This is a genomic window from Mesorhizobium sp. WSM4816, from assembly GCF_055811535.1.
Genome location: NZ_JBVVQR010000006.1, coordinates 166289 through 248580 on the forward strand (window position 1 = coordinate 166289; position 82292 = coordinate 248580).

Genomic DNA, 82292 nt, shown 5'->3' on the forward strand with positions numbered 1-82292 from the left:
GGGGCCTGCGCCTCAAGCTGCTCCTTGGTGAAGTTCGTGTAGAGATAGCGATTGCCATCCTTGTCGGTCATGAATTTAAGGTTGTCCATGCCGATCGCCACTTCCTTCTCGCCAACCCCGAGGAAACCGCCGACGTCGATGATGACGGCGTCGACCTTCTTATCGCCGGTCAGCACGACGTCACCAATCTCACCGACGTTGACATCATTGGCGCCATAGACGGTGGTTCCAACCAAATCCTCGGAGCGGATTTCGTTGATCGGCATTTCGGTCAGCGCCGACTTGTCGATCGCCGCGGTCTTCGTCTGGTCCGGGGTTGCGTCAGGCGTTGCTGCAGCCGGAGCCTCGGCTGTCTTGTCCGCCGGTGCCGGAGCAGCCGGGTCCGGCGTCGTCGCCGGAGCCTCGGCTGTCTTGTCCATTGGAGCCGGAGCAGCGGGTTCAGGCGTTGCCGCCGGAGCTTCCGCAGTCTTCTCCGCCGGGGCTGGAGCCGCAGTGACAGCAGGGGTGGTGGTCACTGGCGCCGGCGTCGCCGCGTCAGTCGATGCGGTTGTCGCCGCGGCGGGATCATAGGGCTCGCGGTCGAACTCCGGCAGCGCCTCCAGGTCTTCCTTCGTGGTCTCAGCGACCAGCCAGCGGTCGCCGTCCCTCTCCGCCCACTTGGCCTTGTCGAACTGATAGGCGACATTCTTTTCGCCAACCTCGAGGAAGCCGCCGACGCCAATGATCAGCGACTCGGCCTTGCCATCCTTGGCCAGAACGATGTCGTTCACGTCGCCGATGTTTTGAGCGTCGTCGCCAGTGCCGTTATAGACGGTTTCGCCGATGATGTTGGTGGCAAGGTTGCCGTCGGCACTCTTCACAGGTTCGGCCGGAGCTGCGGCGCTATCGGCTGGAGCCGCCGGAGCATTCTGCGCCGTTGTATCCGTCGAGGTCGATGGAGCGGGAGCCGTAGCCGTGGTATCGGTGGCCGCAGGAGCCGGATCATAGGGCTTGCGATCGAAGTCCGGCTGAGCCGTCAAATCATCTTTTGTGGTTTCGGCGATCAGCCAGCGGTCGCCATTCCGTTCGGCCCATTGCAGCTTGTTGTAGTCGAAAGCGACATTCTTGGCACCGACGCCGAGAAAGCCGCCGACGCCGATGACGACCGATTTCGCCTGACCGTTTTCATCGAAGACGACATCACTGACCTCACCGATATTCTCGGCATCGTCGCCGGTGCCGTTATAGACGGATTCACCAATGATGTTGGTCATCAGGCTGCCCTCGGCGCGCGCAACGGGAGCCGCCGGAGCGGTCTCCTGGACCGCCGGGTCCTGCGTGGGCGCCGGTGTGGTGGCTTCCTGCGCATACGCACCGGTCGCAATCAACGCTGCCAGTGCGGTGGTGGATAAAAGGGTGCGGATCATCGTAATCTCTCCTCGTGCGTTATTTCTTCACGCCACAAGCCGCCGGTGGAGATTGGTCGCGGCGTTACACATTCACAACGTCGTGACCGCGCCGTTGTTCCGACACCAGGGCGAGCGTTGTGAAAAAAACCACCCGAATCGCGCTCAATTATGCGTTTGGCCGGGTGAGATTGGCTCCTGTATTTTCGTTAGAGCTGCGGAACTTTTTTTCAACCGCCCCGTTTCGGCCCATGGCTCGGTCTGTTACGGCCGATGATTATCCAATGGTAGCCAAGAAAAATCGGAGCGGGGAAATGCGATTTGCGGCGGTGCTGAACCAGGAGGGCGGCACCCTGCGAACGATTGATCTCTCCGCCTTCACCGACCGGATGCGCCAGACATTGGAGGCAGCAGGCCACCGCATCGATATCGAAATTGTTGCCGGCAGGGACATTGTCGCAACGCTGGACCGCATCGCTTCCAGGCATAGTGTCGACATTGTGCTGGCCGGTGGCGGCGACGGCACCATTTCGGCCGCGGCGGCTCGGTTGATGGGCAGCAAGAAAGCGCTTGCCATTTTACCGGCTGGCACGATGAACCTGTTCGCGCGCGGGCTCGGCATTCCACAAATCCTTGACGCGGCCGTGAAATCCTTTGCCGACGGTGAGGTTATTGCAGTCGATATGGCAACCGCCAACGGCAAGCCATTCGTGCATCAATTCTCGATCGGCATGCACGCCAGGATGGTCCAGCTTCGCCAGGCCATGGAGTATGGCTCGCGGTTGGGAAAGATGCGGGCCTCGGCAAAGGCTGCCTGGGCGGCGATCAACAACCCTTCGGCGATGAAGGTGACGCTGACCATCGGCGAGGCCGAGATCGTGACGCGCACCACCGGCATCGGCATCACCAACAATCTGTTCGGTGAGGGTCATCTGCCCTATGCTGACAATCCCGCCGGCGGCGTGCTTGGCATCTATGTCACGGTGGCGCGGCGGCGTGGCGAACTGGTCAGGGTCCTCTTCGACATGGCGCGCGGCAAATGGCGCGACAGCGAGCATGTGGAGATCCACCAGGCTGACCGGGCCGTTTTGAAACTCCACTCGGCTGCGAAGAAATTTCGCGCGGTCATGGATGGCGAACTGGTCAGGCTTGACCGCGAAACGACGATCGAAATTCATCCTGGTGCGCTGAACGTTCTCGTCCCGGCGCGCGCCGTCCAGGCGAGGGCAGCGTGATGCATCCCGCCACAGTCGATCGGAAGGCTTCAGCCTCTGGGAATCTCGCCCTGCTCGTTCCTGGGAAGCTCGCCCTGTTCGGTTGTCGGCGTCCGGTCTATCATGTTGCCGTAGATCTCGGCGATGCCCCAGGCGATAAACGCCAAAAGCAGCGCAGCGATCAAGATACGGAAGGTGTGCCACCCCCAGCGTCCCTGCCGGGCTTTGTCTTCAGGAACGATCTTGGGCATGATCGGCCTCCATTTCGGTTGGCGCTGGCATTTCGTTTGGCGCTGGCATGTCGGTTGGCGCTGGCGGCGCGGCTAGCAAAATGTGGTTGGGTAACGGTTCCTCAGGGCGAAGGTTCCGGTCTCAGGGCCCGGCAACTGGGCCCAGCGCGGATGGCTGCAAGCCGATGCATCTGGGGGACTTGTGGATAGCAGGGTAGTGACAAAGCCGAATCTGCCGGTCGATGTCCTTAGCGTGGTAACGGCGCAGGATCGGCTTGCCGTGCTCCATGATCTCGATGCAATCGACACGGCGGCCGATCCTGACTTCGACACTATCAGTGGGCTCGCCGCCGCCGTGATGCAAACACCTGTCGCGCTGGTGACGGTCGTCTATGTCGAGCGGCAGTGGTTCAAGTCCTGTGTCGGCCTGGACGAGACCGAGGCCGCGACCGATACATCCTTCTGCGCCCACACCATTGCTGCCGGCGACCAGCCGATGGTGGTGATGGATGCGACCATGGATTCACGCTTCAACGCCAGCCCGCTGGTCACTGGCGAGCATCATTTCCGCTTCTATGCGGGTGCGGCGATTGTGGTGGCCGGTGCCCGGATCGGCACGCTCTGCGTGCTCGACCGGAGGCCGCGCGGGTCGCCGTCTGCCGCCCAGCTCGAACAATTGACGGCGCTCGCCAGCCTCGCTGCCAGCCTGTTCGCATTGAAGGGCGCCACCCGCAACGCCGCCGGCGCCGCTGCGGCACTGGCGCGCGAGGAAAAGCGGCGCGGCATTGCGCTCGATGCCGCATCGCTCGCGAGCTGGGCATGGGATATCCATAGCGATATGATCGAATGCGATGCCCGATTGTCCGAGCTGTTCGACCTGCCGCGCTCGACCCGGCTGAGAGCACGCGATATCCTCGCCGCCATCGACCCGCGTGACGCCTACCAGACCGAGACGCGCTTTCGCGACGTGCTGAGCGGCGGCGACGATTATTTTGGCGAATACCGCGTCAAGGGCTTCAGCCCGCCGCGCTGGCTCGCTACGCGCGGCCGGGTCATCGAGCGTGACGGCGACGGCAAGCCGACGCTGATCTTCGGCGTCAACTACGACATCACCGAACGCAAGCTCGGCGATGAGCGGCAGCGGCTGTTGCTGCGCGAGCTGAACCATCGCGTCAAGAACACGCTGGCCACCGTCCAGGCGCTGGCGACGCAGACAGTTCGCCATGCCCGCCAGCCGAGGCATTTCCTCGACGCCTTCAGCGCCAGGCTTCAGGCGCTAGGCGCCGCCCACAGCCTGCTGTCCGACCGCGAGTGGCGCGGCATTGGCATCCGCGAACTCGTGCAGATCGAGGTCAAGCCGTTCGACACCGCCGATCAGCCGCGCATGACGATCTCAGGCGCCGATCTGCTGCTTTCGCCCGACCAGGCAGTCGGGCTTGGCCTGATCCTGCATGAACTGGCCAGCAACGCGCTGCAGCACGGAGCGCTGTCGGCGGCGTCGGGCAAGGTCGATCTCGACTGGAAGGCACAGGTTCGGAAAGGCGCCCGGCGCCTGGTGCTGACCTGGCGCGAAAGCGGCGGGCCTGAAGTTGCCTCCCCCGAACGCCACGGCTTTGGCTCGATCCTGATCCGCCGCAGCCTGGCCAAGGTCATCTCCAGTGAAGTGACCCACGAATTTCGGCCGGAAGGCGTGTTCGCCGAAATATCGATGCCGCTGGAGGATCTGCCGAAGTGACGGCTCGACCATGGATCTCGAACCAAAGGTCCATGTCAGGGAAAAGTGGAACCTGGTTTTTCGGATCATTGCCAACACGATGCCAACCCGAAGAAGAATCACTTCGAGCTATTTCGCTTCGCCGGCATCCGGATCGTCGGCATCGGGCTTTGTGTTCTCGCGGTAAATTGCGTAGGCGGCGAGTGCAATCGCCGGGGCGAGTATCGTGCCCAAGCCGCCTTTCCCCTTGAGTAGCGCCGGCAGCACGGCGAGCGCGGCCGTGATGCCGACCGCCTTCATATCGGCATTGCGCCTCCGCGCCCGGCGTCCGGCGCGCGCGCCGGCCGACAGCTGATGGATGAGCAGGAGGAGCCCTGCGATCACCAGGAAGCCGACCCCGAAACCAAGGCAGGCTGCCATCGGCCCATAGCGACCCGCCACCCAGACATAGGCCGCTCCGACGAGGAAACCGATGCCGCACAGCGCTGCAAGTGCTGCGAGCGCATAGACGATCGCCGCCGTGCGCGCGCGGCGCACGGCGGCAACCGCTTCACCCGAGGCGAAGCCCGAGAGTAACGATGCCAGCATTCGCATCTGGGCTGAGACTAGCGGCGCGCGAGAAGTGCAAACAGAAAGCCGACGCCTGCCGCGATTGCCAGCGACGTCACCGGCTTTTCGCGCACGCTCGCCACCACTTGCGCTTCGATATCCTTGGCGTTGCTGCGCATATTTTCAAAGGCTGCTTCACCTTGGGCGCGCAATTGCTCGACCCCTTCCGCAGCAACGCGACGGGCAGTCCCGTAACCATGTTGGCCGGTCTCGGCCAGCTGTTCGGTGAGTTTCTGAATGTCGACTTTCAGCTGCCTGATGTCGTCTTCAAGGTCCGAATTCGGCCGGCTTTCGTTCGGGGACTTTCCTGCGGCAGTCGCCATTGCTTGACTCCTTGCGTTTGCTCGGGTCGAAACGTCCGACCCACCCCAAGGTTCCGAAATCGGAACAACTGCCATGAAAGGGTTTTTGCGCAGCCGAGTCCAGCCCGGCACGTCTCCGGCGGCCGCTCAGATCAGCGGTCGGCGACCTTCGCTCAACCCTTCCCAGCGGGCGAGTTCTGGGGAGTTCTCACCCGAATACCGGCGGGCGGACAAGGAACGGCCGTTCTGGCCAGACATTTCATTCCCTCTTCGAAGCGGGCCCGCTTCCGGAAGGCGATAGCGAACGCCTTGCAGGCGTCGAGGTTCCGCCATCTGCGGCGGCATGTCTTTTTTAAATGACAGGATGCGAAATAACTTTAAATGACAGGAACCCAAATAGAGATCATGACTCTCTATCCCTTGCGCTCCCTGTTCCCTGCGCCCCACGGAGACATTGCCACGTGCCCCCATTGCTGGACGGATTGCGGATTCTTGTTCTGGAGGATGAATTCCTGATCGCCATGGATGTCGAGCAGCTTTGCCGCGACTTTGGCGCCGGCGATGTGGTCATCGCCCGCGATCTGGCTGAGATCGATCGGCAGGGCGTTGCCTCGCAATTCGACGCTGCCATCGTCGATCTCATGCTGGGCGGCGCTTCGACACTCGATTTCGCTTCGCGGCTGCGCGAATCGGGCGTGCCTTTCGTCTTCGCCTCGGGCTATTCCGACATGGACGAAATCAGGGTGTCCTTTCCGGATGTCAGATTGGTCACCAAGCCTTATTCGGGAGACGATCTCGTGCAGGCAGTGGCGGCGGCGTGCGGGCGCGGCCCTGTTGTTTGATGTCCGTCAACTGGAGCCCGATTACCGGGCCCGACATTAATTACAGGGTCCCACATTACCGGTGGTGCGTATTCAGGCGGCGTTCGACCCCGTCACTTGAGCCGAAATCGCATCCGGACCAAACTCGTCATCGCCGGAAATCTTCAGGATTTCCTGCAGCCGCGTGCGGGCGCGGCTGACGCGGCTCTTGATCGTTCCGACCGCACAGCCGCAAATTTCGGCGGCTTCCTCGTAGGAAAAGCCCGACGCGCCGATGAGGATGATGGCTTCGCGCTGGTCCTCAGGCAATTGCTCGAGCGCGCTCCGAAAGTCCTTGAGGTCGAGTTGGCCGTGCTGGGCCGGATGGACGGCTAGCCTGGCGGTCATGATGCCGTCGCTGTCCTGCACCTCGCGGCCGCGCTTGCGCATCTGCGAATAGAATTCGTTGCGCAGGATGGTGAACAGCCATGCCTTGAGATTGGTGCCCGGCTCGAAGCTCTCATGTTTGTCCCACGCCTTCACCAGCGTTTCCTGCACCAGATCGTCGGCCTTGTCGGCGTTTTGCGTCAACGACACGGCAAAGGCCCGCAGGCTCGGAATCGAGGCGAGCAGATCCGTCTTGAAGCTCTGGGACACGGCCACCATGCCTCAATCCTTTTTCCGTGCAGGTGCAGGTTGGGCCTGTTCCAACTGTCTGAGCAATTGGGCGAAGCGATCCGGCACATTGTCGGAGACCAGCTCGTCGTAGTATTGTTTGAGTTTGCGGCCGATTTCCGAGTTTGGCCCGAGCGGGTCGCCGGAAGCAGCCCGGCGCCTGTTCGTTGCAGCGCCAGCCGTGTTGTCTTTCCTCATGTCGTCATTTCGCCCTTTGTTCCCAGTACCCTGCCGCCCTTCAATACACGACGTAAAGCAGGCGGCCCCCTCGTCTGGTTGCCCGTCCCGATCTCAAACGCCTTCGGCTTACATTAGTTCCAAGCCCTCGGAACTTTTTCGGCAAGCCGGCGTTTATGTTTTCAGGGTTTATTCTCGGGGCTTGTCATCACCGTGGCCTGCAATCTATCCAATTACGTCAGAGGGAGACGTCCATCATGAGCCTGTCCGCAACCATCGCTCCACACCTGCCGTTCCTGCGCCGCTTTTCGCGGGCCGTCTCCGGATCGCAGGAGAGTGGCGACGCGCTGGTCGCCGCGATGCTCGAGGCCATCATCGCTGACGTCGACATCTTTCCGAACGCGTCGAATGACCGCATCGCGCTCTATAAGGTCTTCGCCAGGCTGTTCACCTCGGTCGCCATCCGCGTTCCGCAGGAACACCCGCAGTCGGCGTGGGAACAGCGCGCCGCCGCCAATCTGAACGCGATCTCACCCCGCCCCCGCCAGGCCTTCCTGCTGGTTGCCGTCGAAGGTTTCAGCGAAGACGAGGCGGCGGAGATCCTCGACGTTGACGATCAGGAGTTCTCCGAGCTTCTTGCCGAGGCCAGCAACGAGATTTCCCGCCAGGTGGCAACCGACGTGCTGATCATCGAGGACGAGCCGCTGATCGCCATGGACATCGAGCAAATGGTCGAGAGCCTGGGGCATCGCGTTGTCGGAACGGCTCGTACCCATGCCGAGGCGGTGGCGATGTTCGCCAAGACGCGGCCGAAGATGGTGCTGGCCGACATCCAGCTTGCCGACGGCAGCTCGGGCATCGAAGCGGTCAACGAGATCCTGTCGACCACCCCGGTGCCGGTGATCTTCATCACCGCTTTTCCCGAACGCCTCCTGACCGGCGAGCGGCCGGAGCCGGCCTTCCTCGTCACCAAGCCGTTCAATCCGGAGATGGTCAAGGCCCTGATCAGTCAGGCGCTCTTCTTCGACCGACAGGCGAAAGCCGCTGCATAGGGCCGGGCAGCCCGGCCCTGAGCGGCCCTTTCCACAGTTTCACTGATCGCCCGTTTTCCACAGATGAGTAACGCTGGCCGCTTGCGGCCGGCACACGCCACTTGCAACTCACCTGCGCATGACCATCCAATTCGAGCGGGAAAGCTTTCCGGGGCTCGTCTTTTTCGGGAAATGCTGGAACAAACGGCAGCGAAAGACGTTTTTGGCATACTATTTGAAGGAGATGAACCATGCTTTACTGGGCCCTCGTATTTCTCGTCGTTGCGATTATTGCAGGCGCTCTTGGCTTCGGCGGAATCGCCGGCACCTCGGCTGGTATCGCGCAGATATTGTTTTTCATCTTTCTCGCTTTCCTCATCATTTCGCTTATTGCGGGCTTGTTCAAACGCGCGTCGTGAACTGCGATCGAACACTGGGAGCCGCACCCCTCAAGCGGTTTCCAGCTACCGCCGGGCGGTGTCCTTAGCCGGACGTCGCTCGGCGGACTTCTTTTTGGAACCCAATTTTCCGTCAGCCGTTCAGCCTGCATTGGGCGGGTGAAGTGAACGATGCAATCCAGAGCCGGAGACATGAGAGACAGCGGACGGAGCGATGAGATCATCGCTCTGCAGTCCGCTGAGAGTGGAATGCAGCTTGGCCGGGCCCTTCTCCATGCGCTGCACAATGCCGGCATTTCGGTCCTCTATCAGGATCGCGAGATGAAAACCGTCTGGGCCCGCAACGTGCGCCCGCCCTGGATTTCCGACACAGTTGTTTCCGACACGGAGGTTTCCGACACTGGCGACGGCAACGGCATCCTGCCGCTTGCGCAGGCGGAGCGCATCGGCGCAGCCAAACGCAGGGTCGTCGCATCCGGCAATCCGGAACATCTTGAGCTCAGCATTCCCGCCGACGATGGCGTCCGCTGGTTCCAAATATGGATAGACGCGGATCATGACGACGGCGGCACCGTGCAGGGCGTCGTCACCACAATGGTCGAAACGACCGAGCAGAAACGTCGCGAGCAAACCCTGAAGACGCTGCTGCGCGAGGTCAGCCACCGGTCGAAGAACCTTTTGGCCATCATCCAGAGCATCGCCACCCAGACCAGCCGTTATTCGGACACGCTCAGTGATTTCCTGACGCGCTTTCGCGGCCGGCTGCAGTCGCTTGCCTCATCCCAGGACCTGGTGACCTCGTCCAACTGGCGGGGAGCGGCATTGCGCGAACTGGTGTCCGGCCAGGTCGGCCGCTATGGCGCCGACCCTGTGCGCAGCCTGCGTTTTCGCGGTGCAAACCCATACCTCAATCCCAATGCGGCCCTGCATATCGGCTTGGCCATGCACGAGCTTGCCGTCAATTCTGTCAGCTACGGCGCTCTGTCGCGAGCCGACGGCTTCGTCGAGGTGACGGCCGATCTGACGGCCGCTTCCGCTGGCGAGACCGCGCTGTCGCTGACATGGGCCGAGGCCATCGGAGCCAATGACAATCAGCCCAGCGAGAAGCGCTTTGGCAGCGTCGCGCTCGAGCGCGTCGTGCCTGCGTCGTTGAACGGCACGGCGAAACTTGAAATCAGCGGGGATCGTCTCGAATACCATCTCGTCGTTCCTCGCAGCAATTTCGAGACGGATTGAACGGACAACAGCCGAGCCCAAGAGAACTGGCCGAGGGGTTGGGGTCAACAGGGGTGGGATTGATACCGGCCGCGCCGGCTTTAACCATCTGTTCACCATAAGGTTCGATGCTGTTTTTCTCAGGCACCACTCCGCATGACGTTTTCGATCGCAGTTTGCTGCGCAGTACGGGAGAAATGGCTTTGACGGTTGCCGACATCAACAGGCTGGAACAGGCCGCACGCGTTTCGATGAGCGGGTTTCAGGATCCCGAAGCATCTGCAATGCGGTCGCCCCGTGCTTCCCTGCCGATCCCCGGTCTCGCCGCAATCGGGCTGGCTGCAGTGGCCGTCCTGGCCGCCGCGTTCCAGTTGGTCTGATGCATTCGCGCAGAAGCAAGCCCCTCGGCTTGAACAAAGGGTGTGCAGTGGTTTTGCGATAACAATTTAAAGCAAAGCGTCGGACGCAAGTGGCCGGCGGCTTGGGCTTGCCTGTCGTCGGCCTGTTCTCCATGGTCGCGCCAGCCCGCATCACCGGAACTTTGGCGGATGTAGCCCGTTCTATGGCGGGAGGACCGTCGCCATGGAACATATCGCTGCCGTGCTGCTGGTCATCGGCTGTTCGAACACGATGACCGAGTGCCGCGAACTGCCCGTATCGGTGAGCGTTTTCGAAACCGCTCAGGAGTGCACAGCCGCGCGTCCGTTTGCCATGGGCGATGTGCAGGGTCAGGCTCCGCGCATCATTGCCAAATGCCTTTCCGTCGATCCGGCGCTTGAGGGTGATTACGACCAGATCGTCTGGAACGTGCGCCCGGACGGCACGCTCGACGCTTCCGTGGAGATTTCCGATCTTGAGGTTGCCTCGAGCGGCGCGCGCCCCGAAAAAGATTCTCTTAGCCAACAATGAAATCGAGCAGGGCAAAACGCTTTTGCGCGTGTTAAATGACGGGCGGAGCTACAAGTGAGGACAAAGGCGAGGAGTGACCCTATGCGGAAGATGATTATTGCCATGGTTGCGGCGATCGCGGTCAGCGGTTGCAGCACCACCGAGCAGGACGTCGGCGTCGGCGCCGGTGTCGGCGCTCTGGCCGGCGGCCTGATTGACGGCGGCAAGGGTGCGCTGGTGGGCGCAGCCATCGGTGCCGGTACCGGCCTGCTGGTGCGCAACCTGCGCAATGGCTATTGCCAGTACCGCGACAACCGTGGCCGTCTGTTTACGGCTCGCTGCTGATCCGTTTTAAACGCAAGAGGCATTGGAAGCGGAGAACGGACGAGCCGGTCTCTGTTTACATGGGTGCTTCATTTGGGGCGCTTTATTTGGGCGCTTTCGAAAACGGCCGGTTTGCGGCAGCGTTTCAGTCCGACAGCGGGATCCGGATTTCCACGCTCAACCCGCCATCGTGAAAATCGCGATTGATCGTACCGCGCAATTCGCGCGTCACGTTCAAATCGATCAGCTTGGTGCCAAAGCCGGTTTTGACAGGTGCTTCGAGTTTCTTCTGGCCGGCTTCGCGCCAGTTGAGAACCAGCGTCCGGCCGCTCCTATGGCCTTCGACCGACCAGTCGACCTTGAGCGACCAGTCGCCGTTCCTGGTAATGGCCGAATTGCCGGTTTCGCCATATTTCAGCGCGTTCGTCGCCAGTTCGTGAAAGGTCAGGCCGAGCGCTTGCGTCGTCGTCTCGTCGAGCAACACCTCTGGCCCCGACAATATCCCGTCGGGAAGCTCCTTGCCGAACACCTGGCCAAGCTCGATGCGCAAGAGATCGCCAAGATCGGCCTTCTGCCAGCGCGAGCGCGTCAGCATGTCCTGGGATGCCGCCATCGCTTGCAGCCGGGCCGAAAAGGAGGACGAGAACTCGTTGACGTCGGTGGCGTGCGACGCCGTCTGGCGCGCGATCGCCAGCACCCGCGTGATCGAGTTCTTGATGCGGTGCTTCATCTCCTGCAGCATCAGGTCTTTTTCGAGCAGGCTTTTTTCCGTCGTCTCATGAAGCAGCGAGACCGCGTCATAGGCCCGCTCCTGATAGCGGGCCACCAACGCGATGGTTCCCGCGAGCAGCAGTCCGAACAGGCCGAGCATCACCGGAATGGCGCGCGAGGAAGGTTGCGAGAAGGCGCTTGTCGGCCTGAACAGGACCGTCCATGGTCGTCCGGCGATGGTGAGTTCGCGAGAAACCAGCAACCTGTCGCCGAAGCTCGACGCCGGCGGCGTTTCCGACTGGAACAAAAGATGGTCGGCATCCACCTTGCCGTCATAGATTTCGATGTTGACCGGCAGCAGCGGCGTCCGGCTGAGCGCGGTCTGGAACAGGTCGCGGGCGCGGAACGCCGCATAGAGAAAGCCTGTTGTCGACGATCTCGACGCATCGATGCCGTACGCCGCGGTTTCGATGTTGAGCCGCACGAAGACCAGGAAGCCGGTGAAGGTCTGCGCAGCACCTGTTTCCTGGCCTAGCTGCACGCGCCCGCTCGCGTGCTGCTGATTGTCGGCCATCGCCCTTTCGATCGCCTCGCGCCGCACCGGTTCGGTGAACATGTCGTAGCCGATGCCGGATTGATTGGAGGGATCCAGTGGCTCGAACAGCGTGATGGGCGCACGCCACGGCAGCGTTGTCGTGGCCGGATAGATCGCATCGCTGACGCCATAGTCGTGCTGGATGGCACGCTCGACCGCCGCCTCGTCGCCGGCTCTCACCAGCCGGAGAAAGCCGATGCCGCGCAGGCCGGCGAAATTGTCGTTGATACCCAGCGCATCGAAGAACGCCTTGAACTCGCTCCGCGAAATGTCACCATTGCGAGCCTCGAACAGTGCGTGTGTCGATCGCAGCATCGACAGATGCAGGTCGATGCGGCTATCGATCCGGTTGAGGGCGTCGTCCGCCGTCGCCTCGAACTTGATGCGCGCCGCCTCCTGTGTGGCGAAATAGGCGAATCCCGCCATTGTCAGGCTGATCAGCGCGACGGCTATGAAAGCGACGACCGGGAAGAACTTCTTCAAGTTGCTGCTGCGACCCATGGTTCCCCATCTTATGGGCAAGTCCCCGTGGCAACACAATGGCGCGGCCAAACCATCATGACGGCTGGCACATCACATGACAGGTAGTTGACGCTTCAGGCGGCGATCTTCAGCGCGCCTGGTCCCGGAATGGCGCCGGGCGGGCACTTGCCCAGAATGATCATGCCGAGCACCTCGTCCTGGGTCACGTCGCCGGTGCGCGCCGTGCCAACGACCCGACCATTCTTCATGACGCAGACGCGGTCGGCAAGCTCGAACACATCGTGGATGTCATGGCTGATCAGGAAGATGCCGATGCCGTCGGCCTTGAGCTGCATGACCAGTTCGCCGACCTGCGCCGTTTCCTGCGGTCCCAGTGCCGCCGTCGGCTCATCCATGATCAGGATGCGGGCGTTGAACAGGATGGCGCGCGCGATCGCCACCGACTGCCGCTGGCCGCCCGAAAGCTTGACCACCGGCTCCTTGAAGCGCTGGAAGCGGGGATTGAGCCTGCCCATCACCTTGCGCGCCTCGGCCTCCATGGCGCCATCGTCGAGCGTGCCCCAGCCGGTCATCAGCTCGCGGCCGAGGAACAGGTTGGCGGCGGCGTCGACATTGTCGGCGAGCGCCAGCGTCTGGTAGATCGTCTCGATGCCGTATTTCTTGGCGTCGCGCGGATTGGCGATCGAAGCCTCCTCGCCATTGACGAAGATCTGGCCCGAATCGCGCTTGTAGGCGCCGGACAGGATCTTGATCAGCGTCGACTTTCCCGCACCGTTGTGGCCGAGCAGCGCCACGACCTCGCCCGGGAAAAGGTCGATCGACGCATCGTCGACGGCGCGAATGCCGCCGAAGGCAATCGAGATGTTGCGCATATCGATCAGTGGCGTGGGAGCAGTCGTGTCAGCCATGATCGTTCCTCTCCATGGTTTTGCCGAACATGATGTTAGACCGAAACGGATGTCCACTTTTCGCTGATCCGGACCTTCGGCTCGGGATCATGCTCAGACCCGCTTGCGGTAGACGGTGTCGAGCCAGACGGCGACAACCAGCACGGCGCCGACGACGACGCTCTGAAGCGGCGAATCGATGCCGAGCAACACCATGCCGGACTGCAGCGACTGCATCAGAAGCGCGCCCAGCATGGCACCGAGCACCGTGCCGGAGCCGCCGGCCAGCGACGTGCCGCCGATGACGGCTGCTGCGATGACCAAGAGCTCGTCCAGCGTGCCCAGCGCATTGGTCGCCGCATTGAGGCGGGCCGAAGCAATTGCCGCGCTGATCGCGGCCAGAACGCCCATGATCATGAACACTTTCATGGTCACCCAGCGCGTGTTGATGCCGGCGAGTTCCGCCGCTTCCGGGTTGCCGCCAATGGCAAAGACGTAGCGGCCGAAACGGGTGCGCCGGGTGATGAAGGTCATGACGATGCCGACTGCGACCGCGATCAGCACCGGTATGGCGATGCCATGGGCGATGAACAGCCCGCCTTCGGGGATGGTGATGCCGTTCCGCTGGGCGTATTGGCGAACGATGCCGATCGGCCACGGATAGGAATTGGCGATCCAGACGGCGCCGAGGATGGCGGCGCAGGCGACAACACCCAGCAGGCTCTCCGCCCAGACCGGGCGCAACGGAAACTTGAAGCGCTTGCGCTGCGACCGGCCGTTGAGCAGCATCAAGGCGACGGCCACACAGGCGAGAATGCCGACGATCCAGCTCGCGGTCGCCCCGATCGAGCCACGCGGCCCGCCACCCATCAGTTGGAAGGTGGCATCGAGCGGCGCGACGGTGCGCCCGCTCGTCATCAGCCACGCCATGCCGCGCCAGATCAGCAGGCCGCCCAGCGTCACGATGAAGGCCGGAACCTCGAGATAGGCGATGATGAAGCCCTGAAGCGCGCCGATCATGAGGCCGAGCACCACGCCGGCAGCCAGTGCGATGACCCATATCCAGGGATTTCCGAGCTGGAACCCCATGACGCGGATGAGGAATTCTGCCTGCGCAACGCCCATCACCATGCCGATCACGCCTTCGACGGAGCCGACCGAAAGATCGATGTTGCGCATCACGATGACCAGCACCATGCCGGTCGCCATGATCGCGACCGAGGAAGTCTGCACCGACAGGTTCCAGAGATTGCGCGGCGTGAGGAAAAGCCCACCCGACAGGATGTGGATTCCAACCCAGATGATCAGCAGCGCGCCGACCATGCCGAGCATGCGTATGTCGAGCTCGGTTGCCTTGAGGAAGCGGCCGAAGGGGCTGAGCTCGGATTCACGCGCCCGATCGGCAGCCGGCGTGTTGGAAGTCGCGTCGGTCATGATGTCCTCCCACCGTTGCCGTCTGCCGCGGATGCCGGAAGCAGCATAAACGTTACCCGCGAGACGCGGGAAAACAACTCTTTTGAAAAAAACGCCGCGGCGTGAAACCGCGGCGTCTCAGGTTTTTTGGCGAAGGCGGATCAGTTGCAGACCGGTACAGTGCCCGCTGCCACGCCGGCGCAGACCTCTTCCTGCTGGATCCAGCCGGCGTCGATGACGACGTTGAGATTGTCCTTGATGATGGCAATCGGCGTCAGGAACAGCGACTTGACGACATTGCCGCCGGGCGTGGTGAAGTCCTTGACGCCGGCAATATCTGTCATCGGCTTGCCGTCGGCCAGCTGCGAGGCGATCTCGGCAGCGTTCTTGCCGAGCTCGCGCGCGTCTTTCCACACCGAGACGGTCTGCGTGCCGAGCGCGATGCGGTTCAGCGCGGCATGGTCGCCGTCCTGGCCCGAAACCGGGACGGATCCGGCCAGGCCTTGCGCCGTCAGCGCCGCGACGACGCCACCGGCGGTGCCGTCATTGGCGGCAACCACCGCATCGACCTTGTTGTCGTTGGCGGTCAGGAACTGTTCCATGTTCTTCTGGGCGTTGGCGGGAAGCCAGCCGTCCGTATAAGCCTCGCCGACATTCTTGATCTTGCCGCTGTCGATGGCATCCTTGAGCACTTCCATGGAGCCGGCGAACAGGAAATCGGCATTCGGGTCGGCGCCCGAGCCCTTGATGAAGACGTAATTGCCTTCCGGCGCCACCTTGAACACTTCGCGGGCCTGCATGCGGCCGACTTCCTGGTTGTCGAAGGTCAGATAGAAGACGTCCTTGTTCTCGATCAGCCGGTCATAGCCGACGACCGGAATGCCTTCGTCCAGCGCCTTCTGCACCGCCGGACCGATGGCCGAGGCATCCTGCGCAAGGATGATCAGCGCGTTGGCGCCCTGCGAGATCAGGCTTTCGACGTCGGTCAGCTGCTTGCCGGGATTGGACTGAGCGTCAGCGGAGATATATTTGTCGCCGGCGGCCTCGATCGCCGCCTTCATGGCGGCTTCGTCGGTCTTCCAACGCTCTTCCTGGAAGTTCGACCACGAAACGCCAATGACCTTGTCCTTGGCCTGCGCGGCCGACGCGAGCGTCAGCGACATAGCGACCCCCGCCAAAATGGCGGCTGCGAATCTCTTCATGATATTCCTCCCTGCGCCGCGTAGGGCGCGACCAACTGGCCCGAAGGCCGGCACAAAGGCTCTATTTTTTCGAGCCTCGAAAAAATACTGGTCCAACGCCGAAGCACTGTCAACACCAATTCTGATGGATTTTGACGTCCTCTCGCGCTTTTTTTCGATGCTCGGAATAAATAATGACAGCCCCTTCTGCTTCTGCCAGTATTTGTCGGACATTACCACGACGGCTTCCGATTCATGAGCGGCCGCGGCAATGAGGAGGAAACAAAAAATGTCGGTGGGAATCCGTCATGACGATCTGCGCCGGCGCAACCGGGCGATGGTGATTTCGGCCGTGCGCCGGGCAGGCCAGCCGTCGCGGACCGAGATCGCCGCGACCACCGGCCTCAGCCATTCGACCATATCGGCGATCTCTGCCGACCTGATCCAGGAAGGCATCCTGGCCGAGAGCAAGGCGAGCGAGACGGTTTCGCTGAAACGCGGCCGGCCGCAGGTCGGCCTCAGCCTCAATCCGCAAGCCGCTGCGGTGTTGGCCGTCGTGTTGTCGCTGAATTTCCTGTCGGTCGCCGTCATCGATTATGCCGGACAAGTGGTCGCCGAGGACCAGCGCCGGCTGGACACGCTGACCATGTCGCGCGACGCGCTGATCGGCGAAAGTGTCGCCATCGTCCGACGCCGGCTCGAAGATCCCGACCTCGATGTCCAAAGCGTCGCCCGCATCGCGCTGGCGATCCAGGGCATCACCGATTCCCACGCGCGCGCCATGTTGTGGTCGCCGATCACGCCGCAGACGAACATCGCCTTCGCCGACATTCTGGAACGCGAGTTCGGCATCCCGGCCATCATGGAGAACGACTGCAACATGATGGCCGTGGCGCTGCGCTGGCGCCACCCGGATCGCTACCGCGACGATTTCATCGCCATCCTGCTCTCGCACGGCATCGGCATGGGGCTGGTGCTGAAGGGCGAGCTGTTCACCGGCACCCACTCCTCGGGCGGCGAATTCGGCCACATGATCCATCGGCCGGGCGGCGCGCTTTGCCGCTGCGGGCGGCGCGGCTGCGTCGAGGCTTATGCCGGCAACTACGCCATCTGGCGCAACGCAAGGCTGTTGAGCGAGAACGCCGAGCCGGTCGCCGATGTCAGCGACGCCGAGATGCGGGCACTGGCGGCCCGGGCGCGCGAGACGGACGGACCGGAGCGCGAAGCCTACCGCAAGGCCGGCGAGGCGCTCGGCTTCGGGCTCGGCAGCCTGTTTGCGCTGATCGATCCGGCGCCGGTGGCCATGGTCGGCGCCAGCGCTGCCGCCTTCGACCTGATCGAGCCGGCGCTGCGCGAGGCCATCGCCCAGACCGCCGGCGGCCAGCATTCGGGTTCGATTTCCTTCGACACCGAGCCGAACGAGTTGCCGCTGATCCGCGAAGGCTGCGCCATGCGGGCGCTAAGCTTCGTCGACCAGGAGATTTTCGCGCCGAGCATCCAGGCACGAGCCGGCTCGGTCGGAAAGAACGTGGCTTGAAGGATTCCCGGGTCGCGACTTGGGGTGTGTTGAGATTCAGGTCAGGCCGAGTCGAGAATGGTGGGTTCCGAGATCCGGAGCGGAGCGTACTTTGGGGTACGCCGGAAGCGCAGGTATCAGCTAGTCTTCCCTGATCGCATAGCCGGCGCCGCGGATGGTGCGGATGACATCGGGCATGCGACCATTGTTGACCGCCTTGCGCAACCGGCCGACATGGACGTCCACGGTGCGCTCGTCGATGTAGATCGTCTCGCCCCAGACATTGTCGAGCAACTGGCTGCGCGAGAAGACCCGGCCCGGGTGGCGCATCATGAATTCGAGCAGCCGGAATTCGGTCGGCCCGAGCCGGATCTCGCTCTTCTTGCGATAGACCCGGTGCGATTCACGATCGAGCATGATGTCGCCGACCTTGAGCACGCTGGACAGCACTTCCGGCTTGGCGCGGCGCAGCAGCGCCTTGACCCTGGCCATGAATTCCGGTGTCGAGAACGGCTTGACCAGATAGTCGTCGGCTCCGGTCGAAAGGCCGCGCACCCGGTCGCTCTCCTCGCCGCGAGCGGTCAGCATGATGATCGGCAGCCGCTCGGTTTCGGGGCGCACCCGAAGCCGCCGGCAAAGCTCGATGCCGGAAACCGCCGGCACCATCCAGTCGAGCACCAAAAGATCGGGCACGTTTTCCTGCAGCCGGATTTCGGCCTCGTCGCCGCGCGTCACCACCTCGACCTGATAGCCTTCGGATTCCAGATTATAACGGAGGAGGACGCCCAGCGGCTCTTCATCCTCCACCACCATGATGCGCGGCGCGATCATCGGCCGGTCACTCCTGTCATGTCGCCGGCGCCGACATCGTCGTTTCGTCGAGCTTCGGGCGATCCGCCGGCAATTGCTGCCCGGTCACGACAAAGTAGGCGTTTTCGGCGATGTTGGTGACGTGATCGCCGATACGCTCGAGATTCTTGGCGCAGAACAGAAGGTGCGTGCAGGCGGTGATGTTACGCGGATCCTCCATCATGTAGGTCAGGAGCTCGCGAAAAACCGCCGTGTATTTCACGTCGATCTTCTGGTCGTCGGCGCGCAGTTCCTTCAACGCGCCGGCATCGCGCGACACATAGTGCTCGACCACGCCGCGCAGCTGCACAAGAACGAGGTCCGCCATCGCGTCAATACCGTGCGACAGATTACGCGGCGTCGCGCTCTGCCCGACTGCGCTGACCCGCTTGGCTATGTTCTTGGCCAGATCGCCGATGCGCTCGAGATCGCCCGCCATGCGGATTGCGCCAACCACGGCGCGCAGATCCTGCGCCATCGGCTGCCGCTTGGCGATCAGCGTGATGGCGCTGTCGTCGAGCTCGCGCTGCCGCGCATCCATGATGGCGTCGTCCGAGACGACGCGCTGCGCCATCGCATTGTCCGACGCAAGCAGCGCGCGGATCGAGGCCGCTACCATTGCGGCGGCGAGCTCGTCCATGTCGCGGATCAGCCTGTCGATGTGCTCCAGTTCCTCGTCGAAAGATGCGACGGTGTGTTCACCCATGGTGCTGTCCTCGTGTTCGAAATTCGCCGGACCGCTCAGCCGAACCGGCCGGTGATGTAGTCCTGGGTGCGCTTGTCGTCGGGGTTGGTGAACATCTTGTCGGTCGCGCCCTCCTCGACCAGATAGCCGAGATGGAACATCGCCGTGCGTTGCGACACGCGCGCCGCCTGCTGCATCGAATGGGTGACGATGACGATCGTATAGTTCTGGCGCAGTTCGTCGATCAGTTCCTCGACGCGGGCGGTGGCGATCGGATCGAGCGCCGAACAGGGCTCGTCCATCAGGATCACTTCCGGCGACACGGCGATGGCGCGCGCAATGCACAGGCGCTGCTGCTGTCCGCCGGACAGGCCGGTACCCGACTCGAGCAGGCGATCCTTGACCTCGTTGAACAGGCCGGCCTTCTTCAGGCTCGATTCGACGATGCCGTCCAACTCGGCCTTGCTCCTGGCCAGGCCGTGGATGCGCGGACCGTAGGCGACGTTTTCGTAGATCGACTTCGGAAACGGGTTCGGCTTCTGGAACACCATGCCGACGCGAGCTCGCAGCTCGACGACATCGATTTTCGGGTCGTAGACATCCTCGCCGTCGAGCGTGATCTTGCCGCTCACCCGCGCGATATCGATGGTGTCGTTCATTCGGTTCAGGCAACGCAGGAACGTCGACTTGCCGCAGCCCGATGGGCCGATCAACGCCGTCACCTGATGCTCGCGGACATCGAGATCGACGTCGAACAGTGCTCGCTTCTCGCCGTAGTGAACGGAGACCTTTTCGCCCTTCATCTTGATCGAAGGGGCGTTGGTTGCGCTGCTCAGTTTCTGCTCGACGCCGGCTTCCGTCATGATGTTCATATCCTCTACTCCTTACCAGCGCCGCTCGAAGCGCCTGCGCAGTATCACCGCGATGGCATTCATGATGACCAAAAACACCAGCAAAATCAAAATCGCCGCCGAAGTCTTCTGCTGGAACCCCGCTTCCGGGAAATCCGCCCACATGAATATCTGCACCGGCAGGATCGTTGCGGGATCGGTGAAACCGCCGGGAATGTCGACTATGAAGGCGACCATGCCGATCATCAGCAACGGCGCGGTTTCGCCCAGCGCATGCGCCATTCCGAGGATGGTGCCGGTCATGATGCCCGGCATCGCCAGCGGCAGGACGTGATGGAATACGGTCTGGACCTTGGAAGCTCCGATGCCAAGCGCCGCCTCGCGGATCGACGGCGGCACGGCGCGCAGCGAAGCGCGCGAGGCGATAATGATGATCGGCAAGGTCATCAGCGCCAGCACCATGCCGCCGACCACCGGGGCTGAGCGCGGCATGCCGAAGAAATTCAGGAATACGGCAAGTCCAAGCAGGCCGAAGACGATCGAAGGCACCGCCGCCAGATTGTTGATATTCACTTCGATCATCGTCGTCAGCCGGTTCTTGGGCGCAAATTCCTCAAGATAGATCGCCGCTGAAACGCCGATCGGGAAGGCGATGGCGAGGGTTACGATCATGGTCAGGAACGATCCGACGACCGCGCCCCAGACACCGGCCAATTCCGGCTCGCGGCTTGCGCCGGTGAAGAAGAAGATCGAGTTGAACCGGCTTTCGATCAGGCCGGCGCTCTTCAGCGTGTCGAGCCAGACGATCACCTTGTCCGAAATCTTTCGCGATGCTTCCGGCGTCTCGATGACGCGCAGGAATGCCTGGCCGCTCGCGGCGGGCGCCGTGCTGTCCAGCGCCTCGATCACCGTGCCTTTTGCGATCACCGTGCCGTTGGCCGCAGGCGACAGCGAGGTCAGCTTGACCGTGCCGCCATTGAACGCGACCAGCAGCGACGACGCGCCGCTCGTCAGCGTAAACATGCCGTTTTCGCCCTCGGTCGCACCATGGCCGCGCGCCAGCGCCAGCATGGCATCGTCGCCGAAGGTCAGATCGATGTCGCCGCTGGTTCCCGAAGGCGTGACGCTTGTCGAAATCGCTTCGTCCGAACCGACGTCGGCAAGCAAACCCTTGAGATAGAGGTCGGCAAAATCGTCAAGTGGAACCGCATAGTCCACCGTTCCTCCGAGCATCCCCGGATCAGCCGCAATATCCTTGCGCAGGAACACGCCTGTGCCGGTGGAAATCAGCCCGCGCAGCAGGCGCTTGTCCTGGCGGCTCGTCACATCCGGAAATTTTGCCGTAAGCGCTTCCTGAGCGATGGCGTCGTAGTTCACTTCATCGAGTTTCGCCGGGTCGACCTTGGCTGCTGAAAGATCGATCGGCAGCGTCACATAGTTCTGCCGCAGCGCCGGAATCGCCTGCGTGACGATCGTCGACAGGAGCAGCACAAGGAACAAGCCGGCCAACGCGACAGCCGCGGCGCCGAGCCATTTGAACCACGTTTCCGTGCGGTAGCGGCCCTTCAGCCGCGCCTTCGCGGCATCGTCGGTATGAATGCTGACCGGCCGTCCGACGGCGCCGAATGACGAGATCGCATCAGTCATATTGCTCTCGGTATTTCTGGACGACGCGCAAAGCGACGATGTTGAGGGTAAGCGTGATGCAGAACAGCACCAGGCCGAGTGCGAAGGCTGCAAGCGTCTTGGCGCTGTCGAACTCCTGGTCGCCCACCAGCAGCGTCACGATCTGCACGGTCACGGTGGTGACCGCTTCGAGCGGATTTGCCGTGAGGTTTGCCGCCAGCCCCGCCGCCATGACCACGATCATCGTTTCGCCGATTGCGCGGCTGACGGCAAGCAGCATCGCCGAAACGATGCCCGGAAGGGCAGCGGGAAGGACCACCTTGCGGATGGTTTCCGACTTGGTCGCGCCGAGGCCGGCTGAACCGTCTCTCAGGGATTGCGGAACGGCGTTGATCACATCGTCGGAAAGCGAGGAAACGAAGGGAATGATCATGATACCCATGACCACGCCTGCGGCGAGCGCGGATTCAGACGCGACGTTGAGGCCCAGGCTTTCGCCGATACCGCGGAAGTAGGGCGCAACCGTCAGCGCGGCGAAGAAGCCGTAGACGACGGTCGGAATGCCGGCGAGGATTTCCAGAACCGGCTTTGCGACCGCGCGGACGCTTTTGGAGGCGTAATCCGAAAGGTAGATCGCAGCCATCAGCCCGATAGGCGCAGCCACCAGCATGGCGATGAAGGTGATGAGCAACGTGCCGGCAAAGAGCGGCACCATGCCAAAAATGTCCTCGTTGACCGCCCCGGCCTCGGCTCCCGCGCCGGTGAAGGCGCTCTGCGGCGACCAATGCGTGCCGAACAGGAACTTGTAGAACGGCACCTGTTGGAAGAACCGCAGCGACTCGAAGATAAGCGACAGGACGATGCCGATCGTCGTCAGGATCGCGACCACCGAACAGGCGATCAAGAATGCGCGAAGAACGCGCTCGACCACGTGGCGCGCCCGGTAGGCCTGTGCGATGCGTGAATAGGCCCAGTAAAATCCGGACGCGGAAAGCACGAGTGCGACGGTCCAGATGATCCAGGTGCTGGTCGCATGGACCGATTTGTAGAGGGCGGCGGCCGCCTCTTTCGTCGGGTCGGCGAAGCCGACAAGCCCGCCAAAGGCCATCGCGCGAGCGTCGCGGATGAAAGCTTCGACCTGCGGGACGCCCATTCCCGACAACTCGGAGGCGAAGCGGTCGGCAATGATCGACGATTCAATTCCCGGCGTCACCAGCGACCACAACACGATCGCAAGCAGCGCGGGACCGGCAGCAAAAAGCGCCAGAAACATGCCATGCTGGCCAGGCAGCGAATGCAGTCGCGCGACGTCGCCATTGACGCTGGCAATAGCGCGGGTCCGGCCGAGCCAATAGGCAGCAGCGGCCAGAACCACCAGAAGAACAACGAGATAACCGACCATGATTCGGGACGTCCCCTCGACCGCCGGTCATTCACCGGCTCAAAGCACGGGACCTATGGTCCCGCGCTTTGTGCTTTAGGATATGAGGGGTCAGAGCGGTAGGCTCGACCCCGAAACATCAGGAGCCCATGCCCTTCAGGGCCTTGGCGTTTTCGGCCGACTTGGCGCGCTCGGCGTCCGGCAGCGGGATCAGGCCCTTGTCGGCCAGATAACCATCAGGACCCCATGCAGCATCCGAGGTGTACTCGGCGATGAACTCCTGCATGCCGGGGATGACACCGACATGCTCTTTTTTGGCATAGACAAAGAGCGAGCGGGAAACGCCGTAATCGCCTGATGCGATGTTCTCGAAAGTCGGCTCGACGCCGTCGACCTTGTGGCCCTGCAGCTTGTCGGCGTTCTGGTCAAGGAACGAGAAGCCAAAGACGCCGAAGGCATTGGGGTTGGCTTCCAGCTTCTGGACGATCAGATTGTCGTTTTCGCCGGCCTCGACAAAAGCGCCGTCTTCGCGGATCTCGCCGCAGCCCTTTTCATTAGCCGCCTTCACTTCTTCCTGGCAGGCCGCATCCATGACGAGTTCGACGAACGCATCGCGCGTGCCGGATGTCGGCGGCGGGCCAAGCACCTCGATCTTTGTCGCGGGAAGCGATGCATCGACATCCGACCAGTTCTTGTAGGGGTTGGGGACGACCTTGCCGTCAACAGCGACGTTCTTGGCGAGCGCCTTGAAAACCTGTTCCTTGGTCAGATCGACGACAGTCCCTGCCTTCGAGTTGGCCAGTACGATGCCGTCGAAGCCGACCTTGATCTCGACCGGCGTCACGCCGTTTGCCTTGCAGGTCTTAAGCTCGCTGTCCTTGATGGCGCGCGAGGCATTGGTGAAGTCGGCGGTATTTTCGCCGACGCCCTGGCAAAACAGCTTCATGCCGCCGCCGGTGCCAGTCGACTCGACGACCGGGGTCTTGATCTTTCCGCTCTGGCCGAGCTTTTCAGCGACAGCCGTCGTGAAGGGGAACACTGTGGACGAACCAACGATTTGAATCTGGTCGCGCGCGGCGGCATAACCAGCCGACGCGGCGAGCGCAAGCGCCGCGGCCGACGCCGTAAGGAGGAATTTCTTCATGTGGCCTGCTCCTGTTCGGAAAAATGGTCTCTCGGCGCCATTCCTTCGGCGCCCGCTGAGGCCATAGCCCCCGATTATTACAGTCACATGACAGTTTGATGTCAGCCCGGTAACCGCCGCACAGCCCTGTCAAAAGGAAGGGCCGCGGGTCTCGCCGGTACAGCCGTGGTTTGCCGCTGGAATCAGCAGCTTGCGCGAATTGCGGCCGGCATTTGCCTGGACAGGCGAACAACTGGCGCCGAAAAAGAAAATCCGGGCGGGAGCGCGTTGCATGCGGCCAAGGAGGTCATGGCCGTGCCATCGCCGAAGCAGGTCCGTTGGGGTAAATCTGACCCTGCTTCTTGCCGGCGGTCGCTGCTCCCGCCCGTAACTGGAGGAGCGGAACTCGAATGCGCTTATTGTTCCAACCGGACGCATGCTTTGGTATGGTGCGATCGCACCATAGTCTTGTCGCAACGCGTCGCCGAATCGGCTGGACCCGACAGGCTGACGTGGCTATCCCGCGCGTGGATTTCCCCGTCCGCGGACCTTTTCGAGCAAGACGCCGCCTGGGGCTAATGGGCTTAGGGCTGATGGGCTTGGGCAGGCAATCGTCCATGCCCGCTCCCAATCGCGCCAAAGTCGCGCCAGGGACGCTGCGGCACTTTGATTTTTGCGCATGATCCCCAGCGAAATCGATTCCGATTCTCCGGGTCATGCGCTAGCCTTGCCCGCAGTGTATTCCGACGGTTGTCGGTAGAACCGAAGCCGCGTTATAGATCCCGCAAGGGTGTTGCCGATGTTGCGACGGATCCTGCCTTTTTTCGTGTGCCCGATGCTGCTGCTAGGGGGCGGCTGCTCGCGCAGCTACGACGGCACCGTCGTCATTCCAAGGCCGCTCGATGTCCGGCGGTTCTGGGACCGGCCGCAGCAGCAGGCGCAAGCCGAACAGCGGCAGTTGCTGCAGACCGATGTCTTTCCTGCGGCGCGCGAAACGCCGGAAACAGCGGCGGCCCGCAAAATCGACACCTCCGCGGCGCCGAGAAGGAAAATCGCCAGGATTGCCAAACAACCGCCGACGCCGTCATCCGAGCCGGCGAAACCGCTCACCTGCAGGAACGTCAGCCAACCTGGGAAACGGGTCCGCATGGTCTGCGAATAGCCAGCCGGCCGCCCCGAAAACGTTGCTGCGCAGCTGCCGCAGCGGTTCGGTCAGACGCGCAGGCCGAGAGCTGACTGGTGGGTTTCGGGCTGCCTGATCGGCGTTGCCGGCAGCCGCGTTGAACCTTATCCGGCCTTCGACGTTAAACAGCCATTGCAGTGCCGCCCGTCGCTTTGGACGCACAACACACGCTGTGGCGTTTTGATTTGGCGCATGGTCCTTCCGAACCGAAGGGCAACGGAGCGGAGATCGATCCCGATCCCTTGGGTGATGCGCTAAATGGTCAAAGGAGACCGAACACATGTCGATTCACTTCACTGTCTCGGACGTGACCAGAAATCTGCTTCACTCGCTGAGACTGGACCATGAGCGCGCGCCGAGACCCCTCAGCCCTGAGCAAAGTCTTTTGCTGGAATGCTACCTGGCCGGTCAGATTCCGGAATCGGCCTGGAGCGACTACGTCTTCGAGACGCCGGAATTGGCACGCCATGTCAATGCGAGACGCGGGCAACACTGATATCTGGTGAACCGGTCCGATCGCTCGAGGTAACGCCACCAAACAACGCTTGGCTGAATCGGCGGCCCGATCAGCATGCCGCTGCGCTTGAAGCCGCGGCTTCCCGGGGACAATAGCCCGCGAGACAAAAAGGCCGGCACATGGCCGACCTTTCCTTCCACCTCGACCGCGCCAGTACATCCGTGGTCACGGGTTGGAGGTGAATTGCCGACCAGTAGATAGAGATTTGGTTAACGAATCCTTAACCGACGGGAACTGCTCGTCGACGCGTCGTGGCCAATCTGATTTGCGTCTTCGTGATCAGTGCAGAAAGTCGTCTTTAAATGCGGCACATATTATTAATCGTTGTACACCAACGTGTTAGCGTATGAGGCATATCGAAGATGCATGTCGCGCAAAAGCATGCCTCGGGCCTGACCCGAGGCTGCGCAGCGTTTTTGCGATAACGACATGCATAAAAACAAGAACTTAAAGCGCGTCGCATTGGATCCGTTCAGCCGCAACGCGCTTTAGCCTATTCTGGAAGTCGACTTATGGCCGTGCTTGGCGCTCTCCCTCCTGGCGTTCGCTGTCGACCAATTCGCGAAGCAGATTGGCAAGGAGTGGTCGACTGCCTGTGCCGGGGGTTTCCGAAGCGTGACCGGAGTTACTGGATACAGGCGCTAACCCGTTTGGCGCAGCGGCCTCCCGTCGCGGAGTTCCCACAATACGGCTTGGCCTTGGAGAAGGCCGATCGGATCGTCGGCGTTGTGCTGACCCTGTATACCCGTTATCCCGGGCAGGAAGGCGACGAAGTCCGCTGCAACCTTTCAAGCTGGTCCGTCGACGCAGAATTCCGTCCCTATGGCGCCAAATTGGTCACGACGATTCTCAAGAGAAGGGACGTGACCTACACCAATATTTCGCCGGCGCCCGCAACGTTGAAAGCCAACTGGGCGCTCGGCTTTCGCCCCTTCACCACCGGACAATTTGCGTTCTTGCCGGCTTTTAGTTCGGCGCAGCGGTCATGTCGCGTGCTTGAAGCTCGTCCCGATCTTGCGGAAATGGCGATGCTGTCCGACAGCGAGAGATACGTACTCTCGGAGCACTCAGCACTTGGCTGCCGGTCATTGATTTGCATTTGCGACGGAGCAGCGTTTCCTTTCGTATTGATGCCGCGCCGGATATTGCGCGGTCTTATCCCATCCTATCAGATCGTCTATTGCCGCTCTCTCGCGGATTTGAGCCGGTGCGCCGGTGCCATCGGGCGCTTTCTCTTGCGAAGCGGCATCCTGCTTTGCGTCGTCGACGCCACGGAGCCGATTGGAGGTCTGTTCGGGTGGTACCGCGCCAACAGCGGGCTGAAATATTTTAGGGGTCCCAGACCACCCTCGCTTGGAGATCTGTCGTTCACCGAGCTTGTGATGTTCGGTCCCTGAACGACAAGCGCAGCATCAGTCATGCCGCACCGCTTCGCAGCTGAAATGGCAAAAGCGAACCCCCGCCTCCCGGGGCGAGGGTTCCATTTTTGAAAACGACGATCTGTTACTGAACAGGGGCTGTCTGAGCTGGCGGGGTTGCGGGTGCCGGCGTCATTGTGTCGGCTGGAGGCGGCGGCAATTGCCCAGCGGTCGTCGCCTGTGTTCCTCCCGATTGAGTTTGGTCACACGCCGCCAGGGCAGCAAGCGCCAGGCCGAACGCGGCGAATAAGGGTAGTTTGCGGGTCATATACAGTCCCTTCCATGGACGCCACCCGCAGGCCCGATCATCAGGACCGCTGCCTCCAGGTCAACCGTCGCTTCGTCGTCGACGCTTCAAACATTCTTACGTCCCGTAAAAGGTGGCGGGCCTTCGAGCTCGGTTTCGGTCGGCCTGGGCAAGCAAAACCGTGAGAGTGAAAGCCTCACGCCCCGGCCTGCGACTTCACATAAGCGATATAGCCGCGCACGTCGGCCGCCGGCTCGGCATAGGCCTTGCCGAGCTTCTTCTCGATCGCCGCCATGTACTCCTTCGCCCATTGGGGCAGCGCGTAGTCGATGGCGGCCAGGAATTCGAGCGTCGCCGCCAGGCGGATGTCGGCGATCGACGGGTTCTTGCCGCCGATGAACGGCTTGCCGTTCCTGAAGAAGCTGTGAAAGACCTCCAGCGGCTCGGCTATCGCTGCTATAGCGGCCTTCTGGGCTTCCGCCTTCTTGTCGGGATGAGCGTCGCTGTGGCCGACCTCGCCGGCATATTGCGGGAAATTCAGCGCAGGATAGGTGGCGCGCGCCACATAGGGGTAGAGCGTGCCGATCAGGTAGAACATGGCGCTGTCGATCATCGCCCGCTTCGCCGGCGCCTTGGGATATAATTTCTCCAGTCCGTGCTTGTTGGCGAGATATTGCATGATGGCGCAGCTTTCCCACAACACGCCCCTTGGCAGGCCCTTGTCCTCGATCATCGGCGTCAGATGGGCCGGGTTTCGCGCCATATACTCGGGCGAGCGCGTGTGGCCCCATACGTCGGTCTCGGAATGGTCGAGCCCGGCCGCGCGCGCAAACACCCGTACGCTCATATTGTTGACGCTCGGCTTCAGCATGCTGAGCATCAGTGCAGACTTCTTTCCTGATTTCGCCTTGGTCTTCCGCGCGGATTTCGCGGACGCCTTGCCTGCAGCTTTTGCGGCGACGTTCGCTGCCGGCTCGGCGGAAGCTTTCGATGCTTTGGCCGCAGGCTTTGTCGCGGCCTTGGCAGCTGGTTTCGTAGCGGCCTTGGCGGCCGGCTTCTTCGCATTCTTCGTTGTCGTCCTTGCCATTGTGTCCTCCCTTTGTTTGGCCTGTTGTCAGAATGGATTTTTCGGCGCGCGGTCTTCTGACAAGGTCGCACGGGAGCGCTCGACCAGCGCCTGGATCGCGTCGGCGAGATGCACTTCGGCGATTGCGTAGTCGCCGCGCGCGACGCGAAGCTTGTGCGCCTGCATCAGCACGTCGGCATGGGTAAATCCCGCCGGCGGCTCGAAACGGTAGGAAGCGAGCTCGATCAGCAGGCCGAGCGGATCCTCGAAGTAGATCGAATCCATAAAACCGCGATCCTTGACGCCGCTGTGCTTGATGGCGCGCTCGTCGAGCCGGGCGACCGCCTGCAGGAAGGTGACCCGCGACACCGCAAACGCGATGTGATGGACGCAGCCCGGATCGGTCGGCGTGCGCCGTTTCTCCGGCGTGCGGCTCTCGTCGGTGAAGATGGTGATCAGCCGGCCGTCACCCGGATCGAAATAAAGGTGGCTTTCGCTGGCCTTGTCGAGATTGGGCTGCTCGAAGATGAAAGGCATACCAAGCACGCCCTCCCAGAAGTCGATCGAGGTCTGGCGCCCGGCGCCGACCAGCGTGATGTGATGGACGCCTTGCGATTGCAATTTCTGCATTGGCCTTCCTCCCTGGCAGCCGGACGCCTTCGTGTTCTCTTCGCCCCGGTGCCGCTCGAGGTTGTGCTGCCTTGTGCCTGGCACGAGGAGTATCAGGAGATGCTAAATCAACCGGCGACGATGCGCCAGAAGCCAGGCCATAGGGACACTTGCATTGGAAGGCCTGGGTAGCGCAAACGGAAGCTAAGCGCTGCGAGCCTTTCGGCCGCCCTCAAGCTCGATGATTCTTTGAGCCGCCTTCGCGATAAAGCCGGACCGGGTATAACCGTGCGCCTCAGCAAAGGCGTCAATTTGGCTTAGAACATCTTCAGCGAGCGTGATGTTCACGCGGACAGCTTTCTTGGCTTCGGTCTTCACCGCAACCAAGATCGCGACGCCGTCTCGATTATCGGCGTCGGCCATGACGCCTTCCAAGCTGGAGGGTTCTGGAATGGCTTCGCCATCTTCGACAAGCCCTTCGATGTGAAAGCCAAGGGCCTGCTCAGCCATAGCACGAGCGTCGTCCAGATCGGTGCCGGCGGTGACAACGCCGGGAAAATCGGGAAAGGACACACCGAAGTCGCTGTCGGTATCCTTATGGATCAATCCGATATACTGCTTCATTGTATCTACCTCAGCTTTAGACCGGATTGACGTTCAATGCTCCGCAAGGTTCCCAAAGGAATATCCCTTTTGGGGTGCGGAACCGTGACTCTGCCGGCTTTCTTCTTGTGTTTGAATTGTGCATGGCTGCCCCTTCGAGCAACTTCATACCAACCATCAGCCTCCAGGGCTTTGATCACGTCTGCACTTTTCATGTGTATAAATACACACTAGCTGCAAAAGATGCAACAAAAAAGTGAAAGTCAGTCTTTCAAATAGCCGTGTCCGGTCAAAGGCTCGGATTCTTCCGAGTAGGGTTCCAGGCATTTATCGCACGCGCGGGGCCTATGCCCACGGTTGCGTCCAGCGCCTCCGGACCTTAAGGTCCGCCATCATTCGCGGCCATACATGGTCGTTTATCGACCAATGCTCGATGTAAAAGACCGCAAGAGCGCTAAGTCGATGAAGTCCTTGGTACGCCCAAGGGGAATCGAACCCCTGTTCCCGCCGTGAGAGGGCGGTGTCCTGACCGCTAGACGATGGGCGCGTTCAAGAACCGGCGATATAGGCTGACGGCCGGGAAAAAGCAACTGGGCTTCTGGCAGTCAATGTTGCCGGGAAAATATCCGTTGCAGGCTATCGTTTTGGCTCGATCAGGTCCCAGAGATTTCCATGGAGATCGGCGAAAACCGCTACCGTGCCATAGGGCTCAAAGCGGGGCGCCTCACGGAATTCGACGCCCTTTTCGAGCATTGCCGCGTGGTCGCGGGCAAAATCGTCGGTCTCGAGGAACAGAAAGACGCGGCCGCCGGTCTGGTTGCCGATCCGGCTTGCCTGCATATCGTCCGACGCTTCGGCCAGCAGCAGCTGCGCGCCTTGTCCGTTCGCCGGCGCCACCGTGACCCAGCGCTTGCCGCCGCCGAGATCGACGTCCTCTGTGAGCAAAAAGCCCAGCCTGTCGACATACCAGGCGATCGCCTCATCGTAATTGGCGACGACAAGCGCAACGCTGGCGACGCGGCGATTTTCGGCGAAACCAGTCATTTGTTGCGGATCGAGAAGCGACCGATGATGCGGCGCTCGGTGATGTCGTAGACAAGAATGGCGCGGCTGCCGTCGGCAAGCTCCGCATCGATGGAGACGCGGTTGCCGGAAAGCGACTGGCTGATGACCTTGGCGCCGACCGGCATCACGATGTCGCCGGTCAGCGGCTCGCCTGATGGCACCTGGATGTCGCCGGCAAGGGATGGGGCTGCCGGTGGCGCGGTGCGCGTTTTGTAGACAAGGGCTGCAATCACCACCATAAGGGCGAGGAACAGCAGGCCGAGATTGATGGCGACGAAGCGGACGAGCTTCTTGCGCACCTTTTCGACTTCGAGGTCGAGCGGCTTTTCCTCGTCTTCATCGGCAGCAGCCATGGCAAACATTCCGGAACGATTTTCGATGAGCGCTCATAACGAAGAGACCCCGATATTGATAGAGGATGGATTGACGGGCGGATCGCCAAACGGGGGATCGCCAGACGGATCGGTCGTGCTGGAAGCAGGCACCGATGCGGCCGGCCAGCGGCTCGACCAATGGCTAGCGGGCAAGCTCGGCCCGGACATGTCGCGCAGCCGGGTGCAGATGCTGATCCGGCAGGGCGCCGTCAAGGTCGACGGCCAGCCGGTCAATGAGACCAAACGCAAGATGGCAGCCGGTGAACGCGTATCGGTCGACATGCCGGAGCCGGAGCCGGCGGAGCCGCAAGGCGAGAACATCCCGCTCGACGTCCTCTATGAAGACAATGAATTGATCGTCATCGACAAGCCGCCGGGGCTGGTCGTCCATCCCGGTGCCGGCAACTGGACCGGCACGCTGGTCAATGCGCTGATCCACCATTGCGGCGACAGTCTTTCCGGCATCGGCGGGGTGCGGCGGCCGGGCATCGTCCACCGCCTGGACAAGGAGACCAGCGGCGTCATGGTCGTGGCCAAGACCGACCGCGCCCACAAATCATTGTCGGAGGCCTTTGCCGACCATGGCCTGACCGGCGATCTCAAACGCGCCTATCTGGCGCTGGTCTGGGGCATTCCGATGAGACCGACAGGCACGGTCGACGAGCCGCTCGGTCGCGCCGCCGACCGCGTGCGCCGTGCCGTGGTGCCAGAGGGCCGCGACGATGCCCGCCACGCCGTCACGCATTTCACGGTGGTCGAGCGCTTTGGCGAGCAGCAAAAGGAGTTTGCCACGGCGAGTCTGGTCGAATGCCGGCTCGAGACCGGCCGCACCCATCAGATCCGCGTCCACATGGCTCATATCGGCCATCCGGTCGTCGGCGATCCCGATTACGGCCAGGCCTTTCGCACCAAGGCGAACCGGCTGCCCGAGCCGCTGAAAGGCCGGGTAAAGGCCTTTCCGCGACAGGCATTACATGCCCGCCTGCTTGAATTTCGGCATCCGACTACCCATTTACCGATGAGGTTCGAGGCGCCGCTACCGAGCGACATGGAGGAACTCGTGGACGGCTTCCGCAGACTCTGAACCGGCTTCATCCATTCAAAACCAGATCGGCAAAAACCTGACCCGCGTTGTTCACTTTGGCGTGACACACTGTTTCGTGTTGAACCAAATGCTGTCCTTTCTGGTTTTGTTCCTGTATACATCCGCTGTCGCGAACGAGCCTTTTGGCGTTCGTGATTTATGCCCGCCGCGTTAGGGGGCACCACTCCAAGAGAGAGGGGCGCTATCATGGCCCAGTCACTACCCAGTATCGTTTCCGGCGAAGGCGGCCTCAGCCGCTACCTGGAAGAAATCCGTCGCTTTCCGATGCTTCAGCCGCAGGAAGAGTACATGCTCGCCAAGCGTTATGCTGAGCACGAGGACACAACGGCTGCGCACAAGCTCGTCACCAGCCACCTTCGGCTCGTCGCCAAGATCGCCATGGGCTATCGCGGCTACGGCCTGCCGATCGGCGAGGTGATCTCGGAAGGCAATGTCGGCCTAATGCAGGCCGTCAAGAAATTCGAACCGGAGCGCGGCTTCCGGCTCGCCACCTACGCCATGTGGTGGATCAAGGCCTCGATCCAGGAATACATCCTGCGCTCGTGGAGCCTGGTCAAGATGGGCACCACCGCCAACCAGAAGCGGCTGTTCTTCAACCTGCGCAAGGTGAAGGGCAAGATCCAGGCGCTCGACGACGGCGACTTGAAGCCCGAGCAGATCGCCGAGATCGCCACCCGCCTCAACGTGTCGGAAGCGGAAGTGGTGTCGATGAACCGCCGCCTGTCGGGCGACGCCTCGCTCAACGCGCCGATCCGGGCGAGCGAAGGCGAGTCCGGTGAGTGGCAGGACTGGCTGGTCGATGACCACGAAAGCCAGGAAGAGGCGCTGATTGAGCAGGACGAACTGGAGAACCGGCGCGGCATGCTGTCCGGCGCTCTTGCCGTGCTCAACGAGCGCGAGCGGCGCATCTTCGAGGCGCGCCGCCTGGCCGAGGAGCCGCTGACGCTGGAAGAGCTGTCGGCCGAGTTCGACATCAGCCGCGAGCGCGTGCGCCAGATCGAGGTGCGCGCCTTCGAGAAGGTGCAGGACGCGGTCAAGGCCGCAGCCAAGCGCCAGATGCAGGCGCTGCGCACCATCGAGGCGCAGCCGGCGGTGTAAAACCTCCGGCGGAAACAAATAGCGGCGGCGCTAGGTAACTGGCGCCGCCGTTTTTTTTATGGGTCCGCCGTCTGCTGTGGAGAACTGTCCCTTGGTGCCATATTCCAGCTAGGGCTGCCGGTTCCGCCGCACCTTCGCGAACGCCCGATCCGTCGCCATAAACCGCTCAATCATCGGTGTGGTGGCCGGCTCATAGCGGCATTATAGCAATTTTCCCCAAGCCCTGGAATCCGCAACGCTGCAAATTGTGGCGGCAATGTTCCGGCGCCGACACGAGCTTCCGTCGCGAAATTTCACGAGGCGGCGCTTGCGGCAAGCGGGCGCGACAATGGGCCTCCAGGGTTGCGCTGGGCAGTTGAGCTCGCCTGTTTGGAAATCAAAGGCAGTATGACGATGACGATTTCTCCGTTTCTCACCGCTCTCGGATCCGAAGGTCCTCCAGCCGACCGAGCGAAAGACATGAACCTGTATGGATGGCTAATTGGAAGCTGGGAAATGGACACGGTCCACTACCGCGATGACGGCACAATCCAGAAGTGGAACGGAGAATGCCATTTTGGCTGGGTGCTCGAAGGCCGCGCGATTCAGGACGTCTGGATCAGGCCCAAGCGCCCTGCGCCGTCCACGATGTATGGCACGACTTTGCGCATCTTCGATCCTGGGATCGATGGCTGGCACATCATATGGAACGACCCGCTCAACCGAGATTATTCGCGCCAGATCGGGCGGGCCGAGGGTAAGGACATTGTCCAACTCGGCACGGATTCGCGCGGTCTGAAAACTCGATGGCGTTTCACCGAGATCACTGCCAACAGCTTCCATTGGATCGGCGAGGAAAGATCTTCCGAGAGCAACCCTTGGCAAATCACGTATGAACATTTAGTCCGCCGAACAAAACCCTGAAGCTAGACTGGCTGGCCTCTGCGCTGCCCCTCATCCGGCAGGGCGATGAGGGGCGGCGCCGAGATTGCAAAAGTTGGACCCGCGCCCCTCAAAGGCAATCCAACGGAAATTTCAAATAGCGGCGGCCGTTGGATTCCGGTTCCGGCAGGCGCCCGCCATTCATGTTGACCTGCAGCGCGTGCAGGATCAGCCTCGGCATCGGCAGCGTCCTGTCGCGCGCCTCGCGCAACGCAACGAAATCGGCCTCCGTCCTGCAAGCGGCAACATGGGTGTTCTTGGATTTTTGTTCCGCGACCGTGCTCTCCCACAAGGGCTCGCGCCCCTCCGCCTGGTAGTCATGACCGACGAACAGACGTGTCTCGTCCGGCAGCGCGAGGATATTTTGGATCGAGCGCCAGAGTTGCGCGGCACTGCCGCCGGGAAAGTCCGCTCTCGCCGTGCCGCTGTCCGGCATGAACAGCGTATCGTGGATGAAAGCGGCGTCGCCGATCACATAGGTGATCGAGGCCAGCGTGTGGCCCGGCGAAAAAAGCACCTTTGCCGGAACGCCGCCGACCGAAAAGGTCTCGCCGTCGGCAAACAGCCTGTTCCACTGGGACCCGTCGGCAGGAAACCCCGGCCAGTTGTAGATTGCCTTCCACAGTTTCTGGACGTCGACGACCTTCTCGCCGATCGCCGTCGGCGCTCCTGTCTTCGTGCTGAGATAGTGTGCCGCCGAGAAATGGTCGGCATGCGGGTGGGTGTCGAGGATCCATTCGACAACCAGCCGTTGATCTCTGATGAAGTCGAGCAGGGCGTCGGCATTTTTCGTGGCAGTGCTGCCGGACTTCTCGTCGAAATCCAGGACCGGATCGATGATTGCGCATCGTCGCGTCTGCGGGTCGGCAACGACATACTGGATGGACCCGCTCGGCTTGTCGTAAAAGCCTGCCACCTGCAGCTTGGCCGATGATGCGTCCAATCCCGGCTCCCTCAACTCCCACCCGGCAGGAATGGTTTTCCCTGCCGGGGTAAAAGAAGAGCATGGTCATTCGCCAGCGCCACGCCGTCAAGCACCGCATGCTTCGCCGAGGCAAAATAGCCGAAAATCCTTCCGTGCCGCTCGCTCAGGCGGAGGGCTGCTTGGTCTTCCGCAGATACGGCAGGATCGTCTCGAAGGCGCCGAAACGCTTGACCGCATCCTCGTTCGAAACAGCGGCGGTGATGATGACGTCCTCGCCCTGCTTCCAGTTCGCCGGCGTCGCCACCTGGTGCTTGGCGGTCAACTGTATGGAATCGATCGCACGCAGGATCTCATCGAAGTTGCGGCCGGTCGTCATCGGATAGGTGAGAACCAGCTTGATCTTCTTGTCGGGGCCGATGACATAAACTGAACGCACCGTAGCGTTGTCGGCGGGCGTGCGACCTTCCGAGGTTTCGCCGGCGCCCGCCGGCAGCATCTCGTAAAGCTTGGCGACTTTGAGGTCCTTGTCGCCGATCAGCGGGTAGTTCACCGATTGGCCGGTCGCCTTTTTGATATCTTCCTGCCATTTGCCATGGCTTTCGACCGGATCGACGGAAATCCCGATGATCTTGACGTTGCGCTTCTTGAACTCGCCTTCCAGCCCGGCCATCGTGCCGAGCTCGGTCGTGCAGACCGGCGTGAAATTCTTCGGATGGCTGAAAAGCACTGCCCAGCCGTCACCGATCCATTCGTGGAAGTTGATCGTCCCTTGCGTGGTTTCGGCCGTGAAATCCGGCGCGGTGTCGTTGATACGAAGGCTCATGATGCGTCCCTACCCTGTGATTGCAGCCGGCATTGACCATCCACCGGCCCTGCTTCCGCCTTTTTACCACTGCGGCGTCATCCTTCATACGCCTGTTGCACCGGTAGCGGCGCGGGCGACGAAAACTTTTTCGCCTTTTGTCGTAAACAGCAGCATTTCGCGCCCATTGATGCCGGCGCATAGGGCGCTGGGCGCGACAGCAGTGGAAATCTAGGCCTTGTTCACCGCCAGCGTCGTCGCCAGATCTTCCATGCGCTGGGCGAGCGCGCCAAGCGCCTGGGTCAGTACGGAATCGTTCTTGTCGGCCTTGGTCAGCGCGTCGTCACGCGTCTTGCGCAGCGTCAGCACTTCGCTTTCCATGCCCTTGACGCGTTTTTGCAGTTCCGAAAGCTCGTCCATGACCATGATGCCGGCCATCACCGTCAGCCGCTGGTCGCCGATTTCGCCGAATGAGTCTTTCAGATGCGAGACATAGCGGTCGAAGCGCTCGGCAAGGTCGATCAGATGCTCTTCCTGGCCTTCGTCGCAAGCCATGCGATACTGCTTGCCATCGATGGAAACCGTGACTTGTGCCATTGGGCCAGCCCCTATCTATCCAACACGGCGCGGATGGTTTCCATGGCGGTCACCAGCCGACGCGACACTTCCTTGTTGGCGTCTTCCAGCCGTTCGGCGCGCGCTTCGGAATTGTCGAGTTCCTGCGCCAGCCGCGAGCGGTCGGCGTTCATGCGCTGCACCTCCGCCTCGGCTTCCGTATAATCGCGCTCGTGCTCGAGCTTGGCCGCGACGGCGTTTTCCAGCCCCTCGATGGCCTTACCCAGCCTGGCGATGACTTCCTTGAGTGTCGTTTCCCCGGTCATGGCTTTCGTCCTGCGCCCTGCCCATCACCGAATCATCCACGTTCAGAACGCGTTATGTCTGAAACATTACGCGCCGTGTGAAGCCAACGTCAATAAAGCTCTCGCGACTGTCCCCTGCTAACGCTAATTTAGGCCACCAAAGCCCTTCTGGCGCCATCGCAAGTCCGGCAAAAGCGCCGGTTTACTGACCAACAAGATCGGCAAAAACGCGCCGGTTTGTTGACTAAAAAGCCGCGCCTGCTATGTGTCGCGCACCCCTTTCCAGGGCTCTCCCAAGGCCCCGAACCCCGACACTGGAGGAAGCATGACCTCGCGTGAACAACATGACCGGATGGCCAATGCGATCCGTTTTCTTTCCATGGACGCCGTCGAGAAGGCCCAGTCCGGCCACCCCGGCCTGCCGATGGGCTGCGCCGACATCGCCACGGTGCTGTTCACGCGTTTCCTGAAATACGATGCGAAGAACCCGCATTGGCCCGATCGCGACCGTTTCATCCTGTCGGCCGGCCACGGTTCGATGCTGCTTTATTCGCTGCTTTATCTGACCGGCTACGAGAACATCACCCTCGACCAGATCAAGCATTTTCGGCAAGTGGGATCGAGGACGGCGGGCCATCCCGAATATGGCCATGCCGCCGGCATCGAGACGACGACCGGTCCGCTCGGCCAGGGACTTGCCAATTCGGTCGGTTTCGCGCTCGGCGAGCGCATCATGAATGCCGCCTTCGGCAACGACCTCGTCGACCACTACACCTATGTGCTGGCCGGTGACGGCTGCCTGATGGAGGGCGTTTCCCAGGAAGCCATCGCGCTTGCCGGACATCTCAAGCTGAACAAGCTGATCGTCTTTTGGGACAACAACAACATCTCGATCGACGGCCCGGTTTCACTGGCCGACAACACCGATCAGGTCGCCCGCTTCCAGGCGTCCGGCTGGAACGCCAGCCACATCGACGGCCAGGATCCGGAAGCGATCGCCTATGCCATCGAGGCGGCGCGCCATTCCGACAAACCGACGATGATCGCCTGCAAGACGACGATCGGCTTCGGCGCGCCGACCAAGGCCGGCACCAACAAGGCGCACGGCTCGCCGCTCGGCGCCGAGGAAATCGCCGGTGCGAGAAAATTCTTCGGTTGGGATTATCCGCCTTTCGAGCTTCCTGCCGATATCCTCGATGCCTGGCGCGACGCCGGCAAAACCGGCATCAAGGCACGCGCCGACTGGGAAAGCCGCCTTGCCAGGGCCGACGCCCAGTTGCGCAGCGAATTCGAGCGCCGCATCAGTGGCACGCTGCCGGCGAATTTCGACGCCGTCATCACCGACTACAAGAAGAAGCTCTCTGCGGACAAACCGAAGGTCGCCACCCGAAAATCGTCGGAAATGGCGCTCGAAGTCATCAACGGCGCCGTTCCGGAAACCATCGGCGGCTCGGCCGACCTGACCGGCTCCAACAACACCAAGACCAGCCAGACCAAGAACATCACCTCGGACGATTACGGCCAGCGCTACGTTCACTACGGCATCCGCGAGCACGGCATGGCCGCCGCGCTCAACGGACTGACGCTGCATGGCGGCCTCATCGCCTATGGCGGCACGTTCATGTGCTTTTCCGACTATGCCCGTCCATCGATGCGGCTCGCCTCGCTGATGGGCATCCGCTCGATCTTCGTCATGACCCACGATTCCATCGGTCTCGGTGAAGACGGCCCGACCCATCAGCCGGTCGAGCATCTGGCCGCACTGCGCGCCATTCCGAACCACAATGTCTTCCGCCCAGCCGACGCGGTCGAGACCGCCGAATGCTGGCAGCTGGCCATCGAACAGGAAAAAACGCCTTCGACGCTGGCGCTGACCCGGCAGAACCTGGCGGCGGTGCGCAACGACTTCGTTGCGGAAAACCTTTGTCGCCAGGGCGCCTATGAGCTGGCCGCTGCCAGTGGCGATGCGGCGGTGACGATCTTCGCTTCGGGTTCCGAGGTCGAGATTGCGCTGGCGGCGCGCGAGGCATTGGAGAAGCACGGCCATCCGACCCGCGTCGTCTCTGTGCCCTGTTTCGAATTGTTCGACAAGCAAAGTCGAGATTACCGCAACAAGACGATCGGCAACGCGCCGATCAAGATCGCCATCGAAGCCGGCATCCGCCAGGGCTGGGATCATTTCATCGGCACCGACGGCATCTTCATCGGCATGACCGGCTTCGGCGCCTCTGGCACGATCGAACAGCTCTATCCGCATTTCGGCATCACCGCCGAAGCGACGGCGAAGGCGGCGGAAGCCCGCCTGCACGGCGAGTAAATGTGCTGGTCTCCAGCGAAGCCGCACATGACGGTTTCGCCGGCAGCCGCGACCTAATGGACTTAAATCCAACCCATCGACGGCTGGATTCTTTGCCAGCCCGCCGTTATGAAGCTGCGGACTTGATCTTCGGCCTCCAACTCCCAGGGAGAGAAAAATGACCGTCAGAGTTGCCATCAACGGATTCGGCCGCATCGGCCGCAACATCCTGCGCGCCATCCACGAATCCGGCCGCAGGGACATCGATGTCGTCGCCGTCAACGACCTCGGCCCGGTCGAGACCAATGCACATCTGCTGCGGTACGACAGCGTGCATGGCCGCTTCCCGCATGAAGTGACGGTCGACGGTGACCAGATCACCGTCGGCAGCGAAAAATTCAAGGTCACCGCGATCAAGGACCCGACGCAGCTGCCATGGAAGGAACTCGGCATCGACGTCGCGCTCGAATGCACCGGCATCTTCACCGCCCGCGACAAGGCCGCTGCGCATCTGACCGCTGGCGCCAAGCGCGTCCTCGTCTCGGCGCCTGCCGAGGGCGCCGACCTCACCGTCGTCTATGGCATCAACCACGACAAGCTGACCAAGGACCACATCGTCATCTCGAACGCCTCCTGCACCACCAACTGCCTGGCGCCGCTGGCAGCCGTGCTGCATGAGGCCGTCGGCATCGAGAAGGGTATGATGACGACGATCCACTCCTACACCGGCGACCAGCCGACATTGGACACCATGCACAAGGATCTCTACCGCGCCCGCGCCGCGGCGCTGTCGCAGATCCCGACCTCGACCGGCGCGGCCAAGGCGATCGGCCTGGTGCTGCCCGACCTCAAGGGCAAGCTCGACGGCATCTCCATTCGCGTGCCGACCCCGAACGTCTCGGTCGTCGATTTCAAGTTCATCGCCAAGCGTTCGACCACGGTGCAGGAAATCAACGAGGCGGTGATCGCCGCCTCCAACGGCAAGCTGAAGGGCGTTCTCGCCGTCACCCGTCATCCGAACGTGTCGATCGACTTCAACCACGACCCGCATTCCTCGATCATGGCGCTCGACCAGACCAAGGTAATGGACGGCAACTTCGTTTCGGTGCTGTCCTGGTACGACAATGAATGGGGTTTTTCCAACCGCATGGCCGACACATCAGTCGCCTTCGGCAAGACCATCGCCTGACCGCAGAACCATCTTCTTGCGACTTGAAACGCCCGGCCTGTCCGGGCGTTTTCATGACAGCGCGCAGCGCCCTTTTGAATGCGCAACGACGCTCTAAGGGTTTGTTTGGCAAGACCCGCGCCTTGAGCGCCAAAACACTCGAAAATCAGCGGCATAGCGCAAAAAACCACCCTCACGCCTTGCACCGGTCATGTCTTCGCCTCACTCTCCCGTAAAGCGAGAGGGACACGAATTCGAGGGGCAATGGCGGATGGAGCATGCGATCTATCTCGTGACGTTGGTCGGCGCCGCTCTCGTCGTTGCCGCCGCGTTTTCGAGCCTGATCGCCTTCCGCTTCGGCGCCCCTCTCTTGCTGCTGTTTCTCTGCATTGGCCTGGCCACTGGAACCGACGGCCTCGGCATCCAGTTCGACAATGCGCGGCTGGCTTATTTTGCCGGCTCACTGGCGCTGGCGGTGATCCTGTTCGATTCCGGTTTCGGCACACCGCTCAACGCGTTGCGCCAGGCGGCCGGACCGGCGCTGTCGCTGGCGACCATCGGCGTCCTTTTGACCACTGGCCTGTTCGGCGCGGTCGCCCATTATCTGCTCGATCTCAGCTGGCTGGAATCCTTCCTGCTCGGGGCCGCTGTCGCCTCGACCGACGCGGCAGCGGTGTTCTTCCTGTTGCGCGCCGGCGAGATCAATTTGCGCGAACGCGTACGCTCGACGCTCGAGGTGGAGTCCGGCACCAATGACCCGATCGCCATCTTCCTGACCATAAGCCTGGTCGAGATCATCGCCGCCAACGCCAGCCCCGAGGCCAGGGTGCTGGTTACCGACCTTGTCCTCGGCTTCCTTCTCAACATGGGGCTTGGCGCCGTCGTCGGCATTTTCGGCGGCCTCGCCATCGTTCGCCTCGTCGACCGGCTCAATCTCGACCACGGGCTGCTGCCGATCTTCGTGCTGACGCTGTCGCTGATGGTGTTCGCCGCCGCCGGCGCCATTGGCGGCTCCGGCTTTCTGGCGGTCTATCTCGCCGGCCTCATTGCCGGCAATTCCGACATCCGCGCCGTCACCATCCTCAAGCGCTTCCAGGACGGCATGTCGTGGCTGGCGCAGATCATCATGTTCCTGATCCTCGGCCTGTTCGCGACGCCCTCGCAATTTCCGGCGATCCTGCTGCCGGCGGTGCTGCTGGGCCTGTTCCTGATATTCGTGGCGCGGCCGATCGCCGTCTGGCTTTGCCTGATGCCGTTTCGTCTGCCGCGCCCGGAAGTCGCCTTCGTCTCATGGGTGGGTCTGCGTGGCGCCGTGTCGATCCTGCTCGCCATCACGCCACTGCTTGGCGGTCTTGAGAATGGCCGCCTCATCTTCAACACCGCCTTCATCGTGGTGTTGGTATCGCTGGTCATCCAGGGATGGACCGTCGGACCGCTGGCGCGCCGGCTCGGCCTGATCGTGCCCGCCCGGCTGGGTCCGTTGGACAAGGTCGAGCTCGAACTGCCTGGCTCCGCCCATCACGAGCTGCTCGCCTACCGCGTGGCACCGGGCAGCCCGGTGGCGCGCGGCGAGCGCATTCCGCGCTGGGCGCGGCCGTCGCTGGTGCTGCGTGACGGCCGCTCGATGCGCTTCCAGGACATGGGCAGGCTCGCCGCCGGCGACCATGTCTACATCTTCGTGCCGGATCGCTATCCTGCCCTGCTCGACAAGCTGTTCGCCAGCCGCGCCGTGGTCGACCCCGAGGATGCCGACTTCTTCGGCGCCTTCGCCGTCGATCCGGCGCGCTCCGCCGCGGAACTGGAAGCAGCTTACGCGCCAGGCCTGACCGAGGAGGAACGCAAGCTGACGGTTGGCGACCTGGTGACGGAGCGGCTCGGTGGCCATGCCGAATATGCCGACCGCGTGCTGATTGGTCCGATCGAGCTGATCGTCCGCGACGTCGACGACAAGGGCAGGATCACCGGTCTCGGTCTTTCCCTCGAGCCGACCGCGCCGGTGGCGCGGGTGCCGGTATTCCTGAGTGCCGGCGAGATCGCCGACCGCATCGTTGGCTTTGTTCGCAATTGGCGCAAGCGGACCAAAAAGCCGGGTGCCGAGGCGCCGGACGACGCGGAACCGGCTCCACAGCCAGTGATGGAAAAAACAACCGGCGAGGGCTGACTGCCTGCGACCGAGGCGTGGATCATATTTTCCGTGAACGCCGATGCAGGTCTTGCATCGTCGTTGATGCGGGGTAAGGTCCCCGCGATTTTTCGCGAAAGGGAACAGCATGGCCGGCTTTAAGACACTGGACGACATCGGCAATATCGACGGCAAGCGCGTGCTGGTGCGCGTCGACCTCAACGTTCCCGTCGCCGACGGCAAGGTCACCGACGCCACCCGCATCGAGCGCATCGCGCCGACCATCGCCGAGCTTTCCGGCAAGGGCGCCAAGGTCATCCTGCTTGCCCATTTCGGCCGGCCCAAGGATGGACCTTCGCCCGAATTCTCGCTTGAGCCGATCGCCAGGGCGGCCGCGGAGGTGCTTGGCCGCCCTGTCGGCTTCGCGGCCGATTGCATCGGCGACAAGGCCGCGAGCGCCGTCGCCGCCATGAACAACGGCGACGTGCTGCTGCTCGAAAACACCCGCTTCTACAAGGCCGAGGAGAAGAACGACCCGGCCTTCACCGAAAAGCTCGCCGCCAATGGCGACATCTTCGTCAACGACGCCTTTTCCGCCGCCCACCGCGCCCATTCGTCGACGGAAGGGCTTGCGCAGCTGCTGCCGGCCTTCGCCGGCCGTACCATGCAAGCCGAGCTCGACGCGTTGGAAAAGGGCCTCGGCAATCCCATCCGCCCTGTCGTCGCCATCGTCGGCGGCGCCAAGGTCTCGAGCAAGATCGACCTCCTGATGAATCTGGTGAAGAAGGTCGACGCGCTGGTCATCGGCGGCGGCATGGCCAACACCTTCCTCGCCGCGCGCGGCACCGCCGTCGCAAAATCGCTGTGCGAGCATGACCTCGCCAACACCGCCAAGCAGATCATGATCGAGGCGGCCGAAGCCGGCTGCGCCGTCATCCTGCCGGTCGACGGTGTCGTCGCCAGGGAATTCAAGGCGGGCGCCGCCAGCGAAACCGTCGCCATATCAGAGGTGCCGGCCGACGCCATGATCCTCGATGTCGGCGAAAAGACCGTGAAGACCGTTGCCGACTGGATCGACCGCGCCGCGACGCTGGTCTGGAACGGCCCGCTCGGCGCCTTCGAGATCGAGCCGTTCGACCGGGCGACGGTGGCGGCGGCCAGGCACGCCGCGGCCCGCACCAAGGCCGGCAAATTGATCTCGGTGGCAGGTGGCGGCGACACGGTGGCCGCCCTCAACCATGCCGGCGTCGCCGACGACTTCACCTATGTCTCGACCGCCGGCGGCGCCTTCCTGGAATGGATGGAGGGCAAGCCGTTGCCCGGAGTCGACGTGCTGAAGCGCTGAGGCCCTGGGCAACAGGCGAACAGGGGCGTTTGCGCGTTTCAATCGATTCGAGCTTTCCGCTTGGAATGGTTCGACTTGAACCTGCTTTGCTCTAGTGGTCTGCTAGCCCGGATTTTCACACTGTTTGGAACAACCGGTTCAGGAGGATGCACAATGAGCGAACGACTTGAGGACATTGCCGCTGCGATGGTGGCCGACGGCAAGGGTCTTTTGGCCGCCGACGAGAGTTCCGGCACCATCAAGAAGCGCTTCGACGTCATCGGCGTCGAATCGACCGCCGACAGCCGCCGCGACTATCGCGAGATGATGTTCCGCGCCAGGGAGGCGATGACCAGATACATCTCCGGCGTCATCCTCTATGACGAGACCATTCGCCAGAAAGCCGCCGATGGCACGCCGCTGGTCGACATCATCAAGGCGACCGGCGCCATTCCAGGCATCAAGGTCGATGCCGGCGCCAAGCCGCTGGCCGGGTACCCCGGCGACACCATCACCGAAGGCCTCGACGGCCTGCGCGAGCGGCTCGCCGACTATTACAAGCTCGGCGCCCGTTTCGCCAAATGGCGTGCGGTGATCGACATCGACGTCGCCAGGGGCGTGCCCTCCGCCACGTCGATCGGCTCGAACGCCCATGCGCTCGCCCGCTATGCGGCGCTCTGTCAGGAGGCCGGCATCGTGCCGATCGTCGAGCCGGAGGTGCTGATGGACGGCGCCCACGACATCGGCACCTGCTACGAGATCAGCAAGGCAACGCTGGCGAAACTCTACACCGAGCTCTACGCCGCCCGCGTCGTCCTTGAAGGCACCATTCTGAAGCCGAACATGGTTCTCGCCGGCAAAAAGTCCGGCAGCACCAGCAGCCCCGAGGAAGTCGCCGAAAAGACCATAAAACTGTTCCGCGAGACGGTGCCGGCAGCGATTGGCGGCATCGCCTTTCTCTCCGGTGGGCAATCGGATGAGGAGGCGACCGCCAACCTCAACGCCATCAACGCCATCGGCCCGCATCCATGGAAGCTGACCTTCTCCTATGGCCGCGCCTTGCAGGCGGCGCCACAGAAGGCATGGAGCGGCAAGGCGGCCAACGTCGCCGCTGCCCAGGCAGCCTTCGCCCACCGCGCCCACATGAACCACCTGGCAGCGCTTGGCAAATGGCAGCCGGAATTGGAACAGGCCGCCTGACCGGTTTTTCTATCTTCGTCCGAACCCGGGCCATGTGCCCGGGTTCCATCTGCTCCAAAATGCTCCAAAAAATGCGGCGCCGTGTCGGCTTGCGTTGAGCCCGAACGTCGCTTGCCCTCATTAACTGGCTTTTGATGCAGCGCTTTCTTGCCCTCCTCACCTGGCTCGCCTTTCCGGTCTATGTCTGGCAGGGGCTCGGCGTGCGCCGTCGCACCAGCCGCATGCTGCCGGCACAAGGTCCGGTCATGCACGAGATTTCGGGCCAGGTGCCGGCGATCTCGCTGCTGATGCTTGGCGATTCTTCCGCCGCCTCGGTCGGCATCGGCAATTCCGAATACGGGCTGGCCGCGCAACTGGCCGAGCTGATCTCGAAACGCACCGGCCGCGCGGTGCGCTGGCGGGCAGCCGGCTTCAACTCGGCGACCTCAGGCCAGATCCGCGATCATGTGCTGCCCAATCTGTCGGCCGATCCGTGGACGCATATCGTGCTCGCCATCGGCACCAACGACACCAAGAACTTCCACTCGGTGCCACGCTTCAAAAGCGATTTTGGCGGCCTGCTCTACGCGCTGCGCGCCAAATGGCCGGAGGCGCGCGTGGTGTGGTCGCCGGTGCTGGAATTCACCCGCGCACCGGCAATGCCGCCGCTGCTCGGAAAAATCCTGGAGATCCGCGCCGCCGAGATGAACCGGATGGGCGAGCGCCTTTGCCTCGAACGCGGCGCTGTGGCGGCGCCGCGCCTGCCGATCACCGATGCCGAAGCCGGTTTTGCCTCCGATGGATTTCATGCCTCGGAAGCCGGCTACCGGGCCTGGGCGGAACATCTGGTCGATTTGGTGCTGGCCAACGAACCACGCCTCGCGTAGCGGTCCGCCAGCCGCCAGCCCTAATGCATGTCGCGCAAAAGCATGCCCTCGGGCTTGAACCGAGGGTGTGCAGCGGTTCTGCGATAACGACATGCATAAAACAACAACCTAAAGCGCGTCGCGTGAGGTCGGTCGAACGCGACGCGTTTTAGGCCCAATGGCCCAGCGCCGCTGTTATCGAAATTGCCGCCATCGCCAGCACCGCCAGCTTCCAAAAATCGCTGCGCCGCTTCAGCCCCGGCCAGCCGAGCGGCTTGATCAGCTGGATGACCATCATGGCAATGATAACGAGCGCGAGGAGTTTCGACATGGCCGCTTTTGACTAGCGCATCGGCCCGCAAATCGAAATCGATTTCGGAAAGCACGCGGCGCGCTCCAGCATCGCGCTCAGCTGTCGAAGCGCTCCCGCTCCCTCACGAGAGCGCTATGCCAGCGGCTTGAGGCCGGCCTCGATCGCGGCCCGTTTCGGTTCGAGGAACGGTGGCAAGGCCAGCCTTTCGCCCAGCGTTTCCAGCGGCTCGTCGGCCGTGAATCCCGGGCCGTCTGTCGCAATCTCGAACAGTATGCCGTTTGGCTCCCGGAAATAGAGCGAACGGAAGTAGTATCGCTCGACCTCACCGCTTGAGGGCAGGCGGAATTCGGCCAGCCGCGCCGTCCATTGATGCAAAATCTCTTGGTCCGGCGCCCTGAATGCCACGTGGTGGACCGCACCGGCGCCCTGCCGTGCCGGCGCAAGGCCCGGCTGCACAGCGACATGAAGCTCCGCCGCCGGGCCGCCTTCTCCCATCTCGAAGACGTGAACCTGGCCCTGGCCATCCGGCGAGGCATAGTCCCGCGCCTTGCGCATGTTCATCACCTTGGTCAGCAGGGTTTCAGTGTTGGTGATGTTGGGAACGCTGATGACGACAGGCCCGAGCCCGCGTATCTGGTGCTCGATTGGGACCGGGCTTCGAGCCCAGGGATGACTGTCGCCGTTGCCGCCATCGCTGACGAGACGCAGGCGCTGGCCTTCCGGGTCTTCGAAGTCCAGCGACGGGTAGCCGCCGATATCGCCGATCTCTCCCGTCGCGCCGATCTCTTCCGTCGCGAGGGGCTCGCCGGACAGGTGCTGCTTCCACCAGACAAGGCTTTCAGGGCTGGCGACCCTCAGGCTGGTCCGCGCAATGCTGTTGGTGCCGCGCCGCTCGCGTCCGACCGGCCAATCGAAGAAGGTAAGATCGGTGCCAGGCGTCGCCTCGGCGTCGGCATAAAAAAGGTGATAAGCCGACGTGTCGTCCTGATTGACCGTCTTCTTGACCAGTCGCAGGCCCAGGGTCCTGGTGTAGAAACGAAGGTTTCCGGGTGCATTGGCCGTGATTGCGGTCAGATGGTGAATTCCTGTCAGTTGCAGGCTCATTGTCATCTCCCTGATCTCTGGAAAATTTTTCTCCTTAGATATCAGAACCCCGGCCCTGTCGCTGCTGCGGATTCCGACGGTCCGTCGTTGGCAGATGAAAGACTTGATCCCGGCGACGAGAAAGCGTGCTTTTCCCGGGCAGACGGACGGGGATCGGCAAAACCTGGCACTCTCACCAAAGACCGCTCAGCCTCCTGACAGACTGCTGTCAGGAGGGGTGTGCGATAGTGTCTCCATCGAAAGAGAGGAGACCAGCCATGAACGGTTTTACCATTCTCCGCAGCGTGCAGCACTATGTCGGCAAGATCCGGACGATGCGCAACGAGATCCGCACCCGGCGCTTCATGAACGGCTTGCCGCAGAGCATCCGCAAGGACATCGGTTGGCCGGATAACTATGATTGCCGCCACCGCCGCGGCCATTGAGGCGATTTTTTGCGGCAGCGGTTGCATGCGGACGCCACGCGCCCAGATAAACAGGTCCGGCGGACCGAAAGACGGAGCAGCAAATGTCCGAACAGAAAACTATCGGCGTTCTTTTCATCGATCGCTTCGCCGACTGGGAATACGGGCTGCTCGCGGCTTCGGCGGTCGAATGGTTCGGCGCACGCGCGGTTTCGCTGGCGCCGAACGGCAAGCCGGTGACTTCGGCCAGCGGATTTATGCTGACGCCCGACCGCTCTACCGCGGTTGATGAAAACACCGATCTCGACGCCGTCGCGGTCATCGGCTCCGACCAGTGGGTCGATGCCCCGCCTGATGTCTCCGCACTGCTGACGGCGATAGCGGCGCGCGGCGGCGTGGTCGGCGGCATCTGCGCCGGCACGCTGGCACTGGCGCGTGCCGGCCTGTTCGGCAACGCCAAACACACCAGCAATGGTCGTGACTGGATCAACGAAAAGGAACCGGGCTATCCGGGCGCCCAGAACTATCAGGACGTGCCCTATGCCGTCGCCGACGGTCGCATCGTGTCCGCGCCGGGTTCGGCTCCCGGCACCTTCGCTCTTGCCTATTTGAAGACGCTCTATCCCCAGAGAAGCAGCGATCTCGCTGAGATGCGCACGCTGTTCGCCAAGGAGTATGCAGAAGGGGAATATGCTGAAGCCTCCTGACAGTATGGTGTCAGGAGCGGCGTGCAATACTTCGAAAGTACCAGGAGACAGACATGGCCTTCATCCCTGCAACAGCTTCGGGCTCTTCGTCTAGGTGACGCATGGTAAAGAGCTGGAACGACAGGCTGAACACGCCGGGCATCAACGGTATCAAGCCGGCGCCGCGGACTGTTGGCGACGTCGTCGAGGGCCAGCCGATGCTGGTGCCGATGGCTCGGCAGGTCGATGATTTCATTCGCTCCATTCCAGAGGGCGTGGCCATGGATATCCGCGCGTTGCGCGCCGCGCTCGCCATTGAGCATGGCGCCGAAGTGACATGTCCGGTCACCATCGGCTATCATCTGCGCACTATCGCCGAGGCCGCGAACGAGGATCTGGAACGTGGCATGACGCTGAGCGACATCACACCGTTCTGGCGGGTGCTGGATGCAAAGACGCCGACAACAGGGAAGTTGTCCTTCGGCGCGGCATTCGTCGCCGCGCAGCGCAAGCGCGAAGGGCTTGAGCCATAATGCATCGCCCGAAAGTTGGAACCGGTTTGGGGACAACGACAGGCTAAAAACAACATCGAGGGACCGTACGATGCGCCGCGCCGACAGGCTCTTCCAGATCGTGCAGCATCTGCGCGGTGGCCGTCTGGTCACCGCCCAGAAGCTGGGCACGTGGCTCGAGGTTTCCGAGCGAACCATCTACCGCGACATCGCCGACCTGCAGTCGACGGGCGTGCCGATCGACGGCGAGGCCGGCGTCGGCTACATGATGAGGGAGGGTTTCGACCTTCCGCCGCTGATGTTCACGCGTGACGAGATCGTCGCGCTGGTCGCCGGCGCCCGCATGGTGCGAGCATTTGGCGGCGCTGCCATGGCGCGGGCCGCCGACGAGGCGCTGGTCAAGATCGGCGCCGTGCTGCCCGATGCCGAAAAGGACCGCATCGCCCGCACCGAGATCCACACGCCGATGTGGGTGGTGAGCGACGCCGCCCGCGAAGCAATCGACCTGATCGAGCGCGCGGTGGAAAAACGCCAGGTGCTGACGATCGACTACTCCGACGAAGCAGGCCGCAGCACCGTGCGCGACATCAGGCCATTGGGCCTGTGGTTCTGGGGCAAGGTGTGGACGCTGGTCGCCTGGTGCGAGATGCGCGACGACTTTCGCGCTTTCCGCATCGACCGCATTGCTTCAGTGGTCATAGCCGGCCGCGTCTTCAAGCCGGAGCGCGGCAAGCAGCTCGCCGATTTTTACCGTGCGGTGGAACGCAGCGAGGACTACGGCATGGCGCCGGACCGGGCCGCGCGAACCTAGGCGCGGCGCCTCTTCCTTCTCCCCTTGTGGGAGAAGGTGGCCGCGAAGCGGCCCGATGAGGGCTGTTCCAGGGAACGCCGACGCCTCATTTCTTCCAACACCCCTCTTCCGTCTCAGCGCTGCGCGCCGATCCACCTTCTCCCACAAGGGGAGAAGGAAGAGGCGCCTCAGCCCTCCTCGTCGTCCTTGTCCTCGTCCTTCGACTTCAGCGCCGAGAGCTTGGCGAAGACGGCGTTGGCGTCGAGTTCCGCATCCTCGTCCCTTGGCTTCTCCGGCGCCGGCACGAGGCGCTCGGTCAATGCCGCCGGCAGCAGCGTGTCGCCGGCCGGCTGTGCCTGTTCGCGGCCACGCGAGGCGCGGTTGACTTCCATGTCGAGGTCGATCTGCGAGGCGAGCCCCAGCGTCACCGGATCCATCGGCTGCAGGTTGGCTGAGTTCCAGTGCTTTCTGTCGCGGATCTGGTCGATCGTCGACTTGGTGGTGCCGACGAGGCGCGCGATCTGCGCGTCCTTCAACTCGGGATGGTTGCGCACCAGCCAGAGGATGGCGTTGGGCCGGTCCTGGCGCTTCGACAGCGGCGTGTAGCGCGGACCCTTGCGCTTGGATTCCGGCACCCGCACCTTGGGGTCTGACAGCTTCAGCCGATGGTTCGGATCCTTCTCGGCGCGTGCGATCTCGTCGCGGCTCAGCTGGCCGGTCATGATCGGGTCCATGCCCTTGATGCCTTGCGCCGATTCGCCGTCGGCGATCGCCTTGACCTCGAGCGGATGCAGTCCGCAGAACTGCGCGATCTGCTCGAAGGACAGCGCGGTGTTGTCGACCAGCCAGACGGCGGTCGCCTTGGGCATCAGCAGCGTATTGGCCATTGCAAATATCCTTCTCGTTCGCCCGCGTTCCCGCGCGGGCGGTGGTTTTAGAGCCACCAAAATGGGAAAATCGCGGTTTATATAGCCGCTCCGTTGCCGTTCCGCAACGTTTTTGGAAGGTGGTCGCGAGATGGCGGGAGATATCGAACCTGTCAAGGCAGCCTTGTCGGCTTCAGCATCGCGCCCTCGGTGAGCCGCTCAGCGGCCGCGGCCGCTAGCCCGGCAACAAAACGTCCTTCTGTCGGCATTTGCCGACTGTTAGTGGGAACATGTTTCATCCACATTTCGCTTCGGTAGCGGCGACCTGCTTTGGGAGAGCAAGCCGCAGCCGATGTGGGCTGATCGATGTTGGAAACCGGGCACGCTGGCGCGGCGGGGTTGTTTCCGTTCGCCATTTCCTATGCGCTTCTGGCAATGCTGCCGGGCGCCAATTTTGCTGTCGTCGCGCAGGCCGGGCTAACCGCTTCGCGTACTACAGCGCTTTCGGCAGCTGCCGGCATTGCCTTGGGCGCGAGTTCGCTGGCGATGGTCGTCGCGACGGGCGCCGCCGCGTTGCCGCCGGGGGGCATTGCGCACCAGATAGCCGCCAGCCTTTACGGCGCAATGCTGGTCTTCATCGGCTGGAATTCGATGCGGCGGGCGCTGTCGATCACGATCGGCGCCGACGAGCCGAAGCCGGTTCCAATCGTTCGGTACTTCCGGCTGGGGTTTGTCACGGCGGCGGCAAATCCGGCCACCGCATTGTTTTTTGCATCCTCTGCGCTGAGCTTGAATACGCGCGGGGCAATCCAGATATCCGTGGCAGCGCTGGTTTTTGCCATTGCAATCGCCTGGTTTGGCCTTGTCGGGCTGGCTATTTCCCAGCCAGCCATGCGCGAATTCTATAACCGTTTCCGCAAGCACGTGGACATCGTGCTAGGAGGCGCCTTGATAGCGATTGGTTTTGCCGCGCTTAGCCATTGAAGCGACAAATAGACGGCCTTTCCACCGATTTAATGCATGTCGCGCAAAAGTGTGCAGCGGTTTTGCGATAACGACATGCATAAAAACAACAACCTTAAGCGCGTCGCATGAGGCCGGTCGAACGCGACGCGCTTTAGGCCGATCGTCATCTGCGATTGAGCGGTTCTGTGCTCTTGAGCAAGGCGACGAGTTGGCTTTGCTGGCTTGTCCCGGTCTTGGTGAAAATCCGTTCGAGATAGGTCCGGCCGGTCTTCACGGTGATCTTCAAGTCGGATGCCGCATCTTTCAAGGGTCGTCCCTGCGAAAGCGCGGCGGCCAGACGTGCCTCGGAGGGCGTCAGGTCGAACAAGCCCGCGAGGAGGGTTGGTGAAGGCACGACGGCACTGGCCCTTACTTCCGTTGCAGCAACCAGGATGTCCGCGCCGGTGAAAATGTCATGAGCGGCGCGGCGCAGCGGCAAAAGATGGATGACCACAGCCGGCCGGCTTTCGTTCGCGGCAACAGGAATGGATCGGACCGCGAAATCGTTGCGGTTCTCGCGAATGGCCTGCTGGAAAAGCGCATTGGCGGAGGCATTGGCGATCGCCATGCCGCCATAGGCGGTTCGCAGAAACATCTCGGTCTTTTCTTCCAGCAGGCTGTTGGCCGTCAGCACGCGTCCCGATGCAGCCATGACCGCGGCCGGCAGCCCGATGGTCTCGAGTGCCGAGGCGGTCGCCCTGGCCTGTTCCAACCCCAATCGCGCCGAGACCATGCCGGCCCGCGCGAAATGCGGGCGAAGCTGGTCCAGCCGATCGACCGACGCCCGATCGTAGGTGCCATCCTTCATCCACCGTTGAAAGACGAAAGTGACGAGTTCGCCGCTCGGCATCGCAACTGTCGAACAAACGTGCGCGCCGATACCGGCCGCTCTCAGTTTTACCCGCACAGGATCGTTTTCGACCTCTTCGGCTGTCAGGAAATCTTCGACCTGAACGAAGCTCGCCGGCTGCATGCTGCACATACGCTGGGTGGCGTCAGAGAATTTCCAGGCGTCGCTGGCGACAAATTCGTCAAACAAGGATCGGATGGCGTTGCCCGAAGAAACGTCACTCAATCTGCCGCGGACCGGAGAATCGGCGCTGAACAGGAAGATGGCGCCAGTGGCCGAACCAGAAATACTGCCGGCAGATTCGAGCGTCTCCCCCCAAAGCTCCGGCACGAAAGCCGCCTCGTAGATCTTGTCCGTCAGATCGTCGAACATGGGCCCAAGCCTGTTTCAGAGTCAGCACGCTACTGGCCCGGATCAGCGCTCCCACCCTCTGACCTAGTCCCGCGCGATCAAAATGCCCACGCTGAAACTGGAGTCAATTGCGGTCGAGTTGTATTCGGATCTGGATAGTGGCCATCATAGCAGCCGCTGCTGTTGCCTCGGACTTCAAAACGACAAAACCCGCCGGACTGATCCAGCGGGCTCGGAACCGGCGGCGGGAAATCCGCCTGCCTCGGCTCTTGCTTGGCGCATCAAAGCGTCTTGCGGGCGATCCTCTCGATGTCACCACGGTTGATGCCGAGGTCGTTGAGCTCGCGGGCGTTCAAGCGGTTCAGTTCGCGCACGGTTTCATTGTACATGCGCCAGTTACGGAAAGCACGGATCGGGTTCATGGTAGTCCTCCATCGTTTCGATGCCGCTCAAATAGGCACCGCTGATGAAAAGTTGAACAGACGCTTTTGCATGGCGGCAATGCGTTTGTTGCATTGCGCAATTAAGGTTTTGTTCAGCTTGCTTGCCGACCGTCAGCCGACATCGAGCACGATCTTGCCGATGTGGTCGCCGTCCTCCATCCGCTCATGCGCCCGCCACGCCTCCCTGAGCGGAAAGATCATGTCCATGACCGGTGCTACCTTGCGGGTGCCGAGCAGCGGCCACACCTGCGCCTCCAGCGCTGCGGCGATCGCCGCCTTGAATTCGACGGTGCGCGGCCGCAGCATCGAGCCGGTGTGGGTGAGCCGCTTGGCCATCATCTTCGAGAAGTCGGTCCTTGCCACCGCCCCGCTCTGCGTGGCGATCTGGATGATGCGACCTTCCACCGCCGCGGCCTCGTAGTTTCGCGCCACATAGTCGCCGGCGACCATGTCGAGGATGACGTTGGCGCCCTTGCCGCAGGTCGCGTCCTTGACCGCCGCGACAAAGTCCTCCTCGCGGTAGTTGATCGCCCGGTCGGCGCCGAGCTTCAGACAGGCGTCACACTTCTCCTGGCTGCCGGCAGTGGTAATGACATGGGCGCCGAAGGCCGAGGCGAGCTGGATCGCCGTGGTGCCGATCCCGGACGAGCCGCCATGCACGAGCAGCGCCTCGCTGCTCTTCAGGGCGCCGCGTTCGAAGACATTATGCCAGACGGTGAAGTAGTTTTCCGGTACCGCCGCCGCTTCGGTGTGGGTAAAGCCGGCGGGCAGCGGCAGCACGCTGCCGGCATGCACCTTGACGTATTCGGCATAGCCGCCGCCGGGCGTCAGCGCGCAGACCCGATCGCCGACGCGCCAGCGCGATATCTCGTCGCCAAGAGCGGCAACTTCGCCTGACGCTTCGAGGCCCGGCAGGTCCGACGCACCAGGCGGCGGCGGGTAGACCCCCTTGCGTTGCTGCACATCCGGCCGGTTGATACCGGCGGCGCGCACCCGGATCAGGATTTCGCCGGGACCGGGCACCGGCACGTCACGCGTTTCCGGTTTTAGCACCCGCGGTCCGCCGGGTTCCGAGATCGCGATGGCCGTCATCTTCGCCGGAATTCTGTCCTGTCCGCTCGCCATGAATTTTTTCCCGTCTCGCTTCGCCAGTTTCTTGCCAGCTCTCGGTTTTCTTGCCGACTGTTTGCATCCATGCCCTTGCCCTATGTATGCTGATTGCCAAATCAGGCAAATGGCCACTGCAGCGCCCGGCGTGCGATGGACGCGCCAAGGACGCTGTAGCCGTTTAATTTTGACGCATAAGCGAGGAGCGACGATGGCGATCTTCGACGACGAACCCAAAAAGAAAGCGCGCCCGCATGAGATCGGGCAGGATCTGTCGCTGCTTTCCGTCGATGAACTGTCCGAGCGGATCGGCATCTTGCGCGACGAGATCGCCCGGCTCGAAGCCGAGCTCAAGACCAAGAGCACCACCAAATCAGCGGCCGAGGCGCTGTTTCGCCGCGGATAGTTTCCAGAGCCGAAGCGCCCGCCGCGAAAAGCTCGAATGCGACTGTCTTCAGACCCTCCCCAAATTCCAGCCGGATCAGCTAAATGTTCGCAAGCTACCGACCGATCCTTTCGCTGCTTCGCGGCACCGCTTTCCTGCTGGCGGCAACCGGACTGCACGGGCTGTTGTTGCCGCTGCGCGGCCAGTTGGAGGGTTTCTCGACCGCATCGCTCGGCCTGATGGGCACGGCCTGGGCCGGCGGCTTCGTCACCGGCTGCTTCTTTGCGCCGCGCCTGGTGCGCCGCGCCGGTCACGTACGCGCTTTTGGCGCCTTTGCGGCATCGGGAGCCATCGTCGCACTGCTCACCGGCCTGATCATCGACGAATATATCTGGATCCTGCTGCGCGCCTTCACCGGCTTCACCATGGCCGGCGCTTTCATGATCATCGAAAGCTGGCTCAACGAGAAGTCCACCAACGAGAACCGCGGCGCCGTCTTCGGCCTTTACATGATGGTCACCTATGCCTCGATCATGGGCGGCCAGATGATCGTTGCCGGCGGTGATGTGAAGTCGGCCTCGCTGTTCATGATCACCGGTATCCTGTTCTGCCTGTCGCTCATTCCGACCGCAGTGTCGACGGCTTCGCATCCCAAGCCGCTGCAGGACGTCTCGCTCGACGTCAAGGGGCTCTATGTCAATTCGCCGGTGTCGGCGATCGCCTGCGTTCTGATCGGCGTCGCTAACGGCGCCTGGGGCACGCTTGGCGCCGTCTATGGCGCCCGCATCGGCATTTCCACGGCGGAGATCGCGCTGATGATGAGCCTGGTGGTCGTCGCCGGCGCCGCCATGCAACTTCCGGCCGGGCGTCTCTCCGACAAGACCGACCGCCGCTTCGTGCTGGCGGGCCTGGCCTTCGGCGCGGCGCTGTTCGCCATCGCGCTGTTCCTGTTCGAGCCGCGCTCCGGCGTCTTCGTCATCGTCTGCACCGCCGCCTACGGGGCCTTTGCCTACACGCTCTATTCGATCGCCGTGGCCCATGCCAACGACCACGCCCGGGCGGAGGATTTCGTTAAAGTGTCCGGCGGCCTGCTGCTGCTCTATGGTTTCGGCACGATGATCGGGCCGCTGCTGGCCGCCGGCCTAATGGGCTGGATGCGTCCGGAAAGCCTGTTCCTTGCAACGGCCCTCGCGCATCTTTGTCTGGCAGGCTATACGCTGCTGCGCATCAGCCGGCGCGCACCGGTGCCAATCGAAGACCGCGACGCCTTCAAGACGCAACCGGCCGAGCGCTCGATCACCCCAGAAGCGTTGCGGCTCGATCCGCGCAGAAAGCCTGAAACCAACGGTTGAGATTTGGAAAACTTTGCCTCACAAATAAGGCATGATGTTTTCCGACGCCTTCATGGCGATTGCCGATCCCAACCGGCGCTATCTCTTGGAAGAGCTTCGGCGCGGCCCGAAGACCGTCAACGAACTGGCCGCCGGGTTGCCGGTCTCGCGCCCGGCGGTTTCGCAGCATCTGAAAGTGCTGCTCGACGCCGGGCTGGTCAACGCCAAGCCGGAAGGGACAAGGCGCGTCTATACGGTCAGCAGTGCCGGTTTCCTGAAGCTCAACATCTGGCTCGACCAGTTCTGGGAAGTCGAGCAGCTTGGCTCGCCCGGAAGCTGAGGTGCGCCGTCGCATCTTTGCCAGTAGACAGGCATGGCGAAGCTTCTCTGGATCCAGGTGCTGGCGCTGAGCCGCACATCTCATTGAAACAATGTCTGACACCGGCCTAAGCGTTCCAGCTTGGACGTTTCTGAACGCGGTCGAGCCAATGATGGACATTGACGAGCGAGTCCGGGATGTCGGCTCCGAAGAAGGCGCCAAGCCACGCTGCGACGGCGGCGGTGATGTCGGCGACGGAATACTGGTCGCCCGCGATGAACGGGCGGCCATCGGCGATCTCGCGATCAAGCCACGCCCACTTTGCCGGAACGGCTTCGCGCTGGGTTTCGGCGAAAGCCGGGAACTGCACAAGTCGCTCCGCAAACATGGGATCGGAATGCAGCGCAATACTGCCGATCGTTCCGAAGATCTCGATCTCGGCGCGGCGGTTCCACATCTCGACCTTGCCTTGGCTGACCGCGTCCGAGCCGAATAGTGCCGGCGTTGGATGAAGCGCCTCCAGATAGCGGCAGATGGCGATGCTTTCGGTGATCACCGTCCCGTCATCGAGCACGAGCACGGGAATCTGGCCGAGTGAGTTGAGCTCAAGGAATTGCGGGGTTTTGTGCTCGCCTTTTGTCAGATCGACATCAACCCGCGGAACGTCGATGCCTTTCTCAGCCATGAAGATGCGGACGCGGTAGGAATTCGGACCGATGCCGCAGTAGAATTTCATCATATCCTCCCGATTCTGCTGGTCTTTGGCTCAGGCTGGGGCGCTCGCGCGCATTCCACCCGCAGGTTGTATGGTGTGTCAAGCTCCGGCTCCGCGCTTACCTGGCTTGGCTATGGGTGACGATGGCATCAACGATCGCGGCCCAATCGTCGGGATGGAGTTCGTGGCCGCCGCCTTCAATGCGGACAAGCCTCGCGCCGGCAACTGCTTCGGCCAGAGCGGCGCCATGCTCGACCGGAAAGATCGGATCGGCGGTGCCGTGGATGACGAGGAGCGGAACCTTCAAGTCGTGCAGGCGACCCTTGCAATCCTCGCTGCCCCGATCTTCACCGCTCTCAAGCATGAAATGATTGGTCGCGCTTAGAAAACCGCCGGACCGGTCGTAGTCCTGTTCGACGAAGGCCCTCGTCCGCTTCTGGTCGAAGGGATGCGCGGTGCCGGCGATCGCATGTGCGTCCTTGACGATGTAGTCGACCACCTGGGCTCGGTCCGACCAGTCGACCTTGGCGCCTTCGGCCGAATGCTTCATATAGGCTTCGCTCGTCCCTGGCAGATGCGACGTGTCGATCCCGATTGGCGAAGTGCTGATCGCCGTTAGCGAGAGGATCCGCGACGAATATTTCAACGCCACGAGTTGCGCGATCATGCCGCCCATCGACATGCCGATGACATGCGCTTTCGCGATGCCATGATTGTCGAGGACGCGAATGGCGTCGTCCACCATGTCGTCGAAAGTGTAAGGCGGTTCGCCCGGCGCATATTTGGTCGAACGGCCGGTATCGCGATTGTCATAGCGGATCACGAACAGGCCCTTGCCGGCCAGTTTCCGGCAGAACGCCTCAGGCCACCAGAGCATCGAAGCCATCGCGCCCATAATCAGCAGCATCGGCGGATGCGCGGGATCGCCAAACGTCTGCGACACGATTTCGGGTTCCGCTGCCTTGGTCATGGTCGCCGTCTCCTCTCTGCAAAACCGATTGCATTTCGCAATCAGTTGCACGATAATAAAACTGCTATGATAATGCAACCGGTTTCTATCGGAGATTCGCATGAGCATCGATCATCGGTCTGGGTGCCCGATCAACCTGTCGCTTGAAGTGTTCGGCGACCGGTGGAGCCTGATCATCCTCCGCGACATGATTTTCGGCGGCAAACGCCACTTTCGCGACCTGCTCAACGGGTCATTGGAACGCATCGCTTCCAACATCCTCGCCGATCGGCTGAAGCGGCTGATGGAACTCGGCATGCTGACCAGGGCCGACGATCCCACCCACAAGCAGAAGGCGATCTACAGCCTGACCGAAATGGCGATAACGCTGGTGCCGATCCTGGCGCATCTCGGCGCCTGGGGTCGCGTCTGGCTGCCGGTCAGCGAGGAGCTCTCGATCCGCGCCGAGCTTCTGGAAAAGGGCGGCCCGCCGATGTGGGAAAAGTTCATGGACGAACTGCGCCACGAACATCTGGGCACGCCTTCCGACACGCCGCCGGATGCCACCGTGCGTGCGACGTTGCAGGCCGGATACGAGGCGGTTGTCGCCCGAAAGGCGGCGGGCGCCGGGTGCGATGCCGGCGCCTGACCAACTTATTTCCCCCATCGCAGGGCGGCTCTGCTATTAAAGCCGTTGAAAGCTATAATTTACGGGATTGGAAAAGCCCTTGGTTGAGAACTCTAAGGATACTGCCCGCGCGCGGGCCGATTTGCGTTTCAAGAAGCAGGAAGAGGCAGCTACGGTTCGTCAGAAGGCGATGGCGGAATATGTCGCCGAGAGCGATGCCCGCCAGATAAAGACCAACAAGCTGAGGGCGCTCCGCCTTGCCAAGGAAGCGGAAGACCTCGCCAATGCGCCGGCTGCTCCCTTGAAGAAGCCGACACGCGCCAAGAAAAAATAGCGGTCCGGCGTGTCCTGCCGTCGGCACGAGGCGGCTGCTTCACCGCCTTTATGCATGTCGTTACAGCAAAACCGCTGCGCACCCTCGTTCAAGCCCGAGGCATGCTTTGCGCGACATGCATTAGCTCATGGTTATGTCGCGGCTGGCTGCTCGCATCGATACTGAGAAGCCGGCCAGGACATCGACCAGTGCGATGACCATCAAAATGAAGAAAACCGAGTGCGCCGCGCCCTTCACCAGCAGGAACTCGACCAGGAACGCCACGAAGACGAAGGTCGACAACAGGTGGTCCATGATCGAGGCGCTCGTCGTGCGCGTCGATTTCAAGATTTCGACGAAGAAGAGAAGCAGCCCGATCAGCACGATCAGATCGCCGAGCGTCATCGAGAACACTCCGCCCGACATCATGCGGATCGAAAAAATTTGGATTGCCCAGGGATCGTCTCCGCCGCCGAATATGCCCAGAAGCCCAAGATTATAGAGGACGAAGGGTACGATCAGCAGCGGGATGGCACCGAACATTAGAAGGCTCCGGTTGGACAGCCTTCTCTAGTATGCGCTCGGCGTTCGCCGTCAAGAATTTTCGCACGCGACCGCGAACACGGACAAAGACCGTGCGTAATAACAGTACCAGCCGGTACGGCTGCATCCGGTACGGTTGCTGGCGTATTTGACAACAATTCGAGGGGCGATCATCTGCGCAAAACGCAGAAAGACCGGCGCGATGGCCGGTCCTTCGATAGTCCCAAACCGTCGAAAGCGTTCTCAGCTTTCCTTCGGCTCCAGAACCTGGCGACCGCGATACATGCCGGTCTTCAGGTCGATATGGTGCGGGCGGCGCATCTCGCCGGAATTCTTGTCCTCGACATAGGTCGGGGCCTTCAGCGCATCGGCCGAGCGGCGCATGCCGCGCTTCGACGGGGAGGTTTTTCGTTTCGGTACGGCCATGGATATGCTCCACTACATGGTCAAAATGCCCCGGCTGCCCTCGTGAAAGGGCCGCGTCAGGGCCGGAATCTGAGAAAGTCGGGTGCCTATACACGCCCTGCGCCGTTTTGGCCAGCGCCGTCGCGAATTTTTTTAAGCTATCGCAGACAGCCGACATAGGCGCCGGACCGACCGGCGCGCCGCTCGATCAGTGAGGCCAGCCGTCTCAGCCCCGGCCCGGGCTTCGCCGGGTTGCGGGCGATCGGGTTCGGCAGGGTGACGGCAAGCAGCGCCGCCTGGCGACGCGACAATCGTTTTGCCGAAACCCCGAAATGATGCTGGGCGGCGGCCTCGATGCCATAGATGCCCGGCCCCCATTCGGCGATATTGAGATAGATTTCCATGATGCGCCGTTTCGACATCACCATGTCGACATAGACAGCCAGCGGCAGCTCGACGACTTTCCGCACCGAGCCCAGCGGCCGCGACCACAGATAGAGGTTCTTGACGCTCTGCATGGTGATGGTCGAGGCGCCGCGCGTCATCTCGCCGGCCAGCGCGTCGTCGACGACGCCCCTCAACTCGCCAAGGTCGATGCCGCGATGGAAACAGAACTGCCCGTCCTCCGACATGATGACCGAATGCGCCAACGCCGGCGCCACATCGTCGATCGAGACCCAGCGCCGGTCATAGCCGGAAAACGTCGCCAGATCCTTCAGCATCAATGTCGATACCGGATGCACGAACGGCGGCAGGTACAGAAAGGTCAACACCAGCGGCATCAGCGCCAGCACCACGGCCATGGTGATACCGCGCCGGACCCAGTGCCGAGGCCAGCGTTTGAGACCGATGCGATTGCCGCGTTTCGGCCTCACCATGTCCAGCCCTTCGGTTTCGTGATCGACGATCGGTTCCGCCAAGCCGCTCAATCCATGCTGCTCCCTGCCCCCGGCATAATGGCGCTTGGCTTCTTGCGCAACGTCTGAGTGTCGGCTACCCGTCCCCGGCATGGCGAAAGACGATCAAATACCGTTCGAGGCAGCGCTTCTCGCACGCACAGGGCCGGTCGAGGCGCTGCTCAGGCGGTTGCTCGACGACCGCCCGCTTTCAGGCGAGATCGCGCGGCCGCAGCGTCTGATGGAGGCGATGCGCCACGGCGTGCTGAATGGCGGCAAGCGCCTGCGCCCGTTCCTGGTCATGGAAAGCGCCGCGCTGTTTTCCGCCGACGGCGAGGCGGCGCTGCGCGTGGCGGCGGCGCTCGAATGCGTGCATTGCTATTCGCTGATCCATGACGATCTGCCGGCCATGGACGACGACGATCTGCGCCGAGGCCAGCCGACCGTTCACAAGGCCTTCGACGAGGCGACCGCCATCCTCGCCGGCGACGCCTTGCTGGCGCTCGCCTTCGACATCATTGCCGACGAAGCGACAATGCTGCCGGCCGAACGGCGGGCGGCGCTGGTGCTGGCGCTGGCCCGCGCCGCCGGAGCTGGCGGCATGGTCGGCGGCCAGATGCTCGATCTCGAAGCCGAGCGTAACCGGCCGGAGGAAGCCGGCATCATCCGGCTTCAGGCGATGAAGACCGGCGCGTTGATCCGCTTCGCCTGCGAGGCGGGCGCAATTGTTGCCGGCGCGCCGGCGGCCGACCGTGAAAGACTGGCGGAATTCGGTTCGGCGATCGGGCTTGCCTTTCAACTTGCCGACGACCTGCTCGATCTGACGGCGGATGCGCGCCAGATGGGCAAGGCGACAGGCAAGGATGCAGCCGCCGGCAAGGCGACGCTGGTGGCGCTGCACGGCGCCAATTGGGCGCGGGACCAGCTTCAAGGCCTCGTCGACCAGGCCCACGCCTTGCTTTGTCCCTATGGCGAAGACGCCGTGCTTCTGAAGCAGGCAGCGGAATTCGTAGCGGCCCGCAACAGCTGACGCTGTTCCAAGCTGTACTCCCGTCCTATGGCGCGCCGTGTAGCCAAGGAGGGTTGGCGAACTGTTCGGCCAGGAAATCCACGAACACGCGCACGCGCGGCGACAGAATTCGGCCAGGCGGATAGACAGCGCAGATTGGCGCTCCGTCAGGATGATTGTATCCGGTGAGCAGCGCGGTCAGTCTGCCTGCCTTGATATCCGGCCCGACCAATATCTCCGACATGCGGATTATGCCTATACCGGCGAGCGCAAGCCGGCGTAGCGCTTCGGTGCTGTTGGCCTCTATCGGGCTGCGGATACGCATGCTTTGCAGACCGTCCGGGCCATCGAACTCCCAGATATTGAGACCACCGCGTGCTGTGACGCCAAGACAGACATGACCTTGAAGGTCGTCTGGCGTTGTCGGCATGCCATGTCTTTCGAGATATCGAGGTGATGCGCAAATGACACGGCGATTGGGCGCCAGCCGCCGCACCACCAGCCTCGAATCGCTGTGTGCGGCAACGCGCACGGCGACGTCGGTTTCCTCAGCCAACAGGTCGACAATCGCATCTGTGAACATCAGCTCGAGCTCGACGGCCGGGTAGCGATCGATGAAGGCTGGCAACATCGGCACGATCAAGCGATGGCCGAAGGCGCTCGGAAGACTGACGCGCAGCCGGCCGCGCGGTTCTGCTCCGGGTTGAACCGCGATTTCAGCCTCTTTGATGTCGTTCAGGATGCGGCGAGCGCTTTCGGCATAGGTGCTGCCTTCCGCCGTCAAGCTGATGCGCCGCGTCGAGCGCTGCAGCAAGCGCACGCCAAGGCGGGACTCAAGCCGACCGATGATTTTGCTGACGGCCGAAGGTGTCATCCGCAGCCGGCGTGCCGCTGCCGAGAAGTCGCCTTCCTCGACAACTGCCAGGTACACACCCATCGTCTCTTGCCGGTCGATGATATCTATTCCAATTCGTCACAGATGAACGGAAACTATCACCGATTATCAGCAGATGCGAACCATAATATGTTTTCCTCTTCAGCATGCAAAATGCTGGCGAGGAGGTGCCATGAGTTCAGAACACGTAAACCTGCGAGATGCTCACGACGTGCATCAGTGGGCACGTCGTCAGCGCAGCGCCGCAATTGGGCGGTGGTGTCTTTGGCTTATCCGTACGCTCAATCGGTCACGTCAAGGAATGGGAAAACGCTCAAGGCGAAGCAACGTCCGGGCTAGCGCAGCCGGCCGATCGGAATGATTTCTGGCGATGTTGGAGCGTATGGCTCGCCACGCCAGTTGCCGAGCCATTCTTCGACGACCAGCCCGGCCCGATCCAGCATCTGCGCAAGGCTTTCCTTTGTCGGGAAGGCGATTTTCGATTCGGCGCTGAGCACCCGTCCGCTGCCGGGTATTTCGTAATGGGTCGAGTAAGTGACGACACCGGTAACGGGATCGCGGCGAAAATCGTTCCACGCTCTTACCGTGCCCAATTCGGGATGACTGAGTTCGCGTTGCGACCGTTGCGGCGTCCACTCGAGCCATTCCTGCGCGACTGGATTTCGCGTGTCGAAGATGAAGCGTCCATCGGGCGCCAGATGAGCGGCGATCGTGGCAAGCACCGCCTGTCGATCTTCTGGCGTGAGGAACACCTGGAAGGCGTGCCCGGTCAAAAGCACCAGATCGAAGCGTCGTCCGAGCCGGACGTTGCGCGCATCGGCCTCGACCCAGTCGACCCTCTGCCCGCCGGCCCTGCGGCGCGCGATATCGAGCATCGCCGGCGCGGGATCGACGCCGGTCACGCTGCGCCGATCGGCGAGCGCGGCAGCCAGTTGCCCTGTGCCGCAGCCGAGATCGAGAACCGAGCCGGCATCTTTGGCGAAGCCGACGCAATAATCGAAATCCACGCCGCCTTCGTTCTCGATATCGTAGAACTGGACGAGATTGGGATCGCTGTAGAGACGGTCGTTCATGTAAGCCTATAGCTGAAGCGGTGGACCAGCAGAATTCGTGGAATAAAAGCGCAGCTTCGGTGGTTTGTCGGGAAAATCAGTCGGCACCCATCACCGATTCCGCACCACAATGCATGCACCGCCGACGCTTTGCAGTTTCCGGCAGATGTTGTCGGCCTTGGCTTTGGAGTCGGCGCCGATGCGGACAGCATAGATCCCGCGCCTGCCGATCGGCGAGCGCACCCGGCTGACCACCGGATCATGGCCCTTAAGCAAGGCCGGAAACCGGCGCTTCACACCAGTCCATTGATTGAGCGCCGCGGCGCGGCGGAAATTGCCGGCCACCTGCACGCCCCACGGCTTGACGTTGATCGACGCCATGGCCACGGTTTGGGACTTGATGACCGGCAGCCTGCGACAGGCGACCGCGAAGCTCGCTTTCTTGTCGAGCGGCTGGATGCTGCCGGCATAGGCGGTGTCGGTGAACCTGTCGGCCGGCTCGCCCATGATGTCCAGGACGTAGTTTTCGGTCTCCATCGGCAGGAAGCCGCCGGAACTCAGCCAGCGCGACACCCGGCTTTCGCCGGCATTGTAAGCGGCGGCGGCCAGGCCCAGATTGCCAAAGCCGGTTTTCATCTCGGCGAGATATTTTGCCGAGGCCGGGATGGCCTGCTCGATATCGAAAGAATTGGCGAGACCGCGTATCTTGGCGGTGCCCGGCATGAACTGGGCAATGCCTTCGGCGCCGACCGGACTGACCGCATTGGGATCGAAGCGGCTTTCCTTCCAGATCAGCCGGGCAAAGAAATCCTTGGGCAGGCCGTTTTGATCGGCATGCGCCTCGATCAGATTGCAAACCCGGTCGAGCAGCCGCTGCTTGGCGGGACGCGGCGGATCGGCGTGGACGGCTGTCGCCCAGCCCAGCCCACCAAGCAAAACCAATCCACCAAGCAAAATCGGCGTCGCCCAGGGGAAGCGCCGCATCGACCTACTCCGCCGCAGCCTTGCCAGGTTGCCCAAACCGCTGCTCGATATAGTCGGCGACCATTTTCTCGAAGTCGGCGGCGATCGAAGGGCCGCGCAGCGTCGCCGCCTTCCTGCCGTCGACGAATACCGGCGCCGTCGGCGTCTCGCCGGTGCCGGGCAGCGAAATGCCGATATCGGCATGTTTGGATTCACCTGGACCGTTGACGATGCAGCCCATCACCGCGACTTTGAGGTTTTCGACGCCGGGATATTTTTCACGCCACACCGGCATGTTCTTGCGCAGATCCGCCTGGATGTCCTGCGCGAGTTCCTGGAACACGGTAGAGGTGGTGCGGCCGCAACCGGGGCAGGCGGCGACGATCGGTACGAACTGCCGGAACCCCATGGTCTGCAGGAGTTCCTGCGACACTTGCACCTCGCGGGTGCGGTCGCCGTTCGGCTCCGGCGTCAGCGAGATGCGGATCGTGTCGCCGATGCCTTGCTGGAGAAGAATGCCCATTGCCGCGGATGAGGCGACGATGCCTTTCGAACCCATGCCGGCCTCTGTGAGCCCGAGATGCAGCGCGTGGTTGGAGCGGGTGGCAAGCTCGGTGTAGACCGCGATCAGATCCTGCACGCCGCTGACCTTGGCCGACAGGATGATCTTCTCGCGGCCAAGGCCGATCTCCTCGGCCATGTCGGCCGAAAGGATCGCCGACTGCACGATCGCCTCGCGCGTTACCTCCTGCGCGGTCAGCGGAAAGCCCTGGCGCTGGTTGTCATCCATCAGCCTGGTCAAAAGCTCCTGGTCGAGCGACCCCCAATTGACGCCGATGCGCACCGGCTTGTCGCACCGGATCGCCATCTCGACGATCGCCGCGAACTGCCGGTCCTTCTTGTCCTTGAAGCCGACATTGCCAGGATTGATGCGGTATTTGGCCAGCGCCTCGGCGCAAGCCGGGTGGTCGGCGAGCAGCTTGTGGCCGATATAGTGGAAATCGCCGACCAGCGGCACATTGATGCCGAGCCGTTCGAGCCGCTCGCGGATGGCAGGCACGGCGGCGGCACTCTCGTCGCGGTCGACGGTGATGCGCACGATCTCGGAGCCGGCGCGATGCAGCGCGGCAACTTGAGCGACTGTCTGGTCGACATCGGCGGTGTCGGTGTTGGTCATCGACTGAACGACGACAGGGGCGCCTCCGCCGACCATCACGCCGCCGACGTCGACACCGACAGACGTGCGGCGCGAGAAGGGTGAAGAAAAATATCCGGTCATGGCCGGCTGCCCTTTGTTAGCGCCGAATTCCGGAATCGGTTTCCGGAAACAATCTGCGCAAAAATCAAAATACAGCGTCCATTGCGCGTCCGAAAGGAGGCGCGGCGCTATAGAAGGTCCCGGCATGAGGTGGAGGAGCAAAGATGGCTTGTCAATGGCGACAGGCAGGCAAACCTGTCAAATCGACCCGCCGGACAAACAGAAAAACGCTCCGGCGGCATTGGTTGCCACCGGAGAAGATGGTCGGGCAAAACGCGCACTGTCCCCGCATGACCCCGAAACCGAAAGGATTTTCGGAAAGGATCATGCGCCAAAATCAGAAGCACGACAGCGCCCTTTGCGCGTCCAAAGGACGCGCAGCGCCGTAGATGAGCGTCAGTGCGTGGTGGGTTTCGGTTTCGCCTTCAATTTCTCAATCTCGTCCTTGAGCGCCAGCTTGCGCCGCTTGAGATTCACGATTTCGAGGTCGTCGACCGATGGATGGTTCATCGCATCATCGATTTCGCGTTCGATGTCGCCGTGTTTCCGCTGCAGCTCATCAAGATGGGATGCAAGAGACATGATTGGTTCTCCCTTTCATGGTTTCCTCGATTGCAGCCGTCAAGGCGCGTCCCACCGCAATTTCGCTTCTGTGACGGCATAATGACAGTGTGCCACTATCGGGCACCGATGTCGAATGCTGCGTGGTAGCATTCCACGACAATACGAAATGTGGTATTGGCTGCGCGCCGGTGCAAGATACCTCCGGCCTCGCCCAATCAGGCCCATTTTTGGGCGCCGCAGACGTGCAGACGGTAAATAATGTCCGAACAGGAACAGGCCGATATCCGCCTCGAATATTCTCGGCTGAAGCAAGAACACGCCGATTTCGACGCGGCGATCAACGCGATGATCGCCATGGGCTGCGACCCTCTGCAGATCCAGCGCATGAAGAAGAAAAAGCTCTTCCTGAAAGACCGGCTGATGGCGCTGGAAGACCGGATCATTCCCGACATCATCGCGTGAGCGAATCCCACTTGCGGTCGCGACAAATCCTGCTCATCCCGTGATCGAAAGCCTCGCGGCGCGTTCGCGCAGCAGGGCGATGAGATCGCCGGTCTTTTCCTCGGAAGTGTCGATGGGAACCACCAGGCATATCGTCGCCTCGACCTTGCCGGCAGCTGAAAAGACCGGCGCGGCAAGGCACTTTGTGTAGGCGTCGACAAGACCGGAGGTCACACAGTAGCCGGCAGCCCCGGCCGTAGCGATATCTTCTATGAAGTCGTCCAGCAGCAATCTGCGGCCATCCGGCAGGACGAGATCGTCTTCGGACACCATGTTTTCGATCACCGCCCGTTCGAAACCGGCGAGAAGCAGGCGCCCGGAAGCGGTCCAGGGAAGCGGTATCTGCAGACCCGTGGCCGAACTGATCCGGAACGGCCTGGTGCCCGGGCTTGAATGGACAATCGTGTAGCGGCCGTTTTGCAGCATGCACAATTCGGAGGTCTCACCTGTCTCGCGCGAAAGATTGTCGACTTCCTGACGCCCTCTCCTGAGCAGGTCGTTGCCGCGCACATAGTCCATTCCGTAGAGATAAAGCTTCTTCCCGAAATAGACGCGATTGCCGTCGCCGGCCATTTCCAGCAGGCCCGCATCCACGAGCGAGCGCACAAGCGTGTAGATCGTCGAGCGCGGCGCATTCACTCCCTTGGCGAGATCGCCAATCCCGATCGCTCGCTGGTTCGCATGGAGAAACTCCAGGATATGGAGCACGCGGTTGAGACCCTTCTCGCGGGAGCCCGCAATCCTGTCTTCGTCCGGACCAGCGTCCGGCCGAACTGCCAAGCCATTGCCATCTTGCATTGCTGATTCCTGGTGTTAGTATCTGTCTCGTACAGGATACATGTGTCTTTTGTAAGAGACAATCCAGCAGATGACCGATGCATGTATCGGCAAAGGGGAACACAACACGAAAAGGAGGTCGCCGTGAACGACACATCCAAAAGACGTGAATTTCTGAAACTGGCCGGGCTTGCAACGGCCGGAGTGGTGGGCGCAGCGACAACAGTCGATGTTCAGAAGGCGGCGGCGCAGGCGGCACCGGACAGCCTGCTGCGCACCGTTCTCGATCGCGGCAAGGTGATCGTCGGCACCGGCAGCACCAACGCGCCCTGGCACTTTGAAAACGATGCCGGCGAACTGGTCGGCATGGACATCACTATGGGGCGCATTCTTGCCAAGGGACTTTTCGACGATACGACCAAGGTCGAGTTCGTCATGCAGGATCCGGCCCAGCGCATTCCGAACGTGACCACCAATAAGGTCGACATTTCGATCCAGTTCATGACCATGACCGCCCAGCGCTCGCAGCTGATCCACTTCTCCCGGCCCTATTACGTCGAAGGCATCGCCTTGCTGACCCTTCCGAACGCCGAAAACAAGACCTTCGACAAGCTGCTTGCCGGCGGTTCGGCGACGCGGGTTTCCATCCTGCAGAATGTCGATGCCGAGGCAAATGTGCACATCGTCCTGCCGGAGTCGCAGGTGATGCAGATAGACACGCAGGCCAACGTGCTGCAGGCACTGGAATCGAAACGCGTCGACGCCGCCGCCGTCGATCTGTCGACGGTTCGCTGGCTCGCCTCGCGTAATCCGGACAAATACTTCGATGCCGGCAAGAGCTGGTTTTCGATGCTTTACGGCGCCGCACTTCGGCAAGGCGACCTCGACTGGCTGACCTTCGTCAACACGACCTTCACCACCGCCATGTTCGGCCATGAGACGGCGCTCTACGACGCTGCATTCAAGGACTATTTTGGACAGGAGCCGCCGGCGCGCCATCCCGGCTTCCCGGTCATCTGATGCAAGCAGGCGGAAGGGCTCGCGCCCTTCCGCGGCTTATCGTCGACAGCCCTCGATATGACAGGGACACATGGGCTATACCCTGAACTTCAACCTGATCTGGCGGCATTTCGACAAGCTTTGGGGCGGGCTGCTGCTCAGCCTCGAGCTGGCCGTGATCTCCATCGCGATCGGCATCCTCATCGGACTGCTTCTGGCGGTCTGGTACGTGTCGGCCGGGCGTGCGGTGCGGACCGTCATCGCCGCCTATGTCGAGTTCATCCGCAACGTGCCGCTGATCCTGCTCGTCTATCTCGTCTTCTACGGCCTGCCGACGGTGGTCGACATCGCCTACAGCGCGCAGACCTCGTTCATCGCCACGCTGTCGCTCTATAGCGGCGCTTATCTGGTCGAGGTGTTCCGCTCGGGGCTCGAAGCGGTTCCGCGCGGACAGCTCGACGCCGGCAAGGCGATCGGCCTGACGCCATGGCAAAGGCTGGTCCATGTGCGCCTGCCGACGATGCTGCGCATAACGCTGCCCGCGCTTTCCAACACGTTCCTGTCGCTGTTCAAGGACACGTCCGTTGCGTCGGTCATTTCGGTGCCCGAACTCACCTACGGCGCCCAGTGGATCAACTTCAACACCTTCCGCATCGTCGAGGTCTACCTTGTGGTGACGGCGATGTATCTCTTGACCGGCTACGCGCTTCTTTTTGCACTTCGGCTTGTCGAGCGCCGGTTCAGGGCGGCGCACTAGGATGCTTGGCCAGATCGCCTATGCCTTGCCCTTCCTGGCCCAGGGTTTTGCCGTGACGCTATGGGTGTCGCTGCTGGTCGTGGTGTTGTCGCTCGTCGCCGGCGTGATGATGGGCGTCGGCCTTGTCTATGGCCCGGCTCCGCTGCGCTGGGCAGTGCGCATTTTCAGCGATACCATTCGCGGCATTCCGATCCTGGTGCTCATCTTCTTCGTCTATTACGGCCTGCCTGCCGTCGGCCTCCATCTGGAATCCTTCTGGGCAGCCGTGCTGGCGCTCACCCTGTTCAAGACGGCGCAGGTCATCGAGTATCTTCGCGGTGCGGTCGGTTCCATACCGAAGGGGCAGTCCGAAGCGGCGATGGCGATCGGGCTGACCTTTCGCCAGCGACTGGCCTACGTCATCTTCCCGCAAGCGTTCAGGCGTTTCCTGCCGCCATGGATCAATGGCGTCACCGATGCGGTGAAGGGCAGCGCGCTGGTCTCGCTGCTCGGCATCACCGACCTGATGCACGCCATCAACCAGGTCATCGGCCGCACCTACGAAGCGATGCCGCTCTACATCCTCGGCGCGGTCATCTACTTCGCCGTCAATTACGCGCTCTCCTTGGCCAGCCGACGGTTGGAGCGGCGTTTCTCCTTCATCCGGGAATAGCAAGATGCCCATCGCCACGCCCGCCAATCCGGCGCTACTCGATGTCTCCGAGGTTTCCAAATCCTTCGGATCCGTCGCGGTCCTGCGCTCCGTCAGCCTGCAGGTGACGCGCGGCGAGGTGGTGACTGTCATCGGGCCTTCCGGCAGCGGCAAGACCACGCTGCTGCGCTGCGTCAACTTCCTGGAGAGCTACGACAGCGGCTCCATCCGCATCGACGGCAAGGAGGTCGGCTTCCGCGACACGGGAACACGCCAGCGCCGCAGCGAGCGCGACCTGGCGAAGATGCGGGCCGAAACCGGGATGGTGTTCCAGAGTTTCAATCTGTTTCCGCATCTGACGGCGGCCGGCAACATCATGCTTGGCCTGCGCAAGGTGCGCGGCAAGAGCAGTACCGAGGCCCGCGCCATTGCCGAGCACTGGCTCGGCCGGGTCGGACTTGCCCACAAGGCCGACAGCCTGCCGGCCGAGCTTTCCGGCGGCCAGCAGCAGCGTGTCGGCATCGCCCGCGCGGTGGCGATGGAGCCAAAAATCCTGCTCCTTGACGAGATAACCTCCGCGCTCGACCCGGAACTCGTCGGCGAGGTGCTCGAGGTCGTGCGCAGCCTGGCCGAGGACGGCATGACGATGGTGATGGTCACGCACGAGATGGCCTTTGCCCGCGATGCCTCGAGCCGCATCATCTTCATGGCAGACGGCGGCGTCAGCGCCGCAGGCCCGCCCGCCGAGATTCTGGGCGCGGAGATCGACAATGAGCGTCTCCGCAGTTTCCTGGCGCGGTTTCGTGCCTCGCATTTCTGACATGACGGCGAAAGCTGTCGCAAGGAGCCTTTTCATGACGCCTTACATCCGGCTCGCCGAATTGGGCCTGACACTGCCCGAGCCGCCGACGCCGATCGCCAACTTCGTCACCCATGCCGAAAGCGGACGGCTGATCTTCCTCTCCGGCCAAGGCCCGTTGCGCGCCGACGGCACGCTTTGCACCGGCAAGGTCGGCGAGGACGTCACGGTTGAAGAGGCCTATAAGCATGCCCGTCTCACCGGCCTGAACCTGCTCGCCGTCATGCACGCTGCGGCAGGCGACCTCGGCCGTATCGTGCGCGTCGTCAAGCTGCTTGGCTTCGTCAACGCGATCCCGACCTTCAGCGACCATCCGCAGGTGGTGAATGGCTGTTCCGATCTTTTCGCCGCTGTCTTTGATAGTATCGGCGGGCACGCCCGTTCGGCGATTGGTGTCGGCTCCCTGCCGGGCAACATCACCGTGGAAATCGAGGCGGTCGTCGAGATCGCCGCCTGAAGTCTACCAATGGGACCTCCAGAGATGAAAACCTATTCCGCAAACGGCTCCAACACGACAATCCGCGAACGGCTCGGCCTTCGCCCGATCATCAATGTCTCCGGCACGATGACGGCGCTCGGCGCATCGATCATCGTCCCGGAAGCGATCGCCGCCATGTCGGAAATCGCCTCGCAGTGGGTGGAGATGGACGATCTGCAGCGCGCTGCAAGCACGGTTGTCGCGCGCCTCACCGGCGGCGAGGCCGGCTTCATCACGGCGTGCTGCGCCAGCGGCATCACCATGGCGATTGCCGGCACGATGACCGGCACCAACCTTCTGGCGATCGAGCGGCTGCCGGACGACACCGAGGGCCTCAAGTCGGAGGTCATCGTCCAAATCGGTCACATCGTCAATTACGGCGCGCCGATCGACCAGTCGATCCGGCTGGCCGGGGCAAGGACCGTACCGGCCGGTACGGTCAGCGTGACTCAGGATTATCATGTGCGCGAGGCGATCCGCGACCGCACCGCGGCAGGCCTCTATGTCGTTGCCCATCACACGGTGCAATACGGCATGCTCTCGCTCGAGGAGTTCTGCGAGATCTGCCACGCCAAGGGCGTCCCGGTGATCGTCGACGCCGCCTCTGAATACGATTTGTGCGGCTTTCTCGCACGCGGCGCCGACATCGTCGTCTACAGCGGACACAAATTTCTCTCGGGACCGACAAGCGGCATCGTCACCGGGCGCAAGGATCTCGTGCGCGCCGCCTATCTGCAGAACCGTGGCGTTGCGCGGGCGATGAAGGTCGGCAAGGAAAGCATCGCCGGCACCATGGCCGCACTGGAGGCCTGGGAGCGGCGCGATCATGCCGGCATCCGCAAGCGGGAAGAAGCGGCGCTCGATCTGTGGAAGGACGCATTGCTGGGCCTGCCCGGCATCGCCGCGCATGTCATTCCCGATCCGACCGGCAATCCGCTCGACCGCCTGCAGGTGTTTGTTGCGCCCGAAAGCAGATTCACCGCCGCCGGCCTTGCCTCGGCGCTGGCGGCCGTTTCGCCTCCCATTATCGTGCGCAACCACGAGGTCGAGCGCGGTCACTTCTTTCTCGACCCGTGCAATCTCCATCCCGGCGAGGCGGAAATCGTCGCCGAACGCCTGCGGGCCGTGTTGAGCGTGGCCGAGCGTCCGGCGGATGCGATGAAGTCGGCCCGCAAGGATAGCGCCGGCGCCTTGCGCTGGCCGGATTAGGTAATGATGGCGCCTCACGCCAGAACGCTTGCGCAGAGGCAGCACATCCTTGCCGTCGAACCCGAATTCCGCTAAGGCGCGCCTTTGCCGCCGGGAGCAGAAGCTTGGACGATCAACGCGCCGACGTCGCCATCATCATGGGCAGCCAGTCCGACTGGGCGACGATGCGCCACGCCGCCGAAACGTTGGAGGCACTGGGCATCCCGCACAAGCGGCTGATCGTGTCGGCCCATCGCACCCCCGACCGGCTCTATGACTTCGCCAAGGGTGCCAAGGCGGCCGGCTTTCGGGTGATCATCGCCGGCGCCGGCGGTGCGGCACACCTGCCCGGCATGACGGCGGCGATGACGCCGCTCCCGGTTTTTGGCGTGCCGGTGGAATCGAAGGCGCTTTCCGGGCAGGATTCGCTGCTCTCCATCGTGCAGATGCCGGCCGGCATTCCGGTCGGCACGCTGGCCATCGGCAAGGCGGGCGCCACCAATGCCGCCCTTCTGGCTGCGGCCGTGCTGGCGCTGACCGACGAAAAGCTCGCCGCCCGGCTCGATGCCTGGCGCGCCGCCCAGACCGCCAAGGTCGCCGCCGAGCCCACGGACACGCCATGAGCCTGGCCGCCGGATCGACCATCGGCATCATCGGCGGCGGCCAGCTCGGCCGCATGCTGGCGATGGCCGCGGCGCGCCTCGGCTACCGTACGGTCGTGCTGGAGCCGCAGCCGGATTGTCCGGCGGCACAGGTCGCCAACCGGCAGATCACTGCCGCTTATGACGACACGGCCGCGCTCGCCGAACTGGCTGCAGTCAGCGCCGTCGTCACCTACGAGTTCGAGAACGTTCCGGTCATGGCCGCCAGCGCGCTTGCCATCACGGTCCCGGTCTACCCGCCGGCGCGCGCGCTGGAAGTAGCGCAGGACCGGGTGGCGGAGAAGAAATTCCTCAACGGCATCGGCATTCCCACCGCGGATTTCTGCCCCGTCGACAATGACGACGAATTGACGGCGGCGCTGAAAAAGTTCAACGGCAGCGGCATATTGAAGACGCGACGCATGGGCTATGACGGCAAGGGCCAGCGCGTCTTCCGCAATATGGAAACGGGGGGCTTTGCCGGCACCTGCGAGGCGATGGGCAACGTGCCGCTGATCCTCGAATCCTTCGTCGCCTTCGAACGCGAGATTTCGGTGATCGCGGCGCGCGGCATGGACGGTTCGCTCGCCGCCTACGATCCGGCAGAAAACGTCCACCGCAGCGGCATCCTGCACAGCTCGACCCTGCCGGCCAGGATAGGGTCCGAAACCGCCGCTGCAGCGCAGGCGGCGGCAGCAGAAATACTTGCCGCGCTCGACTATGTCGGTGTCATCGGCATCGAGTTCTTTGTCCTTGCCGACGGCGCGCTGCTGGCCAATGAGATCGCGCCGCGCGTTCACAATTCCGGCCACTGGACGGAGGCCGCCTGCATCGTCTCGCAGTTTGAGCAGCACATTCGCGCCGTCGCCGGCCTGCCGCTGGGAAATCCCGGCCGCCATTTTGACTGCGTCATGGAAAACCTGGTCGGCGACGATATCCTGCGCATCCCGGCCCTGCTCGCCGAGCCCGATCTGATGCTGCATCTCTACGGCAAGGCCGAGGCACGCCCCGGCCGCAAGATGGGCCATTTTACGCGAATGAGCCGCTACCGTTGAGGCTATAGGACGGCACCGCTCTAAAGCGCGTCGCATTTGACCGGCCTCACGCGACGCGCTTTAGGTTGTTGTTTTAGGCATGTCGTTATCGCAAAACCGCTGCGCACTTTTATGCGACATGCATTAATGCCGTCGATAGGGCAGAAACTCAAACTCCGCCACATGCTTGGTTGACACGGGCAAGGCTCCTCGTTTATGAGCCACGCACAAGTTGAGAGGCGCGCTTTCCGAGCGCGCCTTAATAATTCGGCCCAAGCGGGCCCAGACCGACGGGCAAGACCATGAAGATCAAGAATTCGCTCAAGGCGCTCAAGGCGCGTCACCGCGACAACCAGCTGGTTCGCCGCAAGGGCCGTGTGTACATCATCAACAAGACCGCTCCGCGCTACAAGGCGCGCCAGGGCTGAGTTTTTTCGCGTTGGGGGCGCCTGCCTCAGCGCCTGCATGATGTACCGCATCGACCCAAAAATCGGAATCGATTTTCGGAAAACACGATGCGAGGAATTCAAAATGCTGGAGCGTCCTTTACGCGTCCAAAAGGACGCGTGGCGCTCTAATACCGGCCTGCCGGCCCTTTCACGCTAAATTCAGTTTGACGATCCGCTGTCCGGGGTTAGATTCCGGTCATGCGGATTCATTTTGCATTCTTCGCGGCGCTTTTTCTTTTCGGTGTCGCCCCGCTTCCGGCTCAGGCGGAAGACCCGGTCACCCCTCCGGTTGCCGCGACCAGGGAGGAAAGGCTCGACCAGCTGTTTGTCGACCTGAAGCGCGAGCGCAATGAAAAAGCCGCCGAGCGCATCGCGGCGCGCATCTCGCACGAGTGGTCGCAATCCGGCAGCGCCTCGATCGACCTGATGATGCAATGGTCGCAAAAGGCGGCCGAAGACAAGAAGTTCGACGTGGCGCTCGACTTCCTCGACCAGGTGGTGACGTTGCAACCGGCCTATGCCGAAGGCTGGAACCGGCGCGCCACCGTACATTTCATGATGAATAACTTTGGGAAATCGATGGCGGACATCGACCGCACGCTGCAGCTCGAGCCGCGCCATTTTGGCGCGCTGTCCGGCCTGGCGCAGATCATGGCGGTAACCGGCCACAAGCAGTCGGCGCTGGAAGCCTGGCAGCGCGTGCTCAGCATCTATCCGATGATGCGTAGTGCCCAGGATCAGGTCGGCACGCTTTCCGAAGAACTTGCCGGCGAAGGGATATGAGGTTGGCGGACAAATCCACTTGAGTGAAAGTCTTTTTAGCTAGACTGTGAACTAATTTCGCTCCGGTCCGTACCTCTCTCCATGAACCCGATCTACGCCGCGCTCGCCTTCCTCCTGGCGCTTGTGTTCACCCTTGCAGGTGTCACCCGCGCCGGTTCATGGCTGATCGAGCGCCGCAATCCGCCGATCGGCGACTTCGCGGATATAAACGGTGCCCGCATCCACTACGTTCACATTCCGGCCGGGGAAAACGCCTCACTGCCGCCGATCGTCTTTATCCACGGCGCCAGCGCCAATCTCAGGGATCAGATGCTGCCGTTGAGGCCCTTGCTGGAAGGCCGTGCCGAGATGCTGTTCTTCGACCGCCCGGGTGCAGGCTGGTCGGCGCGCGGCCCCGGCAACAACGAGACCCCATCGGCACAGGCCAGCACCATCGCAGCGCTGATGGACCATCTCGGCATCAGGAAAGCCATCATCGCCGGCCATTCCTTCGGCGGCTCGGTGACCACCGCCTTCGGCCGCGAGCATCCCGACAAGACGCTCGGCCTAGTGTTCATGGCGCCTGCCACCCATCCCTGGCCGGGCGGCGCGACCGCCTGGTACTACAATTTGACGACCATTCCGATCGTCGGCCGGCTTTTTTCCGAAACGCTGACCTATCCGTCGGGAAGGCTGCAGATGAATGCCGCCACCGCCTGCGTCTTTGCCCCCAATAAGGTGCCGGACTTCTATGTCGCCGAGGTCGCGATCCCGCTGGTGCTTCGGCCGAACGCCTTTCGTGCCAACGCCACCGATGTCGCCGGGCTTTATCGCTACACGCTCGATGCCGCACCGCACTACCGCGATATCAGGGCGCCGACTGTGGTCATCTCGGGCGACCGCGACAAGGTGGTCTATGCAACGATCCATTCGGTCGGCCTCGTCCGCGATATCGCCGGGGCCGAACTGGTCTGGGTCCGCAATCTCGGCCACAAGCCAGACTGGATAGCACCCGATCTCGTTGTCGGCGCGATCGAAAAGGTCGCCGGCAGGGACGTGGACCTCCAGGCAATGGCGAAGGCCGTGGAAATCAGGATTGCCGGCGACACCTACGGTGCCGGCAAATGCGCCGACATCAAAGCCCCGGAAGCCGAACTCGCGCCAATTTAGAGCAACCGAAATCATTCGAAGCGACGGCCAAGCCTAGCGGCGGGCCTGCACGTCCGATCCGACATAGGCGATGCGCAGCATGTTGGTGGAGCCGGGCGTCCTCAACGGCACGCCAGCGGTGATGATGACCCGGTCGCCGGGCTTGCCGAACCCCTCGTCCAAAGCGATGCGGCAGGCGCGGTCGACCATGTCGTCTAGGTCGATGGCGTCGGGCGAGACGACGCAATGCGTGCCCCACAAAAGCGACAGCCGCCGCGCCGTGTTGACGATCGGCGAAAGCGCGACGATCGGCACCTGCGGCCGCTCGCGCGCGGCGCGCAGGCCGGTTGTGCCGGACGCCGTATAGCTGATGATCGCCGACAGTTTCAGCGTCTCGGCGATTTCGCGGGCGGCAAGCGAAATGGCGTCGGCGCCGGTCGCTTCCGGCTCCGAGCGCTGCGCATTGATGATGCCGGCATAGGTCGGGTCGGTTTCGACCTTGCTGGCGATGCGGTTCATCATCGCCACCGCCTCGACCGGGTAGGCGCCGGCCGCGGATTCGGCCGAGAGCATGATGGCGTCGGCGCCTTCGAACACGGCGATCGAGACGTCCGACACCTCGGCGCGGGTCGGCACCGGCGCGGTGATCATCGATTCCAGCATCTGCGTGGCGATCACCACCGGCTTGCCGGCGCGGCGCGCGGCGCGGGTGATCTGCTTCTGGATGCCGGGCACGGCTTCGAGCGGCATTTCGACGCCGAGATCGCCGCGGGCAACCATCAGTGCGTCCGAAAGTTCGATGATCTCGGCCAGCCTGGCGACGGCTTGCGGCTTTTCGATCTTGGCCATGATCAGCGCCCGGCCGCGCGCGATCTTGCGCGCTTCCGCCAGATCCTCCGGCCGCTGCACGAACGACAGCGCCACCCAGTCGACGCCAGTGGCCAGCACAGCATCGAGATCGCTGCGGTCCTTTTCGGTCAGCGCGCCGACCGGCAGGTCGGTGTCGGGCAGGCTGACGCCCTTCTTGTCGGAGATGCTGGTGCCGGCGACGACGGTGCAGACGATCGCCTGTCCGTCGCTCTCCACCGCCTTCAGCTCGAGCTTGCCGTCGTCGATCAAAAGACGGTGACCGGCCTCGACCGATCTCAGGATTTCCGGATGGGGCAGATAAACCCTGGTCGAGTTGCCGGGCTCGGGATTGTCGTCGAGCGTGAAGGTCTGGCCGAGTGTCAGCGTCTCCTTGCCGTTAGCAAACTTGCCGACCCGAAGCTTGGGTCCCTGCAGGTCGGCGAGAATGCCGATCGGCCGGCCGACCGCTTTCTCGACGGTGCGAATGCGACCGACAAGTGTGCGCATCAATTCATGATCGGTGTGGCTCATATTGATGCGAAACACGTCGGCGCCGGCTTCGAAAAGCTTCTTCAGCATGTCCTCGGAGGAGGAGGCCGGACCGATGGTGGCGAGTATCTTGACCTTGCGGCTGCGTCTCATTGACTGTTTGTTCCCGGGGCGGCTGGAACGCCCCCCGTTGCGGGGTCATCGGTCAGCTGGACCATCCAGCTTGCCTGCTCGCCCGTGTCATATTCCTGGAATCCGGCGCGCTGGAAGCCCCGGGCGACGCAATCGCTAACGCCGGCGATCTTGAACTCTTTTTCGGCCACGCACATGTTGATCGGACCATCCCAGCGCCCGCCGCGCTCGGCGTCTTCTGCATAAAGATAGTAAAATCTTGATGACAGCGGGCCCTCGATCAGCGTCTTGCAGCTCGAACCCTCGATGTGCCACCAGCCTTCGGTGATCCAGCCGGCCTTGGCGCGATAGCCGATGCCGACGCCGACCAGGTTCTGCGTGGCGTTGCAGACACGGAAATCGGCGCGCGCCGGCGAGGCAGCAACCATCGCGGCGAGGCCCACAGCGAAGGTCAGGAACGGCATGGCGAAGGCATAGCGCACACGCGGCCTGCCGGCGGAACCCATCCTGAATCCTCTCAAGAACCACATTTGCATCTCTCAACGCCCCTTTTCGGAAAAGTCCGGGCGCATGTCAACGCGCCCTTTTGCTCAATTCCAATCGATTTAGAAAGGCCTCTAGCGCACGGTCAGTCGCCTTCTGCCAGATTTCCGCAGAAACCGTGGCCAAACGACGACATTGCGTAATCGTCCCCTTCGTGGAATGAGGATACCATCCTCCCCCGAAGCCAGCGAACAGACCATTTCCCGCCGATGACCCGATCCACAGTTTTCGCGCCTTTCGACGTCGTCGAAGGCGATCGCAAGCGAGGCATCGTGCTCCTGGCCGATCACGCCCGTCGCGACCTGCCGGAAGAGTATGGCAGCTTCGGCCTGCCGGCGGCGGAATTCGACCGCCACATCGCTTACGACATCGGTGTCGAGACGGTGACGCGCGAACTGGCCGCTTTGCTCGGCGTGCCGGCGGTACTCGCCAATTTTTCGCGGCTTCTGATCGATCCCAATCGCGGCGAAGACGATCCGACATTGATCCGCCAACTCTATGACGGCACCGTCATTTCGGGGAATTATCCACTTACCTTGAAAGAACGTGAAAGGCGGCTCGACCGCTTCTATCGACCCTATCACGATGCGGTCGGCGCCATGATCGCCTCGGTGGCGCAGGCTTGCGCAAGCGCCCCCTTCATCCTTTCGGTGCATTCCTTCACCCCGTTCATGCAAGGGTTCGTGCGCCCTTGGCATGTTGGCATCTTGTGGGATCGCGACGACCGGGTGGCGCGACCGCTGATCGACATGCTTGCGAAGGACAAAAGCCTTATCGTCGGCGACAATGAGCCCTATGACGGCGCGCTGCGCGGCGACACCATGTTCAGGCATGCCATCATCAACGGCTTCGCCCATGCGCTGATCGAAATCCGTCAGGACCTGATCGCCGATCGGCAGGATGCGGTCGCCTGGGCCGAACGGCTGGCGCCGATCGTTGACGCGATCAATCGCCGTCCCGATATACATCGGGTCAAACGATTCGGCTCGCGCACCGGGCCGCTCTAAGGAGGCCCAAGGAGGCCAAGAACACATGACCGAATTCAGCGACGAGCAGAAACGCGATTTCGAAGCCGCCGCCTTCCGCCGACTGGTCGCGCATCTGCGCGAACGCACGGACGTACAGAACATCGACCTGATGAACCTCGCCGGCTTCTGCCGCAACTGCCTCTCCAACTGGTATCGCGATGCCGCGGAGGCCGAGGGTGTCGATCTCAGCAAGGACCAGTCGCGCGAGATCATCTACGGCATGCCCTATGCCGAATGGCAGGCGCTCAACCAGGCCGACGCCTCCAATGCCAAGAAGGCCGAGTTCGAGGCAAGACGCCCCAGGGATCACTGAGACCACGATCCCGAAAAGTGGAAACCGGTTTTTGGATAAGATCGTGGTCGAACAAAGCCCGACCAGATCGGCTTCATCAACCTGGGTTCAAGCGAGCCGTTTGGCCCAAGCACTTTTCAAGAACGAGTGCTTGACTGCAAATTGAATCGATCTAATTTGCCACGCGAAGCCATTTTCGGACCGGATTCTACATGATGGACACGCTAAACCGCATGCAGGCCGCCATTCGTGGACGATGGGCCGTGGCGGCCATCTTCCTGGCCAATGGCTTTCTGACCGGTGCCTGGGCGCCGCAGATCCCGGTGGTGCTGACCCGGCTGGATATCAGCAAGTTCACGCTTGGCCTGCTGATCCTGCTGTTCGGCGCCGGCGCGGTCACAGCGATGACCTGGTGCGGCCACCTGATCTCCAGGCATGGGTCGCGCAGCGTGCTGCGCTGGTTCGGTCTCATCGGCAGCTTCGGCCTGCTGGTTGTGGCGCTGGCTCCAAACGTGCCGCTGGCGGCCATCGCCATGTTCATCTTTGGCGGTTCGATCGGCGGCATGGATGTCGCCATGAACGCCAATGCGGTCACGGTGGAACGGCGCTTGTCCCGGGCCATCATGTCGTCCTCGCACGGCTTCTGGAGCCTTGGCGGTTTCGCCGGCGGCGCTCTCGGTGGCCTCGCCATCCAGAATTACGGTCATCTCGCCCATGCGACGGTGGTGACGGCGCTCGCTTTCGCCGTGATTTCAGTGGCAGTCCGCTACCTGATTGCCGAGGACAAGCCGCCCCAAGCGTCCTCGGGGGTAATCGGGCATCGCAAATTCGCGCTGCCTGGAAATCCGCTGGTCTATCTGGTCGGGCTGATGGCGCTGATGACGATGATCTCCGAGGGTGCGGTGCTCGACTGGGCAGCGCTTTACCTGCAACAGGAACTCGGCACCGACCTCGCCGTAGCTGGTTTGGCCTACGCCGCTTTCTCCGGAGTCATGGCCGTCATGCGCTTCGTTGGCGACGGGGTCCGTAACCGTTTCGGTGCCGTGACGACACTGCGCGTGTCGGCGCTTGTCGCCGCCGCCGGCATGCTGGTGGCCGGACTGGCGCCCTCGCCCTGGCTCGCCATCTCAGCTTTTGCCTTTTGCGGCTTCGGCATCGCCAATATGGTGCCGATCCTGTTTTCGGCCGGCGGCAACCAGGAAGGCATGTCGTCCGGCACCGGCATGAGCGTCGTCACCACAATGGGCTATTCCGGCATTCTGGTGGCGCCGTCGGCAATCGGCTTCGTCGCCGAGCATTCAAGCTTCGGTCCGATCTTCGTCGCTTTGTCGGGACTGCTGGTCGTCGTATTCTTGATGGCCGGGCTCGCTCACCGCGCCGAATTCGCGCCTGACGCGGCCCCGGCCGAATAGCGCTTCAACTCCTCATAGAGGAAATCCGCGACACGGCGGATGCGTACGCTGGTGCGCACGTCGCGGTGCATGGCCGAGAGTTGTCGCGATCGCAAAGAACCATGCCAAAGATCAAATGCTACAGCGCTGTGAGTCCAAAAGGACGCGCAGCGCTGTAGCTTTCGTCCGCACCAATCTCCGGGTCAAATCCTGCCCATCAGCAGCAACACCAGCAGCACGATCAGGATGACGCCGACGATGCCGGAGGGACCATAACCCCAGGAACGCGAATGAGGCCATGCCGGCACCGCGCCGATCAGAATGAGGATCAGAATGATGATGAGAATGGTGCTGAGCGTCATGAGAAACTCCCCGCTTTGAGGCATTCCATGACAGGACAATGCAAAAGGCCGCTGGGTTGTTCCCGGCGGCCTTTTCTACCTGGGCTGAAGGGAGCGACCTATTCGGCGGCCTTCGGGAAGTCGATCGCCGGCTCGTCGAGCAAGCCCGGCCCTGCGGAGGTCTCCATTGTCGCATCGGCTGGCGTCCCGCGCCGGAACACCCGACGGAAGAATGCATAGAAGCGGCTGTTCTTGCTGCGCGTGAACACCATCAGCATCGACGGTGTCACCACCAGAGTCAGCAAGGTGGCGAAGGACAGGCCGAAGACGATCGC

The 82292-nt window shown here is 62.4% G+C and carries 95 protein-coding genes, 1 tRNA gene and 2 pseudogenes (1 of these 98 cut by a window edge); 48 read left to right on the plus strand and 50 right to left on the minus strand.

The genetic code is table 11. The features are described 5' to 3' along the window. Positions 1 to 1406, minus strand: the 5' portion of a protein-coding gene (locus AC0L3H_RS10200; protein ID WP_473493776.1) for a PRC-barrel domain-containing protein. 58 nt of this gene lie to the left of the window's left edge; the window shows 1406 of its 1464 coding nt (coding positions 1-1406); it begins with the start codon at positions 1404 to 1406; the stop codon falls past the left edge of the window. A 293-nt stretch (positions 1407 to 1699) separates the two neighbouring features. On the opposite strand from AC0L3H_RS10200, the gene AC0L3H_RS10205 reads away from it, so the two are divergent. Continuing rightward, positions 1700 to 2620: a diacylglycerol/lipid kinase family protein gene (locus AC0L3H_RS10205; protein ID WP_473585364.1), complete on the plus strand. Its 921-nt coding sequence runs from the start codon at positions 1700 to 1702 to the stop codon at positions 2618 to 2620. Positions 2621 to 2649: 29 nt separating this feature from the next. Here AC0L3H_RS10205 and AC0L3H_RS10210 read toward each other — a convergent pair whose 3' ends face one another. After that, complete coding sequence (locus AC0L3H_RS10210) at positions 2650 to 2850, minus strand: hypothetical protein (protein ID WP_023797117.1); 201 nt, start codon at positions 2848 to 2850, stop codon at positions 2650 to 2652. A gap of 196 nt (positions 2851 to 3046) precedes the next feature. On the opposite strand from AC0L3H_RS10210, the gene AC0L3H_RS10215 reads away from it, so the two are divergent. Further along, entirely contained in the window at positions 3047 to 4564 is a 1518-nt protein-coding gene (locus AC0L3H_RS10215; RefSeq protein WP_473585365.1) for an HWE histidine kinase domain-containing protein, read from the plus strand. Between the two features lie 108 nt (positions 4565 to 4672). On the opposite strand, the gene AC0L3H_RS10220 is transcribed toward AC0L3H_RS10215, so the two are convergent. Continuing rightward, positions 4673 to 5137, minus strand: a complete 465-nt coding sequence (locus tag AC0L3H_RS10220; RefSeq protein ID WP_473585366.1) for a hypothetical protein — start codon at positions 5135 to 5137, stop codon at positions 4673 to 4675. Between the two features lie 11 nt (positions 5138 to 5148). Next, positions 5149 to 5475 carry an ElaB/YgaM/YqjD family protein gene (locus AC0L3H_RS10225; RefSeq protein WP_128181824.1) on the minus strand — a complete coding sequence of 109 codons (327 nt, stop codon included), beginning with the start codon at positions 5473 to 5475 and terminating at the stop codon, positions 5149 to 5151. 440 nt (positions 5476 to 5915) lie between these two features. On the opposite strand from AC0L3H_RS10225, the gene AC0L3H_RS10230 reads away from it, so the two are divergent. Next, a complete protein-coding gene (locus AC0L3H_RS10230; protein ID WP_473493772.1) occupies positions 5916 to 6296 on the plus strand; it encodes a response regulator in 381 nt (126 codons plus the stop codon). Positions 6297 to 6368: 72 nt separating this feature from the next. Here the strand turns inward: AC0L3H_RS10230 and AC0L3H_RS10235 are convergent, their stop codons facing one another. After that, positions 6369 to 6920: an RNA polymerase sigma factor gene (locus AC0L3H_RS10235; RefSeq protein ID WP_473493771.1), complete on the minus strand. Its 552-nt coding sequence runs from the start codon at positions 6918 to 6920 to the stop codon at positions 6369 to 6371. Positions 6921 to 6923: 3 nt separating this feature from the next. Beyond that, the gene (locus tag AC0L3H_RS10240) at positions 6924 to 7127 is read right to left on the minus strand and encodes a NepR family anti-sigma factor (RefSeq protein WP_287066581.1); all 204 of its coding nucleotides are present in this window, start codon (positions 7125 to 7127) and stop codon (positions 6924 to 6926) included. A 236-nt stretch (positions 7128 to 7363) separates the two neighbouring features. Here AC0L3H_RS10240 and AC0L3H_RS10245 point away from each other — a divergent pair, with 236 nt between their 5' ends. The 6 genes from AC0L3H_RS10245 to AC0L3H_RS10270 all read left to right on the plus strand — a co-directional run bounded on the left by AC0L3H_RS10245 (position 7364) and on the right by AC0L3H_RS10270 (position 10983). Next, the gene (locus AC0L3H_RS10245) at positions 7364 to 8158 is read left to right on the plus strand and encodes a response regulator (protein WP_287290208.1); all 795 of its coding nucleotides are present in this window, start codon (positions 7364 to 7366) and stop codon (positions 8156 to 8158) included. 230 nt (positions 8159 to 8388) lie between these two features. Further along, positions 8389 to 8556: a DUF1328 domain-containing protein gene (locus AC0L3H_RS10250; protein WP_023797107.1), complete on the plus strand. Its 168-nt coding sequence runs from the start codon at positions 8389 to 8391 to the stop codon at positions 8554 to 8556. A gap of 150 nt (positions 8557 to 8706) precedes the next feature. Beyond that, complete coding sequence (locus AC0L3H_RS10255) at positions 8707 to 9771, plus strand: sensor histidine kinase (protein WP_473585367.1); 1065 nt, start codon at positions 8707 to 8709, stop codon at positions 9769 to 9771. Between the two features lie 176 nt (positions 9772 to 9947). Beyond that, entirely contained in the window at positions 9948 to 10130 is a 183-nt protein-coding gene (locus AC0L3H_RS10260) for a hypothetical protein (RefSeq protein ID WP_473512184.1), read from the plus strand. Between the two features lie 202 nt (positions 10131 to 10332). Continuing rightward, positions 10333 to 10659 (plus strand): hypothetical protein, encoded by a 327-nt coding sequence (locus AC0L3H_RS10265; RefSeq protein WP_473585368.1) that lies wholly within the window; start codon positions 10333 to 10335, stop codon positions 10657 to 10659. A gap of 81 nt (positions 10660 to 10740) precedes the next feature. After that, positions 10741 to 10983, plus strand: coding sequence for a YMGG-like glycine zipper-containing protein (locus AC0L3H_RS10270; protein WP_027153471.1), 243 nt, complete (start codon positions 10741 to 10743; stop codon positions 10981 to 10983). 124 nt (positions 10984 to 11107) lie between these two features. Here the strand turns inward: AC0L3H_RS10270 and AC0L3H_RS10275 are convergent, their stop codons facing one another. The 4 genes from AC0L3H_RS10275 to xylF all read right to left on the minus strand — a co-directional run bounded on the left by AC0L3H_RS10275 (position 11108) and on the right by xylF (position 16253). Beyond that, positions 11108 to 12751 carry a CHASE domain-containing protein gene (locus AC0L3H_RS10275; protein ID WP_473585414.1) on the minus strand — a complete coding sequence of 548 codons (1644 nt, stop codon included), beginning with the start codon at positions 12749 to 12751 and terminating at the stop codon, positions 11108 to 11110. A gap of 113 nt (positions 12752 to 12864) precedes the next feature. Next, positions 12865 to 13659 (minus strand): ATP-binding cassette domain-containing protein, encoded by a 795-nt coding sequence (locus AC0L3H_RS10280; RefSeq protein WP_236368827.1) that lies wholly within the window; start codon positions 13657 to 13659, stop codon positions 12865 to 12867. Positions 13660 to 13752: 93 nt separating this feature from the next. Further along, positions 13753 to 15072: a sugar ABC transporter permease gene (locus AC0L3H_RS10285; protein ID WP_473585369.1), complete on the minus strand. Its 1320-nt coding sequence runs from the start codon at positions 15070 to 15072 to the stop codon at positions 13753 to 13755. Positions 15073 to 15212: 140 nt separating this feature from the next. Next, positions 15213 to 16253, minus strand: coding sequence for a D-xylose ABC transporter substrate-binding protein (gene xylF, locus AC0L3H_RS10290; RefSeq protein WP_473585370.1), 1041 nt, complete (start codon positions 16251 to 16253; stop codon positions 15213 to 15215). Positions 16254 to 16521: 268 nt separating this feature from the next. Between xylF and AC0L3H_RS10295 the strand changes: the two genes are divergently transcribed. Next, positions 16522 to 17769, plus strand: a complete 1248-nt coding sequence (locus tag AC0L3H_RS10295) for an ROK family protein (protein ID WP_473585371.1) — start codon at positions 16522 to 16524, stop codon at positions 17767 to 17769. Positions 17770 to 17889: 120 nt separating this feature from the next. On the opposite strand, the gene phoB is transcribed toward AC0L3H_RS10295, so the two are convergent. The 6 genes from phoB to AC0L3H_RS10325 form a co-directional block, all read right to left on the minus strand. After that, positions 17890 to 18579, minus strand: coding sequence for a phosphate regulon transcriptional regulator PhoB (phoB, locus tag AC0L3H_RS10300; RefSeq protein WP_031254097.1), 690 nt, complete (start codon positions 18577 to 18579; stop codon positions 17890 to 17892). 16 nt (positions 18580 to 18595) lie between these two features. Further along, complete coding sequence (gene phoU / locus AC0L3H_RS10305; protein ID WP_023797095.1) at positions 18596 to 19303, minus strand: phosphate signaling complex protein PhoU; 708 nt, start codon at positions 19301 to 19303, stop codon at positions 18596 to 18598. A 35-nt stretch (positions 19304 to 19338) separates the two neighbouring features. Further along, positions 19339 to 20154: a phosphate ABC transporter ATP-binding protein PstB gene (pstB, locus tag AC0L3H_RS10310; protein ID WP_023797094.1), complete on the minus strand. Its 816-nt coding sequence runs from the start codon at positions 20152 to 20154 to the stop codon at positions 19339 to 19341. 12 nt (positions 20155 to 20166) lie between these two features. Further along, on the minus strand, positions 20167 to 21780 hold the full coding sequence (gene pstA, locus AC0L3H_RS10315) for a phosphate ABC transporter permease PstA (protein ID WP_287299332.1): 1614 nt from the start codon (positions 21778 to 21780) through the stop codon (positions 20167 to 20169). Continuing rightward, positions 21773 to 23161: a phosphate ABC transporter permease subunit PstC gene (gene pstC, locus AC0L3H_RS10320; protein ID WP_473512191.1), complete on the minus strand. Its 1389-nt coding sequence runs from the start codon at positions 23159 to 23161 to the stop codon at positions 21773 to 21775. The genes pstA and pstC overlap by 8 nt, the downstream gene beginning before the upstream one ends. Positions 23162 to 23279: 118 nt before the next feature. Continuing rightward, the gene (locus tag AC0L3H_RS10325; RefSeq protein ID WP_091593258.1) at positions 23280 to 24284 is read right to left on the minus strand and encodes a PstS family phosphate ABC transporter substrate-binding protein; all 1005 of its coding nucleotides are present in this window, start codon (positions 24282 to 24284) and stop codon (positions 23280 to 23282) included. Between the two features lie 778 nt (positions 24285 to 25062). Here AC0L3H_RS10325 and AC0L3H_RS10330 point away from each other — a divergent pair. From AC0L3H_RS10330 to AC0L3H_RS10340, 3 genes are all read left to right on the plus strand, one after another. Further along, positions 25063 to 25425, plus strand: coding sequence for a hypothetical protein (locus tag AC0L3H_RS10330; protein WP_473585372.1), 363 nt, complete (start codon positions 25063 to 25065; stop codon positions 25423 to 25425). Positions 25426 to 25726: 301 nt separating this feature from the next. Beyond that, positions 25727 to 25942: a hypothetical protein gene (locus tag AC0L3H_RS10335; RefSeq protein ID WP_473585373.1), complete on the plus strand. Its 216-nt coding sequence runs from the start codon at positions 25727 to 25729 to the stop codon at positions 25940 to 25942. A gap of 719 nt (positions 25943 to 26661) precedes the next feature. Continuing rightward, positions 26662 to 27360: a hypothetical protein gene (locus AC0L3H_RS10340; RefSeq protein ID WP_473585374.1), complete on the plus strand. Its 699-nt coding sequence runs from the start codon at positions 26662 to 26664 to the stop codon at positions 27358 to 27360. A gap of 464 nt (positions 27361 to 27824) precedes the next feature. Here AC0L3H_RS10340 and AC0L3H_RS10345 read toward each other — a convergent pair whose 3' ends face one another. The 7 genes from AC0L3H_RS10345 to AC0L3H_RS10375 form a co-directional block, all read right to left on the minus strand. Further along, complete coding sequence (locus AC0L3H_RS10345) at positions 27825 to 28715, minus strand: glutathione S-transferase family protein (protein ID WP_473585375.1); 891 nt, start codon at positions 28713 to 28715, stop codon at positions 27825 to 27827. Positions 28716 to 28742: 27 nt separating this feature from the next. Beyond that, positions 28743 to 29324 (minus strand): VOC family protein, encoded by a 582-nt coding sequence (locus tag AC0L3H_RS10350; protein ID WP_473585376.1) that lies wholly within the window; start codon positions 29322 to 29324, stop codon positions 28743 to 28745. A 183-nt stretch (positions 29325 to 29507) separates the two neighbouring features. Beyond that, complete coding sequence (locus tag AC0L3H_RS10355; protein ID WP_473585377.1) at positions 29508 to 29927, minus strand: type II toxin-antitoxin system HicB family antitoxin; 420 nt, start codon at positions 29925 to 29927, stop codon at positions 29508 to 29510. Between the two features lie 5 nt (positions 29928 to 29932). Next, positions 29933 to 30121 carry a type II toxin-antitoxin system HicA family toxin gene (locus AC0L3H_RS10360; RefSeq protein WP_473494700.1) on the minus strand — a complete coding sequence of 63 codons (189 nt, stop codon included), beginning with the start codon at positions 30119 to 30121 and terminating at the stop codon, positions 29933 to 29935. Positions 30122 to 30378: 257 nt separating this feature from the next. Beyond that, a tRNA-Glu gene (locus AC0L3H_RS10365) sits at positions 30379 to 30453 on the minus strand. A gap of 89 nt (positions 30454 to 30542) precedes the next feature. Next, positions 30543 to 30950, minus strand: a complete 408-nt coding sequence (locus AC0L3H_RS10370; RefSeq protein ID WP_473585378.1) for a VOC family protein — start codon at positions 30948 to 30950, stop codon at positions 30543 to 30545. Next, positions 30947 to 31324 carry a fimbrial protein gene (locus tag AC0L3H_RS10375; RefSeq protein WP_473585379.1) on the minus strand — a complete coding sequence of 126 codons (378 nt, stop codon included), beginning with the start codon at positions 31322 to 31324 and terminating at the stop codon, positions 30947 to 30949. The genes AC0L3H_RS10370 and AC0L3H_RS10375 overlap by 4 nt, the downstream gene beginning before the upstream one ends. 25 nt (positions 31325 to 31349) lie before the next feature. Between AC0L3H_RS10375 and AC0L3H_RS10380 the strand changes: the two genes are divergently transcribed. Together AC0L3H_RS10380 and rpoH are read left to right on the plus strand one after the other, a co-directional pair. Then, positions 31350 to 32429, plus strand: coding sequence for an RluA family pseudouridine synthase (locus AC0L3H_RS10380; protein ID WP_473585380.1), 1080 nt, complete (start codon positions 31350 to 31352; stop codon positions 32427 to 32429). Between the two features lie 207 nt (positions 32430 to 32636). After that, entirely contained in the window at positions 32637 to 33548 is a 912-nt protein-coding gene (rpoH, locus tag AC0L3H_RS10385) for an RNA polymerase sigma factor RpoH (RefSeq protein WP_473515481.1), read from the plus strand. A 108-nt stretch (positions 33549 to 33656) separates the two neighbouring features. On the opposite strand, the pseudogene AC0L3H_RS10390 reads toward rpoH, so the two are convergent. Further along, positions 33657 to 33728: pseudogene (locus AC0L3H_RS10390) on the minus strand (DUF2274 domain-containing protein); the annotation flags it as partial. 207 nt (positions 33729 to 33935) lie between these two features. Between AC0L3H_RS10390 and AC0L3H_RS10395 the strand changes: the two are divergent. Continuing rightward, positions 33936 to 34451, plus strand: a complete 516-nt coding sequence (locus AC0L3H_RS10395; protein WP_473585381.1) for a hypothetical protein — start codon at positions 33936 to 33938, stop codon at positions 34449 to 34451. 88 nt (positions 34452 to 34539) lie between these two features. Here AC0L3H_RS10395 and AC0L3H_RS10400 read toward each other — a convergent pair whose 3' ends face one another. From AC0L3H_RS10400 to AC0L3H_RS10415, 4 genes are all read right to left on the minus strand, one after another. Then, entirely contained in the window at positions 34540 to 35412 is an 873-nt protein-coding gene (locus AC0L3H_RS10400) for an MBL fold metallo-hydrolase (protein ID WP_023797072.1), read from the minus strand. 145 nt (positions 35413 to 35557) lie between these two features. Then, entirely contained in the window at positions 35558 to 36217 is a 660-nt protein-coding gene (locus AC0L3H_RS10405) for a peroxiredoxin (protein ID WP_027152994.1), read from the minus strand. A gap of 210 nt (positions 36218 to 36427) precedes the next feature. After that, on the minus strand, positions 36428 to 36793 hold the full coding sequence (locus AC0L3H_RS10410) for a cell division protein ZapA (RefSeq protein WP_023797070.1): 366 nt from the start codon (positions 36791 to 36793) through the stop codon (positions 36428 to 36430). Positions 36794 to 36804: 11 nt separating this feature from the next. Next, complete coding sequence (locus AC0L3H_RS10415; RefSeq protein WP_023797069.1) at positions 36805 to 37077, minus strand: DUF4164 domain-containing protein; 273 nt, start codon at positions 37075 to 37077, stop codon at positions 36805 to 36807. Positions 37078 to 37381: 304 nt separating this feature from the next. Here AC0L3H_RS10415 and tkt point away from each other — a divergent pair, with 304 nt between their 5' ends. From tkt to AC0L3H_RS10445, 6 genes are all read left to right on the plus strand, one after another. After that, entirely contained in the window at positions 37382 to 39373 is a 1992-nt protein-coding gene (gene tkt, locus AC0L3H_RS10420) for a transketolase (RefSeq protein ID WP_473585382.1), read from the plus strand. Positions 39374 to 39530: 157 nt separating this feature from the next. Beyond that, the gene (gap, locus tag AC0L3H_RS10425; protein ID WP_473585383.1) at positions 39531 to 40541 is read left to right on the plus strand and encodes a type I glyceraldehyde-3-phosphate dehydrogenase; all 1011 of its coding nucleotides are present in this window, start codon (positions 39531 to 39533) and stop codon (positions 40539 to 40541) included. A 250-nt stretch (positions 40542 to 40791) separates the two neighbouring features. Next, positions 40792 to 42681 carry a potassium/proton antiporter gene (locus AC0L3H_RS10430; protein ID WP_473585384.1) on the plus strand — a complete coding sequence of 630 codons (1890 nt, stop codon included), beginning with the start codon at positions 40792 to 40794 and terminating at the stop codon, positions 42679 to 42681. Positions 42682 to 42790: 109 nt separating this feature from the next. Next, on the plus strand, positions 42791 to 43987 hold the full coding sequence (locus AC0L3H_RS10435) for a phosphoglycerate kinase (protein WP_473585385.1): 1197 nt from the start codon (positions 42791 to 42793) through the stop codon (positions 43985 to 43987). 153 nt (positions 43988 to 44140) lie between these two features. After that, positions 44141 to 45166 carry a class I fructose-bisphosphate aldolase gene (locus AC0L3H_RS10440; protein ID WP_473512207.1) on the plus strand — a complete coding sequence of 342 codons (1026 nt, stop codon included), beginning with the start codon at positions 44141 to 44143 and terminating at the stop codon, positions 45164 to 45166. A 134-nt stretch (positions 45167 to 45300) separates the two neighbouring features. Next, the gene (locus tag AC0L3H_RS10445; protein ID WP_473585386.1) at positions 45301 to 46032 is read left to right on the plus strand and encodes an SGNH/GDSL hydrolase family protein; all 732 of its coding nucleotides are present in this window, start codon (positions 45301 to 45303) and stop codon (positions 46030 to 46032) included. Positions 46033 to 46180: 148 nt separating this feature from the next. Here the strand turns inward: AC0L3H_RS10445 and AC0L3H_RS10450 are convergent, their stop codons facing one another. Beyond that, entirely contained in the window at positions 46181 to 46342 is a 162-nt protein-coding gene (locus AC0L3H_RS10450) for a hypothetical protein (RefSeq protein ID WP_128170600.1), read from the minus strand. A 114-nt stretch (positions 46343 to 46456) separates the two neighbouring features. Further along, positions 46457 to 47428, minus strand: a complete 972-nt coding sequence (locus tag AC0L3H_RS10455; RefSeq protein WP_473585387.1) for a ring-cleaving dioxygenase — start codon at positions 47426 to 47428, stop codon at positions 46457 to 46459. A 257-nt stretch (positions 47429 to 47685) separates the two neighbouring features. On the opposite strand from AC0L3H_RS10455, the gene AC0L3H_RS10460 reads away from it, so the two are divergent. The 4 genes from AC0L3H_RS10460 to AC0L3H_RS10475 all read left to right on the plus strand — a co-directional run bounded on the left by AC0L3H_RS10460 (position 47686) and on the right by AC0L3H_RS10475 (position 49841). Next, positions 47686 to 47853, plus strand: coding sequence for a hypothetical protein (locus AC0L3H_RS10460; RefSeq protein WP_023797061.1), 168 nt, complete (start codon positions 47686 to 47688; stop codon positions 47851 to 47853). An 83-nt stretch (positions 47854 to 47936) separates the two neighbouring features. Next, positions 47937 to 48539, plus strand: coding sequence for a DJ-1/PfpI family protein (locus AC0L3H_RS10465; protein WP_473585388.1), 603 nt, complete (start codon positions 47937 to 47939; stop codon positions 48537 to 48539). Between the two features lie 101 nt (positions 48540 to 48640). Next, positions 48641 to 49051, plus strand: a complete 411-nt coding sequence (locus AC0L3H_RS10470) for a hypothetical protein (protein WP_473585389.1) — start codon at positions 48641 to 48643, stop codon at positions 49049 to 49051. Positions 49052 to 49121: 70 nt separating this feature from the next. Then, positions 49122 to 49841: a helix-turn-helix transcriptional regulator gene (locus AC0L3H_RS10475; RefSeq protein ID WP_023797058.1), complete on the plus strand. Its 720-nt coding sequence runs from the start codon at positions 49122 to 49124 to the stop codon at positions 49839 to 49841. 167 nt (positions 49842 to 50008) lie between these two features. On the opposite strand, the gene AC0L3H_RS10480 is transcribed toward AC0L3H_RS10475, so the two are convergent. Continuing rightward, entirely contained in the window at positions 50009 to 50707 is a 699-nt protein-coding gene (locus AC0L3H_RS10480; RefSeq protein WP_023797057.1) for a DUF1013 domain-containing protein, read from the minus strand. A gap of 414 nt (positions 50708 to 51121) precedes the next feature. On the opposite strand from AC0L3H_RS10480, the gene AC0L3H_RS10485 reads away from it, so the two are divergent. After that, complete coding sequence (locus AC0L3H_RS10485; protein ID WP_473585415.1) at positions 51122 to 51670, plus strand: LysE family transporter; 549 nt, start codon at positions 51122 to 51124, stop codon at positions 51668 to 51670. Between the two features lie 145 nt (positions 51671 to 51815). On the opposite strand, the gene AC0L3H_RS10490 is transcribed toward AC0L3H_RS10485, so the two are convergent. The 3 genes from AC0L3H_RS10490 to AC0L3H_RS10500 form a co-directional block, all read right to left on the minus strand. Further along, positions 51816 to 52913, minus strand: a complete 1098-nt coding sequence (locus AC0L3H_RS10490; protein WP_473585390.1) for a helix-turn-helix transcriptional regulator — start codon at positions 52911 to 52913, stop codon at positions 51816 to 51818. 260 nt (positions 52914 to 53173) lie between these two features. Continuing rightward, positions 53174 to 53314, minus strand: a complete 141-nt coding sequence (locus AC0L3H_RS10495) for a DUF1127 domain-containing protein (protein ID WP_023797054.1) — start codon at positions 53312 to 53314, stop codon at positions 53174 to 53176. Between the two features lie 132 nt (positions 53315 to 53446). Continuing rightward, positions 53447 to 54460, minus strand: a complete 1014-nt coding sequence (locus tag AC0L3H_RS10500) for an NAD(P)H-quinone oxidoreductase (RefSeq protein WP_473585391.1) — start codon at positions 54458 to 54460, stop codon at positions 53447 to 53449. A gap of 193 nt (positions 54461 to 54653) precedes the next feature. Here AC0L3H_RS10500 and AC0L3H_RS10505 point away from each other — a divergent pair, with 193 nt between their 5' ends. From AC0L3H_RS10505 to AC0L3H_RS10515, 3 genes are all read left to right on the plus strand, one after another. Further along, positions 54654 to 54848, plus strand: coding sequence for a DUF1192 domain-containing protein (locus AC0L3H_RS10505; RefSeq protein ID WP_023797052.1), 195 nt, complete (start codon positions 54654 to 54656; stop codon positions 54846 to 54848). 83 nt (positions 54849 to 54931) lie between these two features. Next, positions 54932 to 56179 (plus strand): MFS transporter, encoded by a 1248-nt coding sequence (locus AC0L3H_RS10510; RefSeq protein WP_023797051.1) that lies wholly within the window; start codon positions 54932 to 54934, stop codon positions 56177 to 56179. 31 nt (positions 56180 to 56210) lie between these two features. Beyond that, positions 56211 to 56498: an ArsR/SmtB family transcription factor gene (locus AC0L3H_RS10515; protein ID WP_254019480.1), complete on the plus strand. Its 288-nt coding sequence runs from the start codon at positions 56211 to 56213 to the stop codon at positions 56496 to 56498. A gap of 106 nt (positions 56499 to 56604) precedes the next feature. Here the strand turns inward: AC0L3H_RS10515 and AC0L3H_RS10520 are convergent, their stop codons facing one another. Then, positions 56605 to 57213 (minus strand): glutathione S-transferase family protein, encoded by a 609-nt coding sequence (locus tag AC0L3H_RS10520; protein WP_473585392.1) that lies wholly within the window; start codon positions 57211 to 57213, stop codon positions 56605 to 56607. A 97-nt stretch (positions 57214 to 57310) separates the two neighbouring features. Beyond that, positions 57311 to 58162 carry an alpha/beta fold hydrolase gene (locus tag AC0L3H_RS10525; RefSeq protein ID WP_473585393.1) on the minus strand — a complete coding sequence of 284 codons (852 nt, stop codon included), beginning with the start codon at positions 58160 to 58162 and terminating at the stop codon, positions 57311 to 57313. Positions 58163 to 58262: 100 nt separating this feature from the next. Between AC0L3H_RS10525 and AC0L3H_RS10530 the strand changes: the two genes are divergently transcribed. Together AC0L3H_RS10530 and AC0L3H_RS10535 are read left to right on the plus strand one after the other, a co-directional pair. Next, entirely contained in the window at positions 58263 to 58790 is a 528-nt protein-coding gene (locus AC0L3H_RS10530) for a winged helix-turn-helix transcriptional regulator (RefSeq protein ID WP_091593309.1), read from the plus strand. Between the two features lie 79 nt (positions 58791 to 58869). Next, complete coding sequence (locus tag AC0L3H_RS10535; RefSeq protein WP_473585394.1) at positions 58870 to 59103, plus strand: hypothetical protein; 234 nt, start codon at positions 58870 to 58872, stop codon at positions 59101 to 59103. Positions 59104 to 59223: 120 nt separating this feature from the next. Here AC0L3H_RS10535 and AC0L3H_RS10540 read toward each other — a convergent pair whose 3' ends face one another. The 3 genes from AC0L3H_RS10540 to AC0L3H_RS10550 all read right to left on the minus strand — a co-directional run bounded on the left by AC0L3H_RS10540 (position 59224) and on the right by AC0L3H_RS10550 (position 60959). Further along, on the minus strand, positions 59224 to 59625 hold the full coding sequence (locus AC0L3H_RS10540) for a hypothetical protein (protein ID WP_473494675.1): 402 nt from the start codon (positions 59623 to 59625) through the stop codon (positions 59224 to 59226). A gap of 243 nt (positions 59626 to 59868) precedes the next feature. Then, positions 59869 to 60051 (minus strand): 50S ribosomal protein L32, encoded by a 183-nt coding sequence (gene rpmF, locus AC0L3H_RS10545; protein ID WP_006203806.1) that lies wholly within the window; start codon positions 60049 to 60051, stop codon positions 59869 to 59871. Between the two features lie 137 nt (positions 60052 to 60188). Beyond that, a complete protein-coding gene (locus tag AC0L3H_RS10550; RefSeq protein WP_473585395.1) occupies positions 60189 to 60959 on the minus strand; it encodes a biosynthetic peptidoglycan transglycosylase in 771 nt (256 codons plus the stop codon). A 79-nt stretch (positions 60960 to 61038) separates the two neighbouring features. Here AC0L3H_RS10550 and AC0L3H_RS10555 point away from each other — a divergent pair, with 79 nt between their 5' ends. Beyond that, positions 61039 to 61956 (plus strand): polyprenyl synthetase family protein, encoded by a 918-nt coding sequence (locus AC0L3H_RS10555; RefSeq protein WP_473585396.1) that lies wholly within the window; start codon positions 61039 to 61041, stop codon positions 61954 to 61956. 25 nt (positions 61957 to 61981) lie between these two features. Here the strand turns inward: AC0L3H_RS10555 and AC0L3H_RS10560 are convergent, their stop codons facing one another. The 5 genes from AC0L3H_RS10560 to AC0L3H_RS10580 form a co-directional block, all read right to left on the minus strand. Then, complete coding sequence (locus AC0L3H_RS10560) at positions 61982 to 62872, minus strand: LysR family transcriptional regulator (protein ID WP_036262160.1); 891 nt, start codon at positions 62870 to 62872, stop codon at positions 61982 to 61984. Positions 62873 to 63165: 293 nt separating this feature from the next. Then, positions 63166 to 63903, minus strand: coding sequence for a class I SAM-dependent methyltransferase (locus AC0L3H_RS10565; RefSeq protein ID WP_473585397.1), 738 nt, complete (start codon positions 63901 to 63903; stop codon positions 63166 to 63168). A gap of 90 nt (positions 63904 to 63993) precedes the next feature. Beyond that, positions 63994 to 64866: a lytic transglycosylase domain-containing protein gene (locus tag AC0L3H_RS10570; RefSeq protein ID WP_473515501.1), complete on the minus strand. Its 873-nt coding sequence runs from the start codon at positions 64864 to 64866 to the stop codon at positions 63994 to 63996. Positions 64867 to 64870: 4 nt separating this feature from the next. Beyond that, positions 64871 to 66124, minus strand: a complete 1254-nt coding sequence (gene ispG / locus AC0L3H_RS10575; RefSeq protein ID WP_473585398.1) for a flavodoxin-dependent (E)-4-hydroxy-3-methylbut-2-enyl-diphosphate synthase — start codon at positions 66122 to 66124, stop codon at positions 64871 to 64873. Positions 66125 to 66499: 375 nt separating this feature from the next. Then, a complete protein-coding gene (locus tag AC0L3H_RS10580) occupies positions 66500 to 66685 on the minus strand; it encodes a YdcH family protein (RefSeq protein ID WP_023797036.1) in 186 nt (61 codons plus the stop codon). 240 nt (positions 66686 to 66925) lie between these two features. Here AC0L3H_RS10580 and AC0L3H_RS10585 point away from each other — a divergent pair, with 240 nt between their 5' ends. After that, a complete protein-coding gene (locus tag AC0L3H_RS10585) occupies positions 66926 to 67129 on the plus strand; it encodes a YdcH family protein (RefSeq protein WP_023797035.1) in 204 nt (67 codons plus the stop codon). Between the two features lie 33 nt (positions 67130 to 67162). Here the strand turns inward: AC0L3H_RS10585 and AC0L3H_RS10590 are convergent, their stop codons facing one another. After that, positions 67163 to 67966, minus strand: a complete 804-nt coding sequence (locus AC0L3H_RS10590; RefSeq protein WP_473585399.1) for an IclR family transcriptional regulator — start codon at positions 67964 to 67966, stop codon at positions 67163 to 67165. Positions 67967 to 68089: 123 nt separating this feature from the next. Here AC0L3H_RS10590 and AC0L3H_RS10595 point away from each other — a divergent pair, with 123 nt between their 5' ends. The 11 genes from AC0L3H_RS10595 to AC0L3H_RS10645 all read left to right on the plus strand — a co-directional run bounded on the left by AC0L3H_RS10595 (position 68090) and on the right by AC0L3H_RS10645 (position 76913). Next, positions 68090 to 68965 carry a transporter substrate-binding domain-containing protein gene (locus AC0L3H_RS10595; protein WP_473585400.1) on the plus strand — a complete coding sequence of 292 codons (876 nt, stop codon included), beginning with the start codon at positions 68090 to 68092 and terminating at the stop codon, positions 68963 to 68965. 70 nt (positions 68966 to 69035) lie between these two features. After that, positions 69036 to 69701: an amino acid ABC transporter permease gene (locus tag AC0L3H_RS10600; RefSeq protein WP_023797032.1), complete on the plus strand. Its 666-nt coding sequence runs from the start codon at positions 69036 to 69038 to the stop codon at positions 69699 to 69701. A 1-nt stretch (position 69702) separates the two neighbouring features. Continuing rightward, positions 69703 to 70353 (plus strand): amino acid ABC transporter permease, encoded by a 651-nt coding sequence (locus AC0L3H_RS10605; RefSeq protein WP_077380470.1) that lies wholly within the window; start codon positions 69703 to 69705, stop codon positions 70351 to 70353. Between the two features lie 4 nt (positions 70354 to 70357). Beyond that, a complete protein-coding gene (locus AC0L3H_RS10610; protein WP_031254069.1) occupies positions 70358 to 71152 on the plus strand; it encodes an amino acid ABC transporter ATP-binding protein in 795 nt (264 codons plus the stop codon). 34 nt (positions 71153 to 71186) lie between these two features. Then, on the plus strand, positions 71187 to 71648 hold the full coding sequence (locus tag AC0L3H_RS10615) for a RidA family protein (RefSeq protein ID WP_128245992.1): 462 nt from the start codon (positions 71187 to 71189) through the stop codon (positions 71646 to 71648). 24 nt (positions 71649 to 71672) lie between these two features. Further along, the gene (locus AC0L3H_RS10620) at positions 71673 to 72878 is read left to right on the plus strand and encodes an aminotransferase class V-fold PLP-dependent enzyme (RefSeq protein WP_473585401.1); all 1206 of its coding nucleotides are present in this window, start codon (positions 71673 to 71675) and stop codon (positions 72876 to 72878) included. A gap of 104 nt (positions 72879 to 72982) precedes the next feature. Further along, entirely contained in the window at positions 72983 to 73480 is a 498-nt protein-coding gene (gene purE, locus AC0L3H_RS10625) for a 5-(carboxyamino)imidazole ribonucleotide mutase (protein ID WP_091593328.1), read from the plus strand. Beyond that, positions 73477 to 74553, plus strand: a complete 1077-nt coding sequence (locus AC0L3H_RS10630) for a 5-(carboxyamino)imidazole ribonucleotide synthase (RefSeq protein WP_091593330.1) — start codon at positions 73477 to 73479, stop codon at positions 74551 to 74553. Before purE ends, AC0L3H_RS10630 begins: the two co-directional genes overlap by 4 nt. 281 nt (positions 74554 to 74834) lie before the next feature. Beyond that, on the plus strand, positions 74835 to 74960 hold the full coding sequence (ykgO, locus tag AC0L3H_RS10635) for a type B 50S ribosomal protein L36 (RefSeq protein WP_006327841.1): 126 nt from the start codon (positions 74835 to 74837) through the stop codon (positions 74958 to 74960). A gap of 219 nt (positions 74961 to 75179) precedes the next feature. Next, complete coding sequence (locus AC0L3H_RS10640) at positions 75180 to 75764, plus strand: tetratricopeptide repeat protein (RefSeq protein ID WP_473585402.1); 585 nt, start codon at positions 75180 to 75182, stop codon at positions 75762 to 75764. Positions 75765 to 75845: 81 nt separating this feature from the next. Further along, on the plus strand, positions 75846 to 76913 hold the full coding sequence (locus tag AC0L3H_RS10645; RefSeq protein WP_473585403.1) for an alpha/beta fold hydrolase: 1068 nt from the start codon (positions 75846 to 75848) through the stop codon (positions 76911 to 76913). A 33-nt stretch (positions 76914 to 76946) separates the two neighbouring features. On the opposite strand, the gene pyk is transcribed toward AC0L3H_RS10645, so the two are convergent. Together pyk and AC0L3H_RS10655 are read right to left on the minus strand one after the other, a co-directional pair. Next, on the minus strand, positions 76947 to 78383 hold the full coding sequence (pyk, locus tag AC0L3H_RS10650) for a pyruvate kinase (RefSeq protein WP_023797023.1): 1437 nt from the start codon (positions 78381 to 78383) through the stop codon (positions 76947 to 76949). Beyond that, positions 78380 to 78868: a DUF1036 domain-containing protein gene (locus AC0L3H_RS10655; RefSeq protein WP_023797022.1), complete on the minus strand. Its 489-nt coding sequence runs from the start codon at positions 78866 to 78868 to the stop codon at positions 78380 to 78382. Before AC0L3H_RS10655 ends, pyk begins: the two co-directional genes overlap by 4 nt. Positions 78869 to 79114: 246 nt before the next feature. Between AC0L3H_RS10655 and AC0L3H_RS10660 the strand changes: the two genes are divergently transcribed. The 3 genes from AC0L3H_RS10660 (at position 79115) to AC0L3H_RS10670 (ending at position 81637) form a co-directional block, all read left to right on the plus strand. After that, positions 79115 to 79912: an N-formylglutamate amidohydrolase gene (locus tag AC0L3H_RS10660; protein ID WP_473585404.1), complete on the plus strand. Its 798-nt coding sequence runs from the start codon at positions 79115 to 79117 to the stop codon at positions 79910 to 79912. A gap of 25 nt (positions 79913 to 79937) precedes the next feature. Next, positions 79938 to 80246, plus strand: coding sequence for a DUF1244 domain-containing protein (locus AC0L3H_RS10665; protein WP_473585405.1), 309 nt, complete (start codon positions 79938 to 79940; stop codon positions 80244 to 80246). Positions 80247 to 80440: 194 nt separating this feature from the next. Beyond that, positions 80441 to 81637, plus strand: coding sequence for an MFS transporter (locus AC0L3H_RS10670; RefSeq protein ID WP_473585416.1), 1197 nt, complete (start codon positions 80441 to 80443; stop codon positions 81635 to 81637). Here AC0L3H_RS10670 and AC0L3H_RS10675 read toward each other — a convergent pair. The 3 genes and pseudogenes from AC0L3H_RS10675 to AC0L3H_RS10685 form a co-directional block, all read right to left on the minus strand. Next, positions 81595 to 81711, minus strand: a pseudogene (locus tag AC0L3H_RS10675) (LysR family transcriptional regulator); the annotation flags it as partial. The gene AC0L3H_RS10670 and the pseudogene AC0L3H_RS10675 sit on opposite strands and share 43 nt — an antisense overlap. A 108-nt stretch (positions 81712 to 81819) precedes the next feature. Next, a complete protein-coding gene (locus AC0L3H_RS10680) occupies positions 81820 to 81978 on the minus strand; it encodes a DUF3309 family protein (protein WP_091593346.1) in 159 nt (52 codons plus the stop codon). A gap of 98 nt (positions 81979 to 82076) precedes the next feature. Beyond that, a partial coding sequence (locus tag AC0L3H_RS10685; RefSeq protein ID WP_473585406.1) for a hypothetical protein occupies positions 82077 to 82292 on the minus strand: 216 nt, incomplete at its 5' end.

Coding starts and splice junctions, on each gene's coding strand:
- AC0L3H_RS10590 (WP_473585399.1), bottom strand. CDS start 67,966: ATGCAAGATGGCAATGGCTTGGCAGTTCGGCCGGACGCTGGTCCGGAC.
- AC0L3H_RS10410 (WP_023797070.1), bottom strand. CDS start 36,793: ATGGCACAAGTCACGGTTTCCATCGATGGCAAGCAGTATCGCATGGCT.
- AC0L3H_RS10470 (WP_473585389.1), top strand. CDS start 48,641: ATGGTAAAGAGCTGGAACGACAGGCTGAACACGCCGGGCATCAACGGT.
- ykgO (WP_006327841.1), top strand. CDS start 74,835: ATGAAGATCAAGAATTCGCTCAAGGCGCTCAAGGCGCGTCACCGCGAC.
- tkt (WP_473585382.1), top strand. CDS start 37,382: ATGACCTCGCGTGAACAACATGACCGGATGGCCAATGCGATCCGTTTT.
- AC0L3H_RS10570 (WP_473515501.1), bottom strand. CDS start 64,866: ATGCGGCGCTTCCCCTGGGCGACGCCGATTTTGCTTGGTGGATTGGTT.
- AC0L3H_RS10585 (WP_023797035.1), top strand. CDS start 66,926: ATGTCCGAACAGGAACAGGCCGATATCCGCCTCGAATATTCTCGGCTG.
- AC0L3H_RS10295 (WP_473585371.1), top strand. CDS start 16,522: ATGTCGGTGGGAATCCGTCATGACGATCTGCGCCGGCGCAACCGGGCG.
- rpmF (WP_006203806.1), bottom strand. CDS start 60,051: ATGGCCGTACCGAAACGAAAAACCTCCCCGTCGAAGCGCGGCATGCGC.
- AC0L3H_RS10680 (WP_091593346.1), bottom strand. CDS start 81,978: ATGACGCTCAGCACCATTCTCATCATCATTCTGATCCTCATTCTGATC.
- phoU (WP_023797095.1), bottom strand. CDS start 19,303: ATGGGTGAACACACCGTCGCATCTTTCGACGAGGAACTGGAGCACATC.
- AC0L3H_RS10430 (WP_473585384.1), top strand. CDS start 40,792: ATGGAGCATGCGATCTATCTCGTGACGTTGGTCGGCGCCGCTCTCGTC.
- AC0L3H_RS10225 (WP_128181824.1), bottom strand. CDS start 5,475: ATGGCGACTGCCGCAGGAAAGTCCCCGAACGAAAGCCGGCCGAATTCG.
- AC0L3H_RS10480 (WP_023797057.1), bottom strand. CDS start 50,707: ATGGCCAATACGCTGCTGATGCCCAAGGCGACCGCCGTCTGGCTGGTC.
- AC0L3H_RS10555 (WP_473585396.1), top strand. CDS start 61,039: ATGGCGAAAGACGATCAAATACCGTTCGAGGCAGCGCTTCTCGCACGC.
- AC0L3H_RS10515 (WP_254019480.1), top strand. CDS start 56,211: ATGATGTTTTCCGACGCCTTCATGGCGATTGCCGATCCCAACCGGCGC.
- rpoH (WP_473515481.1), top strand. CDS start 32,637: ATGGCCCAGTCACTACCCAGTATCGTTTCCGGCGAAGGCGGCCTCAGC.
- AC0L3H_RS10490 (WP_473585390.1), bottom strand. CDS start 52,913: ATGTTCGACGATCTGACGGACAAGATCTACGAGGCGGCTTTCGTGCCG.
- AC0L3H_RS10525 (WP_473585393.1), bottom strand. CDS start 58,162: ATGACCAAGGCAGCGGAACCCGAAATCGTGTCGCAGACGTTTGGCGAT.
- AC0L3H_RS10655 (WP_023797022.1), bottom strand. CDS start 78,868: ATGGGTTCCGCCGGCAGGCCGCGTGTGCGCTATGCCTTCGCCATGCCG.
- AC0L3H_RS10630 (WP_091593330.1), top strand. CDS start 73,477: ATGAGCCTGGCCGCCGGATCGACCATCGGCATCATCGGCGGCGGCCAG.
- AC0L3H_RS10345 (WP_473585375.1), bottom strand. CDS start 28,715: ATGGCAAGGACGACAACGAAGAATGCGAAGAAGCCGGCCGCCAAGGCC.
- pstA (WP_287299332.1), bottom strand. CDS start 21,780: ATGACTGATGCGATCTCGTCATTCGGCGCCGTCGGACGGCCGGTCAGC.
- AC0L3H_RS10220 (WP_473585366.1), bottom strand. CDS start 5,137: ATGCGAATGCTGGCATCGTTACTCTCGGGCTTCGCCTCGGGTGAAGCG.
- AC0L3H_RS10485 (WP_473585415.1), top strand. CDS start 51,122: ATGCTGCCGGGCGCCAATTTTGCTGTCGTCGCGCAGGCCGGGCTAACC.
- AC0L3H_RS10565 (WP_473585397.1), bottom strand. CDS start 63,903: ATGAACGACCGTCTCTACAGCGATCCCAATCTCGTCCAGTTCTACGAT.
- AC0L3H_RS10465 (WP_473585388.1), top strand. CDS start 47,937: ATGTCCGAACAGAAAACTATCGGCGTTCTTTTCATCGATCGCTTCGCC.
- AC0L3H_RS10250 (WP_023797107.1), top strand. CDS start 8,389: ATGCTTTACTGGGCCCTCGTATTTCTCGTCGTTGCGATTATTGCAGGC.
- AC0L3H_RS10530 (WP_091593309.1), top strand. CDS start 58,263: ATGAGCATCGATCATCGGTCTGGGTGCCCGATCAACCTGTCGCTTGAA.
- AC0L3H_RS10280 (WP_236368827.1), bottom strand. CDS start 13,659: ATGGCTGACACGACTGCTCCCACGCCACTGATCGATATGCGCAACATC.
- AC0L3H_RS10395 (WP_473585381.1), top strand. CDS start 33,936: ATGACGATGACGATTTCTCCGTTTCTCACCGCTCTCGGATCCGAAGGT.
- AC0L3H_RS10265 (WP_473585368.1), top strand. CDS start 10,333: ATGGAACATATCGCTGCCGTGCTGCTGGTCATCGGCTGTTCGAACACG.
- AC0L3H_RS10330 (WP_473585372.1), top strand. CDS start 25,063: ATGTTGCGACGGATCCTGCCTTTTTTCGTGTGCCCGATGCTGCTGCTA.
- AC0L3H_RS10500 (WP_473585391.1), bottom strand. CDS start 54,460: ATGGCGAGCGGACAGGACAGAATTCCGGCGAAGATGACGGCCATCGCG.
- AC0L3H_RS10360 (WP_473494700.1), bottom strand. CDS start 30,121: ATGAAAAGTGCAGACGTGATCAAAGCCCTGGAGGCTGATGGTTGGTAT.
- AC0L3H_RS10450 (WP_128170600.1), bottom strand. CDS start 46,342: ATGTCGAAACTCCTCGCGCTCGTTATCATTGCCATGATGGTCATCCAG.
- AC0L3H_RS10325 (WP_091593258.1), bottom strand. CDS start 24,284: ATGAAGAAATTCCTCCTTACGGCGTCGGCCGCGGCGCTTGCGCTCGCC.
- AC0L3H_RS10600 (WP_023797032.1), top strand. CDS start 69,036: ATGGGCTATACCCTGAACTTCAACCTGATCTGGCGGCATTTCGACAAG.
- AC0L3H_RS10435 (WP_473585385.1), top strand. CDS start 42,791: ATGGCCGGCTTTAAGACACTGGACGACATCGGCAATATCGACGGCAAG.
- AC0L3H_RS10350 (WP_473585376.1), bottom strand. CDS start 29,324: ATGCAGAAATTGCAATCGCAAGGCGTCCATCACATCACGCTGGTCGGC.
- AC0L3H_RS10260 (WP_473512184.1), top strand. CDS start 9,948: ATGGCTTTGACGGTTGCCGACATCAACAGGCTGGAACAGGCCGCACGC.
- AC0L3H_RS10620 (WP_473585401.1), top strand. CDS start 71,673: ATGAAAACCTATTCCGCAAACGGCTCCAACACGACAATCCGCGAACGG.
- AC0L3H_RS10560 (WP_036262160.1), bottom strand. CDS start 62,872: ATGGGTGTGTACCTGGCAGTTGTCGAGGAAGGCGACTTCTCGGCAGCG.
- AC0L3H_RS10495 (WP_023797054.1), bottom strand. CDS start 53,314: ATGAACCCGATCCGTGCTTTCCGTAACTGGCGCATGTACAATGAAACC.
- AC0L3H_RS10205 (WP_473585364.1), top strand. CDS start 1,700: ATGCGATTTGCGGCGGTGCTGAACCAGGAGGGCGGCACCCTGCGAACG.
- AC0L3H_RS10455 (WP_473585387.1), bottom strand. CDS start 47,428: ATGAGCCTGCAACTGACAGGAATTCACCATCTGACCGCAATCACGGCC.
- AC0L3H_RS10370 (WP_473585378.1), bottom strand. CDS start 30,950: ATGACTGGTTTCGCCGAAAATCGCCGCGTCGCCAGCGTTGCGCTTGTC.
- AC0L3H_RS10245 (WP_287290208.1), top strand. CDS start 7,364: ATGAGCCTGTCCGCAACCATCGCTCCACACCTGCCGTTCCTGCGCCGC.
- AC0L3H_RS10335 (WP_473585373.1), top strand. CDS start 25,727: ATGTCGATTCACTTCACTGTCTCGGACGTGACCAGAAATCTGCTTCAC.
- AC0L3H_RS10615 (WP_128245992.1), top strand. CDS start 71,187: ATGACGCCTTACATCCGGCTCGCCGAATTGGGCCTGACACTGCCCGAG.
- ispG (WP_473585398.1), bottom strand. CDS start 66,124: ATGACCGGATATTTTTCTTCACCCTTCTCGCGCCGCACGTCTGTCGGT.
- AC0L3H_RS10640 (WP_473585402.1), top strand. CDS start 75,180: ATGCGGATTCATTTTGCATTCTTCGCGGCGCTTTTTCTTTTCGGTGTC.
- AC0L3H_RS10405 (WP_027152994.1), bottom strand. CDS start 36,217: ATGAGCCTTCGTATCAACGACACCGCGCCGGATTTCACGGCCGAAACC.
- AC0L3H_RS10380 (WP_473585380.1), top strand. CDS start 31,350: ATGAGCGCTCATAACGAAGAGACCCCGATATTGATAGAGGATGGATTG.
- AC0L3H_RS10285 (WP_473585369.1), bottom strand. CDS start 15,072: ATGACCGACGCGACTTCCAACACGCCGGCTGCCGATCGGGCGCGTGAA.
- AC0L3H_RS10645 (WP_473585403.1), top strand. CDS start 75,846: ATGAACCCGATCTACGCCGCGCTCGCCTTCCTCCTGGCGCTTGTGTTC.
- AC0L3H_RS10270 (WP_027153471.1), top strand. CDS start 10,741: ATGCGGAAGATGATTATTGCCATGGTTGCGGCGATCGCGGTCAGCGGT.
- AC0L3H_RS10670 (WP_473585416.1), top strand. CDS start 80,441: ATGGACACGCTAAACCGCATGCAGGCCGCCATTCGTGGACGATGGGCC.
- pstC (WP_473512191.1), bottom strand. CDS start 23,161: ATGGTCGGTTATCTCGTTGTTCTTCTGGTGGTTCTGGCCGCTGCTGCC.
- AC0L3H_RS10375 (WP_473585379.1), bottom strand. CDS start 31,324: ATGGCTGCTGCCGATGAAGACGAGGAAAAGCCGCTCGACCTCGAAGTC.
- pstB (WP_023797094.1), bottom strand. CDS start 20,154: ATGAACATCATGACGGAAGCCGGCGTCGAGCAGAAACTGAGCAGCGCA.
- AC0L3H_RS10475 (WP_023797058.1), top strand. CDS start 49,122: ATGCGCCGCGCCGACAGGCTCTTCCAGATCGTGCAGCATCTGCGCGGT.
- AC0L3H_RS10610 (WP_031254069.1), top strand. CDS start 70,358: ATGCCCATCGCCACGCCCGCCAATCCGGCGCTACTCGATGTCTCCGAG.
- AC0L3H_RS10240 (WP_287066581.1), bottom strand. CDS start 7,127: ATGAGGAAAGACAACACGGCTGGCGCTGCAACGAACAGGCGCCGGGCT.
- xylF (WP_473585370.1), bottom strand. CDS start 16,253: ATGAAGAGATTCGCAGCCGCCATTTTGGCGGGGGTCGCTATGTCGCTG.
- AC0L3H_RS10510 (WP_023797051.1), top strand. CDS start 54,932: ATGTTCGCAAGCTACCGACCGATCCTTTCGCTGCTTCGCGGCACCGCT.
- AC0L3H_RS10605 (WP_077380470.1), top strand. CDS start 69,703: ATGCTTGGCCAGATCGCCTATGCCTTGCCCTTCCTGGCCCAGGGTTTT.
- AC0L3H_RS10235 (WP_473493771.1), bottom strand. CDS start 6,920: ATGGTGGCCGTGTCCCAGAGCTTCAAGACGGATCTGCTCGCCTCGATT.
- AC0L3H_RS10660 (WP_473585404.1), top strand. CDS start 79,115: ATGACCCGATCCACAGTTTTCGCGCCTTTCGACGTCGTCGAAGGCGAT.
- AC0L3H_RS10460 (WP_023797061.1), top strand. CDS start 47,686: ATGAACGGTTTTACCATTCTCCGCAGCGTGCAGCACTATGTCGGCAAG.
- AC0L3H_RS10415 (WP_023797069.1), bottom strand. CDS start 37,077: ATGACCGGGGAAACGACACTCAAGGAAGTCATCGCCAGGCTGGGTAAG.
- AC0L3H_RS10255 (WP_473585367.1), top strand. CDS start 8,707: ATGCAATCCAGAGCCGGAGACATGAGAGACAGCGGACGGAGCGATGAG.
- AC0L3H_RS10505 (WP_023797052.1), top strand. CDS start 54,654: ATGGCGATCTTCGACGACGAACCCAAAAAGAAAGCGCGCCCGCATGAG.
- AC0L3H_RS10440 (WP_473512207.1), top strand. CDS start 44,141: ATGAGCGAACGACTTGAGGACATTGCCGCTGCGATGGTGGCCGACGGC.
- AC0L3H_RS10210 (WP_023797117.1), bottom strand. CDS start 2,850: ATGCCCAAGATCGTTCCTGAAGACAAAGCCCGGCAGGGACGCTGGGGG.
- phoB (WP_031254097.1), bottom strand. CDS start 18,579: ATGATCGCGCCGCGCATCATGGTGGTGGAGGATGAAGAGCCGCTGGGC.
- AC0L3H_RS10540 (WP_473494675.1), bottom strand. CDS start 59,625: ATGTTCGGTGCCATCCCGCTGCTGATCGTACCCTTCGTCCTCTATAAT.
- AC0L3H_RS10580 (WP_023797036.1), bottom strand. CDS start 66,685: ATGTCTCTTGCATCCCATCTTGATGAGCTGCAGCGGAAACACGGCGAC.
- AC0L3H_RS10520 (WP_473585392.1), bottom strand. CDS start 57,213: ATGAAATTCTACTGCGGCATCGGTCCGAATTCCTACCGCGTCCGCATC.
- AC0L3H_RS10665 (WP_473585405.1), top strand. CDS start 79,938: ATGACCGAATTCAGCGACGAGCAGAAACGCGATTTCGAAGCCGCCGCC.
- AC0L3H_RS10445 (WP_473585386.1), top strand. CDS start 45,301: ATGCAGCGCTTTCTTGCCCTCCTCACCTGGCTCGCCTTTCCGGTCTAT.
- pyk (WP_023797023.1), bottom strand. CDS start 78,383: ATGAGACGCAGCCGCAAGGTCAAGATACTCGCCACCATCGGTCCGGCC.
- AC0L3H_RS10355 (WP_473585377.1), bottom strand. CDS start 29,927: ATGAAGCAGTATATCGGATTGATCCATAAGGATACCGACAGCGACTTC.
- gap (WP_473585383.1), top strand. CDS start 39,531: ATGACCGTCAGAGTTGCCATCAACGGATTCGGCCGCATCGGCCGCAAC.